Genomic DNA, 115343 nt, shown 5'->3' with positions numbered 1-115343 from the left:
TTTGATCATCCGCGCCCCGCCGTCGCCCATCAGCTGGCGCGCGCTTTCGATTGCCTGCGCCGGCGTGGCGTAGCTCAAGAAGGGTAGATCAGCAATCAGCAGCGGAGCCGAGATGGCACGCGCCACGCAGGCGCTGTGATAGACCATGTCATCGAGCGTGACGGCAAGGGTGCTGCCATGTCCCTGAATCACATTGCCCAGGGAATCGCCGACGAGCAAGACCTCAACACCGGCGCTTTCTAGCAGCCGGGCAAAGGTCGCGTCATAACAAGTCAGGCAGGCGATGCGCTGGTGCTCACGCTTCATCCGTGCGAGTCGTTTTAGGGTGATGCTGTCCATCGTCTTGCGAGCGGTTGGCGGGGGGCGAAATGGCTAACCTTGGTGCCTGATGTGCTTGGCTGGGTGCGAATGGGGCGGCACCCGAGAGCACAACCGATATTAGGCCGGAGGTGCTGTTTGACCGGAGGGATCGGTCGCCGGCTGATCGGTCTTCTCGGCTGGTGCCTTGCGTCGACGTCTGCGCCGGCTCTTGCGGCTGGGCTTGCGCTCCGTTGCCATGGCCGCGCGCTCTGATGGGTTGACCTCCTGGAACTGCGTCCACCAGGCAGCCAGCTCCGGGTCGACCTCGCCGGACTCAGCCCGCAGCAGCAGAAAATCATAGGCGGCGCGGAAGCGCGGATGCCCAATTAAGGCCAAGGGCCGCTTGCCCCGACGGCGTTCGAGCGCCGGCTGCAAAGCCCAGATCTCGCGCATCGGCAAGCCAAATCGCTTGGGGATGGCCACATACGCCTGCTGACGCCCGGCGATCATACTCGAGGCAGTGGTCATGGCCTCCGACCAGCCATGGCCAGCCTCAAGCAATTGTAAGTACTGACGGCGTACTGGCTCCCACAAGAGCACCGCAAACAGAAAAAAGGGCGCTATAGGCTTGCCTTCCTGAACGCGGCGGTCGGTGTTGTCCAGCCCCCGGTTCACGAACGTGATGGGGAAATCCTCCTCCTGCATTGCGAGGCAGTCTTCGGTCTCAGGGAAGAGCTCGGCAAACAGCCCATAATGGCGCAGCTTCTCGAACGCCGGCAGGGCGAAGCCGGCCTGGAACAATTTGAGAATCTCTTCAAACAGCCGCGCTGGCGGAACATCGCGCAACAAAGGTGCCAGCTCGACCAAGGGCGTCTCGCAGCGCGGTTCGATCACAAAACCCAGCTTGCAGGCAAAGCGCACCGCGCGCAGCATGCGCACCGGGTCTTCGCGATAGCGGGCGATCGGGTCATCGCCGATCAGCCGCAGCCTCCCGGCGGCAATGTCGGCAAGTCCCTCGACATAATCGACGAGCGAGAAATCCGCGATGTTGTAGTAGAGCGCATTGACGGTGAAATCTCGTCGCAAGGCATCCTCGGCGATAGAGCCAAATACATTGTCGCGTAGGATCATGCCGTTTTCGATTTGGCGCGCATCCTCGTCACCAAGATCGACATTTGCCGCCCGGAATGTTGCGACCTCGACGATCTCAGCACCAAAGAACACATGCGCCAAGCGAAACCGTCGCCCGATCAGCCGGCAGTTGCGAAACACCCGCCGCACATCCTCGGGCCGCGCGTCCGTGGCAACGTCAAAATCCTTCGGCTCGTGGCCAAGCAACAAGTCGCGCACACCGCCGCCGACCAGATAAGCCTGATAGCCGCTCTGCTTCAAGCGATTGAGCACCCTGACCGCATTCGCGCTGATATTGGCGCGCGAAATGCTGTGCTCCGGACGAGGCACAATGCTTGGTGTGGGTTCGGTCAAGGAAGACAAGGAAACTAAAAATACCCCAATATGTGAAAACGCCTGTCTACGAATAAAGTGGCTCTGTAAAGCGATGCCTGGATGAGCGCACATGAAGGGCTCGCGCCTTGCCCTGCGGGAAACGTCCGGCCAGAAACGTCTGGCGGGCAACATCCGGCGAGCGATGAATCTTTGTCATCAGCTTGAGCCTAAGGACGAATCCCGTATAATACGCGACTCTTCATCGCTCGTCCCGCTCCCTTCGTCTAGCGGTTAGGACGCTGGCCTCTCACGTCGGTAACAGGGGTTCGAATCCCCTAGGGAGCGCCATCTAAAAAAGCTGGTTTGCCAGGCACTTGCTGATTCCATCCTTACTCACCTCATCCTTCCGTTCACAGTCCCGACCATCCGGAAAATGAATCCATGTGATTCGCAGTAAAGCCAAACACGGCCGCTGCTAGACCGGGTTCGCGTTCCATCAGCACTTGACTTCTGTTATCAGGCTGTATGTCACGTCCGCTCCAAGCCTGCGTCGATCTCGCGGCGATTCAGCACAATTATCGTCTCGCCCGGGCCTGCGCCGGCGGTGCACGGGCGCTGGCGGTCATTAAGGCCAATGCCTACGGGCATGGCGCCGTGGCGGTTGCTCGCGCCTTAGTCGCTGAGGCTGCGGCCTTTGGCGTGGCCTGTGTTGAAGAGGCGCTGGAACTGCGCGAGTCTGGCATTCACACGCCAATTTTGTTGCTTGAAGGCCCCTTTGAGACTGCGGAGCTGGAACTGGTGGATCAGGTGGGGCTGATGACTGTGGTGCATGACGCGCGCCAGCTCGACTGGGTGCTGGGTGCGCGTCCGCAACAGCCGCTTAGCGTCTGGTTGAAGATCGACACCGGCATGCACCGCCTCGGACTGACACCCGAGGACGGTCGCGCGGCCTATGCCAGGCTAGCCGCCTGTCCCCATGTTGGCGAGCTGGTGCTGATGACGCATTTCGCCCGCGCCGATGAGGCCGATCCGGGGCCGACGGATCGTCAGTTGGCAGATTTTGCGACCCTTGCGGGTTCCATCCCGACTGTCAGACCGGCTACCAGAGAAGTCGCGCGCAGTCTGGCCAATTCCGCCGCCATCCTGACCCGGCCAGATACGCATGCCGAGTGGGTGCGCCCGGGCATTATGCTCTACGGGCTCGATCCGCTTGACCATCCTCACCCGCATGCCGCCTTGCTGCGCCCAGCCCTGTGCTTCGTTTCCGAGCTGACGGCGGTGCGGGAACTCGCTGCCGGCGAGGCCATTGGTTATGGCGGGCGCTTTGTCTGCGAGCGCCCGACCCGTGTCGGGGTGGTGGCCACCGGCTATGCTGACGGCTACCCGCGTCATGCGCCCGATGGCACGCCGGTGGCCGTGAATGGGCAGCTCACACGCTTGATTGGGCGCGTCTCCATGGACATGCTGATGGTTGACCTGAGCGAGCAGCCGCAGGCTCAACCCGGCGATCCAGTCGAGCTTTGGGGTACTCAGGTCAGTGCCAATGCCGTGGCTGCGGCCAGCGGCACCATCAGCTACGAACTCCTGACCGGCCTGTCGCGCCGGGTGCCGTTGCGCTATGTCGAGGCGGCGAGCGACTGAAATCTTCGTGCAAAGCTCGGCAAGCGCAAGAGACTGGCCGCCCCGCCAGCTTAGCTGGCTGGCGACGCCAGGTCCTCTTGCGGCGGCATGGTGGACAGGGACGGTTCGCCAGTCGCTGGCCAGCGGTCCAGCTCGAGGGTTTGGGTCGGGAAAGCAAAGCTCACGCCAAGATGTTCGGCCAGATTCAAAATCTCGGTCAGCACGCGCTCGCGCTCCAGTAGCTCCTGGGTCCAGTCCGGCATCAGCAGATGCTCAGGTCGAGCGTGCGTGTTGTCCGGCGCAACAAAATTCCGGTATTGGGTTGCGGCCAGAGCGAGTCTCCGGCCAGTTCGTAGGCACGATTGAGGTTGTCAATCAGGCTCTCGAGGGTTGCGCGCGCTGAGCGAGGCGACGGGAGAGGAAGTTTTCCGGAGGCATTAATTGATCCAGGTCAGTTTTATGCAAAATGGGATATTCACAATATCTAGTGTCTTCTATAATCTTTACCACAATATCTTGTGTCGTTATCCCCCGAAGCCCTCCCATGTCCCACGCTCACTCCAGCCTCGCCAGCCTACCGCGGCGCGTTCGCAAGCGCGACGGGGAGGAAGTGCCATTCGCCGCCGCACGCATTGAGGCAGCCATCCTGAGCGCCGGACGCGCGAGTGGCGAATTCGACGAACTCGAAGCCGGCCTGCTGACCGCGCAGGTGGTCAAGGTGCTGGCGCATCGCTTTGATAGTGGACGCATCCCGGATATCGAAGACATCCAGGATGTGGTCGAGCAGACGCTGATTAGCGCCAATCATTTTGAGACTGCGCGCTCCTATATCGTCTATCGGGAGCAGCACCGCAAGCTACGCCACGACCAGCGCACCCTGGTGGATGTCGCCGGCTCCATCAATGAGTATCTTGATCGCTCCGACTGGCGCGTCTCGGCCAATGCCAATCAGGGCTACTCCCTCGGCGGGCTCATCCTCAACACCTCAGGCAAGATGATCGCCAACTACTGGCTGAGTCACGTCTATACGCCTGAAATTGGCGAGGCGCATCGTGAGGGCGATTATCACATTCATGATCTTGACATGCTTTCGGGCTACTGCGCCGGTTGGTCGCTGCGCACTCTGTTGAACGAGGGCTTAAACGGCGTTCCCGGTCGGGTCGAGGCCGGCGCGCCCAAGCATCTGTCCTCGGCCATCGGGCAGATCGTCAATTTTCTCGGCACCTTGCAAAACGAATGGGCCGGTGCCCAGGCATTTTCGAGCTTCGACACCTATCTGGCGCCCTTCGTGCGCGTAGATCAGCTCGATTACACCCACGTGCGCCAGTATATCCAGGAACTCATCTATAACCTCAATGTCCCCTCGCGCTGGGGCACCCAGACGCCCTTCACTAACCTGACCTTCGACTGGGTTTGCCCCGAGGATTTGCGCGACCAAGTCCCCCTGGTCGGCGGCGTCGAGCAGTCTTTCACCTATGGTGAACTGCAAGACGAGATGGACATGATCAACCGCGCCTACATTGAGGTGATGACCGCAGGCGATGCCAAAGGGCGGATTTTCACCTTCCCCATTCCGACCTACAACATTACGCCGGATTTTCCCTGGGAGAGCGAGAATGCCGAACGGCTGTTTGAAATGACAGCCAAGTACGGCTTGCCCTACTTTCAAAACTTTATTAACTCAGAGTTGACGCCGAACATGGTCCGCTCTATGTGCTGCCGGCTGCAGCTCGACCTGCGCGAGTTGCTCAAGCGCGGCAACGGGCTCTTTGGCTCGGCCGAGCAGACGGGCTCCCTGGGTGTGGTGACTATCAACTGCGCGCGCCTTGGCTATCTGAACCGGGGACGCGAGAAAGAACTCTTTGCTGCGCTTGACCGCCTGCTGAATCTGGCGCGCAAGAGCCTGGAGTTGAAGCGCAAGGTGATTCAGCGCCACCTAGACGCCGGACTCTTTCCTTACACCAAACGCTACCTTGGCACCCTGCGCAATCATTTCTCGACCATTGGCGTCAATGGCTTAAATGAGATGATTCGCAACTTTACCGATGATGCCGAGGATGTCAGCACCGAATGGGGTCGTGCCTTCGCCAGTGAGTTTCTCGATCATGTGCGTGCGCGCATGGTGGCTTTCCAGGAAGAAACCGGCCACATGTACAACCTGGAGGCCACGCCGGCCGAGGGCACCACTTATCGCTTTGCGCGCGAGGACAAAAAGCGCTACCCGGACATCCTCCAGGCCGGCAGCGAGGAAACCCCCTACTACACCAACTCATCCCAGCTTCCAGCCGGTTTTACCGATGATCCCTTCGAGGCTTTGGCCCTGCAGGAAGCGCTCCAGTCGAAATACACCGGCGGCACCGTGCTGCATCTTTACATGAGCGAGAAGATCAGCTCGACCGAGGCCTGTAAGCGCCTGGTACGCCGAGCACTTGAGAACTTCCGCCTCCCTTACATCACGGTGACGCCGGTGTTCTCTATTTGTCCGCATCACGGCTACATCGCTGGCGAGCACAAGTTCTGCCCCAAGTGCGATCAGGAACTCATCGCCCGCAAGCGCGCCGAGGCTCAGTCCGCCGAACTGGCCGTTACTGGCGGCGACCCGGCAATGGCCGCGAATTCCTAAGGGCGAATTTATTCGCCCATTGAAAACAGGCTGCAAATTTATTCTCCCGTTCAAAAAGAGCTGGCGAATTTATGTGCTTGTTCAGATAGTTAAGCAGAAAAATATTTTTCAGAAATCCTGCGCTAAGTGACTAAATTATTAGGCGAATTAATTCGCCTTTACCGATCGGAGAAAACTCATGCTGACTGACGACACCATCGAACTCCGCGACGAAGAAAGAACCCCCTGCGAGGTTTGGACCCGGGTCATGGGCTACCATCGTCCGGTTTCGGCCTTCAACGCAGGGAAACAATCAGAGCATCGCGACAGGCTGATGTTCAGCGAGCAGCCCCAGGGTTGCGAGCAGCGTCGGAGCCAATGCACAACCCGGCGCGCCACTGAGCGTCCAGTCGAGCAAATCCGCCAGCTCGAAGCTGCCTGAAGACCTGCCTGTACCGAGCATTCTTTTCTGTGCGCAGCCGCAGTTCATTGCTGGGTGCAGAATTGGGCTCATTGCCGTATCCGGAGCCACCATGACCTTCGCCGTTCAAGCCGCTGAAACCACTCCGATGCATGTGCCGAATCCGGTGCAAAGGCCATCGTTTCAGCCTCGGGGCGCGGTTTCAAAGGCCGCCGCTGCCCAAGCCCTGCGCCTTGGTGGCCTGACTCCAATGACTACCGCCGACTATCCCGGCGAGTTGGCAGCGACCCTCTTTTGCCAGGGCTGCCCCTGGCGCTGTGCCTACTGTCACAATGCCCATCTGGTGGATGCTGCAGATGAGCCGGCGCTCGACTGGTCGGAGGCGCGGGAGTTTCTCGTCCGGCGCCGTGGCCTGCTCGATGCAGTCGTTTTCAGCGGTGGCGAGCCCACAGCCCAGTCGGCACTGCCTGCCGCCATTGCCGAGTTGCGCGAACTCGGCTATAAAATTGGCCTGCACACCGGTGGGCCTTATCCCCGGCGCCTCGCTGAGGTTCTGCCGCTGGTTGACTGGGTCGGGCTGGATATCAAGGCCCTGCCTAGTGACTATTCGCTGGTCACGGGCGTACCCGGCTCGGGTGAAAATGCCTGGGACAGTCTCGCACTGGCAGTGGAATCCGGCATCGCGCTCGAAGTCCGCACGACCCCCTTGCCAGGGCTCGACTCCCCCGCCTATCTTGAGCACCTGATGCAAGAACTCGCGGCAGTTGGCGTCTCACGCTACGCCCTGCAACAATGTCGCCCGCATTCCCTGCTTGAAGCCGAACTGCGCGAGCGTCTGCCCACCCAGCTTGCCATCCCGGACGCGATGCCTTTCGCGCATTTCGAGCTGCGCGCGATCTGAATCCCTTGCGGCATTGATTTCGCTGGTCATTGATTGCGCTCTTGCTCAGTTTGGTGGCCTAGACTCGGCATTACTCACCTTAGCGCTTGCCAGCGAGTTTTAAGGGGCTATGCTTGGGACAGCCTGCTCGATTTTCGAGCAGCCGCTCGCCCATCCACCTGCTGGAGATCCCCTCTATGGCTATTACCGCCTTTATTTTTGGAGTGCTCGTTTATATGGGCTTTCGTGTGTTTGCCCGCGCGCTCTATACCGTCAAGCCGAACGAGCGTGCGGTGCTGACGTCTTTTGGTCGCGCCCAACGGATCGGCGACGCTATGGTCACCGATGACAGTTTGAACGAAGAGGAAAAGAAACGCTATCAATTCCCGGTGCTGCATACCATCGGCCCCGGTGGGCCTTACTTCAAATGGCCCTGGCAGGAAGTGCACAAGGTCGACGTCGCGACTCAGGCACTGGATGTGACCTGGGATCCAACTAAGCGCCAATCCACCATTGAGGCAGTCACTAAAGATAATCTGACTACGGGCGTGAATGGCCAGATTCGCTTTCGTGCCTCCGAAACCAATCTTTACGCCTACCTGTTTGGCATCGACAGCCCGCTTGAGCATGTGATGGGCTACTTCGTCTCGGTACTGCGCGAGCGCATCGCCAATTTTGTTGACCCCAAAGGCCAGAGTCTGGTGGGCCAGAGCGAAATGCAAGGCGAGGAGGGTGGTGGTCCGGCAGTCGATTTGTCCGAAGGGGTATCGATTAACGATTTGCGCAAAAACCTGCCGCTGCTGAACGACTACATGGAGCAGCAATGCCGTTCTACCGGCACCCGCTATGGCATTGAACTGGACGCGGCCCTGATCACCCAGATTGACCCGCCGACCGAAGTCGACCGCGCGCTGTCGGCCATTAACTCCACCCGCAACCAGGTGGCTGCGGACATCAGTACCGCACGTGCTGATGCCGAGCAGCAGATCACAATGAGCAAACGCGCAGTAGAGATTGCCAGCAACAATGCTCAGGCTGAGGTGGCGCCACTGCGCGAGTTGGGCGAGACGCTGATCAAAATCAAGGCGACCGGCGGTCCCGAGTCTCTGCGTGCCTATCTGCGGAACATGCGCATTCCGCTGCTGAAACAGGCGCGGCGCATTGTCCAAGTCACCGCCCCGAGTCGCTGAAGGAGGACACTGTCATGTTCATCGATCAAGGTTACGGCGCGGCCATCGCGTTTTTCTTCGGCCTGTTCTTTATTCCGCTGGTACTCGGCCTGTCGCGCTCCCTGGGGCTTTATGCCGTCGTGCAGGAACGCGAGGCGCAAGTCTTCACCCTGTTTGGCAAGGTCATCGGCACTCTGGACGATGCCGGCCTGCGCTTTCCCGTCAGCCACTTTGGACTCAAAGCGTTGTTGCTGCCCTTTTTTGGCAAGCGTTATCTGGTTAGCACCGCGCTTAAGCAGTATTACCTGCGCGATCAGATGGTCAATTCCGAGGAAGGCACGCCCATGGGTGTGGGTATTTGGTACGAGATGCAGGTCAGCAATCCGGTCTCCTATCTATTCGTCAACGCCAACCCCGAGGGCTCGCTCCAGGCCAATGTCGCCAGTTCGACCATCTCGACCCTGTCCAATCTGGAAATGGACAAAATGCTTGAGGACCGCCATCAGCTTAGCCGAAAAGTGCGCGCGACCGTCTCCCCGCTATCGGAAAAATGGGGTTACAAGCTGGGTTCGGTCTATATCCGCAAGGTCGCCTTCACCGACCGTCAGATGGTGGACAATATCACGGAGAAAGTGGTCAAGCGCCTAGTCCAGGTGACCAGCGCCATGAAACAAGACGGCGAGAACCGCGTCGGCCTGATTAAGAGCCAGACGGCTTACAAGGTCTCGCAGAAAATGGCCGAAGCGGCCGCCACCCGCCCGGCGGTGGTGGGTGCCGCACTCAACGATCTGCGCCAGAAAGATCCGGACGTGCTGGCCGCCGTGCTGGATGTGATGGAAACCGACCAACTCATTGCATCGCGCGCCGAGGTTGATGTGCTGCCGGCCGATGCGCAGATGCTGGTCGAGCTTGGCGGGGCCAGTGGGCCGGCGCCGTTGGCGCTCGATAGTGACGCATTTTCCTGAGGTTGTTGGCGCCCCGGCTCGGGGCGCCTCGATGCAATACTTAATTGCAAGATTAAGAAGTTAGCGAAACAGGCTGACTAATAAGCAAAATATTTTTCATCGTCGACTTGCTTTTTGGTTTTTTTTGATTAAGCTTGACAGCATGAGTCCGTTGTTTTGCCGCCACGCCTGCGAGCGGAGCATGCCATGAACAAGCTTTTTCTCCCTTCGTCCATCCAGAACAATACCGTCGAGACCGCCCCGGATGCGCCTCCCGGAGGCGTCGATGCCAGCGCGCATCTGTCGCGGCGCGCTTTCCTCGGCAACCTGACTCTGGCCACGGGCGGTCTGCTGCTCGGCGGCCTGCCTGACGTACTCGCCGCCGCACCAGGTTCCCTGCAAGCGCAGGTATCGGCGCTAGTCAATCGCATGCGAGCCGAGGGGCGCATCTCGTCGAATGAGCGCACCTCTTGGTCGATCTACGACTTCTCCTCCCGGCAGAAACTCGTCGCCATCAACGAGGACATTCCGCGTCAGGCGGCGAGCATGATCAAGCCCTTTGTGGCGCAAGCCTTTTTCTACACCACCGAGCGGCGCGGTTCCGGGCTGAAATACACAAGTTCGGTGCGCGATATCATGGAGCAAAGCATCCGGCGCAGCAGTAACAGTGCCACCAATGAACTCATGCACATGGTGAGCCGCGGTAACGGGAACCACGGGCCGGGGGATGTCGAAACCGTGCTGAAAAGGCAGGCGCCAGGCGTCTTTCGCGAGACCAGTATTGTCGAATACATCCCGGCTGGCGGACGCACTTATCGCAACCAAGCATCGGCGCACGACTACAGTCGCTTCCTGTTCGCGCTCTGGCACAGCCGGCTACCGCAAGCACAAGAGTTGCGCGAAATCATGGGCCTTCCCAATCACGACCGCATTACCCGTCGTGTCAGCAGCATTCCCGCCAATGTGCGCGTCTACGACAAAACCGGCTCTACCGCGCGTCTGTGTGGAAACATGGGCATTATCGAGTGTCGGGACAGCCGTGGACGGCCAATGCCCTATACCTTCATTGGAATCATTGAGCGCGACAGCCGTACCGAGTCCTACACCAGTTGGATCTCGGCACGCAGCAACGCGATAAGGTCCGTCTCGAATCTGGTCTACCTCTACATGAAAGATCGCCATCAGTTGGTCTGAGGAGGCGCTCTGTCGGCGTCCCTCCAGATGCGCCCTCCAGAAGGGTCTGCAGCGTCGCCAGTGACCGCTGCCCGGTCCGAAACAAGCCGATAATCCATGTCAGCTGGATATCAACTTTACTTGTCGCAAGTTGGCATCTCGTTAAGCCCCGCGCGCGCCTTCAAATAGGCGATTGCTCCAGCCTGCTGGCCGGGGCGCGCGCTGCCCCGCCTTCGCGCAACGTCAAACATTCCCCCACCCTGCGGCTGCCTGAGTTTCTCGCAGGCAGTTCTGCCAGCGACCGCTTCATCCGCTCAGGGCGCTGTTCTATGACCTCGGCATGATCGTGCATCCAGTGGATGGCGCTGGTGGCGCTGCTCAAACACAGGTCTGTTAGTCGGTCCAAGACGCGCCTGGATGCAGCCGGTCCTTGGCAAGCGCGAACGAATCCATTAGCATCTGTCATTGATAATTCATAATCACGAAGCCGGACAAGGGGCTCAAGTAGGCGACCAACCACCATCGCCTCGGCGTTCGCCCTGTCGCTTGAGCGCGTCCTGATCGATTCGGCGCTCGAACTAAGCACTGCAAGATTTGGGGTTTGCTCCACTGACGCACTGTATGGGCGTCCCGCGCCAAGTCGGTCTGGCGCGCGAGATTCGGCATTGGTGTTCGCGCGCCAGGACAAGAACTGGTTTTGTTTGACTATTGGTAGCCCCTTCCACGGCGCCTGATGTAAGCGAGGTTTCGCATGGCTGACGCCAAGGGCAAGTCCCGCCGCCTAATCCTTTTTGTTGTCATTATCTTCGTCGCCGGCATCAGCTTTGCGGGTTTATTTAGTGCCGGCTTGAGTGCCACTAACGAGATGGAGTTCTGCGTCTCCTGCCACACGATGCAGACCAATTATCTGGAATATCAGGACAGCTTGCACTTCAAGAACCAGTCCGGCGTGCAGGCAACCTGTGCCGACTGTCATGTACCCAAGGCCTTTTTCCCTAAGATCGCGACCAAGGTGATCGCGGCCAAGGATGTGTATCACGAGATTATGGGCACCATCGACACCCCGGAGAAGTTCGAGGAGCATCGCTGGGCCATGGCGTCACGGGTGTGGAAGAAGATGGAGCGCAGTGACTCGCGCGAGTGCCGCACTTGCCATGATTTCAACAACATGGATTTGTCAGAGCAGGGCCGCTCTGCGCGCAGCCGCCATGCGCGCGCCGAGGACAAGGGCCAGACTTGTATCGAATGCCACCAGGCCGTGGTGCATCAGATGCCGAGCAAGCCGAGGGGGGAAGACGATGGCTAGCTCCCAGCTCAAGACTTCACTCCAAGCCCGGCTGACCCTGCGCTGCGGTTGGGCGCTGGCAGCGCTGCTGTTACTCGCGAGCACTGCTGGTGCAGGCAGTGCTACCGAGACAGACCTTGATCGCGAGTTACGCCTCTCGGCGATGATTGGCGATACCGACACCATCGCTGCGCTGCTCGACCAAGGCGCCGAAGCGAATGCTGCCAATCAGTTCGGCAAAACGGCGCTGATGATGGCGGTCGAAAGCGACAGCATGGATACGGTTGCCCTCTTGGTTAGCCGGGGCGCGGATATCAACGAGCGCACAGTTGCTGGCTGCACGGCGCTTACTTTTGCCGCCGAGAATGGCCACATCGGCATCTCCGCGCTCCTGATCGAGCGCGGCGCCCATGTTCATGACCGCACCCGTGCCGGCTGGGATGCGCTGATGATCGCCAGCCGCCACGGCATTGCCGAGATGGTGCGGCAACTGCTGTTTCGCGGTGCCGACCCGCGCGCCGCTGACAAAGACGGGCGCACCGCTTTTATGAACGCCGTTGCTGCCGGTCATCTGGAAACCGCGCAGCTGTTGCTGCAGGCTGGCGCGGAGATCAATAGCCGCGACAACGAAGGCGACACCCCGCTGATCATGGCCGCTGATAATGGCCACCAGGCCGTCCTGGACTTGCTGCTGATGGCCGGCGCCGATGTGAACGCGCGCGACCAGCTTGGCATGACGGCACTGTCCTGGGCGGTGACCGACGGCTTCGCGCCCATCGCGCGCCGGCTGCTGATTGCTGGGGCCAACCCCAATTTGGCCGATGTCGATGGTGTAACGCCGCTGATGGCGGCTGCCAAAGAGGGAGATGGCAGGCTAGTGCGCGTGCTGCTTAAGCATGGGGCCGACCCTGAAGCTCGGGACCAGGATGGTCGCTCGGCGCTTGAGCTGGCGCAGGCCGCCGGGCATGAAGGGGTGGCGCAAGCGCTGAGTGGAACGGCTCGCTAGCGATTTTGGAGGAAATCACCTTTGAGGTGCTCCATTAATGGATCAAGACGCGCCCCGGAAACCTCGGGCTCGTCCCAATTACCCCAGTGACTGAAAGGAATTAGCCATCTTTACTGAGACTCCGGGATCAGCTTTGTAGGAGGGGCAGCCAGCAAGACAGCTATGACGCCAAGTCCCCCACAGACCGCCTTGCAGTGACGCCCATTGCGCACCAGCAAGCTCGCAGACTATTAGCAACAGGGAGTCCGGTCTCCCGCACAACCAAAGGTCGGCGACATCGACCAATCTTGAAAACTAGGAGGAGGAACCATGACCAAGCAACCCCCAACCCACGCCCTGATCGGCGCCGCCCTGGCCCTTGGGCTCGGCTCCGGCATGGCCGCAGCCGAAACCGCCACCGGCACCATGCTCGCCAACACCTGTGCCGGATGTCATGGCACTTACGGCAACAGCCAGGGGCCTGCCACCCCGACCATCTCCGCGATGGACCCGGTTGTCTTTGTCGAAACCATGCAGTATTTCCGCGATGATGAAACCTACTCGACCATCATGGGCCGGATCGCGCGTGGCTACAGCGACGAAGAACTCGAGAAAATGGCCGAGTATTTCCATCAGCAGGAATTCGCACCCGCCAAGCAGGACTTCGATCAGGCTCTGGTCGACAAGGGCGCCGATTTACATGAGCAGTACTGCGAAAAATGCCATATCGAGGGCGGCAAGCCAGTGCCAGAGGAAGAGGACTACTACATCCTAGCCGGTCAGTGGACGCCCTACCTCAAGTACGCCATGAGCGACTTCCGCGATGGTCGCCGCGAACTGACCAAGAAAATGAAAAGCAAGCTCGAGTCCATGCTCGAGTCGAATGGCGAGGATGGGCTGGCCGCGCTCTGGGCCTACTATGCGAGCCAACAATAAGGATCTGGGAGGAGAATGGCTATGAGTATGAATCGACGTGATTTCGTCAAGACCACCGGGGCGCTGGCCGCCGTCAGCACCCTGAGCTTTCCGCACATTGCGCGTGCCGAGAGCAAAAAAGTCGTCGTGGTCGGCGGCGGCACTGGCGGTGCCACTGCGGCTAAGTATCTGAAGCTCGGTGATCCGAGCATTGATGTGACCCTGATCGAGCCGAACAAGAGCTACTTTACCTGCTATATGAGCAACGAAGTACTGAGCGGGGAACGCTCGCTCGACTCCATCGAGCACGGCTACGAAGGGCTGAAAGGTCACGGCGTCAAGGTGGTGCACGATACTGCCGCCGGCATCGATCCGGACAAAAAAGTCGTCAAGACGGCCGGCGGAGATGAATTTCCCTACGACCGCTGCATCGTTGCCCCTGGCATTTCGCTGCTCTACGACAAGATTGAGGGCTATAGCAAGGAGGCCGCCGAGAAGATTCCGCATGCCTGGAAAGCAGGCAGTCAGACCAAAATCCTGCGCGGCCAACTCGAAGCCATGGATGACGGCGGAACCGTGGTGATCGTCGCCCCGCCGAACCCCTTCCGCTGCCCTCCCGGCCCCTATGAGCGCGCCAGTCAGATCGCCATGTATCTCAAGGAGGCCAAGCCCAAGTCCAAGGTACTGATTCTCGATTCCAAGCAGAAGTTCTCCAAGCAGGGCCTGTTCACCCAGGGTTGGGAACGTCTTTACGGCTTTGGCACCGAAAACGCAATGATCGAATGGCAGCCCGGTCCGGAGGCAGCCGTGGTCAGCGTGAATCCGGACGAGATGTCGGTCGAGACTAGCTTCGGCGACTCGGTCAAGGGTAATGTGATTAACCTCATCCCACCCCAACAGGCTGGAAAGATCGCCCAAGAGGCCGGACTGGCGGACGACAGCGGCTGGTGCCCGGTGGATAAGAAGACCTTTGAATCAAGCCTCCATGCCGGTATTCATGTGATTGGCGATGCCTGCATTGCCACCAAAATGCCCAAGTCCGGCTACTCTGCCAACAGCCAGGCCAAGGTCACAGCCGCCGCCATCATCGCCATGCTCAATGGCGACGAGCCCGGCATCCCGGCCTATGTGAATACCTGCTATTCCATTGTCGGCAAGGACTATGGCATCTCGGTTGCCGCGGTCTATCGTCTGAGCGAGGACGGCTCAACCATCGCCGGTGTCGAGGGTGCCGGCGGCCTGACACCCATGGATGCCCCCGAATGGGCGTTGGCGCGTGAAGTCCAGTACGCGCATAGCTGGTATAACAACATCGTTCACGACATCTTCAGCTAAGCGGATCAGCCCTCCGCAGCCCGGCGCGGCACCCCGGCCGCGTCGGGCTCCCCCCCTTCTCAGGCAGCTGTCTGCCTGCAAGCCAGCACCTCAAAGCCCACCAGATTGCGCGCTTCCTTGCGGAACTCACCGCCGATAAGATGATTTTGTGGTGCGCCCTGTGTTCCTTTCGGGTTTGCTCTATCGGATGCGCGAGCACCCAAGCGCGCTTTGAATTGGTATAGTCTGAGCGCTGGATTCGTTCCTTCCATCAATCCACTGCTCATGCTGCCCGCGTCCGCCATTTTGCCTGCATCTAATGGTTCAGTCTGTCTCCACCCTTCCTGATTCGACGCTGGAGGATCGCCCGGCGGCCGAGGTGTGGCTGCGCGAGTTAGACAGCCATTACGAAGCTCTGGAGTGTGAGCGCATTGCCGCTGCCTGCACGCTCATGATCGACTGCCGTGGCGAGTCGCGGCTCGATACCGGTGAGAGCGAAGCACGCCATCGCCTCGCCACTGCCGACATTCTGTTTAATCTGCGCATGGATGCCGATACCCTGTGCGCAGCTCTCCTCAATGGCTGCCTCGGCCGCGAGCAAGTGACCGAGGATAGACTGGCCGAACGCTTTGGTCCCGGCATCGCGCGTATGGTTGCCGATCTTGGGCGCATCGGCGCCCTGACCAATGTCGCGCGCATCATCGCCGAGAAAGACCAGCACGAGCATGAAGAGAACCTGCGCCGTCTGCTGCTCGGTATCGCTGAGGATGTGCGCGTGGTGCTGGTGGTGCTGGCCGAGCGCTTGCAGCTAATGCGCGCCGCCAAGCTGCTCGAACCCGCCCGCCAGACGGCTCTGGCCGAGGACACCGAGCGCGTCTACGCGCCCCTGGCTAACCGGCTTGGCGTGTGGCAGATCAAATGGGAGCTTGAAGATCTGGCGCTGCGCTATCGGCATCCGAAGGATTACAAGCGGGTGGCCAGCGCGCTGCGCGAGCGCCGCGCCGAGCGCCAAGACTATATCGCCCGAGTGATCGAGCGGCTGCGCGAGGAGTTCGCGCGCGCCGGCATTGAGGCCCAGATCAGCGGGCGGCCGAAGCATATCTACAGCATCTGGCGCAAGATGCAGCGCAAGCGGGTGGATATTGAACAGATTTTCGATCTGCGCGCGCTGCGCGTCATCGTCGCCGACATTCCCGCCTGCTATGCGGCCCTTGGCGTGGTGCATGGGCTGTGGAAGCACATCCCGCGCGAGTTCGATGATTACATCGCCACGCCCAAAGGGAATCTCTATCGCTCTTTGCACACGGCGGTGATTGGCCCCGAAGACAAGCCGCTCGAGGTTCAGATTCGCACTCAAGAGATGCACGAGCATGCCGAACTCGGCGTTGCCGCGCACTGGGCTTACAAGGAAGCCGCAGGCCATGATGCGGATTTTCACCGCCGGGTGGTGTGGATGCGTAACTGGCTCGAGCTGCAGAATGACTGCGATCAAAGTGGCGAGCTGCTGGCGCGCTTCAAGGCCGAGTGTGAGCCCGCGCATGTCTATGTGCTCACGCCCCAGGCCAAGGTGATCGAATTGCCCAAGGGCGCCACACCGCTTGATTTTGCCTACGCCATTCATTCGGAGATCGGCCACCGCTGCCGGGGCGCGCGGGTCAATGGGCGCATCGTGCCCCTGACCCATCAGCTCGCGAGCGGCGAGTCGGTGGAGATTCTCACCCAAAAGAATGCCAGCCCGAGCCGCGACTGGCTCAGCCCCCATCACCATTATATGGTGACCTCGCGCGCGCGCCACCGGGTGCGCCAGTGGTTTAAGTCGCAGGACTTCGACCGCCATCTCGCCGAGGGGCGCACGGCGCTCGACAGGGAACTTGCGCGCCTGACAATCGATGCCAAGCCCATGCTCGATCAGGTCGCGTCGCGCTACAATCTGCAACGCGGCGAGGATGTGCTTGCCGCCATCGGTCGGGGCGATCTGAGCGTCGGCCAAATCGCGCGCCAGGTCGGTGAGCCGCGCGCGCCAGCGGGGGAGAACGCACAAGCCAGCCAGGCCGAGCAGGCACAACAGTTCACCTTCAAGTCGCGGCAGGCCAGAACGGGCGCGACAAATAGCAGCAACCGCGAGCCGGACATTATCGTGCAAGGAGTCGGCGATTTGATGACCCAGATCGCCAGTTGTTGCAAGCCGGTTCCGCGCGATCCCATCGTCGGCTTCGTCACCCGCGGGCGCGGCATCCGCATTCACCGCCAGAACTGCCGTAACATCGCCCATCTGCCGCCCAGCGATTGCGAGCGTCTGGTCGAAGCCCACTGGGCCGAGCAGTCGGCCGATAGCCGCTTCGCGGTTGATGTCCGGCTGCTGGCTAGTGACCGTCGCGGACTGCTACGCGACGTCTCCGCCGTCCTCGCCGATGCCAATGCCGATGTTGCTGGCGTGACCACGCACAGCGACCGGCGTGCCGATGTCGCCAGCATGCGCTTTACGCTGCGCATTGCCGGTATCGACGAGCTTGAACGCCTGCTCGCCAAGCTGCGGCAAGTGCCCGACATCTTTGAGGTGAAGCGTGTTTAGCCGGCCTGCGCGGCTGCTGGGCGTCTTACTTGCGCTGCTGTTTGCCCTGGCGGGGCTTTTCGGGCTTGGTCTGCAAGCCGCCGGTGCGGAGATCGTCCCACTCGAGCAGAACTGGAGCTACCGCTGGGGCGATTCGCCCTTCGGGCCAAACGAAACACCACTGTGGACGCAGACAACCGAAGACGATGCATGGATTGCCATCGATTTCCCATCCAACCCACCCGGTCGCGGTGGGCGTGAGAACATCTGGTACCGAGTCACGTTGCCGCCGCTCGACTGGCGTGATCCGGCGCTTTTCATCTTTAGCGTCGATACCATCGTCGAGGTCTATCTCGACGGTCAGCCGCTCTACCGCTTCGGGACATTCAGCGCCGAGGGCAAGGGTGAATTTGCCGGCTGGCCCTGGCACATGATCCCGCTACCGCAGGATGCTGGCGGCAAGCTGCTCTATTTTCGTGTGTTTTCCGACTATATAGACATCGGTCTGTGGGGTGAACTCCTACTTGGAGAGCGCATCGCCCTGTTGCAACGGGTTCTGACGCAATCCGTCGAGCGACTGATTACCAGCAGCTTTTCGTTGCTGATTGCCATTCTGGCGCTGATATTCGCGCCGCTTGAGCGTGACCGCCGGGGTTTTGGCGCCATTGCGCTCTTCGCCTTCGCCTCCGGCGGCATGTTGCTCAGCGGCGCCCAGGCCGCACTGCTGATTTTCAATCATCCGTTGCTGTGGGAATTCATTGGCGCCGGCGGCTATTATCTGATTCCCGTCGCCATCGCGTTGCTGCTTGAGCAGTGGCTGCGCCCGGATCGCAGTTGGCTGCTGGTTGTCATTCGCCGGCTGCATCTGGCGTATCTATTTGGTGCGCTCGCGCTTGCCGGACTCGGGTGGGTCTCAGTAGCCAACACCTATCCGGTGTTCGACGCACTCTTTGCCATTACCCTGCCCATCATGATGCTGCCGGCGCTACCGCTGGTGCGCGCTGGCACTCTGGAGCAAAAGCTCATCCTGGCCGCAGTGGCCCTGCTTGGGCTGCTGTTGATGCTGGATATGGCCGTGGCGCACAACCTGCTGCCCTGGACCCAAGTGCCACTAGCCTGGGGCGTGCTGTCGTTCTCGCTGGCCATTGTCGTGATCTCGGTGCGGCACTTTGCCAGCACCCAGCGCGAATTGGCGGTGTTGAATACCTCATTGGAGACGCAGGTCGCCACGCGTACCGCCGAGCTTGAGCGCTTGGTCGAGCGCGAGGCGGCTCGCGTCTGTTTGCTGGAGATGGAAAACCGCAAGGGCGCCCAACTCGAAGTTCTGATCGCGCGTTTACAGAACTGCGAACGCCTGTGTGCCACAGAACAGGTGCTCAACGATAGCTTGCCTGGATTGTGCGAGCCTCTGCCCGGCGCGTTCTATCGCGTCGGCGCGGCTGGCGAGGGTCGCGCGCCGCGCGTCACCTGGGGCGATCCGCCTCCCACGCTGGATGAGAGCCTGGCTGCTCCCGTGCCTAGGTCGGGCAGCGGCGAGGAGACAGACCGCAGCACCGACACGACCGCCAGTAGCCGCATCTGGCCGTTTCGGTTGCATTACGAGCACCCGCAATTCGGGCGTACCGACTTTGGCCTGTTGTTGCTGCGCGCACCCGCCGGCGAGGCAAGCGATCAAACAAGCAGCAAGGCTGGCGGGGAGCTGCCCGAAGAGACCTTGCTCTGGTGGCGATTCCTCGAGCGCGCGGTAGAAAAAATTAACCTGAGCCTGTCGTTGCTCGCGCTGCAAGACGAGTTGCGCGTGCTCTCCTATGAAGACGGCCTGACCGGACTGAAAAATCGCCGCTTTCTCGATGAGATACTGTCACGAGAGATCGCCGTGGCCGAGCGCCAACGCACACCGCTGTCGCTGGTGATCTGCGATGTCGATCACTTCAAGCGCTTCAACGACAGCCACGGCCATGCCGCCGGGGATGCCGCGCTCAAGCAGGTTGCCGGGCAGCTTCGCCGGGTGTTTCGCGAGACCGATCTAGTCTGTCGCTATGGCGGCGAGGAATTTGTCGCACTCATGCCTGCCGCCGGCATCGATTCGGCCCGCGAGCGCAGTGAGGCATTGCGTAGCTTGGTTGCCGCCGAGCCGATTCAGGTCGAGGGCCTCATGCTCGGGCCCGTCACCCTGTCGGCCGGCATCGCCAGCTACCCTGAGCCAGTCGCGGACCCGAACACCCTGATGATGCGCGCCGATGAGGCGCTGTATCGCGCCAAGCAGGCGGGCCGCGATCAGGTGGAGCTGGCGGTTTGAGCGCTTGGCTTGAATTTGCGCACCCCGTGTTGATCATGCCAAGTGTGCCCGCAGAAATCAGCTTAAACGGTGTCTTCATCCCGCCCTGGCTGCCGGCGGTGCTGGTCGGCTGGCTGCTGGCCTGGGCGCTGAGTCGCTTGGCCAATGACTTTGGGCTGAGCCGTTTTGTCTGGCATCCTCCGCTGTTTTTGCTGGCGCTGGTCATTGCCTGTTCGGTGCTGGTCGGCGCCACTGTTATCCCTTTCTTCGGCTAAATCTTCGGCTGACCAATGAAGCAAAACACCGTACCAGTATCAGAGGCCGAGACCCAGCCCGAGACCCAGACAGAGTCCCAGCCAGTCCGAAGCGAGCCAGCCCCACCTCGGCGCAAGAACGCCAGGTGGCAAGTGCCGCGCTCTGTACCGGATAGCCTGCGGGTGCTGGTCACTCTTGCTATGGTCGCCATCGCCTGCGCCGCGCTGTTTTGGGCCTGGCACTCCCAGCGCGGCCATCCCTGGACACGCGATGGGCAGGTGCTGGGGCGGGTGATCGGGGTGGCGCCCCAGGTCTCGGGGCCGGTGATTCGGGTCGCGGTCAGCGACAACCAGCCGGTGCGGGCCGGCGACCTGCTGTTCGAGCTTGACCCCAGGCTCTATCAACTGGCGTTTGCAGAGGCCGAGGCCGATCTGACGCAGGCCAGGGCGGAAGCCGACACTGCCCGCGCCGATCTGGTGCGCGCGGGCAAGCAGCATCAGAGCGGCGAGCTGGCTGACGAGGCTTATCAGCTGAAAATCGCCGTCAGCGAATTGGCCAGCGCCGCCCTGGCCGCCGCTCAGACTAGACTGGATACGGCTCAACTCCAGCTGAAGCTCACCCGCATCACCGCGCCCGTCAACGGTTATGTAACCAATCTGACCCTGAACCTGGGGCAATATGCCAAGGCCGGCGTGGTGCAACTGGCGTTGATCGAGCAGGAGTCTTTCTGGGTGACAGCCTATTTCAAGGAGACCGACCTGGCGGCCATTCCCATCGGCGCGCCTGCCGCCGTGACCTTAATGGGCTACCCCAAACGCCCACTGCGCGGTGAGGTGGAGAGCATCGCCCACGGCATTGCGCGGCGCAATCAGAGCGATCATCCGAGTGGTCTAGCCGAGGTCTCGCCGACCTTCGAGTGGATTCGCCTGGCCCAGCGCATTCCGGTGCGCATCCGCCTGCTGGAGCGCCCGGCGGATGTCCCGCTGCGCATCGGCACCACCGCGAGCCTGGCCATTCTGCCCGCGTCCGCGGCGGACAAGGCTGCCCCGGCGAGCGCGCCACCCAATTCGACGCCATGAGCATGGTCGCTAGGCGCCCGCGCACTCTGGCCGACTGGTTGCGCTGGAGCCCGACGGCAGCGGTCAATGCGTTTAAGACCGCGTTTGGGCTCATTCTGGCCTGGGCGCTGGTGCTTTGGCTTCAGTGGCCGGATCCTTTCCTCGCGCCCATCGCGGTGCTCTTTCTGCAAACCCCCTATCTTGGTTCCTCGCTGCGCAAGGGGCTGATGCGCGTGTTCGGCACTCTGGCCGGGGCGCTGGCAGTGCTCCTGCTGCTGGCCTGGATGATCGAGGACCGTTGGGCGCTGCTGGCGCTGGTCTCGCTGCTCATTGGGCTGGCCATGTACCAGATTCGGGCGAGCAGCTATGGCTATGCCTGGTATATGGTTGCTATCACAGCGACTGTGATCGTCGCCGATGCGGTGCCCCAGCCGGAGCTGGCCTTTCAGCTCGCGGTCTATCGCACCTCAGAGGCCGTGCTTGGCATTCTGATCGTGCTGGTGATCAATGGCCTGTTCTGGCCCCAGACCGCCGGGCGGATCTATCGGCGGGAAATTACGGCCGCGCTGGACAACCTGAGGAATTATTCGCGCGCGCTGGCCGAGGCGCTGCGCGAGCCTCAGTCGGGCGCGATTCCCGCGCCGCCGCAAGCCATCTTTGGCGCCTCGATCCGGCTGCGCGAGATTCTGACCGCCGCCATTCTCGACAGCAGCGGCTACCGGCGGTTGCGCGAGACCTATGAAGCGGAGATTCGCGGCATCAGCGCGGTGACCGGCTCCCTGCTGGCCCTGGCCGAAAGCTTGCGCCTTGCTCTGAATGGCGAATTACCACTGCTGGATGCCGCGCAGCGCGAGCCGTTGGCGCGCACGCTTGACGAACTGGCCGAGGTTCTGGCGACTTGCCGCCCGCATCAGCCACCGGGCGCCAATGGCGCTGACGTCCAGGCTCGGCAGGCACGGGTTGAGGCCAAGCTTGATGCCCTATTGCCCACGGCGGCTGAGCGCGCTGGTCGCGATGGGAGAGGTAACGCCCTGCGGCTAGCGACTCTGCATCAATGCCGCGCGCTGGCTGCGGAAGTTGCTCAGCTTGCGCGTGCGGCCGAGGCACTGGCCGCCGGGCGTTCCCTAGCAGACCCCGAGTTGCCGGCGGCGCTGCCCATGCCGCTGTCGTTCATGCTCAAGGCTGCTTTACCCCATGCCCTGGCGGCCGTGGTTGCTTTCTGGGTCATGTTGCTGGTCTGGTTTCAGTGGCAATGGCCGCCAAGCGGCTTTCTCGGCGCGTTGATGGCGGTCATTATCATTGGTATCGACACTCTGAACGATCTGCCCGCCGAGCAACCCGGGCATCGGGTGTTTCTCGGTGCCCTGGCCGGTTGTCTGCTGACCGCGCCTGTTTATCTGCTCGCCATGCCACGGCTCGATGGCTTTGTTGAACTGGCGTTGGTGCTTTTTCCTTTCTACTTTGCCGGGCTGTATTTCTTCCATGCCCATGCCAAGCCGCACAATCTGTACTTTCTTGGCCTGCTGGTCATGAGCATTGTGATGCCGGCCCTGGCGCCGGAGCAGCAGATCAGCCTGACCGGGTATCTCAATATCGCCTCCAGTGTGCTGAGCGGTTTTTTGGTTGGCCTGCTCGTGCTCGGGGTGATCGCGGGCTATCGACCACGTCAGTTGTTGCAGCGCAACCTGCGCGATCTGTTGCTCGGCATTGCCAGCAGTCAGCGAGCATTGGCTGATCGGGGGCGGGTGGATTTTGCCCGAGTGATGCAAGTCAGCGAACAGCGCCAGCGCGAGCAGTTGCAGCGCCTGGCACAGTGCGCCCCACTGGCCAGTGATCCAGCGATCCCGCACAACGACCAAGCGCGCATCGACGCCCTGATCGTCGCCGCGCAGAGCCTGAGCATCCGCGCCCGTGCTCTGCAACGCGCACGCCTGCGCGCCGGCCCGCCGCAGCCGCAGCATCTCGATTGCAACCGGTGGCTTTTGCCCTTGGGGCGCCGTTATCGGCGGGTTTTTGGTGTTCTGCTGCTCCAACTCGCCGCGCGGCTCGATCAGCCGGAGGTCCGGGTTCGGCTCGATGCACTGGGGCGCTTGCGCGCCTGGGCGCTGCCAGAACTGGCGCGAATGGATGCGCCCAATCCGGCGGCGACGGAGGATCCTGGCCAGCAAAGCGGGCGGCAATATCTGCTCGCCATCGCCGGTCACTACATCGGCGTGGCCGGCGCGCTGCGCGAATTTACTGCTGCGCTTGAGGCCATCGACTGGGCCGCCTGGCAAGAGCCGCGCTTCTGACCGCTGGCCTGGTAGAGGCGACCACAAGGCCGCCCCCTGCGGACCTAGAGGTCGAGACGCCCAAAATCACGGCTCGCCGGGTCGGCCGAAGCGAATCGGGTGCTGCTTTACATAAGGCTTGGTAAAATCCAGGTGGATCTCATAGCCGCCGTCCTGCTCGCGGATGCTTACTTGCTTCAAGTCCGGCATTCGGGTGGCGAGCCAGGTGCACATGGCAGCGGCGAGCGCCTCCTGGTTGGTGGTGATGGCCTCGGTCAGATTCGCGGCGATGAACTGGGCTTTCTGGCCCAGATCGGGCGCGTGCAGGTGCTGACCGTCGATGACAACGCCTTCTGCATCCATGCGCTCGTCCATTTTCGCCAGATAGGCACCCTGGTAATCGGGCAGCGACTTGGCGCGGTCGTACTCCAGTTGGGCGATGCCGTTCAGGGTCACGGCCATCATGGAGGCTTCGGATGCGGGTTGTTCGCTCATGTGCTGGTCTCCGTGCGAATACTCTCAAGCGGCAGGGCAGTGCGCTCGACCACCTGCCGCAGCACGGTAAGCGCTCAGTTAAGTACATCTAGCCCAGCCCATGGCGATCAGCCACGATGCCCACCACATGAACAGCGACAGAGGGCATCAGCATGGCACAGAGGCGGCGCACTCGCCAGCAGTGGCAAGCGTTGGTTGATGGGTGGGCGAGCAGCGGGCTGACCCAGGGCGAGTACTGCCGGCGCCAGGGCATCTCGGTGGCGAGTTTTGCGCGCTGGCGCGCCATCTTCCGCCGCGCGCGGCAACGCCAGCCGGCGGAGCCAACGCCCAGCGCCGGCCCCACTCATAGCCTGGTCCCGGTGCACTGGCTCAGCGACGACGCACCCACCGCCACCACCGCCACCACCGCGCTGAGTCTGCATTGTCCCGGTGGTCTGCGCCTGGATATCGGTGTCGGCGTTGATGTCTCGACATTGCAACAGGTCATCCGACTCCTACGCGCAGCCGCCTCATGATCGGCATCGGTACCCACACCCAAGTCTATCTGGTCGCCGGCGCCACCGACATGCGCAAGCAGATCGATGGTCTGGCCGGGATCGTCAGCGACACCCTTGCCGCCGACCCCTTCTCCAGTCATCTGTTTGTCTTCTGCAATCGCGCGCGCGACAAACTCAAGATTCTCTATTGGTACAACAACGGCTTCTGGCTGTGGTATCGGCGCTTGGAGCAACAGCGCTTCTGGTGGCCAGAAGCGAGCGTCAGGCAACCGGTCACATTATCGCTGCGCGAATTGCATTGGTTACTCGAAGGGCTCAATCCGCAACGGATTGAAGGCCATCAGCAAGCACGTTTCAATCTCATTTGATTAGCAAAAACCGCTTGTATTGAAACAGGGGTTTTCGCTATCATTCGTGGCATGGTATCCAAGGTTCAATCATTACCCAATGATCCCGAGCAATTGCACGGGATCATCCACCAATTGCATGATCAATTGGCGGGTTTGAACCGTGCCCTGACAGAAAAGCAAGAACGCATCGAGAGCGATACCAAACGCATTGACCAATTGCTTGAATACATCGAGTTATTGCGGCGCAAACGCTTTGGCCCGAGTGCCGATCGGGTGCCTGACAGCCAGCTCAAGCTGTTTGACGAGACCGAGCTCGAGGCGCTGATCGGAGAGCTTGAAGCCGAGGCCGCCGCGCAGACCAAGCCCCCGAAGGACGAGGCCAACACGGGCAACAAGCCCAAGGGCCAGCCCAAACGTTCTCCGCTGCCAGCGCATCTGCCGCGCCTGGAGCGCATTCTTGATGTTGGCGAAGACGAAAAAGCCGCCATGGGCGATGACTGGCGCTTCATTGGCTATGACGTCTCCGAGCAGCTCGCTGACCTGCCGCGTCAGACCTATGTCATCACCTACAAGCGGGCCAAATATGCCCCGGTCAACGACAGCGTCGAGGACGGCGAGGCGGGTATCAAAATCGCCCCGCGCGCCCCACAGATCATCCCCAAGGCCATCGCGCATGCCTCGCTGCTTGCCTCCATTGTGACGGGGAAGTTCGTCGATGCCTTGCCGCTGTATCGCCAGGAGAAGATCTTCGCCCGCGAGGGGATCGACATCCCGCGCCAGACCATGGCCGGGTGGTTGATGCAGTTGCAAAAGCCCCTTGCTCCAATTGCCGCTGCGATCAAGGCGCAACTGCTGCGCGGACCGACGACGAAGATTGACGAGACCCGGCTGCAAGTGCTCAACGAACCGGGCCGAGACAATACCCAGGACTCCTTCATGTGGGTGTTCTGCGGCGGTCCGCGCGAGCAGCCGGTGCGCTGGTTTGAATACGCTCCCTCGCGCGCGGCATCGGTCCCGCAGGAGGTGTTGTTCGGCGCGCTTGCCTCTGGCAGCGGCAGTGATCCACCGGTAGCGCTGATTTTGCAGTCCGATGGCTACAGTGCCTATCATGTCTTGGCCAACGCACCCGAGATCATCGCCCATGCCGGTTGCTGGGCGCACGTGCGGCGCAAGTTCGTCGAGGCCGCCGGCGGGCGCCATGCCTCGGTCGCGGCGGAGATGGTCGCGCTGATTGGCGAGCTCTATGGAATTGAGAAGCGCTTGCGTCTGGAGCAGGCGAATGCCAACACCCGGGTGCGTGAGCGCCAGGCCTTCAGCCGCCCTGTCGTTGAGCGCATCAAGACCTGGCTGGATCGCCATGTCCAGCGTGTGGCGCCGAAGAGCTTGCTCGGCAAGGCCATTGGCTACGCCTTGAATCAGTGGCCGACCTTGCTGGTCTTCCTCGATCATGGCGCGGTGGAGATCGACAACAATGAGGCGGAGAATGCGATCCGTCCCTTTGTGGTAGGCCGCAAGAATTGGCTGTTCTCCGGCTGTCCGGAAGGCGCGCAGACCAGCGCGCTGCTTTACAGCCTCATTGAAACGGCCAAGGCCAATGGACTGGAACCGTGGGCGTACCTCAATCACCTCTTTGAGCAGTTGCCGCTGGCACGCACACCTGAAGCCATTGAGGCGCTGCTGCCGTTCAATGTCCGCCCCGACGCGCTTTGCACTCCACCTGTTCTGACCTCGATCAGGGATACCGACGCCGCCTGACTGCAACGGGGCGGCACGCGCAAACGCGCCCCCATGGCGCGGGCGCAGTCGCTGGGCTGACACTCGGTTCCGCTTCATCCCGCCATTGTCTGGCGCCCGTCGCCGACGGGCTAGACGTATTTCACTGAGCGCTTACGCAGCACGAAGCTCGAATGCACCCCTGTGACTCCTTCGATGCGGGTGATCTTGCGTAACAGCAAGTCCTGATAGGCATCCATGTCGCGCACCAGCACTTTTAGCTGATAGTCGGCATCGCGCCCGGTGATCAGTGAGCACTCCAGCACTTCTGGCCAAGTCGCCACGGCGCCATCGAAATTGGCGAAGCGCTCCGGCGTGTGGCGGTCCATCGCGATGCTGATGAAGGCGATCAGATCCAGACCCAGCGCGCGTGCGTTCAGAAGCGCGCGGTAGCCTGAGATGATGCCGCTGTCCTCCAGCGCTCGCACACGCCGCAGGCAGGGAGAAGGCGACAGGCCAATGCGATCAGCCAGTTCCTGATTGCTGATGCGCCCGTTGGCCTGTAGCTCGGCGAGGATGCGCTTGTCGTAGTGGTCAATGGCCATGGATGGGAGCATGAAAGCACAAAATTGCTTGATTTGGATAAATCATAGCAGATCCGTGCGTTGCCATGTAAAACCCCGACGAATTCGCAATCCTCTGCCACGCGACTTGCGCGACACTATTTCGCGTCGGCCACCAGCTGGCAACCAAGGCGGGGGACTCACAAGGTCAACCGCGAAAGAAGACCGGACGATTCCGAACGAGTCGCCGGCTCAGGTCTGAGAAATCAGGCTTCCTAAATGAAGCCTCAGGATGTTCAGGCGACCCCTGACATTTGAAGCTTGAAGAGTGCTCTGCTCGGATCAGGCACTTCAGCCCTAGACCAACGCAGATTTCTGATCACTAACAGCCACCGCGGCGCCGGGGCGATTCAGATAACCCTGGATCAGGCAGCCCCGGGTGTCCGCGTTCAATGTGCTGATTTCAAAACGGTTGCGCGGCGGCTGAACCTCGCCGGCTGACAGGAGGATTGCAACATGGCATTCGACCACCGCAAATACCGCCCCGGGCCCCGCATTGATTTGCCAGACCGGCGCTGGCCGGACCAGACTATCACCCAGGGACCGCGCTGGGCGAGCGTGGATCTGCGCGACGGCAATCAGGCGCTGCGCCGGCCAATGGATGTCACCCACAAGCGACGCCTGTGGGAGTTGCTGGTGCGCATTGGCTTCAAGGAGATCGAGGTCGGCTTTCCCGCCGCCAGCCAACCGGATTACGACTTTGTGCGCCTGCTGATCGAGTCCGGCGCCATTCCCGAGGATGTGCGCGTGCAGGTCCTAGTGCAGGCGCGCGAGGACTTGATTCGTCGCACCTTCCAGGCGCTGGAAGGCATACCGCGCGCTATTGTGCACGTCTACAACTCCACCTCGCCGGTGCAACGCGAGTGGGTGTTCGGCAGCGACCGCGCGGGCGTTAAGACCATCGCCTGCCATGGCGCCGACTGGGTCGCACGCGCCGCCTTGGACTATCCCGACACCGATTGGACCTTCCAATACTCGCCCGAGAGCTTCACCGCCACCGAGCTTGACTATGCCATCGAGGTCTGTAACGCCGTGGTCGACATCTGGCAGCCCACCCCCGCGCATCGCTGCATCCTTAATCTGCCGGCGACGGTCGAAGTGGCCAGTCCCAACATCTTTGCCGACCAGATTGAGGCCTTCGGTCGCAGCATCGACAGACGCGAGGCGATTATCCTCTCGGTGCATCCGCACAATGATCGTGGCGGCGCGGTCGCGGCTGGTGAGCTCGCCCTGCTGGCCGGCGCCGAGCGTGTTGAGGGTACCTTGCTCGGCAATGGCGAGCGCACCGGCAACCTGGATCTGGTCACCCTGGCGATGAATCTTTACAGCCAAGGCGTCGACCCCGGGCTTGATTTGTCCAATCCCGAGGAGATCATCGCCGTGGTCGAGGACTGCACCGACATCGCTACCCATCCGCGCCACCCCTGGGTCGGGGAGCTGGTCTACACCGCCTTTTCCGGCAGCCATCAAGACGCCATCGGCAAATGCCTGAAGCGCCAGCGCCCGGATGCGCCCTGGCAGGTCGCCTATCTGCCTATCGACCCAAGCGACATCGGCCGCGACTACCAGGCAGTCATTCAGGTTAACAGTCAGTCCGGCAAGGGCGGCATGGCGTTCCTGCTCGAGCGCGAATTCGGCTTGAATCTGCCCACCTGGCTGCGTCGCGAGCTCGCTCCCCTGGTGCAGCGCGCGAGTGAAGCGGCTGGCGGCCTGATCGACGCCCAAAGCATCCGCGATCTGTTCGTCGCTGAGTTCATCCGCGACCAGCACCCGGTCGCGCTACAAGGTTTGACGCTCAGGGCTCAGGGGCCGGACCAGCTCGAGCTGCGCTTTGGCACCGCCGGAGGCGAGCAGCGTGCGAGCGGCACCGGCGCCGGCGTGATTGAAGCCTTCAGCCAAGCCTGGACCAGCGCTTTCGGCCGCGACTTTGCCGTGATCGATTATCAGGAGCATGCCATCGGCGCCGGCACCGAGGCCGAAGCCGCCGCCTACGTGCTGATTGAGCAAGACGGCACCCGCCACGCCGGCGCAGCCATCGACCGTGACAGCTTGAACGCCGCCATCCGCGCGCTGGTCTCGGCGTTGAACCGGGCCGCGTTGGCCGAGGATGAAAGGACGCGCACAGCTCGGACAAGCGGGGAAGGGCATGCACGCAGCCAGCGGCAACCCGATCAGCGTTTGGCGGTCTGACGGCCCAGGGCTACCCTGGATGGAGTCGCAGTAGCACCCTGAAGCCAGAAAACGCATACTGGATCGGCGAAAAGCCGCTGCGACACCCGGGGTCGGTGAATGGACATATTGTTTCAGGATGACAGGCTGATAGCGGTGCACAAGCCGGCTCGCCTGCTGGTGCATCGCAGCCTGATCGACAAGGGCGCCAGTGAGTTCGCATTGCAGCTTGTGCGGGATATGATCGGCCAGTGGGTCTATCCCGTGCATCGCCTTGATCGGCCGACCTCTGGTGTCTTGCTGTTCGCGCGCGATCCGGCAACGGCACGCGCACTGGTTGCTCAGTTCAGCGCCGGTCGTGTCAGCAAAACTTACCGAGCGATTGTGCGCGGCCATACTGAAACTGCGGGAACAATCGACTACGCATTGCGCGAAGAAACCGACCGCATTGCCGATGCGCGCGCTGATCCGGACAAGCCCCCGCAACCAGCAGTGACACTGTATCGGCGCCTCGCCACTTTAGAGCTGCCCTATGCGGTGGGTCGCTATCGCACGGCGCGCTATTCGCTGCTCGAGCTGGAACCAAAAACCGGGCGCAGACACCAGCTGCGCCGACACCTGAAACACATATTTCACCCCATCATCGGCGATACCACCCACGGCGACGGACGGCACAACCAGTTCTTTCGCGAGCATTTCGGCAATCGGCGTTTGCTACTGGTCGCAACCAGACTGTGCCTGGACCATCCCGCTAGCGGTCAGCGTCTGACTATTGAGGCACCACCCGCCGATGACTTTCAGCGCGTTGTGCAAGCATTGGGGTTGACTGTATCTAATAACAGCTAAAGAGTCGGCGTCAATTTTGTCAGCCATGACCAAAAACAGGGGGCTCTGACAAGCATCTGGTTAGCGGCTGGCCCTTGGAATCAGCGCCCGGTCGCAGTCCAACGCCTAGGCCAGCACCCAAAGCTCATTAACCAAGAAGAATCTTGAGAGGGCCTCTGAATCCCATCCATGCCCGCGCTCTATACTGTATATAATGACAGTTTAAGAGTCGGTATCAACCTTGTCCGCCACGACTGCGAAAACCTGCTCCGATCATCCTGGTCTCGATTATGCGGAGCTGTGTTGCCAGAGCCATTTTTCGTTTCTCTCAGCCGCCTCCTCGCCAGAAGAACTGGTGGTTACGGCCAGCGCGCTGGGCTATCGGGCTCTGGCGCTGACAGATGCCTGCTCTCTGGCCGGCTGCGTGCGTGCTCATGTTGCGGCCCGGTCGCGGGGAATGGCGCTCATTATTGGCAGTCTGCTGGAGCTGGTCGATGGCCCGCAGCTGGTGGTGCTGGCGACAAATCTGGCCGGGTATCGTGAGCTTTCTACGCTGATCGCGCGCGGTCGTCGCCAAGCGCCGAAGGGCCGGTATCGGCTTGCGCGCGCTGATCTTGAACCCAGCCTCACGCACTGCCTGGCGATCTGGCTGCCGGATGCTGCGTCCTCGTCCGCCACATTGGCGGCAGGCCATGGGGCTTGGCTGCGCCAGCAGTTCCCCGGACGCGCCTGGCTTGGTATTGCGCTGCATCGCCAGGGGGATGACCGGGCCAGACTCGCCGAGCTGCTCGCGCTGGCCGAAGGCAGTCAGCTGCCGGCGGTTGCGGTCGGCGAGGTGCTGATGCACGCACCGGAGCGCGCACCTTTGCTTGATGCCTTGACCGCCATCCGCCACAACAGCCCGATTGCGCGCCTTGGCACCCGTCTGGCCGCGAATCGCGAGCGCCATCTGCGCCCGCGCGAACGCTTGGCGCGCCTCTACCCGCCAGAGTTGCTGCGCGAGACTCTGGTCATTGCCGAGCGTTGCCAATTCTCGCTCGCTGAGTTGCGCTATGAGTACCCGCAAGAAGTTGTGCCGGCGGGCCTGACGCCCATCGCCCATCTGCGCACCCTGACCGCAGCCGGTGCCGGGCGGCGCTGGCCGGATGGCGCGCCCGAGAAGGTCCAGCGCATACTCGCGCACGAGCTTGAGCTGATCGACGCACTCGACTACGCGCCCTTTTTCCTGACCGTCTTCGATATTGTCGAGTTCGCCCGCGCGCGCGGCATCCTGTGCCAGGGACGCGGTTCGGCGGCCAACTCGGCGGTCTGTTATTGCTTGAGTATCACGGAGGTTGATCCCTCGCGCATGGAATTATTGTTCGAGCGCTTCATCTCGCGCGAGCGCAACGAGCCGCCGGATATCGATGTCGACTTCGAACACCAGCGCCGCGAGGAGGTCATCCAGTACATCTATGCCAAGTATGGCCGCGACCGTGCGGCCCTGGCTGCCGAGGTGATTTGTTATCGGCCCAAAAGCGCGCTGCGCGATCTCGGCAAGGCACTCGGTCTGCCAGCGGACAGCATCGACAGGCTCGCCGGGCAGCGCCACTGGTGGGACGGACAGGCGCTGGACGAGGCGGAGCTGCGCGCCCATGGTCTCGACCCCGACAGTCGGCCGGTGCGCTGGCTCAAGCGGCTGCTGCCGGAGCTGATCGGCACGCCACGGCATCTGTCGCAGCATGTCGGCGGCTTTGTCATTAGCCGCGGGCCGCTAGCCGAGCTGGTGCCGATCGAGAACGCCGCCATGCCCGGGCGCACTGTGATCCAGTGGGATAAAGACGATATCGACGCACTCGGGCTGCTCAAGGTCGATTGCCTGGCGCTTGGCATGCTGAGCGCGATTCGCCGCGCGCTGGATCTAATCAGCGACTTTCGCGGTCGGCGGCTGACGATGGCCGATGTCCCGCCGGAAGACCCGGCGGTGTATCAGATGATTGGGCGCGCCGAGACCACCGGGGTATTTCAAATCGAATCGCGCGCGCAGATGGCGATGCTGCCGCGCATCAAGCCGGCCTGCTTCTACGACCTGGTGATCCAGATCGCCATCGTCCGGCCCGGGCCTATCCAGGGCGACATGGTGCACCCCTATCTGCGCCGGCGCGCGGGGCTGGAGCCCGTCAGCTACCCGTCCGAGGAGGTCCGCTCAGTGCTTGGGCGGACCTTGGGGGTGCCGATATTTCAGGAGCAGGTGATCAAGATCGCCATGGTCGCGGCTGGCTTCGACGCCGGCGAGGCCGACCGGCTGCGCCGTTCCATGGCTGCCTGGAAGAAGCGCGGGGGCTTGGGACATATCCGCCAGCGCCTGCTCGATGGCATGCGCGCACGCGGCTACGCACCGGCCTTTGCCGAGCAACTTTACCGGCAGATTTTGGGCTTTGGCGAATACGGATTCCCCGAGTCCCATGCCGCCAGCTTTGCGCTCCTGGTCTATGTCTCGGCCTGGCTGAAGTGCCAAGAGCCGGCCGCCTTCTTTGCCGCGCTCTTGAACAGCCAGCCGATGGGTTTTTATGCCCCGGCGCAACTGGTGCGGGCAGCCAAGGGACAGGGGGTCGAGGTGCGCCCGGCGGATGTGCGCCACAGCGACTGGGATTGCACGTTGGAGGCGGATGCGCGGGGTGCGCCGGCGCTGCGACTGGGCCTGCGTCTGGTCAAGGGGCTAGGCCGTGGCGGTGGCGAACGTCTGATCGCGGCGCGCGAGCTGGGGGGTTATTCCTCAGTGGCGGAGCTGGCCAGTCGCGCCCGGCTTGACCGGCGCGATCTGAACGCCCTGGCTGCCGCCGACTGCTTGCGCGGGCTGGCCGCAGATCGCCACCAGGCGGCCTGGCAGGTTAGCGGATATCAGGTGCCGCTACCACTGTTTCAGCAGGTCGAGGAGGCGGGGTCGGCGGATCCCTGCCCGACATTGGCGGCGCCGAGCGAAGGGGAAAACATCGTCGCTGACTATGCCAGCCTGGGCTTGAGCCTGCGTCGCCATCCGCTCGCCTTGCTGCGTCCGCGTCTGAACCAAAAACGGCTGCTGAGCGCGGCCGAGGCGGATCAAGCCATCAATGGCCTGTGCATCGAGACCGCCGGTCTCGTCATCAACCGCCAGCGCCCGGCCTCGGCGAATGAGGTGACCTTTGTGACCCTGGAGGACGAGACCGGCTTCGTGAATCTCATTGTCTGGCGCCAGATCGCCGAGTGCTATCGCCAACCGTTACTCAACGCCAGTCTGCTGCGGGTGCACGCGCAGGTGCAGCGCCAGAGCGGGGTAACGCACTTGATCGCCAGAACCCTGCACGATGAGACGACACTGCTGAATACCCTAGTGGGGCGTCTCCAATACCAGTCGCGGGATTTTCACTAAGTGAATTGGGGCGGGGCTGGGCTGGGATGTTGGAGGCGGCGCATGCGCGGACGATGTAATGGCTTGGGATCAGGCTATCCGCCGGATCCCGAGCCTTCTGGTCCATAAGGAGAATCAGCCATTGGCGGCGACGCGAAACCAGATGCCGGGCCGTGCTGCCAGACAAGCAGTCGCAAGGAGAACCTCAGGATTTGGTTTGATCGGCCACCGCACCATTTGGCCGTACTTCTGGTGCCTGCTTAGCTGCCTGAACCAGAGGTGCCTGAACCAGAGGTACCAGTGGATCCTTTTTTGTCGCCTTTGCCGTCGCCACTGCCTTTCTTGTTGCCGGGTTTTCCGCGACAATGGCCGGACACTGAAACCCCATCTTTGCGCTTGTATGGGTCCACCCAATAACACCCAGCTGTCGATTCACAGGCTGGCTTTTCCATGCCTTTGCAAGTCGCCGCCAGTGCATTTCCTGTCGCGGCGAAACCGAGTGCCGCAGTTAGAAAGACCGTCGTAACAATAAGTTTGTTGCGAAACATGGATATTTCCTCCTAGCAATGAGTGATGGATTCGGCAATATAATCACGTCTGAACACTTTGGGAGGCCAGAGCCTAACACGAGAAACTCATCCGGGGCAAAACTCAAAAGGAAAATTATTTTTCCTATTCGTGGTTGCTTGCGGTCAGTATCAGCGTCTTGGACGCATCGATACCAGACCCCGACACAGGGGCCTGTTTTGCGTCCGGCAAAATCTTCGGTTGCTTGGACATTCCCGACACGAACGCGCAAAATTCAGGGTCTTTCCCTCAGGCGTGCCAAGTGCGCGCCTGGCGACTTACGAACTCCCAAACCAGACAAGAACACCATGGCGCAATACATCTACACCATGAATCGGGTCGGCAAGGTGGTGCCGCCCAAGCGCGTGATTCTGCGCGACATCTCCCTGTCCTTTTTCCCCGGTGCCAAAATCGGCGTGCTGGGGCTGAACGGCTCCGGCAAGTCTTCGCTGCTGCGCATCATGGCGGGCATCGATACCGAGATCGAAGGCGAGGCGCGCCCCCAGCCCGGTATCAAGGTCGGTTTTCTGTCGCAGGAACCACAGCTCGACACGGCCAAGGACGTGCGCGGCAATGTCGAGGAGGCGGTCGCCCCTATCAAGCAGGCGCTGGAGCGACTCGACGCCGTATATGCCGCCTATGCCGAGGAAGACGCCGATTTTGATGCCCTGGCTAAAGAGCAGGCGGAGCTGGAAGATTTGATTCAGGCGACCGACGGGCACAATCTGGACCGCACGCTGGAGGTGGCCGCCGATGCGCTGCGCCTGCCGCCCTGGGAGGCGGATGTGGCCAAGCTCTCTGGAGGCGAGCGGCGGCGCGTAGCGCTTTGCCAATTGCTGTTGTCCAAACCCGACATGCTGCTGCTCGATGAGCCCACCAACCATCTCGATGCCGAGTCCGTCGCCTGGCTGGAACGCTTCCTGCATGACTACCCCGGCACCGTGGTCGCCGTGACCCATGATCGCTACTTCCTGGATAACGTCGCCGGCTGGATTCTGGAACTCGACCGTGGCCACGGCATCCCCTGGGAGGGCAACTATTCCTCCTGGCTCGAACAGAAGGAGAATCGCCTGGAGCTCGAACAGAAGCAGGAGGCTTCGCGCATTAAGGCGATGAAACAGGAACTGGAATGGGTGCGCACCAATCCCAAGGGCCGTCAGGCCAAGAGCAAAGCGCGTCTCGCGCGCTTCGATGAGCTGCAATCGCAGGAATTCCAGACCCGCAACGAGACCAATGAGATTTACATCCCGCCAGGCCCGCGCTTAGGTGATCTGGTCATTGAGGCGAATGGGCTGGGCAAAGCCTATGGCGAGCGGCTGCTGTATGAGAATCTGTCATTCAATCTGCCCAAGGGCGGCATTGTTGGCGTGATTGGCCCGAACGGTGCTGGCAAGACCACGCTGTTTCGCATCCTCACCGGCAAGGAGCAGGCCGACTCAGGTGAACTCCGCGTCGGCGAGACGGTGGAGATCGCTTACGTCGATCAGAGCCGCGACGCGCTCGATGACAGCAAGACGGTGTGGGAGGATATTTCCGACGGATTAGACAATATCGTCGTCGGACGCTTTGAGATGCCCTCGCGTGCCTATGTAAGCCGTTTCAATTTCAAAGGTTCGGATCAGCAAAAGCGCATCGGCGATCTCTCGGGCGGCGAACGCAACCGGGTGCATCTGGCCAAGCTACTGAAAAGCGGCGGCAACCTGCTGCTGCTCGATGAGCCGACCAACGATCTGGATGTCGAGACCCTGCGCGCGCTCGAGGAAGCCCTGCTGACCTTCCCCGGCTGCGCGGTGGTTATCAGCCATGATCGCTGGTTCCTGGACCGCATCGCCACCCACATCCTGGCGTTCGAGGGCGACTCGCAAGTGACCTGGTTCGAGGGCAACTACGCCGACTACGAGGCCGACCGCCATCGCCGCCTGGGCGACGAGGCCGATCAGCCGCACCGGATCAAATATCGGCCGCTGCATGCCTGACACCTAGACCCTTTCCAATGAGCGAGAAGAAGAAATTCCTCAAGCGCGCGACCCGATTGATGAAGCGGGTGGAGGCCCTGTTACCGGCGCCACCGGAAACGCCGGACTTTGATGCCCAGAGCTTCCGCTGGCGCGGCGGCGGGCGGGACGGTCGGCTCGAGGCCGTGCGCCGCCCGCACCGCTTGGCGCTGGATGACCTGCTTTGCATCGAGCATCAACGCGCAGTCATTGAGCGCAATACCCGGCAGTTTCTGGGCGGCCGCACGGCAAACAATGTGCTGTTGTGGGGCTCGCGCGGCACCGGCAAGTCCTCGCTGATCAAAGCCATTTTTACCACCTATGCCGACCAGGGCCTGCGGCTGATCGAAGTCGACAAGGCGGACCTGATCGACCTGCCCTATCTGCTCGAGGCCATCGACGGGCGCGAGGAGCGCTTTATCGTCTACTGCGACGACTTGTCCTTCGAGGCATCCGAGTCCAGCTACAAAACGCTCAAGGCCGTACTCGATGGCTCCATCAGCGCGCCGCCGGACAACCTGCTGATCTATGCCACCTCCAACCGCCGTCATTTGCTGCCCGAGTTTCAGCAGGAGAACCAGCAGGCGCACCTGATCGACGGCGAGATCCATCTCGGCGAAAGCACCGAGGAGAAAATCTCCCTGTCGGATCGCTTTGGTCTCTGGCTGTCCTTTTATCCTTTCAGTCAGGAGCAGTATCTGCGCGTGGTGCATCACTGGCTCGAACGCCTCAATGATGCCCAATCGGTTGCCGCGCCGGCCAACCTTGAGGTCATCAACCGCAAAGCCCTGCAGTGGGCACTAACCCGTGGCTCGCGCAGCGGCCGAACCGCCTGGCAGTTCGCGCGCGATTTCGCCGGGCGGCTGCCGTCCGACCACTGAAGCGGGTGCAAATCAGCGCGACGGGCATTGAAATTCCTGCCGCCTCCGCTGATCTGTTACGAAGAGAGCTGGCCGCGACGACCGCCGGGGCACTCGCTTTGCGTCCATTGCCTGAGCGCCCCGCTGCCTGAGCGCCAAGGAGCACAGAATCCATGTCCCGCGATGCCAATGAAAATTTGACGACCCCAAGGCTCGCCATGCCACCGCAGACTCACACGACCGACGGCCAGCCGCGCTTGGTTGGGGTCGAGATTGAGCTCGGCGGCCTGACGCTTGAGCAGACTGCAATTTTGCTCATCGATCATCTCGGCGGCGAGCTTTCTGCTAGCGGTGACTATGAGGCAACCATTCGCGGCGATTCTGCTGGCGACTGGCGCGTGGAGCTCGACTTCGAGTTGCTGAAGGAGCTTGGCCGCCGGGAGCGCGGCCGCGAAGCGGCGGAGGCCCCATTGGAGAGCCTGGTCAAGGACGGCGTCGAGCAGATGCTCAAGCTGGTGGCCGAGCCTGTGGTGCCGGTAGAAATTGTCAGCCCACCGCTGCCGTTTGAGCGTCTGAAAGACTTCCAGGCGTTGATCGTCCGGCTGCGTGAGGCCGGTGCTCAGGGCACTGGCGAGAATCCCATCTATGCCTTCGGCCTGCATCTGAATCCGCAGCCGCCGGCGCTCGACACCCGCACCTTGCTTGCCACATTTAAGGCTTTTCTGTGCTTGGCCGACTGGCTGCGCAAGCGCGCCAAGATCGATATCACACGACGCCTGACGCTCTTCGCCGAGCCCTTCGCGAAAGACTATGTGCGCCAGGTCATCGCGCCTGATTATTGGCCAGATCAGGCCGCCTTCATCGAGGATTATCTGAGCGCGAACCCGACGCGCAACCGCGAGCTTGATATGCTACCGCTGTTCGCGCATCTCGATGACGACCGCGTCAGAGAGCGGGTCTCCGATACCCGGGTGCAGGCGCGCCCGACCTTTCATTATCGTCTGCCCAACTGCGAAATCGACCAGCCCGACTGGAGCCTGCACCATGCCTGGAACGACTGGGTCGAGGTCGAGCGCCTGGCCGCTGAGCCCAAGCGGCTCGACGCCATTTGCCGGGCCTATCACGACCGTCTGGAACAACCGCTCGGTGGCCTGCTCAACCCGGGGCAGGATGACTGGGCGCAGGTAGCGGAGCAATGGCTGAGCACGAACCGCGCCCTCTAATCGGCATTACCGGCCCGCGCCACGGCGCCTTGATGCCGCGCGGACTGGTGGCACTCGGGATCTGGCTGGCGGGCGGACATCCGCGTCAGCTCTATCCGGGCGATGCGCCTGAGAAGCTCGAGCGCTTGGCCGGGCTGGTGGTCACCGGCGGTCATGATGTCGACCCGGTGCTTTATGCCGCCGCGCCCGAAGTCACGCCAAAAATCGACACCGAGCGCGACCGCTTCGAAGCCGCAGCCATCGACCGTATGCTCGAACGCCGGCGCCCGCTGCTCGGCATCTGTCGCGGTGCCCAACTGCTGAACGTCCGTCGCGGCGGCAGCCTGTTTCAAGAGCTGCGCTCCAGACGCAAGCACACCTCCAACCGCTGGACCATTTTTCCGCTCAAGACGCTGCTGCTCGAGCGAGATAGCGCACTGCATGCGCGTATTGGCTGCGATCGCTGCCGCATTAATAGTTTGCACAATCAAGGCATCGACCGGCTCGGTGAGGGCCTGCGCATCGCCGGGCGCGATCTTGACGGCATCGTGCAGGCAGTGGAAGACCCGACCGCCCGCTATGTGCTTGGCGTGCAGTGGCACCCGGAGTTTCTGCTGTATCTTTCCCGTCAACGCCGGCTGTTCCAGGGTCTCATCGCTGCGGCCCACGACCCAAGCTGATACGCGAGCCCGATCAGCCTCCGATCTGCGCCAGAGCAGTACCTGATCAGCCGGCCCGCAGCTGGACCAGAACCACCCATGGATGTCTATCTCGGTCTTTTCGCCGTTTCCTTTGTGGCCGCCACCCTGCTGCCGGCCTACTCAGAGGTCGTCTTCGCCGGCCTCCAGGCCGCCGGCCATGACCCCTGGGCACTCTGGGCCTGGGCGACCGCCGGCAACACCCTGGGTGCTGCGCTCAACTGGGTGATCGGGCGCTGGCTGCTGCGGTTTCAGGACCGGCAGTGGTTTCCCTTCAAAGGGGCGGGACTCAAAACCGCCCAGCGTTGGTTTCAGCGCTGGGGGGTTTGGTCGCTGCTGCTTGCTTGGGCGCCGGTGGGCGGCGATGCCCTGACCTTTGTCGCCGGGCTGATGCGGGTGCGCTTTCCGGTCTTTTTGCTGCTGACCGCGACCGGCAAAGGGCTACGCTACGCGGTGCTGCTGGGCCTGGTTGGAATTGGGCGACAACTTTGGTCATCGTCATAGCTATCCCGCGTCCTTGCGATAGCTGTCGCGTCTCGCAGGCAGATACTTTCGCCCCCATCTGATCAGGCAAGAGACGCAATTTCACCTGACTGATCTGGATTTGCCCATGAAACATAGTCCATTTGTGCCCGATTTCGAACAGCTCCCAAAAATCGTCCCCATCTTTCCGCTGCCCGGCGCCGTGGTGCTGCCCGGCGTGCAACTGCCGCTCAACATCTTCGAGCCGCGCTACCTGAACATGGTGCGCCAGGCGCTGGCCGACCAGCACATCATCGGCATGGTGCAGCCTGCGGCGAGTGACGCCGAGACCAGCGACGCCATTCATCGCATCGGCTGCGCCGGGCGTATCACCTCTTACAGCGAGACCCATGATGGGCGCATCGTGCTGGTGCTGACCGGCTTCTGCCGCTTTCGCGTGCTCGAGGAAGTGGAATCCCTGGCCGGCTGCCGCCGCGTGCTGGTGAGTTGGGAGGAATTTGCCGGCGATTACAACAGTGATCAGCCTAAACTCTTTGATCGCGAGTTGTTTATTGGCTCCCTGCGTAGCTTCTGCACCCGCCGCCAGGTGGAGATTCCCTGGGACGACATTGCCAGCATGGCCGATGACGACATGGTCAACCTGCTCTGCGCCCACCTGCCACTGGACGTCGGCGACAAGCAGGCGCTGATCGAAACCGTGGCCCTTCAGGAGCGCGCCACGCTGATGCGCGGGCTGATGGATATGTCGGCTCTGTCAAGCAGCGACGGCACCGTGCAACGGCACTAGATGCGCACAAGGGTTGCGCACAGGCCGCTTGAAATTTATCAACCTCACCACTATTCGCTGATTAATGATAGGGTTAAATTGAGGATACGAACATGGCAGTTACCCTGACAGATGCCGCAGCACGGCATATCTCCGGAATGATCGACAAACGCGGACATGGTCTTGGTATTCGCATTGGCACCAAGAAAAGCGGCTGCACCGGCTTTGCCTACGAAGTGGATTACGCCGACCAGGTCGACGACAGCGATCAGATATTCGAAAGCCACGGTGTTAAAGTCATCGTGGACGCGGACAGCCTGCCGCGCATCGACGGTACCGAGGTGGATTTCGTCAAGTCCAGCTTGCTGAACGAGGGTTTCGAGTTCCGCAACCCCAATGTGAAGGACGCCTGCGGCTGCGGCGAGTCCTTCAACGTCTGAACCGCCACCCGCAATCTGCTATATCCAAACCACATGGGACTTCGGCAAGTGTTGGGCCGGGCACCGGCCCAATACCGAAAACCTGTTTGCGATGGCTATATGTCGTGATCGACCGACTTCCAGCTCACCAGAACCTGACGACGACCCGCCCATGACCAGTTCAGCATCAGCACAGCCATCGGCCAGCGAGCAAATCGCCGAGATCATCGACACCTTCGAGCTGCTCGGGGACTGGGACCAGCGCTACGAGTATCTGGTCGAAATCGGCGAAAAGCTCACCCCCATGGATCCGGCGGCCAAAACGGATTCCAATCTGGTGAAAGAGTGCATGAGCACCGTGCATGTCGCCCCCAGTCCGGATGGCAACGGCCAGCTGAGCTATCAAGGCGATTGCGACACCGCCATCATCAAGGGGGTGGTGGCGCTGCTGGTGGGCTTGTTCAGCGACAAGACCCCGGCGGAAATCGAGGCCCTGGATGTCGATGAGCTCTTCACCGGGCTGCAACTCGAAGAGCACTTAAGCCCGAACCGCCACGTTGGCGTCTATGCCATCGTGAACAAGATGAAAGGTCAGGCACAAGCATTCGCCTGAAACGCCAGTGCTGCAGATTTGGTCCTGGGAATCCGCGCCCCTTCGGCAACCTGGTTCAGCAACTCCGGTCGCAAGCGCAACCGCTGAACAAGTACCGACGCAGAAAAGCCAACATCACCTCACGCACCCGCGCGCTATCCGCTGGGGCGATTCGCGTTCGCAACATTCGTTGACGCCTGCCTGATATCAAACTCAAACATTCCGTCAAGCCCCAAGCCGATGTCCTAGGGCTTTTTTCGTCTGTGTCTGCGGATGAAGCGGTTGCTGCAATCAACCCTTGGGCGGCCTCGCCGTCATTTCAGCCCGAAATGCCGGTGCATTTTCGCGTTAAAGTCTTAACGCCACCGCCGTCGGTGCCAGATAATGGGCGTACATTTTTGGCGGCAGCAGCCTGCGGACGCGGCTTTGCTTTTCGTTGCTGACCGCTGACGCTTTTTCGCCCGCAACCCAACAAGGGACATTATGACTCAGGTTCGCGACATTCTCGTCACCAGCGCTTTGCCCTATGCCAATGGGCCCATTCATATCGGCCATCTGGTCGAGTACATCCAGACCGACATCTGGGCGCGTTTCCAGAAGATGCGCGGTCACAACTGCTGGTACGTCTGCGCCGACGATGCCCATGGCACGCCCATTATGCTCAAGGCGCGCGCCGAGGGCATCTCCCCGGAGGCGCTGATCGAACGGGTTGCAGCCGAACACCAGGCGGATTTTGTCGCCTTTCGCGTCGGCTTCGACAATTATCACTCGACCCACTCGCCCGAGAACCGCCATTTTGCCGAACTGATCTACAGCCGCAACCGCGACCAGGGCCATATCGCCCAGCGCGAAATCGAGCAGGCCTATGATCCGGTGGAGAAGATGTTCCTGCCGGATCGCTTCATCAAGGGCGAGTGCCCCAAGTGCGGCGCGCCGGACCAGTATGGCGACAACTGCGAGGCCTGTGGTGCCAGCTACTCCCCGGCGGAGCTAAAAAACCCGCGCTCAGCGGTCTCTGGTGCGGCGCCGGAGATGCGCCGCTCGGAGCATTATTTCTTCAAGCTCGCGGACTTTGAGCCCATGCTGCGCGACTGGACGCGCGGCGGCGGCCTGCAAAAGCAAGTCGCCAACAAGCTTGATGAGTGGTTCGACGCCGGTTTGCAGGAATGGGATATCTCGCGCGACGCGCCTTACTTTGGCTTTGAGATCCCGGACGCGCCGGGCAAGTTTTTCTACGTCTGGCTCGATGCGCCTATCGGCTACATGGCGAGCTTTCAGCACCTGTGCGAGCGCACGCCCGGGCTGGAGTTCGACCACTTCTGGGCGCCCGACTCCCCTGCCGAGGTCTATCACTTTATCGGCAAGGATATTATCTACTTCCACGCCCTGTTTTGGCCGGCGATGTTGACAGGCGCTGACTTCCGCGCACCCACGGCTGTCTTTGCCCATGGCTTTTTGACCGTCGATGGGCAGAAGATGTCGAAATCACGCGGGACCTTCATCAAGGCGCGCACCTATCTCGACCATCTCAACCCTGAGTATTTGCGCTATTACTTCGCCGCCAAGCTCGGTCCTGGCGTGGATGATATCGACCTGAGCCTGGAGGATTTTCAGGCACGGGTGAATGCCGATTTGGTCGGCAAAATCGTCAATATCGCCAGCCGCACCGCGTCTTTCATCCATAAGCGGTTCGTCGGCCGCCTCGCCGCGACCCTGCCCGAGCCGGCGCTCTTCGCCGAGTTCGCCGCCGCCGGTGAGAGCATTGCCGCCGCCTACGACAAGCGCGAACTGGGCCGAGCCATGCGCGAGATCATGGCACTGGCTGACCGCGCCAATCAGTACATCGACGAACAGGCGCCCTGGGTGATCGCGAAAGACCCAAGTCGCGAGGCCGAACTGCACGGTGTCTGCACCCAGGGGCTCAATCTGTTTCGGCTGCTGATCGGCTGGCTGCGCCCGGTGCTGCCCGGCACTGCCGAGGCGGCCGAAGCCTTCCTGCGCATCGCGCCACTGACCTGGGATGCACTGCCCAAGCCGCTGTTGGATCATCAGGTGGAGAAGTTCAAGCCGCTGATGACGCGCATCGAGCGCAGCCAGATCGATGCCATGCTGGCGGCCTCGCGCGCGGATCTGGCTGGAACGCCGGCAACGGGCGCGGCCAACCAGCCTGCCGTCGCCAGCCTGGACCCGCCGCTCGCGGACACCATCGATTACGACAGCTTTGCCCAGGTTGATTTGCGCATTGCCCGGATTCTCGAGGCGAGCCTGGTTGAGGGCGCGGATAAATTGCTACGCTTGCGCCTGGATCTCGGCGGTGAGGAGCGTCAGGTGTTCGCTGGCATTCGCGCGGCTTATGTGCCTGAGTCCCTGACCGGGCGCCTGACGGTGATGGTGGCCAATCTCGCCCCGCGCAAAATGCGCTTTGGGGTGTCCGAGGGCATGGTGCTGGCAGCCGGGCCGGGCGGAAAAGACATTTTTCTGCTGTCTCCGGACAGTGGCGCCATGCCGGGGATGAAGGTCAAGTAGGCGGTCAATTGCCCCGATGTGAGCCTGAAGCCGCCGCCTCTTGAGCTATAGCTACCTCAGGCTCAGCCCCCTTCGACCGGGCCGGCGCTGCGCGGTTTTTTGCGCGGGCGTCTGGCCGGTTTGCGCCGTGGTGGGCTGCTCGGGGCCGGTGCGCCGGCACTGACCGCTGCATGCGCATCTCCACCATTGCCGTGCACGTTTGGGCCTTTCTTGGCGTTGGTCTTGGCGTTGGCCTGACCAGCGGGATGACCATTCGGGCGCGCACCATTGGGACGGCCAGCGTTGCCACGGCCGCCATTGGCTCGAGCAGTACCGTTGGAGCGTGCCGGTCGCGGGCGCGACTGTTCAGCCGCAGCGCGTTCGCCCCCAGGCAGGGGAGCTAGGCGATTGGCGGGCGCGAGCATGATCTCAAGTTCATTGAGTTCATCCCACTGCTCATCGGTTCTGTCTTGATCCGGAATGGCCCTGAGCGCACGCAGACGGCGGCGCGGGGAAGTCATTTGGCTTTCAATCATGGAGCGATAGACTCAGCGCACGGCTGATCTCTCAACGATTCCGATTGGTCGGTTATTACAAGCCTGTCGGGACTGCCAGGTAGCGCTGAGGCGCCCGGGAAGAACCCTGCGACAGTTCATTAATCCTGATTGGACATAAGGTTCAATCAGGCGCGGGTGACGAGACCCGCTTTTATCAGCTCAGGTATCAGCTCAGGACGCGCGCATGGCCCAACACTGGATGGATCCATGGCGTTTTTCCTGGCAAGGCCGGCCTGACACAGGGCGCCGGGGTCGGGTTGTAAGCCCGGGCGGGTGCGGCGCGCAGTGGTTGGCGGCATAGCGGCAGAGCAATTTTTGCTGTGCCTCCTCTTACCATAGCAAAGCTTGAGCAAGTGCGCAGGCTCAGTTCGCATTCCGGAGCGGAAAAAATTTCGCTTGCTAGGGTGATGCCTGCGGCCAAAAGCCGGTCAGAATCTCGAAAGGCTGCTAAGATTGTTGCTGAATGATATGAAAAATAACCTATAATTATCGGGAGCACCATCTCCATGGTTGGCCAACAATGCTGTATTCCCGGCGCCGGAGAAAAAAAGACATGCTGAAGAATTTGACCATCGGCTCGCGCATCCTGCTCGGCTCCGTGCTGATTTTGTTGGTTACCCTGGGTGTGCTGCTGCCGGTTCAGCTTGGCAAGCTGAGCGACATTACCACTGAAAACCAGACCTGCTTCGCCCGCAGCATGTTCCAGGCCTTCGAGGCCGCCCTGAAAGACCAGGGCAATCTCGCGCTCGCGCTCAGTGCGGCCCAGGCCAATCGGCCGGAAATACAGCGCGCCTTCGCCGCAGGGGATCGCGAACGCCTGCTCGAATTGACCGAGGCCGAATTCGCACACCTGAAGGACGCGCAGAACGTGCGCCAGTTCCAATTTCTGACGCCACCGGCAACATCCTTTCTGCGTGTGCATATGCCGGAAAAGTACGGCGATGATCTCAGTGACATGCGCGGTACCGTGGTGACTGCCAACCAGACGCGCAAGCCTGTGGTTGGGCTGGAACGCGGGGTCGCCGGGTTGGGCGTGCGCGGCGTTTCTCCCATGTTCTACCAGGGGCAGCATCTTGGTGTGGTGGAATTTGGTATCTCTTTCGGGCAGCCATTTTTTGACGCCTTCCTCACAGATTTTCAGGTGCCGAGTGCCCTGCATCTGGCCAAGGATCGCGGCTTCGAGACCTTTGCCAGCACCATCACCGGCGGCACCCTGCTGAAGCCCGAAGAGTTGCGCGCAGTCCTCAATGGCGAGATTATCACCCGCCCGGCCCATGTGGGTGAGCAGCCAGTGCTCATCTATGCACGCGCAATTGAGGACTACTCGGGCAAGTCGATCGGCGTGGCAGAATTGCTGGTTGACCGTACCACCGCAGCCAAGGCTTACCGCGATGCCCTGACCACCGAACTTGGCATCAGCGCGTTCATGCTCTTAGTCGGTATCGGTATTGCCTTAAGCGTCAGCAAAAGCATTACCGGTCCCTTGCGCACCACTGTCGGGCGCCTGCATGACATCGCCGCCGGTGACGGTGACCTGACCCAACGCCTCGACGCCGACGGCCGCAACGAACTTGCGGACCTAGGGCGGGCTTTTAACGGCTTTACCGACAAAATCCAGACCCTGGTGCGCGATATCGCCGGCGCGTCCTCCCAACTTGCCTCGGCCGCCGAGGAGCTGTCCCTGACCAGCGGCGAGACCTCCGAGCACGTCGGTCGCCAGCAGCACGAGATCGACCAGGTCGCGACCGCCATCAACCAGATGACCGCCACCGTGGAGGAAGTCGCCCGCCATGCTGCGGAGGCTGCTCGAGCCACTCAGGAAACCGACCGCGAAACCCGTGCCGGCACCGACGTGGTCGGCAAGACCATTGAGGCCATTGAGGCGGTCGCGCGCGAGGTCGAGAGCGCTAGTGCGATTATTTCGCGGCTGTCCGCCGACAGCGTCGAAATCGGCGCCGTGCTCGATGTGATTCGAGGTATCGCCGAGCAGACCAACCTGCTTGCGCTCAATGCCGCCATTGAGGCCGCGCGCGCCGGCGAACAGGGCCGTGGCTTCGCCGTGGTGGCCGATGAGGTGCGCACCCTGGCCAGTCGTACCCAGGTCTCAACCCAGGATATTCAAGAGAAAATCGAACGGGTGCAGACCGGCTCCAACAACGCCGTGGCGGCGATGGAGCAGGGCCAGTCGAAAGCGGGCGAGGCGGTCGAGCAGGCCAAGCACGGTGGCGAGTCGCTGCAAACCATCAACCAGGCAGTTTCAAGCATCACCGACATGAACCACCAGATCGCCAGTGCGGCCGAGGAGCAGAGCGCCGTGGCCGAAGAGATCAATCGCAATATCCACACCATCTCCGAGGCCGTGGATCAGTCCTCCACGGGTGCCGCGCAGATCAGCAGTGCCAGCGAGGAACTCGCCCAACTCGCCGCCCGTCTACAGGAGCTGGTTGGTCAGTTCCGGGTCTGAAGGTCAGGCAGGCTGGCCACTGTGGTTTCGATCCAGTCCTCTGCCAGACGATTGATCTCGGCCGCGCTGCGATTCTGACTGGAAATCGGCGCGCCGACCACCAGGTGAATGCAGCCGGGCCTTTTTGTGAAGGCGCGGCGCCCCCAGAAGACGCCTGAGTTGTGCGCGATGGGCAGGACATCGGTGCCGGTGCGCTCGGCGAGCTTGGCACCGCTGATGTTGTAGCGTCCGCGCTCTCCGGGAGCGACGCGCGTCCCCTCAGGAAAAAGCACCACCCAGCGATTCGCTTTCAGGCTGATTTCGCCTTGCGTCAACACCTGCTTAAGTGCCTGCCTTGGCGAGTTGCGGTCAATGGCGATGGGGTGAAAACGACCCAGCGCCCAGCCGAAGAAGGGAATGGATAGCAGTTCGCGCTTTAGCACCCATGCCTGGCGGCAGGGAAACAGGGGGCGAAGCGCGACGGTTTCCCAAGCTGATGAATGTTTGGACAGAATCACCACCGCATGATCTGGCAGATGCTCGCGCCCGCTCACCTTGATGTCCAGTCCACAGATAACTCGCAGCAATACGAGAGAGGTGCGCGACCATGCGTTGCCGAGGTGGCCCAGCGCGCACTCGGACACGATGGGCGAGGCCAGCACGATGGCGATGCTGTAGCCGATGCTGACAGCACTAAAAAAGAGGTTAAAAATGGCGGAGCGAAGATAGAGCATGGGCTTTCAGAACTGGCTAGTGTTCTTGCAGCAGCGCGTCGACTGCTGCGAAGAGATCGGGAAATTGCTCGACATGATTGAGCTCGACGCCATGGGTTGCCAGGGTGCGCTTGCCTTTGCCGGTGTGGACCAGCAGCGGGCGTGCGCCGACCGCCATGGCCGCTTGCACATCGCGCAAGGCATCGCCAATCACCGGCACGCCGGTGAGCGATACCCCAAAGCGGCGCGCCAGGGATTCTAGCAGCCCGGTGCGGGGTTTGCGGCAGGTGCAGCCATTGTCCGGGCGATGCGGACAGTAGGCGATGGCCTCAATGCGCGCGCCTACCGTGGCGAGTTCCCGGGTCATTTTCTGGTGGATGAGCGCGAGTTGGTCGTGATCGAACAGGCCGCGTCCAATGCCAGACTGATTAGTGGCGACTGTGACTGTCCAGCCGGCGTTGTTCAGCCGCGCAATCGCCTGGGGGCTGTTGGGAATGGACTGCCACTCATCAGGTGATTTGATGTAGGCGTCCGAGTCCTGGTTGATGACGCCGTCGCGGTCGAGGATGACAAGCTTCACACTCATGCGCGCCCAGAATCTTGCTGCCCGGGATCTTGTTGCTCGGGGTTGTCCTTGAAGGCAGACACGCGGATGCGACCGCTAATCATGCGCGCTTCGCGCAGGTCAAGCTTGGCCATTTTCTGCCAGAAGGCGGTTTTCAGATCGACATCGGCGGAGATGGCGGTGCCGAGCAGCAGGATGCAGAGATCGGCGATTTCCTCGGCCAGGTGTTCATAGGCTTTGCCCTTAGTTACACTGGCGGAAATTTCGCCGAGTTCCTCGGTCATTAGCGCGATGCGATAGACCATATCCTCGCCGCCAGTCTCGCGAAAGCGGTGTTTGTCATGAAATGCCTGCACCGCCGCCAGCATGGCGTCGTAGGAGTCGGGGTTTGCTGTTTTGTCAGCCATAGTCAGGGTGAGATGAGGTGATTTATTGCAATTTTGCGATATCCGCAATCCGCAGGAACAGCTGTTGGAGCTGCTCGAGCAAGGCGAGCCGATTGTCGCGAAGTTGCGGGTCTTCGGCCATCACCATGATGGCGTCGAAAAAGGCATCGACAGGTTCGCGCAATCCCGCCAGCGCGATCAGGGCGCCCGCGTAGTCGCCGCTTGCGAGCCGGGGTTGCAGTTCGGCCTCGACGGCCGCCACGGCCCCGGCGAGCTTGCGCTCCTCGGGCTCGCGCAGGACATCGGCATCAAGCTGGCGGGCGGCTGCCGGGGCCTTTTTGAGAATATTGGCGATGCGCTTGTTCGCGGCGGCCAGCGCGGCGGATTCGGGCAGGCGGCTGAAGGCTTCTACCGCGCGCACCCGCCGGTCGATGTCCGCCGGTGCGCTGATCCCAAGGCTGAGCACGGCGGCAACGCGATCACCGGCGATGCCCTGATCCTGATAGTAGGCGCTGAGCCGTTCCAAACAGTAGCTGAGCACTTCATCGACCACAGCGGGTGCGCCGACGGCGGCGGGGAAGGCCTCCGCGCTCTGGCGGAGCAGGTCTTTAAGGTCCAACTCCAGAGGGATTTCGATCAGCAGCCGCAGTACCCCGATGGCGGCGCGGCGCAGACCGTAGGGGTCTTTCACGCCAGTGGGACGCTCGCCGATGGCAAAAACGCCGACCAGGGTGTCTAGCCGATCAGCTAGTGCGAGCGCCTGGCCAAGCGGAGTCGCGGGCAGTTGGTCTCCGGCCTGGCGCGGCAGATATTGTTCCGCCATGGCGTTCGCGATGGCGGCCGACTCGCCGCCGTGCTGGGCGTAGTAGCGCCCGATGATGCCCTGCAGGCTGCCGAATTCGCCCACCATCAGGGTGACCAGATCGCACTTGGCGAGCTGGGCCGCGCGTTCTGCTTCGGCGGGGTCCAGGCCCATCGGCGTGGCTATGGCGCCGAGCACTCTTGCGACTCGCCCAGCGCGTTCGGCCAGGGAACCGAGCTTGTCTTGAAACACCACATCGGCCAGCTTGGGGATGCGGCTTGCGAGCGGCTCCTTGAGGTCTTGTTCCCAGAAAAAACGCGCATCGGCAAAGCGCGGGGTGATCACCCGCTCGTTGCCGGCGCGCACCAGGTCCGGCTCGCGGCTGTCGATATTGCAGATGGTAATGAAACAGGGCAGCAGGGCGCCGTCAGTGCCGAAGACCGGAAAGTACTTCTGGTTTTTCTGCATGGTTTCGATCAAGACCTCGGGCGGCACTTCCAGAAAAGCTGCATCGAAGCGCCCGAGCAGCGCTACCGGCCATTCGCACAGCGCGGTGACTTCATTGAGCAGCGCATCAGTTGGACGCGTCTGTCCGCCAGCACTGGCAGCGAGCGCGCTGACCTGCTCGGCAATGCGGGCGCGGCGGGCGGCGAAATCCGGCTCCACCCAGCCCTGCTCGCGCAGCAGACGGTCGTAGTCGCACGGATGGGGAATGGTGATGGGCGCGGGCGCGTGAAAGCGATGCCCGCGGGTCTCCCGGCCGATGGGCAGGCCCATGACCTCACCCGCGATGAGCTGATCGCCCAACAGGGCGCAAATCCAATGCACCGGCCGCACGAACGCCGCCTCGCCCGCGCCCCAGCGCATCCGTTTGGGGATGGGCAGGGCGGCCAGGGCCTGCTCGGTCAGTTCTGGCAGTAATTCGGCCGCAGCGCGACCGGGGATGCTCTGTTCATGCACCAGCCAGGCGCCCTTGTCGGTCTCGAGGCGACCGAGTGCATCAATCTCGACTCCGCAGGAGCGCGCGAAGCCGAGCGCGGCCTGGGTGGGCTGCCCCTCGGCATTGAAGGCCGCTGCCAGCGCCGGGCCGCGGCGAGTCTGGTGTTGATCGGGCGCGGCCAGGGCGAGATCGGCGATGCGCACTGCCAGCCGGCGCGGGGTGGCGAAGCCTTCCACCGTGCCATGGGTCAGCTGATGCTCGGCCAGACGTTTGACGAGTTCTTCGCGCATGGCGGTGGCTAGGCGTGGCAGGGCGACCGGGGGCAGTTCCTCGGTGCCGATTTCAATCAGCAGATCGGCGGTGTTGCTCATGCGGACCTCCGCTCGGGTTGGTCAGCGAGCATGGGAAAGCCGAGCGTCTCGCGTGATTGATAGTAGCCAGCGGCCACTGCGCGCGCCAGGGTGCGCACGCGCAAGATAAAGCGCTGCCGCTCGGTGACGGAAATGGCGCCGCGCGCATCAAGCAGGTTAAACAGGTGCGAGGCTTTCAGCACCTGCTCATAGGCCGGCAGCGGCAGGCCAATTTCAGCAAGATGGCGGCTTTGGCGCTCGGCGACATCGAATTGCTCGAACAATGCCGGCACTTCGGCGTGCTCGAAGTTGTAGGTCGATTGCTCAACCTCGTTTTGATGGTAGACGTCGCCGTAGGTCACGCGTGCCTCGGGGGTCTGCTTCCATAATAGATCAAAGACATTTTCGACCCCCTGCAGGTACATGGCGATGCGCTCCAGCCCATAGGTAATCTCGCCGCTGACCGGGCGGCATTCCAGGCCGCCAACCTGCTGGAAGTAAGTGAACTGGGTGACTTCCATGCCGTTGAGCCAGACTTCCCAGCCCAGACCCCAGGCGCCCAGGGTGGGGGACTCCCAGTTGTCCTCGACAAAGCGGATATCGTGCACCAGTGGATCGATACCCAGGGTCTTCAGTGACTCGAGATAGAGTTCCTGGATATTCGGCGGCGAGGGCTTGAGCAGGACTTGATACTGATAATAATGCTGCAAGCGGTTGGGGTTCTCGCCATAGCGACCATCCGTCGGGCGGCGACTCGGCTGCACATAGGCCGCGCGCCAGGGCTCGGGGCCGATGGCGCGCAAGAAGGTGGCCGGGTGAAAGGTGCCAGCGCCCACTTCCATATCGTAAGGTTGCAGAATTACACAGCCGCGCTCGGCCCAGAATTGCTGCAATCTGAGTATCAAGTCCTGAAAATCCAGTACCCGAGAATCCAAAACAGAGGGGCTTGGCACGACAACCTCCAAACGAAACAGGGCCAACCGAAACCGATAAAGCGCGTCAGTATAAAGGCTCGTTGCCTATCGCGCGCTAGCTTGTAAATGGGGAAGTATTCACGGCGTCCCCCGTGGCCGTGACCCGGCCCAGAACGAGCCGAAATCTCAAAGGGTTTCGGTATATCATAGCTCCCTGGATGTTCTGGGTTAGATTCAGTCATGGTTAGTCCTTCGCATCATCAGCACGCGCGCGCCGCGTCCGAACCGCTTAATCCGCCTGGTAACGAAAGGGCCAATGAACGGATGAAGGCCATCGTCCGCACCACCCTGGTCGCGGCGATCTGCAATACCTTCCTCGCGATCGGCAAAATCCTCTGCGGCTGGCTTGGCAATTCCCATGCACTCATCGCCGACGGGGTGCATTCGGTGTCTGATCTGCTCTCTGACCTGCTGGTGTATTTCGCCGGACGTCATGCCGGGGAGGCGCCGGATGAAGAACATCCATACGGGCATCAGCGCTTCGAGACAGTCGCGACCCTGATCCTGGGTATCTTTCTGGCCGCAGTGGCGCTGGGCATTGCTTGGGACGCAGTCCAGCGATTGTTCGAGCCGGAACAACTCTTGCGGCCGGGCTGGCTGGCGCTTGCTGCGGCGGCTGTGTCGATTCTGGTCAATGAGGCCTTGTTCTGGTACACCCTGTTTTATGCCAAACGGGTGCGCTCGGATATGTTGCGCGCCAATGCCTGGCATCACCGCACTGATGCGATTTCTTCCGTCGTGGTGCTGATCGGCATTGCTGGCACCCTGGCAGGGTTGAATTACCTGGATGCCGTGGCCTCGGTGCTGGTGGCGGTGATGATCGCCAAGATCGCCTGGGATCTCGGCAATGAAGCGGTGGGCGAATTGGTCGATGCCGGGTTGGAGCCCGCCCGGGTGGGCGAAATCCGCGAGGCCATCACCGGCATTGCCGATGTGCGCGATCTGCACATGCTGCGCACCCGCACGCACGGTGGGCAGGCAAGCGCCGATGTGCATGTGCTGGTCGACCCATATATTAGTGTGTCGGAAGGGCACATGATCAGCGTGCTGGTCGAAAAGCGGCTCAAGGCCGGCTTTGACGAGATCAGCGAGGTGATCGTCCATATCGATCCTGAAGACGATGAAATTCGCCCGGTGCGTGCCGATCTGCCGCTGCGCGCCCAAGCCCTGCAAAAGCTCGAACAACTCTGCGCCGGGATTCCCGAATTCGCCGAGCGCCGGCGCGTGCTGTTGCATTACCTGCATGGTGCCCTGGAGGTGGAGATTCTGCTGCCGCTGACGTTGACAGCTGGCGCGGGCCATGACCCGGAAAAGCTTGCAAGTCGCATCCGTCATGCCATTGGCAAGGACCCGGTGTTTCGTCAGGCTCGGGTTTACTTTGGATGATCAGGATGATTGGTCAATTGTTGCACCAGGATCGTGCAATCTGTTGTGTTGGACGCACTAAAATGGTGCGAAGGTGGCGCCCGGCTGGCGCTCAGTCGGCGCCTGTCTGGCGGGCATGACGGCATTGTGTCTGGCCATGTTTGGCGGTGTTGGCTGCTGCGCGCGGGTGGCATGATCCCTGCTTTCCCTCGGGGCCAGCCGTTAGCGTTAGCTCATTTTATCGCCCGCCCTTCGGATCATTGCCGTGAAACAGTCGCTTTCACCCTCCGGGGTGGCCGGGACCATCAGCGTTGAAACGAATTTTCCGAGCCTGGCAGCGACCTTGCCGCTATCATGCTGACGCATTCTTTTGGGCTTCATGAAACCGCACCTGTCAGGGCGCGCGTTGGCATGGAGCCTCGCCTCGAAACCTACGCTCGCAGAACCACGGGAGAATTGCTAGATGTCTGCAAAGGTGCTGAAACTCATTAAAGACGAGGACGTAAAGTTCGTCGACCTGCGCTTCACCGACAGCCGGGGCAAGGAGCAGCACGTCTCGCTGCCCGCCGCCAAGGCCGATGAGGCGCTGTTCCAGGATGGCAAGATGTTCGACGGCTCCTCCATCGCCGGGTGGAAGGGCATTGAGGCCTCCGACATGGTGCTGATGCCAGAAGCCGACACGGCGGTGATGGACCCCTTCACCGACGAAAAAACCCTGATTATCCGTTGCGACATCCTCGAGCCCGCGACCATGCAGGGCTATGAGCGCGATCCGCGTTCGGTCGCTAAGCGCGCCGAGGCTTACTTGAAGTCTACCGGCATCGCCGATACTGCCTTCTTCGGCCCCGAGCCCGAGTTCTTTGTCCTCGACGACGTGCGCTGGGGCGCGAGCATCAGCGGCGCCTTCTACAAGGTCGACTCCGAAGAGGCCGTGTGGAACTCCGAGCGGGTGTTCGAGGACGGCAACATGGGTCACCGTCCGAGTGTGAAAGGTGGCTACTTTCCGGTGCCGCCTGTTGACTCCCTCCACGATCTGCGCTCCGCCATGTGTCTGGCAATGGAAGAAATGGGCCTGACGGTCGAAGTGCATCACCACGAGGTGGCCACCGCTGGTCAGTGCGAAATCGGCACTCAGTTCGCTACCCTGGTGCAGCGCGCCGACATGAACCAGATCCTGAAATACTGCGTGCAGAACGTGGCGCACTCCTACGGGAAGACGGCCACCTTCATGCCCAAGCCGCTGGTGGGCGATAACGGCAACGGCATGCACGTGCATCAATCTTTGGGCAAAGGCGGCAAGAATATCTTCAGTGGCGATAAGTACGCCGGCCTGTCGGAAGAGGCGCTTTACTACATCGGCGGCATCATCAAGCATGCCCGTGCGCTCAATGCCTTTACCAATGCCTCAACCAACTCCTACAAGCGTCTAGTGCCAGGCTTCGAGGCGCCGGTCATGCTGGCCTACTCGGCCAAGAACCGCTCGGCCTCGGTGCGTATCCCGCACGATGCTAACCCCAAGGCCGCGCGTATCGAGGTGCGCTTCCCGGACAGCACCGGCAACCCCTATCTGTCCTTTGCTGCCATGATGATGGCCGGCCTCGACGGCATCCAGAACAAGATCCACCCGGGCGAGGCCATGGACAAGGACCTCTACGACCTGCCGCCGGAAGAGGAAAAGACCATTCCGCAAGTGTGCTATTCGCTTGACCAGGCACTCGACGAACTCGACAAGGATCGCGAGTTCCTCACCGCTGGCGGCGTCTTCACCGACGACGTCATCGACGGCTATATCGCGCTCAAGATGCAGGAAGTCACACGCCTGCGCATGACCACTCATCCGGTGGAGTTCGATCTTTACTACAGCCTTTAATGGCAAGCGTTCGCGGGAAGTCGCCTCAGGCGGCCCCGCGATCCGTCATTGCAAGATCAGCCCGCGTGCCCCAACCGGCCGCGGGTTTTTTGTTGTCTACCCAGCGGACATGGACTTCCGGCTTGTTTTGGGCTGGGTAGCGGTCACGGGGGACGCCGTGAACCCTTCCATGGGGGCTTCCCGGCGGCATCCATGCCGCCGAGACCCCCGTGACCGCTACCCGGCCCAAAACAGCAAACGCATTTGCCAGCGCTATAGCCCACGGGTTTGGGCGTGGTGGTTCGCCGACGTTGTCGCGCCCCGGTATCTGCACTAAGATTCCGACTACCCAAACATTGCCGATGGGGCATCGCCATGTCGCCCATTTCCGAGATTGCCAAGCCCGAGATTGCCAAGCCCGAGATTTCCAAGCATTGTCGCGCTGATCGTATTGCTGTAGCGCAGGCGTTCTTTCAGAGCGCTAAGGTAACAACTCGCCTAGCCGCCGTGTTGCTCCTGAGCCTGCCGACATGGGCTGGTGCTGGAGCCTACAAGGGCATCGATGCCGATGGGCGCGTGATCTACTCCGATCAGCCGCTACCGAATGCCGAGCAGATCGCTTTGCCAGCCCGACCGTCGGGCGAAGATAAACCAGAAAACAATACCCAGGACGGTGCCATTCTGGGTCCCTATCAGCAGTTCGAGGTGCTGGCCCCGGCTTCGGGTGCGACCCAGGATTCGGTCGATGGCAAGGTGCAGGTGAGCCTGATGCTGGACCCGCAGCTTGAACCTGACCACAAACTCTCGGTGCAGGTCGACGGAACACCCGTGGCTGGTCTGGATGGGCGCACCCAGTTTGTCCTGCAGGGCTTGCCTCCGGGCAGTCATCAACTCCAGGCAGAAATTCTCGATGCAAGCGGTGCCGCCGTGGCCCGCACGGCTCTGGTTTTCTTCAATCTGCGCGCATCGGCGGGTCCGGAAACCAGCGACTGATCTCGCGCCCTGCCTCCCGTTGCACCTTTGTCATGGCGCTCATCGCACTGTTTTGGTGCGGTTGCTCGGCTTGAAGATTGCTGCCGCGCCCGGCGTGTGCCGGCATTGGTGCCTATCCTGCCCTTCGAACACGAATCCTCGCAGGCTGGCGCGGTTATTGCTTTGTTCTTTGCCGTGAAACAGCACATTCATTCTCCCGGCTTGCCGGGGCTATGAGCGTTACTGTGAAACAGCAGATTCATTCTTCGGGGTTACCGGGACTATCAATATTTGAGTGTCTGCTTGGTCCGCAATGAGTTCAACTAGGGGCTCCGGTCAGACTGGCAAGGCAACAACCCCAGTAATTCACCCATCCGATTGACGCGACGGATCAACCCATCCTGTCAAGGGATGCCGCTCATCCGCAAGAGAATTTTTCCTCCTTCCATGAAGAAGCGAGCTTCAGTGGCCACCAGAGTGGACCCGCGCATTGCCGAGCGTGTGCTCGACAATATGAGCGCGGCTATGCTGTTGTTCGACCGCGATTTGCGTCTGCGCTACATCAATCCTGCCGGCGAGACGCTGTTGTCCGTTAGCGCCAAAGCGGTGCTCGGGGTGCCTGTCGGCGATTTGGTGCCCTGTCCTCCGCAACCTGTCGAGGAGCGCCTGCGTTCCACTCTCGATACCCGGCATCCCTATACTGAGCGCGAAGTGGAGCTGAAGCGCGCGGATGGTCAGGCTATTCGGGTCAACTGCACTGTGCTGCCCCTGCATCAGGGAGAGACACCAAATGAACTTCTGATGGAACTCTATCAGGTCGACCGTCAGATCCGCATCACCCGCGAGGAGCATCTGCTTGCCCAGCATCAGGCCAGTCAGGCGCTGCTGCGTGGCCTGGCGCATGAAATCAAAAACCCCCTTGGGGGCCTGCGTGGCGCCGCGCAATTGCTCGAGCGTGAGCTTCCCAACTCCGATTTACGCGAATACACCCGTATCATCATCGACGAGGCTGATCGTCTGCAGAAGCTGCTCAACCGCATGCTCGGCCCCAATCAGCTGCCGCAGCTTAGTGATGTCAACATTCATCATGTGCTTGAGCATGTGTGCGGCCTCATTGCTGCGGAGTTTCCGCATGGCCCCACACTGGTGCGCGATTACGACCCCAGCATTCCGGGCTTTGAGGCCGATAACGAACGGCTGATTCAAGCGCTGCTGAATATCGTGCGCAATGGTGCCGAGGCCGCCGGCGAGAAGGGCGAGCTGACGTTGCGCACGCGCGTGCTGCGGCAGTTCACTATCGGCAACCTTCGCTATCGTTTAGTGCTCAGCATTGAGGTGGAAGACAACGGTTCTGGCATTCCCGAGGATATGCAGGACCGGATCTTCTTCCCCATGGTTTCTGGCCGAGCCGGCGGCACTGGGCTTGGCCTGCCGATTGCCCAAGAGCTGATCAATCAGCACGGAGGGCTGATCGAATGCGAGAGCCGCCCCCGGAAAACCCAATTCTTCGTTTACCTACCGCTGAAGCATGCTGATGAACAGGCCACCTCGGATCTGGGTGATTGATGATGACCGCTCCATCCGCTGGGTGCTCGAACGCGCCCTGCGCCAGGAGCATATGGATGTAACCAGCTTCTCGAATGGTGTCGGGGTGATGGACAACCTCGAGCGCGAGCAGCCCGATGTGATTCTGTCCGATATCCGCATGCCTGGAATCGACGGGCTCGAACTCCTGCGCCAGATCACCGCCAAGCACCCGGGGGTGCCGGTCATCATCATGACGGCCCATTCGGACCTCGATAGCGCCGTGTCATCCTTTGACAGCGGCGCTTTTGAGTACCTGCCCAAGCCCTTCGATATCGACGATGCCATCGACCAGGTGCGCCGAGCCTGTCGCCGTCAGTCAGACGTCGAGAGCGCGCAGGCTGCTCTCGACCAGACCCCGGAAATCATCGGCGAGGCGGCCTCGATGCAGGAGGTGTTTCGCGCCATTGGCCGCCTGGCCAAGTCCAACATCACGGTGCTCATCAATGGCGAGTCTGGCACCGGCAAGGAGTTGGTTGCACGCGCCCTGCACCGCCACAGCCCGCGCGCGAACGCGCCTTTCATCGCGCTCAACATGGCCGCCATTCCGCGCGACCTGATGGAATCCGAGCTCTTCGGCCATGAACGCGGCGCTTTCACCGGCGCCCAGACGCGCCGCGAGGGGCGCTTCGAGCAAGCCGATGGAGGCACCCTGTTTCTTGATGAAATCGGCGACATGCCCGCCGAGCTGCAAACCCGCCTGCTGCGAGTGTTGGCTGATGGGGAGTTTTATCGAGTCGGCGGGCTTGCGCCCATCAAGGTGGATGTTCGCATCATTGCCGCCACTCATCAGGACCTGCATGATTTGGTCAGGCGCGGCAGTTTTCGCGAAGACCTCTTCCACCGCCTGAATGTCATCCGTATTCACTTGCCGGCACTGCGCGAGAGGCGCGAAGATATTGCGCTCTTGATGCGCACCTTTCTCGCCCAGGCCGCCAGGGAACTCAACTGCGAGCCCAAGTTGCTGGCTAGCGACGCAACCGAACGGCTGGAAAACCTCGATTGGCCCGGCAATGTGCGCCAGCTTGAGAATACCGCGCGGTGGCTCACTGTGATGGCCTCGACCAAGGAAATCCATGTTGAGGACCTGCCACCGGACCTGGGCGCGGGCGAGAGCGAGAGCCGCGCCTCCTCCCCGGATGGCCCCTGGGAAGGCGCGCTGCGCAATTGGGCCAAGCACATGCTGCGCAATGGTCAGCAGAGTTTGCTCGCCTCCGCCCTGCCAAGCTTTGAGCGAGTCATGATCGAGGTGGCGCTGGAGTTCACCGGCGGTCGTCGTCAGGAAGCGGCGCGTCTGCTCGGATGGGGGCGCAACACCCTGACGCGCAAGATCAAGGAGCTTGGCATGGAAGGAGGGGAGGGCAGTCGCGTGGCCTGATTTAACCTGATCTGAATTGGGTCTGAACCTGATCCGAGTCTGGCTCGAACGCAGCCGGGGCGCGATTCTGCTTGAAAATGCAGCCTCTGACCAGAATCTGTGCGATGTCGACCGAGCCAGCGGGCGCCGCCCATCCAGTTGCTGCGTGCCGCCTGAAGCGGCCCGCGCCATTATCGATCAGAGGAGCATCCAATTGGACGCCAGCAGTATCCAGATTTCCGGTAGCGAAATTGCCGGGGCATCTCCCGAAGCACTCCAGGGAGACGGCAGCTTTCGCCTTCAATTCACGCGAGCGCTGATTCTCAAGACCATGACTGGCTCGGCAGAGCAGACCCGATGGTGGCAGGCTGGGGAATTGCTGATCGGCGGGGTGGAGCGGGTCGAAGGCGAACTGCCGGGCGTTCCAGCAGTCTGCGAGCGGGGCGACATCGATGACAATCAATATACCTACCGGAACATGATTCCGATTCCACTCAAAAGTCGCGGCCAAATTCGCCTCGAACTCCATCTGCGTGATCGCGAGGAGCCGTTGATCGTCACAGGCGGGACCATCGAACTGGCTCTGCGTGATACACCAAAATACATTGAGCATATCCGCCCGGCGACCGTCCGCCCGGAAGCCATCCGTTAGCGATGGAGTGATTCGCCGAGCCTGTCGCTTGATTGCAGCGGGATCAAAGATCCCGCCCAAAGGCCCTTAGCGTGAGGAGCCGACGATCTGATGCGCTAGATCGACTACCTTATTGGCCATGTCGTTGTATTCATGCCGAAAGTTCGCCAGAAGTCCATCCGTGGAGGCCCAGTAATCCTTGCCCGAGACGCCATGCTCGTGCTCGTGGTCGATGAATTGCTTTTGCATGACCAGCATTTTTTCGATCAGATCCTGCTTTTCTTTTTTCAAGGCGGCAACGTCGGTCATTGGTTCCACTCCAGAGGGTGCGACATGCGGTCAGTAGCGCCGGATGCCGAATCAGAAAAAAGCCTGCGGGATTTTGGTCCAACCCCTCAAAGGCTGGCCGGGAGGCAGGCCGTTTAGAGCCACTCGCAAGACATTATCACGGGATGGGGTTGAGACAGGAGCCACTGAAGCATGGCGCACTCTCCATCCCGGGGAATGTTAGAGCGCAATAATATAGCACAGCCGTCAGATATTCGGTCAAGCAGGCCGGGAAGCCCCATGGAAGGGTTTACGACCTCCCCTGTGACCGGCTACCTGGTTCGAAACAAGCCGACAGTTCATGTCCGCTCGGTATATCGCCCCTGCAAATAGAGTCGCATTCTTGGATATCCTGCTCTACGAACCCGAAATTCCGCCCAATACCGGCAACATCATGCGGCTGTGCGCCAATATCGGGGCGCGTTTGCATCTGATCGAGCCGCTGGGCTTTACCCTCGAAGACCGACTGATGCGCCGCGCTGGGCTCGACTACGCTGACTGGTCGCGGGTCAAGACTTATGCCTCCCTGGCGGCATGTCTGGACGCATTGCAGCCGCCACGGTTGTTTGCTCTGAGCACCCGCAGCCGGCGTTGTTACGCCGAGGTCGACTTTCGCGTCGGGGATGCGCTGTTGTTTGGCCCCGAGACACGGGGTCTGCCGGAGGAGGTCCTGGCTGCCTTGCCGGCTGACAGACGCCTGCGCATCCCCATGCGCCCGGGTAACCGCAGCCTGAATCTGTCCAACGCCGTGGCCCTGGTGGCCTATGAGGTCTGGCGGCAGAGCGGTTTTGCCGGTGCTGGTGCGGGAAGCTAGCTCAGTCCCAGTCCAGTTCAGGCTTGCCTGAGCGTTCCAGCAGTCGGGTGGTGGCTTCTTGCGGGGTGCGGTCCAGGTAGAGCACGGCGTGAACCTGCTCGCAGATAGGCATATCCACTTGATGAGCGGCGGCGAGTTTGTGCACGGCGGTGGCTGTGATCACCCCTTCCACCTCCTGGCCAATGCCGGCAAGGGCCTGGTCGAGTGGCTGTCCGGCAGCCAGTGCTAGTCCGAGGCGACGGTTGCGGGATTGATTATCGGTGCAGGTCAGCACCAGATCGCCCAGGCCCGCAAGCCCCATGAAGGTCTCGCGTCGCGCGCCCAGGGCGCAGCCTAAGCGGATGATTTCGGTCAGGCCACGGGTGATCAGCGCCGAGCGGGTGTTGGCACCAAAGCCCAGGCCGTCAGCGATGCCAGTGGCGATGGCAAGCACATTCTTGGCCGCGCCGCCGACCTGCACGCCAATCAGATCGTCATGGCGATAAGCGCGGAAGCGCTCACCATGGAATAAACCGGCGAGTTCCCGCGCATAGGCATCGCAGGTTGCCGCCACAGTCACGGCTGTGGGCAGCCCGCGCGCCACCTCGCCGGCAAAGCTGGGGCCGGAGAGCACGCCAAGCTCGCGCCCGGGGGATTGTTCGCGGATGACCTCATGCAATAGGCGCCCCTGCTCGGGGTCGAACCCCTTGGTCGCCCAGCCGACACCCATCTCGGCAGGCAGCAGGGGCAACAAGGTGTTTGTCACCCGGGCGAAAAACTGACTCGGCACGGCGATAAAGACCGCACTGGCATCTGCCACTGCGGCGCTGAGATCGCTGACCGGCTCGAGCCTGTCTGGCAGCGGAAAGCCGGGTAGAAAGTCGCGGTTCTCGCGCGCCTCGGCCATGCGCTCCATTAGTGCGGGTTCATGCCCCCAGAGGCGCACCCGATGGCCGTTGCGGCAAAGCTGCAAGGCGAGCGCGGTGCCCCAGGAGCCGGCGCCGATCATTGCCACTGTTGCCATGGTCATTCTCGTCGGGTTGAGTCAGCCGCGCGGGCTCGCCAAGGGTCAGTGGAGCTTGGACGCTTTCGCGTCTGGGGTGGGGGTGCCAGAGGCTTTGCCGGCGGAAGTGTCGCCGCCGGATGCCTCACTGGCCTGCTGTTGCTCGGCGACCTTTTGCGCATAGACCTGATCGAAGTGAATATGCTGCAGCACCAGCTGCGGGAAACCGCCCTTGACGACCAGATCAGTCACCGTCTGGCGTGCGTAAGGAAAGAGAACGCTGGGCGCATACACATAAAACAAGGGTGCGAGTTCCTGCTCCTGAAAGCCCTTGACACTGAGGATGCCGGCCTGTTGCAGTTCGACGAGATAGGCGGTTTTCTCGCCGGTCTTGACGGTGATGGTCAGAGTGAGAACCACCTCGAAGGTGTTTTCGACCAGCGGATTGACCTTGATGTCGAATTGCAGCGCGACCTCGGGCTTCCATTCCTCGCGAAAGATCTCCGGGGCATTGGGTGCCTCGTAGGAGAGGTCTTTGGTGTAGATGGTGCGAAGCAGGACCTGATGGTCTTCTGCCTGGGGTTGGTTTTCAGCCATGGGGAACCTTTGCCTTGAAGCTCATGGATTTATCATCCGGGGGTCCCGGACCATGAGCGTGAGTGGAAACTTGTTTGGGCGAGCCTGTTTGGGGTGAGGGGGCGGATGCAATGGCAGCCGTGCAGCGGGCCAGGACTGCCTGGCAGATGACGCGCGCGGATCAGTGCTTTTTGCGTGTGAGCGGCAGGTTGGCGTTCTGCCAGGCCATTACGCCGCCGCGCAGGTTGTAGACTTCCTCAAAACCCTGTTTGCGCAGGATGCCGCAAGCCATCTGCGACTGAGAACCCGAGCGGCAGGAGATGATCAGCGGTTTGTTCTTGTGCTTTGCAAGGGTCGCGGTCTGGTTGCGGAAACCGTTCATCGGGATGCTGATCGCGTTGATGATATGCCCCTTGGTATAATCGGCACTCGGGCGCACGTCGATCACGGTTGCATCCTTGTGGTTAATCAAATCGGTCGCGCCGAGCGGGTCGATGGAGCCTCGGTCACCGACAATCAGGTTATGAATCAGCAGCGCCGAGATGACAACCAGTGCGATGAATAAAATCCAGTGGTTGCCTACAAATTCAATAAGTTGGGCAAGCATAGCGAGAAAAATGGACCTGATGAACGAATGGATGCTGATGTCTGAAGGCAGTCTTCAGTCGCGACAGCGCGCAGTATAAGGATGCGCGGCCCGGGCGTCACCTGTTCCGATTAGCCCGGACTCAGATTAGCCCGGACTCGGCTTGGCCTGGACTCCGATTGGTTCTTGCTCAAACTGGTTGGGCGCGGGGCTGCCCATTTTGATCAACCAGCTTTGATCGACCAACCTTGATCAGCCGGGTTTAGGCGGCTGGCTTTGGACTGTCAGTGACCGTGGTGACAGAAAACCTCGCGCATCAGGCGGATGAGTTGCAGGGTGCGCGAGTCACTGACGCGATAGAATACCCGATTGGCATCCTTACGCGAGGCGAGGATACCCTTGTCGCGCAAAATGGCCAGATGTTGGGAGATATTGCTTTGCGATGTGCCGACATGCTCGACGATATCCTGGACGCTGACCTCTTCGTCGCCAAGGATGCATAGAATCTTGAGCCGCAGCGGATGTGACATCGCCTTGAGCGAGCGCGAGGCGCGCTCAATATCGCCGTCGTCACCGAGCAACTCTTCCCTGAATTCTTCTCCGAAAGGGTCGGTCTTGCTAGAGCCGTTGGACGTTGCGAATGGCTGTTGTGGATCGGATGCCATAATTCATGATCGTCTCTAATGATCGAACACTGAGACCTGTGGATGATAAGCTTTTTCTCGCGTCTGGCAAGTGCTGTGCCACATCGAGTGGCTGTAAGCGCCATTTTGGTGGGGACAGTGCTTGCCTCCCAGCTTGCCTGGTTTGCGGCGCAGGCAGCGCAGGGCACGCCAGCGACGGGCGAGGATGACGCGCAAAGTCTGTCCGCAATTGAGGAGCAGGTCGAGGTGCTTGAGCGCGATCTGCGCGCGCGCGAGCAACGCCGCGACCAGATGTACGCTGATCTCGAGCAGACCGAGCGCGACATTGCCGCGCTCGCGCGCGGCGGGCGCCAGCTCGACGCCATGGTGGCTGAGCAGCGCGCCGCGCTGGCCGCGCTGCGCGTGCAACTCGAGGAGGTGCGCGGTGAGCTGAGCGCCGCGCGCGTGGTGCTGGCTGAGCTGCTGCGCTCGGCCCACGCAATGGGTCGAGGTAATCGGCTGCGCATGGTGCTCAATCAAGAAGACGTGACCCGCAGCGGGCGCCTGTTCGGCTACTACCGCACGCTGGGGCAGAAACGCGCGCGCCAGATTGCGCTGGTCGACCAGCAGGCCAAGCGGCTCAAAGGGCTCAGCCAGCAGGCCGCAACCGAGGCCGAGCGTCTGGCCGAGCTGGCACGGCGCCAGGAAGATACGCGCGAGCGTCTCGCCGCAGCACAGCAGGAGCGCAACCAGATACTGGCCAATCTGGAGCGTTCCATCGTCGCTGGTCGTGACCGGGTCGAAAGCCTGCGCGAAGATGCTGCGCGTCTGCGCAAGTTGGCCAAAGAGCTGAGTCTACATAGCGAAATTCGTGATGTCTTTCACCTCGACCAAGAAAGCCTGGCGACCCGGCGCGGCGCTCTGAGCTGGCCGGTGCGCCATGCCCGGGTGCTGACCAGCTTCCGTCCACGGGCAACCGGCGACCTGCATGGCGATGGTGTGCTGCTGTCCGCGACCCCAGGCGAAGAAGTGCGAGCGGTGCATGGCGGGCAGGTGGTTTACTCCGACTGGCTGCGCGGTTTTGGTCTGCTGCTTGTGATCGACCATCACGATGGCTACATGACCATTTACGGGCACAATCAAAGCCTGCTGAAGGAGCCCGGAGAATGGGTCGGGGCCGGCGAGACCATTGCATTGGCTGGCGCAAGTGGCGGCAGTGACCGCGATGGGCTGTATTTCGCGCTGCGCCACCAGGGCCAACCGCTCGACCCGCGCCTGTGGTGCGCCGATCCCGTCAATTGAGAGCAGCGCTGGCCAGCGAATTCCCGGCAGCGCTTGCCAAGTGCTTACAAATCGTCACAATGCACCCCAAGGCTGCCCACGTCATTCCGGCAAGGCGGCGCCAACTTGCGTTCGGGCCGCATCAGGAACACTGAACAGAGAACCCATCATCATGCACATGTTTTCTTTTTCCGCGCTTCAACAGCCGCGCCCAGGCTCAGTGTCAGAGGCTGGCGAGCATCCCGGCGCTTTTGCTGCTCCCATGGCCGCCATGCTGGCTGCGACCGCTTTGCTGCTGTTTCTGGCTGCCTCTGCGGTCAGCGCCGAGCCGCCCAAGCCCTTCACGCCTCCGCCTGCGGTCGAGCCGCTGGTTGAGCCTGCATTGCCGGTCACACCTCCGGCTGCAACCGAACCTGCGTCGCAGCCGCCTGGTGCAATGCCGCCGTCAGAGGATGCTGAGCCGGATGCCCAATCGGATACCGAATCTGACACCGCTGCCGATCAGGAAGCCCAGGCAGAGGATGATGCCTCGCAATCGGCGCTGCCGCTGGAGCAATTGCGCTCCTTTGCCGAGGTGTTCGGGCGCATTAAAAGCGACTATGTCGAACCGGTGGATGACAAGGACCTGCTCGCCGCTGCCATTCGCGGCATGTTGGCGGGGCTGGACCCGCACTCCAGCTTCCTGGATGCCGATGCATACGAAGAACTCCAGGAGGGCACCAAGGGTGAGTTTGGCGGCCTGGGCATTGAGGTCGGCATGGAAGATGGCTTCGTCAAGGTCATCTCTCCCATCGACGACACGCCCGCCGAACGCGCCGGCGTGCAAGCCGGGGATTTGATTGTGCGCATCGACGACAAACCCGTGAAGGGCATGGCTCTGAGCGACGCAGTGAAGCTGATGCGTGGGGAGCCCGGCACTGGCATTGAGCTGACCATCATGCGCGATGGCGAGGACAAGCCACTGAAAATCGCCATTGAGCGCGACATCATTCAAGTTGCCAGCGTCAAGAGCCGGATGCTCGAACCTGGCTACGCCTACATTCGCATCGCCAGTTTTCAGTCCCGTACCACTGAGGACATGCGCCGGCAGATCGAGGAACTCAAACTCAAAGCAAAGGCGAATGCCGATCAGTCTGCGGACAGTACCGAGCCAGCGTCCACTGGGTCGCAAGAGGTGAGCGAGTCACCGAGCCAGCCGCCGTCAAGCGACCTGAGCGGGGACAGCTCCATCAAAGGTCTGGTGCTGGATTTGCGCAACAACCCGGGCGGTGTGCTCAACAGTGCGGTGGGCGTCAGCGATGCCTTTCTGCGTGGGGGGCTGATCGTTTATACCAAGGGTCGCATGGAGGATGCGCGCATGGAGTTTAAGGCCGGGCCGGACGACGTCATCGGTGGGGCGCCCATGGTGGTGCTGGTCAATGGCGGCAGTGCCTCGGCCTCCGAGATTGTCGCCGGTGCGTTGCAGGATCAGGGCCGGGCGATCGTCATGGGCAGCGACACCTTTGGTAAAGGCTCGGTGCAGACTATCGTGCCGGTCGATGAGAGCACCGCGCTCAAGCTCACCACGGCGCGCTACTACACGCCTTCTGGCCGCTCGATTCAGGCCCATGGTATCGAGCCCGATATCCGCCTGGACCAGGGCAGTCTGACCCTGGCCGACCAGCCGGATGTGGAGCCACTGAAAGAAGCCAACCTGATGCGTCATCTCGCAGAAGAAGTGACGGGAGACGAGACGCCAGAAGAGGATGCGACCAAACAGCCGCTTGCTGCCAAGGACTATCCGCTCAGCGAGGCGCTGAATGTGCTCAAGGCGCTCAGCCTCGCCCATGCCCGCAGTGTCGAGCAGATCGAGATCATGGAGCCCCCGGCGGCTCAGTGAGCAGCAGGTCTTTCCAAAGGAGACAATATCATGCCTAACGTATTGGTTCCCCTAGCCCAGGGGTGCGAAGAACTCGAAGCCGTGACCATTATCGATCTGCTGCGCCGCGCTGAGATTGAGGTGATCACCGTCGGCCTTGAAGACGGCCCGGTGCGTGCGAGTCGTGGCGTGGTCCTGTTGCCGGATCAGCCGCTGGACGCGGTGCTCGAGCAGGAATTCGACATGATCGTCCTGCCCGGCGGCCTGCCTGGCGCGGATCATCTCGAGCGCGATCAACGCATTCGCGATCTTCTGCGACGCCAGGTTGAGGCGGGGCGTCGTGTCGCTGCCATTTGTGCCGCGCCCAAGGTGTTGGCCAGTGCCGGTCTGCTCGACGGCCATCAGGCCACCAGCTATCCGGGCGCGGTCAATCTAGCCGACTATCCGCGGGTGCAGTTTACCGACGCGCCCGTGGTGGTGGATGGGCGCGTGGTCACTTCCCGAGGCCCTGGTACTGCGATGGACTTCGCGCTGGAGCTCATCGCGCAGTTGATGGGCGAAGCGCGGCGCGACGAGGTCGCGGCTGCGCTGGTGCGGTCTTAATCTCAGCTGATACTTTCAGGCCCGCTGGCCATTCCCGCCGGGGAGCCATCCTCGGGAGGGAGGGGGCTCAGGTGATGACATCCGGCTCCGCGCGTCCGGTGCGCGTCTCAATCTGCGCTAGCTCCTGCGCGATCAGGATCAGCGGTTGCAGGGCGATCTGCACGTCCTGGTCATGTCGCTCCGGGTCGGGCTCGAAGCGCTCGATATAAAGCCGCAGGGTCGCGCCCGAGGTGCCGGTGCCGGATAGACGCATGACGATGCGCGAGCCGTCCTCGAAGCCGATGCGAATTCCCTGATGGTCTGACACACTGCCATCGACTGGGTCGGTGTAGCTGAAGTCATCGGCATAGGCGACCTTGTAATCGCCGAGCTGGCGACCGGGCAGATCGGCCAGTAGCAGGCGCAGGTGATGCATCAGGCCCTCGGCGGCGGCGCTGTCGATGGCCTCAAAGTCGTGGCGGGTGTAGTAGTTGCGACCGAAGCGACCCCAATGGTCGCGCACAATGGTGGCGACTGACTGGCGCCCCGTTCGACCCCGGGCGGCGAGCAGATTGAGCCAGAAAAGCACCGCCCAGAGGCCATCTTTCTCGCGCACGTGGGCTGATCCAGTGCCGAAGCTTTCCTCGCCGCACAGGGTGATGCGCCCGGCATCAAGCAGGTTGCCGAAGAACTTCCACCCGGTGGGTGTCTCGTAGCAGCCGATGCCGAGCGCCTCAGCGACCCGATCCGCCGCCTGGCTGGTGGGCATGGAACGCGCCACCCCGGCAATGCCAGCTTTGTAGCCTGGCGCGACCTCGGCATTGGCGGCCAGTACTGCGAGGCTGTCGCTGGGGGTGACAAAGAAATCTCGCCCCAGGATCATATTGCGGTCGCCGTCGCCGTCTGATGCGGCGGCAAAGTCCAGCCCCTCGGCGCCTTGGGTAAGCTCGACAATCTCGTGTGCATGCACCAGGTTGGGGTCGGGATGGCCGCCGCCGAAGTCCTCCAGCGGCACGCCGTTGATCACGGTGCCGGGTGCGGCGCCGAGCTGGTTTTCCAGTATTTCTTTTGCATAAGGGCCGGTGACGGCGTGCATGGCGTCAAAGCACATGCGAAAGCTGCCGGACTTGAATAAATCGCGGATGGCATCGAAGTCAAATAGCGACTCCATCAGCCCGGCATAGTCGGCCACCGGGTCGATCACACTCACGCGCATCTCACCAAGCTGGCTGTCGCCGATCTGGTCGAGATCAATCGGGTCGGATGCCAGCGTCAGGTATTGGTCGATCTCAGTCGTGCGCTGGTAGATGGCGTCGGTCACCGACTCGGACGCCGGGCCGCCAGAGGCGACATTGAATTTGATGCCGAAGTCTTCATCTGGTCCGCCGGGATTATGGCTGGCTGAGAGCACAATGCCGCCCTGGGTAGCGTACTTACGGATGATGCAGGACACTGCCGGGGTCGACAGAATCCCGCCCTGTCCGACCAGTACTCGCGCGACGCCATTGGCCGCAGCCAGGCGCAAAATCGTCTGTATTGCCTCGCGGTTATAGAAGCGGCCATCGCCGCCCACCACCAGAGTGCCGCCGCGCAGGGTGGCCTGGGTGTCGAAAATGGCCTGGACAAAGTTTTCGAGATAATGCGGTTGCTGAAAGGTCTTGACCTTCTTGCGCAGACCGGAGGTGCCTGGTTTCTGACCTGCAAATGCTTGAGTGCTGACGGCTGTTGCTTCCATCTGATAACCCTTGAAAACGCGGTGATTTGCCTCTATGGACTGGCGCGACACAGAAGCAGTCGGAACGCCGATTGTAACCGCATGATCCTGTGCGACAATGGGCGATTGATTTTTTGCCGTGATCGGCGCGGGAACCGCGCGCGTCACGGCGGCTTCACCCGCCACCATGATTTCCACTTCCAACATTTAGGTGAACCAGACAGATGACAGTCTCAGCCCAGAAAGAAACCCTGGAATTTCAAGCCGAAGTCAGCCAGGTGCTCGACCTGGTCATTCGCTCCCTGTACTCAAACAAAGAGATCTTCCTGCGTGAGCTGATCTCCAACGCCTCGGACGCAGCCGAGAAGCTGCGTTTCGAGGCCCTGACCGACTCCAGCCTGTTTGAGGACGACCCCGAGCTGCGCGTGCGCGTGCTGGTGGACAAGGACGCCGGCACTGTGACGGTGTCCGACAACGGCATTGGCTTAAGCCGCCAGGAGATGATCGAAACCATCGGCAGCATTGCCAGCTCCGGTACCCGGCGTTTTGTCGAGGCGCTCAAAGACCGCCAAGGCGGCAACCAAAGCAATGATCAGAGCGGTGAGCAAAGCGGCAACAAGGATGCCGCTACCGACGGCACCCTGATCGGCCAGTTTGGTGTCGGTTTTTACTCGGCCTTCATCGTCGCGGACAAGGTCACACTCATCTCCCGTCGCGCCGGCCTGGGCGCCGAGCATGGTGTGTGCTGGGAGTCCGATGGTCGCGGCAGCTATACCCTTGAGACGGTCGACAAACCCGGTCGTGGCACCGACGTAATCCTGCATCTGAAAGACGACGAGAAAGAATTCGCCGACGACTGGCGCCTGCGGTCTGTCATTAGCAAGTTCTCCGACCACATTGCCGTGCCGGTGGAGATGCTCAAGCAGGACTTCCGCAGTGACGAGGAGAAGGAAAAAGACGAGGACAAGGACAAAGCACCCGAATACGAGCGCGTCAACACCGGTCAGGCGCTGTGGATGCGCAACAAGTCCGACATCTCCGATGACGAATACAAGAGCTTCTACAAGCACATCTCGCACGACTTTGAGGAGCCGCTGGCCTGGGCACACAATCGTGTTGAGGGCACCAATGAATACAGCACCCTGCTGTTCGTGCCCAAGCGCGCGCCCTGGGACATGTGGGACCGCGAGCAGAAGCATGGCGTGAAGCTCTACGTGCGCCGGGTCTTCATCATGGACGAGGCCGACAAGCTGCTGCCGCACTATCTGCGCTTTGTCAAAGGCGTGGTGGACTCCAACGACCTGCCGCTCAATGTTTCGCGTGAGATTTTGCAGCACAACCGCAAAATCGACACCATTCGCGGCGCTAACGTTAAGCGCGTGCTCGGTCTGCTGGAAAGCATGGCTAAGGACGAGCCGGACAACTACAAGACCTTCTGGAAGGAATTCGGTCGGGTGATCAAAGAAGGCCCGGCCGAGGACTTCAGCAACCGCGAGCGCATCGCCGGCCTGCTGCGTTTCTCCACCACGGTTGGCGAAGGCGACGAACAGGACACCTCACTCGATGCCTACATTGAGCGCATGAAAGAGGGCCAGGACAAGATCTACTACATCACCGCCGACAGCCCGGCCGCCGCGCGCCACAGCCCGCACCTGGAGATGTTCCGCAAGAAAGAGGTCGAAGTCATACTGCTGTCTGATCGCGTCGATGAATGGCTGGTCTCCAACTTGCACGAGTACAAGGGCAAGCACCTGCAATCCGTCACCAAGGGCGAACTCGATCTTGGCGAAATCGGCGCCAAAGAGGAGAAGGAAAAAACCGAACAGGCCGCCAAGGAGCACGAAGACCTGTTCAAGCGCCTCAAAGACGCTCTCGGCGACCGGGTCGAGTCAGTGCGCGCCTCCAGCCGCTTGGTCGATTCACCTGCCTGTATCGTCGTCGGCGAGCATGACATGAGCGCCAACCTGGCCCGCGTGCTCAAATCCGTTGGCCAGGAGGCGCCTTCCACCAAGCCAAGTCTGGAAGTCAATCTGGACCACCCGCTGGTGCGCCGCCTCGAGTCCGAATCCGACCAGACCCGCTTTGCCGATCTTGGCCTCATCCTGCTTGATCAGGCCGAACTAGCCGAAGGCGGTCAGCTCGATGATCCAGCTGCCTTCGTCGGGCGGCTCAACAAACTGATGCTGGGGCTCTTTATGACCGGAGGGTGAAGTCCAAGCCCAGTGTCACAGGGGCCTGGCGCGCTCAGCGATTGAGACCGTTTTGCTGCCAATACGCCCGCGCCGTGCCCTTGTTTCCCAACGCCAGGATTGCTGCGGACGTCGAAACCCGCTTTTCTCGGTTCAGCGGAACTGACAAAGCAATCGACGTCCGCTGCTCAGCACACAGGTGTCCGCCTCCTCTGATTCCAAATCAGAAGATCCCCTATCGCCAGATCATCAAATGCGTGCCTAAACTTCCGTTGCCCAGAGTCCGCAAGCAGACAGCGAGATGCCAATGATGAAGCGGCACCATTTTCTTTCCCTTTGTCTATTGATTGCGTGCAATGCAAGTGCTGCGGTGTTTCAGTGCGAGCAATCCGACGGGATAACGCGTTTTCAGAGTGTTCCATGTGAGAAGGCCCCTGCGAGCGAGGCTGAGCCCAAGGGTTGCCCGCCGCCCGAATGGCTGCCAATGACCAAGGATGGCGATTGCGGTGAGCTGAAACTTATGCGCTATGAATCGACCTACAAGATGCCCGTCGTCGAAAAGGCAGGCGATAGATGGCAGTCAGAAAAGCTTGCCTTCAAGACATGCGCGAGTGTGGTGTTTTTTTTGTGCGAGACCCTGGCAGCAGATGCGGACCAATCGCTGCTTGCCAAGCGCTTTGAAATCAACCTTAAAAATGGCAGTTCGCTCGAGGGAAATGATATACGCATCACCTCAGCAGATTCCGGAACCAATGTCTATAAATCGGAAGTCTGTTTCGGCTGTCCGGATTGCGAGCTGAGAGAGATTGTTGAGGTGAAATGCCTTAAAGAATAGCGCCAATCGGCAGTGTCCAACAGCGGACCACGCCCAATTCATAACACTGAAGCGGACAATTCTCGACCAACGCCTGCACTTCCCGCCGCATCTGATCTGCTACGCACAAAGCCTCAGATCAGACAACCTGAGAAGCGGCCAGATATTCCGCCTTCCGCTGCTCGTAACGCTCTACCAATCCCTGCAAGGCGGCGGTGTTATGCGCACGCAGGCCACTCAGCAGCAGCGTTTTTGCTCCCCGGCCCACCGGCTCGGCATTGGCGCTGAGTTGAAACTCCAACCGCGCCTCGCCACGGCGGCCCGTGACATTCAATTGGCTGTCGACCAGCGTTACATCCAACTGCTCGCGATCCAGTCGGTCAAGCTCGAATGACATCCGCTCATAGATCACCAGCGGCCGATCCGGGTTGATCATCACTGCGTGCGTTTCCATCAGCGGCACCAGAATGTGCGGGAAATTCTGGCCCGAAAAGGCCACATAACTGCGCACCAGCGATTCGACCAGGCTGCGATCTCGGCTGACCGGGCCGCTGGATGCGACTTCCAAACAGGATTTCCCCACAGCGTCAATGACCGTCACGCCATCATCCCTCGCGATGAAAGCGACCGGGACGTCCGCACCGACCATCCCGGTAAAACGAAGCTCCATGCGGCTGGCGACCCCATTCTGCGCCATTACCAGCGCGAACAGGAGATCACCCGGCACGCAGAAGCGCGGATTGTCCGCATCGTGGATTGGATTGAAATCACCCGCGACATCTTTGGCGAAGGCGCTGCCCTGCGCAGCAGAGATGCGGATGGCGCCAGCTTCGTCGGCATGGAAAGAATCAAGAAACATGTGACGTCGTCCAGATATGAGAGGAATCGCGGGATTGTACTCGCACCCAAGCGGCAACAAGACTGCTGATGGCGCCATCGACCAACCCAAGACCAATAGGCTTCCAATTTTCGCCAGATTTGGGTTCTTTCCGGATACGAGCAATGTGTTATATAGTGTCATCGGGTTCACAGTCGCCCACGCTCGGAGCGTCCATGCTTTATCAGCTTTTTACCTTTAACGAGGTTGGCGGTTTCTTTTTGGCATGAATCATCAAAAGAATTCGAACCTGAACAGAATTCAAACCTGGAACCATTAATTTTGAACCTTTAATTTTCATGGCCGCGATGCTGACCAACCCGCGCCTGTATCGCTCGACACGCCATCAAACCGACTCCAACAGCGCGCGCGTTGGATACGCCGGCAAATGCGTCAACTCGGCGGCGAGCGCTATCTGCGGCGGCTGGATGGTTAGTCATGATTCCGTCTATTGCCTGCTGGAGGGTGGGGACCCGCACCGACGGCGCAAAGCCTCTCCCCATTTGGAGGAGATGGCGAGTCCGCGAGCCATAGAGCGAACTCGATGCCCGCCGCCGCGCCGCCCGTGCCGGTGATGCGGCTGAGCAAAAAGGTGCTCACCACGACCGGGCTGTGCAGTCGGTCAGGAGACTCTTCGAGAGCGATCTCAAACACATCGACACGGGCAAAACGATACAATCAATCTCGGCTTTTGACGACCTGCCCGTGGACGTCGCTGAGAACAAGGACGCCGACGACATAGACTAATCCGCCGCCGTGCCCTGCGGCCTAGCGAACGCCTAAACTCAGTGGGGTGTACTATGATTGAAGATCTCGATAAAATTCTGACAATCGCCGGCCGAATGCAAACCGAGATGCCGGCCTTGAAAGAGAAACTTGCCGCCACCGACTTCACAGCCGAGGCTGGCGGCGGGGCCGTCTCCGCCACCGTTAATGGCAAACTCGGCATTGTCGATCTCAAAATCGCCGAGCAGATTCGCAACGATCCCACCACGGATTATGACCTGCTCGAAACCCTCATCAAAGCCGCCATCTCTGCCGCCCAGGCCCAGGCAGCCGACGCTGCCGCCAAGGCCATGAAGGAGCTCACCGGCGGCATGGACATCGCGGAAGGATAAATGGAAAAGGGCTAGCTCGCGCCATACTCCTCGGCTTCTTTCCGAGTCATAAAGAAATGAATGCCGCTCGTGCATTCAATACGCGGATCATCATTCCAAGCATCCGCCCAAGTTTCTTTTCCGACGATGTATCGCGTACCTTTTCGCGTCCTGTAGGCCGGCTTTTTTGGCCCACTAATGACCGCGCGCGTGACAACGTGCGTTGCCCTGCATTTCCGCCCTACTAACGAGCATGCGCGAACAGCATCTTCAGGGATGTATAACTCAAGGATCGCGCCATCCGCGTATTTCCAACCAATAAACCCTCCTTCTTCCGGGCAAATTGTAAAGTCTGGTAAGTGAGCGCCGTGAAGGTTGGCGCCATGAAGGTCGGCGCCGTAAAGCTCGGCGCCGTGAAGATCGGCGCCGTGAAGGTTGGCTCCCCGAAGGTCGGCGCCGTAGAGGTCGGCGCCGTAAAGGTTGGCCCCGCGAAGGTCGGCGCCGTAAAGATCGGCGCCGTAAAGATCGGCGCCGTCAAGTTCGGCTCCGTCAAGGTCGGCTCCGCGAAGGTCGGCGCTGCGAAGGTTGGCTCCGCCAAGGTTGGCTTCGCAAAGGTCGGCGCTGCGAAGGTCGGCGCTGCGAAGATCCGCGCTGCGAAGATCCGCGCCGTGAAGGTCGGCACCGTGAAGGTTGGCACCGTAAAGGTCGGCGCCGTGAAGGTTTGCTCCACCAAGGTTGGCGCTGCGAAGGTCGCCGCCATAAAGGTCGGCGCAGTGAAGGTTTGCTCCGTGAATGTTGGCGCCGTCAAGGTTGGCTCCACGAAGGTCAGCGTTGCGAAGGTCAGCGTTGCGAATGTTGGCGTTGCGAAGGTCGGCGCCGTCTAGGCTAGCCCTACTGCCGCCCTTTCTGCAGAGCCAATGCGCGTGTTCCTCTAGGATTACACCCAATTCTATTTTTGTGACGGCCATTTTCTCTGTATTCCGGCTTCAAGACCCTATACCGCAGGAAACGCAATGATCCGCGCGCATTTGGTTAAACGGGTGGTCTGAGCCAATATGGTCGCGCGAGCGACCAGACGGCTGTATGACCCAGAGATATCGTGCCGAGAAGCGAGGGTTCGCCGCTGGCTTGGCCGTGGTGGCCGCGAGGGTATCGTCCGGCTCGTCCCTCGGAACCCGCCCATGTCCGTTCGCCGCGGCGCCCCAAGGCGAGTTGGGAACCTAAGCACCCCATAGTAGCGATGACGCGGCGCCGTGCGGGCGCTGACGATGTCGGATCAGTTTAGCCCGAGAGCTGGTCGATGAACTGAAGTGGCGTCACCCCATTCAGGCACTGCCGGCATCGTCATCCGTGCCTAGTAGAAAGCTGATCGTGCTTCCGCATGATACGCATGATCCCACTCATGGCACGGCTCAGGATTTCCCCCGATGGTGCAGCCCCTTTGGTAATAACGGCTAGAGTTACCAATTCATCAAAAAGTTCAAGATATCGGCAATGAAAAGTTGTACCATCTTGTCCCGTGAAAGTGATATCCGTTGCTGCGGTATTAAGCAGATTCTTCTCAATCAATGATTTTGCTTTGTTTAAATACCCCGCAAGCGCCGAAATCGCCTCGGACTGATCATCGTTAACTGGAGCAACAAGAGTTAAACCGTCGCTGCTGGCCAGTACAGCTGCCTTCAGATTCCCATCTTTCACTATTCGTTCCAGCTGTTTTCTAACGGCGATCAGGGGAATTGCAGACCGATCTATACGCCGATCTTTATTATTCTCATTTTCGCTCATATCTATCCCCTTCTTAATCGATGGATTCTAAAAACCTCCATGAACGACAAGTATCCGGATCGCTCTAGTATCCGCAAACCGGAATGTATCGGCAGCGAGCCGCACCTTGGGCGTGCCAAGGCATTTCTCCGTTACGGGATGAAGATTCAAGAACTACCCAAAAGCGAAGCATCAGGGTAGTTGAAGACACATTTTTCAAAAACCCGTGGCTTCGATGCAACAACAACAATCTGATGTGGATTGCAAGGGAAAGTGGACGTGGGGTCTCCCCACGGGCTCTTCCTGACGCATGGCGTCGAACAGATAACCAGTCTTGCTTTCCAGTGCCTCCGTTACCACCTGCCGACCAAACGCCTTTCGCAGGAACACATATCTCGAGGAAAAAAAATAGGCCTGCAACGAACGGCTATAATGAAATGAAACGGGGTTGTTATATTTCATTACCAACACCTGATGGGGCTTTTCCAGTTGCACGGAAAGAGTGGTGAAATATCCGGTAAGCTCTCTGGAAACGCGTTGAATGGCGCTGATCGTTTCCAAGTCCATGCGAGAGATATCCTCAATGGTGTTTAGCATGGAGAAGATGATTTCACTATCCACCTCAGCCTTGCGCTCAAGGTTCTGGGTATCAAATAAGAAGTTGTCATTCTGTATGGTGCCGTTATGGATTCCCACCGTCTGCCCAACCCGAATCGGTTGATTGTTGTCGGGATTCCAGACGGAGCCCTTGGTGGGTTTCCGTGTGTGTCCCAGTAACGTGCAGGTTGAGAGGTCCCATGAATTCATGAAATCCGCGAATTCCTGGGAAGCGACGAACTCACTCGCACATACCGGCAGTTTCAAAATGTTGTGGCTTCCGTCCGGCCAGAATGCAGCCACGCCCGTGGCCTCACGCCCCCGTTCCTCGTTGGCCAGCAACACCCCTGTGAAGAGTTCCTTGACCCGTTGGTGCTCGGCGCATGTCAATCGTCGACCCAACTGGATCCCCATCAATCCACACACGATTTCGCCCCACCCCTATACACTTCAATCAATCTCGCTCGAGCCTGAGCCAGCGCTACTTCTTCAGGCCAAAGTGGTAACCAAGCCACCACAAGCCCATCAAATCTGACATCCTACCTTCCAAACACATAGGACCCCTCCTCGCCATCCCACGACGGGTACCTTTCCAGATACTGATTGATGCGTTGCTTCACCTCCGTTTTGGTCACTCCCGATTTGGCCGAAACGCAACCAAGCCAGTCATCTGCCGAGGACTGTCCCCGTACCAGTCCCAACTCGATATGCTTAATGATCACCTTATCCACATCATCCACGAACACCGGATAGTTAACATGCCCTTGGAGGTCTCGCTCAATATCCCTCCAGTCGCGGCCCTCAATGCGATAGGCGGAAATCGGCCGCTCGGCCAGATGTTTTAGTACCGAGTAGGCCGGGTTGGTGAATTTGTTGAAAATGGACTTGAGGAACAGCAACAAGTCCGTGGCGTCTTGTCTTAGTTCACGGATCTCCTCGTCTCCTATGCCGGAGGTATCACTTCGTGCCAATTCCCCGTCATTATTGCTCAGCAGGTCCAGGAGTTGCTTTTTCCGTTCCCAGGAACCCTTCCTCCCCGTGTGGATCAGTCCGTATTTGGATAGCTCCACCGCCTTTAAAACCAATGCCAGAAAAAGAAACGTCTTGGCTACAATGGAGGTGGGCACGAGATCCCCGTCGGGGAACCGCATCTCCAAGTGAAAGGTCTTAATGCGACCATCTTCATCGAATTCCACATGTTCCAGATTGAAGAAGTTTTGATGTTCAGGTACCTTCTGGCTTTGTTTCAGGAGCGCTTGAATCTCCGGCATATCCTTTTGAACGGGAGCGTGCTCCATGAACTCCTGATGCGCATTGTGCTGTCGGCGGCGGCACATGCCACTGGACACATCTCCACCGCTAAACAGGTACTTTAATCCGGGCGCATGTTTACGCACGAGGTTCCAAAGGTTGGCCAGAATGATCTGCGGGATTCGCTCGGATAGCCCAACGGCAATGAGATGAAAATGGAGGCCGCAGGTCTGGCGCATGCGCATCTTCTCTTCCAAGAGGATATCGATGATCTGCCTGTACTGCTCCATGAGGGAGTTCCATTGAGGATGCCGGCCGATGACCTGCATTTCCACCCCGCAGTGTTCCTTAACCACATCAAAAATGCCCAGTTCTCCCAGATTCTCAAGGTCCCGTGAAGGTCGGAGTCGCTTTTCGAGATGAGCCCGGAATACATTGGGCTGCATCCCGCCAGGCAGTCCGCATTCCAGTTCTGGACCGATCTTCAATACGCGATAGAAAAGATCCTGATAGTATCGGTCCTGCTCGTGCGAGAGCGTATCCTCTCTTCTGAAGAAAAAGATTTCCTCTGACATTCCTCACCGTTATATTTTCGAGTATCCGCGGAATGCTCAAACGTGTCGTATCGGCAACTCATCTCCTCATGATCCGCCGCGCACGCGGCCACTCACGTGACCGGCCCGATTGCCACGGCGCTCTCCTCAAGTCCACCAGGTAAGAGAACCGCGGCAAAGCGGGCTAGATACGGGTGAGCGTAAACCGTGTCCCTCGGGTTTCGGGAATCGGTTCGATGTTCATGTGCGTCTGCACCTCCATCTTGGCAAGAGCAGCGTTCATGGTGTTCATCACCGGGCAGGTGAACGGCTGCTTGACCCCTGTGGCCAAAATCTTCTGTGTAAGATTCCAGCCCTTGCACCGATTTCCCTCGATCATCCATCCGTTCTCAATCTCTTTTACGGTGGCATCATCAAAGAATCCGATCTCATCGACCCAGATACGGAGTAATTCGTTCAGCACATCCGTTGGGTTTTCACCTTCGATCTCGAGCCCCATCTCCTTCTGCATGATCTCCAGCAGGTCGGTGCCCACTATCCTCATCAGGGCAAAGGCGGAATCGTCGAACAGATCATAGATTCCTTTCGCCAGACCCTCGATCATCAACGAAAGCACGCGCACCAATTGTCTTTTCTTTTCCTCTTCACTTGCCATTGGTCACCTCCAACTCAAATAGTCTTAGATTATGTCGTCTCAAACGGCCGCGGCTATGTCCGCCACCAGTCTCTTGGCTACCATTCTGAGATTCCCCAATGTGGCATCGGGCGTGACACTGATAATGAGATTCAAATCCGCCTTGCCAACGGCCCGCAAGAGAATCCAGCCCTTGTCCTGCTCCACCAGGATCTCGTCCGTGCGACCACCATTGAGTGACGTCACGGTCTTGCTAACCAGTTTCGATACCATGGCAAACTTGGCCGAAAACGACTCCACATCGGCATTGGCCGGGTTGTTGATCAATAGTGGGAGACCGTCCGAACTAAAGAGCGCGGCCGTCTGTAACCCCTCAACATCGCCGTTGAGGGAGTTTAAAATATCTTTTGGAATTCCCATTTTGCCTCCGTTTTGTAATCATCTCGAGTTGAACGGGCTGCCTCTCCCGTATTTAAGTTGCCCCATCAAGTATGTTTGTTCCAAGACTATGTTCAATACCTTGACGCAACACTTTTAACCTTTGGAGAAGCGGTTCTTTTTCAGCATTCCAATGGGAGGGCCCATGCCTCTCCATCCATGCGTGATGCACAGATTCAGGATCGATCAGCGTTTGAAAAAAATCTTGAAGTGTCTGGACGTGTCTCTCGGTTACTATTTTACCGATATCTTGCCCCAGAAGATAAGCTGGAACCAAATCGAAATTCCCGATATGTTCCACGCCCACATCCCAAAAGCGATTGGATGTATCATCGATATAAACATCAAGCAGTTGGGCAATATCTTGTAAATCGCGAAGTCTTTCATAGGGACGAATCAAAAAAGACACCATCTTTAAAATTGCAATACAGCAAGGAGGCGAAACCTTGACTTCAAGAGAATCCGCCACCTTATGGGGCTCGGAGTGAGTTAATGCCAAATCAATCCCAACCAAGTTCATGGCCTGACCATTTGCCAGCTGAACTATTCCTTTTTCTAAATGCTCCTTTCCGGCAGGAATAATATTCAAGAAAGGGCCTTGCGGCGATTGAAAACGACACTCACGCGTTGGATGCCTCGTCCAATCAGAATACTGCGAAAGTGTCGTCAAAATTTCATTTCGGCCTAATGCAACAACAAGGTCTATATCGGCGGTTTTGCGCCAAGATACCTCCAAATAAAACCCTAATGCGACAGCACCAATAAGCGTGCTTTTGGATTCAGGGTAGATGTGGCATAAATCGCGAAGCGTTTCAATTTGAATTTTGTTTAAGGCGGACGTCATTAGGTTCTGTCCGATCTGGCTAATGATTGGGTTCATGTCTAATGTGCACAGCTTCTTTAGCTGGCAATTTCATGATGCTCTTGAAGCATTTTGCTCTTGAAGCATTTCAGTATATATATCGACAGGGGATGAATTAGTGTGAATTTTAGCAGAGCCGAGCATCGCGTTTTGTGAAACCGTTCACATACTACCGTCCTGCAGGTGGGAAATGCGACCCACGGGCGGGCTACCAGCCACTTCAGGCCGTGGTCGATTCTGGGTGCCAGAGGGCATCGGCTCGACGATGTTTCCGAGGTAGTCCTGTCTTGCGGCCACTCCAGGTTCGGCGCGAAGCCCGACTCCTGGTTGCAGCACCCAATTACGGCATGCTGCCTTGCGACATCATGAAACAACTCCAGATCGACCTGCGCTTACTCTCCGGGCAGAGTCTTGAGGCGCAGATAGGCTTCGGGCGCACATGAGTGATGAGATGACGGGAATAGTCCGGCCCGCCGGTAGACCCGCGCTTATGCACCATGGCATAAAGGCGGCTGGCGGTGAGGCGCGGATGGAATCAAAGGGTCTGGAATCAAAGGGTCCATTAGGCTCGAATTCTTTTTCGCGCCCCCGGTGCGAGGACGGCCGATTTCCGAATTGATTCAGCCTGATCTCAAGATGCCTTCTAGTCCCCGGGTTTTGCGCCTCGGGGGGGGCGTGACAGCGATGCCCGCAGCCGCGCAATCCGCTACATTTTCCCAATGGTGAACGAAGCCCCGGACAACCCTGACAAAGACCCGCGCCAGGGGCTCGAGCACTACCGTGCCCGGCCCCGCGAGCGAAATGAACGCGGTTACTGGAAGCTGCTTGAATGCCTACATGTCCCGAAGCCCGCCTAAAAATGCACGCGAAAAGATCATGAAAAAAGGCGTTTTATCAACGCTTTGCAATAGTGTTACAGAAAACAAAATACTTCTTTGACCCTAAAAGCCTGATGAGCAAGTGCTATCCGCCAAAGTTTGCCCCCTTCCCGCCGCTGTGGCAGCCTAGTCGGGCTTCACTTGACCATCATGAGGGCTTAAGAACATGCGCGTTATTCTTCTCGGCGGACCGGGAGCGGGCAAGGGTACCCAGGCCGGTTTCATTACTGAGCACTTCAAGATTCCGCAAATCTCCACTGGTGACATGCTGCGTGCCCAGGTTAAGTCTGGCAGCGAGCTTGGCCAGGCGGCCAAGGCCATTATGGATGCAGGCGGGCTGGTGTCGGATGACATCATCATGGCCATGGTCAAGGAGCGTATTGCTGAGGATGACTGCCAGAATGGCTTTTTGTTCGATGGCTTCCCACGCACCATCGCCCAGGCCGAGGGGCTGAAGGCCGGCAAGGTTTTTGTCGATGCGGTGGTGGAGATCGCGGTGCCGGATGAGGAAATCATCAAACGCATGTCGGGGCGGCGCGTGCATCTGGCCTCGGGGCGCACCTATCACGTTGTTTTTAATCAGCCCAAAGTGGAGGGCCAGGACGATGTGACCGGCGAGCCATTGGTGCAGCGCGATGATGACAAGGAAGAGACGGTGTGCAAGCGTCTGGAGGTTTACCATGATCAGACCAGCCCGCTGATTGAGTATTACTCAAGCTGGGCGGAGCAGGGTGGCGAAGGTGCCCCGCGTTATTGCAGGGTTGAGGGCGTGGCGGGTGTTGATGAAGTGCGCGAGCGCATTCAGCAAGCGCTGGCCGAAGCGGGCTGAAGACCACGGCGCCGGCATCCAGCCGGCGCTGTTTTTACTTTAAGTGTTCGATTGCCGCGCTTTCGAGCACCAGAGCGGCGCTGTCGGGATTGTGCTGATCTGTTACACTGGCAGCCATACTGCAACCAGATTCAAGCTAACAGGAGGCCAAGATGGCTATCGTTGAACTGACCAGCGACAATTTCGAGTCCACGATTACGCAAAACCCTTTCGTTGTTGTTGATTATTGGGCGCCGTGGTGCGGTCCCTGCCGCTCCTTTGCACCTGTTTATGAGAAAGTCTCGAACGATCACGACGACATCGTTTTCGCCAAGGTCAACACTGAGGAAGAGCAGCAGCTCGCGGCGCATTTCCAGATCCGCTCGATCCCCACGCTGATGATCTTCCGCGACCAGGTGATTATTTTCTCCCAGGCTGGCGCGCTGCCGGAGGCATCTTTCCGCGATCTGCTCACCCAGGCCAGCGAGCTCGACATGGACAAGGTGCGCGCCGACATGGAGCAGCAGCAGGCGGCGGCCAACAACGGCTGACAGCTGTTGCCTGTGTTCTTCCGGAGCCCTCTCTGTTATGGCCATTTCCTGGCTGCGCGGCCCAACGGTCGGCGACCTGCTCGAACTGATGGAAGAAAATCACCGTCTGCTCCTGTGCCTGGCGCCCGATTTGCGCCTGTTGTCAGGGGCGCATCGGGCACCGGGTCGGGGCACAGATCTTTACCTGGACGTGATTGATCAGGCGCGCTATACCACCATGGTGCGCTTGACCTACCGCTTTTCACCCCAGGGTGGGCCTCAGTGTGTTGAGATGGGGCAGGAAATGTTCCCAGTCGGACATCTCCAGTCAGACTCTTTGCCAGCAGAATCGTTTCAGGCAGACCCTGATGCCAGATTGCGCGTCTGCCATGACGCGCGCCAGGTCGAGGTGATCGCGCTGCGTCAGACGGCCCTGCCGCTGCTTGGCGATGATCGTCTGGCAAACCTGCAATCGAAATGGAACGCCAACTGGTTTCTTGCCAAGTGGTTGTCTTATTGCGTGAGCGAGGACTATCGCTTCTTCCCGGCGCGTCAGCACACGACCAAGGCCAGAGTGGCGGACCCTGCAACTCTGTGCTGACTGCCCGGCGCGCCCCGAAAAATATTCCTGCTCCGATGCTTGACAATTGCCACCTTAAAACCAAGCTAATGAGTAGGGTATTAGGGTCGCCTGGCGCGACGCATGGATTTGGGGTACGCGATTATGAGGCTTTCCACTAAGGGTAGATATGCAGTCACGGCGATGCTGGACCTGGCGCTCCACGACGGTCAGGGCCCAGTCACGCTGGCTGATATTTCTGAAAACCAGGGCATTTCGCTCTCTTACTTAGAGCAACTCTTCTCTGCCTTGCGCGCCAAAAGTTTGGTGCGCGGCGTGCGCGGGCCGGGTGGGGGTTACTATCTGGGCAAGGGATCGGGCGAGATTTCCATTGCCGACATTATTTGCGCGGTCGACGAGTGGGTCGAGTTCACCCGCTGCGGTGGTCGCGAGAACTGTCGCAACGGGCAGAAGTGCCTGACGCACAGCTTGTGGGATCAGCTGAGCGAAGAGATTTTCGGCTTTCTCAGCGACATCTCGCTGCGGGACTTGGTCGAGCGCGGTGGCCATCGCGATCCGCGTCTCCAGCCCAACGCGCGCCTGGTGGCCGAGCCTCTGAACAAACGTGCGGCCTGAAACCTGCGACCTGGGTGGGAGGGCGGCAAGCGCCGGAGTTGCGGACCGATCTTTCCGCGAGATTGCAGGCGGACCCTTGCCGGGTCGCGCACCGGTGGGCGGCCAATGCTATTCTGAAGGCCTCTTTGTTAGTTGCCTCATCATGGCCGCCGCGCCCCTCGCTCATGGAACAACCCTCGCCCGATTTGCTTACTGATACCCAGGACCTGATCACCATTGGGGATTTTATCCGCTGGGCCAGTAGCCGCTTTAACCAGTCCGGCCTGTTCTTTGGTCATGGTACCGGCAATGCGGTGGATGATGCCTGCTGGCTGATCGCCGATGCTCTGCATCTTGCGCTGCCGCTCACCGCCGATCTGCATCCCTGCCGTCTAACGCCTAGCGAGCGCTCATTGCTGACTGCACTGCTCGAGCGGCGTGTACGAGAGCGAATTCCCGCCGCATATCTGACAGGACGCGCTTGGTTTGCCGGGCTCGAGTTCGCCGTGGATGAAGCGGTCATGATTCCGCGCTCGCCGATTGCGGAGTTGATCCAAAACCAGTTTGAGCCCTGGCTCGACCCGGACCAGATCGCGGCGGTGCTCGATCTTTGCGCCGGCAGCGGCTGTATCGGCATTGCTACCGCCGCTTACCTGCCGCAAGCCCAAGTCGATCTGGCGGAGCGCTCGGCTGCCGCGCTGCGGGTCGCAACCAGGAATATGCACAGCCTGATGAATGACGCGGGGTTGCAAGAGCGGGTGCGGGTGGTCGAATCGGACTTGTTCAGCGCGCTTGGCGGCTGCCGCTACGATCTGATGCTGTCCAATCCGCCTTATGTCGGGCAAGCCGAACTAGCCAGCTTGCCACCCGAGTATGCGCACGAGCCCGAAGCCGCCTTCGCGGCCGGCGAAGAGGGCCTTGATCTGGTGCTGCGCATTCTGCATGAAGCGCCGGACTACCTGAGCGAACAGGGGGTGCTCATCGTTGAAGTCGGCAACACGGCGGAGCTGCTACAGGAACGGCTGCCGAGCGTTCCTTTTGTGTGGCTTGAATTTGAACATGGCGGTGAGGGCGTTTTTCTGCTCCATCGCGAGCAGCTGATCGACTATCATGCTCAGTTCGCACAGGCGATGGCATCACCCTGACTTCCGGGGTCTGCCGCAGCCCGCGCTTCAACTTCCAACAGCTAGCGAAAGAACCATGCTTGACCAACCGCAGACTACCCAGGCGCAGATGGCGGATCAGCGCACCGTCTTTGACCTTGACCTCATCAAGCGCTACGACCAGAGCGGCCCGCGCTATACCTCGTACCCCACCGCAGTGGAGTTCAACGAGGGCTTTGACGAGGCAGCCTACCGCGCCACCTGTGAGCGCAGCAACGCAAGCAAGCGCCCGTTGTCTTTGTATTTTCATATCCCCTTCTGCGACACCCTGTGCTTCTACTGCGCCTGCAACAAGGTCGCCACCAAAGATCGCAGCCTCGCCCAGCCATATCTTGAGCGCATGTACCGCGAGATGGAAATGCAGAGTGCGCTCTTTGATGATGATCGGGTGGTCGAGCAGCTCCACTGGGGCGGCGGCACCCCGACCTTCATCAGCCAGCAGCAGATGCGTGAGCTGATGGATCAGACGCGCAAGAATTTCCGCCTGCTTGATGATGACAGCGGTGAGTATTCCATTGAGATCGACCCGCGCGAGGCCGGAGGCGACACCGTCAAGCTGCTGCGCGAGCTGGGCTTTAACCGCATGAGCCTGGGCGTGCAGGATTTTGACACCAAGGTGCAGAAAGCCGTCAACCGCATTCAGACCGAAGCTGAAACCATGGCGGTGCTTGAGGCCGCGCGCAAGGTCGGCTTTGGCTCTATTAGCATCGATCTCATCTACGGCCTGCCCTTCCAGGACCCGGATGAATTCAGCAAGACACTCGATAAGGTCATTGATGCCGCGCCCGAGCGGGTGTCGGTATTCAACTACGCCCACCTGCCATCACGCTTCAGCCCGCAGCGGCGCATCAAGGACGATGATCTGCCGCCGCCTCAGGTCAAACTCGACATCTTGCAAATGACCATCGAGCGCCTGACCGACGCCGGTTGGCTCTACATCGGCATGGACCATTTCGCCCGTCCGGACGATGAACTGGCGCTGGCGCAGCGCAATGGCACCCTGTATCGCAACTTCCAGGGCTACTCCACCCATGCCGATGCCGACCTGATTGGCCTGGGTGTCACCTCCATCGGCAAGGTGGCCAACACCTATGGCCAGAACCAGCGCGAAATGGAGGCCTACAACGCCGACATCGACGCTGGCCGGCTGGCCGTCTTCCGCGGCATTGAGCTCAATCGCGACGACGAACTGCGCCGCGATGTCATCACCCGCCTCATCTGCAACTTCAAGCTCGACTTTGCCGAGGTCGAGCGTGTGTGGGATATTAACTTTGTCGACTATTTCGCCACCGGGCTTGCCAGGCTCAAGGGGATGGAAGCCGACGGCCTGCTCGAAACCGACGCAAGCGGCATCCGCGTGCTGCCCAAAGGACGGCTGCTGATTCGCAACATCTGCATGGGGTTCGATGCCTATCGCGAAGCGACACAAGGGGCTGGAGGCTTCTCGAAAGTCATCTAAAGCGACTGCCTTCTGGCCCGATGCCGGGCGCCGCTGGGGGTTTCTTCATCGCTGCTTCCTTACTGAATGTTTGCGCAGGCGCGCGGTCAAAGCAACATTCTCGCTGGAGTGGAGTGCGCATGGCGGTTAGAATGCAGGGTTTTGCGTTTGCCAGGGCAAATTTTGCTCCAGGCGCGATGGTGAAAATCAGGAGATAGAGCTTCATGCAAGTATCTGTGCAGGCGGGTGAGGGGCTGAAGCGCGAAATGCGCGTGGACCTTCTGGCGGATGACATCGAGGCCGAGATCGACAAGCGCTTGCAGCGCTTTGCACGCTCGGCGCGAGTGCCGGGTTTTCGTCCAGGAAAAGTGCCGGTGCGGGTGTTGCGCCAGCAATATGGCGATCAGGTACGCAGCGAAGTTTTTGGCGAAATGGTGCAATCCACCTTTCCGACCGCAGTGGAACAGGAAGATCTCAAGCCCGCTGGCATGCCGAGTATTGAGCCGGATATCGACCAGAAAGCCCGTCGGTATGCCTATACCGCAAGCTTTGAGGTGTTTCCGGCAGTCGAGCTAAAGCCCCTGGCCGACGCCAAGATCAAGCGCCCGGTGGCCGAGATTGCCGACACCGATGTCGATCAGATGATCGAGCGACTGCGCCAGCAGCGATGCGAGTGGATCGAGGTCGAGCGCGGGGCGCGCAAAGGCGACCAGGTTGGCATGGCGTTCAAAGGGACCATCGATGGCGAGGCTTTCGATGGCGGGACGGCCGAGGATTACACCGTAGAGATCGGCGCCGATCGCATGATCGCGGGTTTCGAGGATGAACTCATTGGCGCCGCACCCGCACAAGCGCGCGAGTTCGACTTGCAGTTTCCAGAGGACTACCACGCTAAGCACCTGGCCGGGAAGCAAGTGCACTTCGAGGTGAAGGTGCACAAGGTTGCGGAGCCCAAACTGCCCGAGGTGGATGCTGACTTCATCAAATCGATGGGTGTGGCCAGTGGCGAAATGGCCGATTTCCGCACCGATGTGCGCGAGACCATGGAGCGGGAGTTGCGCGAGCGCGTCGATGAAACCGTCAAATCACGGGTGTTTGATGCCCTGATTGAGGCCAATCCAACCGAGTTGCCGCAGTCGCTGATCGATCAGGAGGCGCGGGCCATGCAGGAGTCGTTCAGCAAGTCGACCAACAACCAGCCTCTGCCTTTTCCTGCGTCTTTCTTTCTCGAGACCGCGCGCCGTCGGGTGGCAACTGGCCTGCTGATCAATGAAGTGGTCAAACACCACGCGCTCAGTGTCAGTGACGATGCCGTGCGCACCAAGCTCGAGGCTCTGGCGGCTGGCTACGAGCAGCCGCAGGAAGTGATCAACTACTACCTTGCCGATAAAGAGCGTTTATCCCAGATTCGCGCCTCCCTGCTTGAGGGGACGGTAGTTGCGCACCTGCTGGAAGAAGCCCAGGTCGAGGATGAACCCAAGACGTTTTTTGAGTTGACCGAAACCGGGCAGTAAGGCAGCGCCTGCGCAGTCTGGGGCTGTAATGCCTGGCGCGCATATTGCTTGCAAATGTGGTTGGCGTCACGAGCGTCAAATCGGTTTTTTCCTATTGCCATTTACCTTCGCGAGAGAGAACACAACATGGAGCGCAGCCTGATCAACGGTGGGATCAACAGCGGGAACGCAAGCGGGAACGGAGGCGGTACCTGGGATCCTCAGGGCCTTGGCCTGGTGCCCATTGTTGTCGAGCAGACGGCACGTGGCGAACGCTCCTTCGATATCTTCTCGCGCCTGCTCAAGGAACGGGTCATCTTTCTGGTTGGGCCGGTGGATGATCACACGGCTAATCTGGTGGTTGCGCAAATGCTGTTCCTTGAGTCCGAGAATCCTGACAAGGACATCCACTTCTATATCAACTCTCCCGGCGGGTCGGTGACGGCGGGTTTGGCCATTTACGACACCATGTGCTTCATTCGCCCGGATGTCAGCACCATGTGTGTGGGCCAGGCCGCCAGCATGGGCGCCTTGCTCCTTGCCGGCGGAACTGCGGGAAAGCGCTTCTGTCTGCCGCATTCGCGCATGATGATTCATCAGCCGTTGGGCGGCTTTCAGGGTCAGGCCAGCGACATCGACATCCATGCGCGCGAGATTCTCAAAATTCGCGAGCAACTGAATCGCATTTTCTCGCACCATACCGGACAGCCGATTGAGAAAATTGCCGATGATACCGAGCGTGATCGGTTTCTCGGCGGCGAGGAGGCGGTGGACTATGGTCTGATCGACAAAGTAATCGACAAACGCGATATGCCAGACAAAAAGACTGATACCGAAAAATCCTGATTCGCCGGCGGGGATGCATGGTATCGACAGTCTTGTCCCACCGGTCTTGGGGATGCTCGCCCAAGCGAGTCAGGTCGGTCCCGGTCTTGTCGCCTTGGTTATCGGGCGGAAGGTCGCTATGATGCGTATATGATGCGTATCAGTCACTGAGCGGCAGGTATCCGCCGGATCGCGCAGTGCGAGTTCGGCGCTGGCTTCAAGGTCGCGGGAGAGTCCAGAGAGTAAGGCCCGCAGCCCCATTGGTTAGAGACGGTCTTTAGAAATTATGAGCGGAAACAGCCAAGGCAAACACGACGACGGAAAACTTCTCTACTGCTCGTTCTGCGGCAAGAGTCAACACGAGGTTCGCAAGCTCATTGCGGGTCCCTCGGTGTTTATCTGCGATGAGTGCGTTGACCTGTGCAACGACATCATCCGCGAGGAGATGCAGGAAACGGCGGATGAGGCGGCAAGCAAGCTGCCAAAGCCGCGCGAGATCAACGACAGCCTTGATCAATACGTCATCGGCCAGGAGCACGCCAAAAAGGTGCTTTCAGTGGCTGTTTACAATCACTACAAACGCATGGAGCTTTCCGGCGGCAAGGACGAGGTCGAGATCGCCAAGAGCAATATTCTGCTCATCGGCCCCACCGGCTCCGGCAAGACTCTGCTGGCAGAGACCCTGGCGCGACTGCTTAATGTTCCCTTCACGATCGCCGACGCCACTACCCTGACTGAGGCCGGTTATGTCGGTGAGGATGTCGAGAACATCATCCAGAAGCTGCTGCAAAAGTGCGACTACGATGTCGAAAAGGCGCAGACTGGCATCGTCTATATCGATGAAATCGACAAGATTTCGCGTAAGGCGGACAACCCTTCCATTACCCGCGATGTCTCTGGCGAAGGCGTGCAGCAGGCGTTGCTCAAGCTGATTGAGGGGACTGTTGCCTCGGTGCCTCCCCAGGGCGGGCGCAAGCATCCGCAGCAGGAGTTCCTGCAGGTGGATACCTCGAGCATCCTGTTTATCGTTGGTGGTGCCTTTGCCGGTCTGGACCGCATCATTCGCACCCGTTCCAAGAAAGGCGGTATTGGCTTCTCGGCCGAGGTTCACAGCCAGGACGACGACAAGCAGATGACCGAGCTCCTGAGTGCTGTGGAGCCTGAGGATCTGATTCGCTATGGTCTGATTCCGGAATTTGTCGGGCGCCTGCCGGTGATGGCCACGCTTGAGGAGCTTGATGAAGAGGCCCTGGTTCGCATTCTGACCGAGCCCAAGCATTCGCTTTACCGGCAATACAAACGCCTGTTCGAGATGGAAGGTGTCGATCTCGAGCTGCGCGAGGACGCCCTGCGCACGATTGCCATTAAGGCGATGGAGCGCAAAACCGGGGCGCGCGGGTTGCGTACCATTATGGAGCAGACCTTGCTCGATACCATGTACGACCTGCCGTCGATGGATAATGTGAGCAAAATCACCGTGGATCGCTCGGTGATTCTTGGCGAAAACCCGCCGTTCATTCTCTACGAGGGCGGCGAGCCGAAGGTGGCAGCGGACGAGTCTGCGTGAGCGCTCCTGAATAATCGGGACAGGGCGGCTTGTCGTGTGTTTGCACGACAAGCGCCTGGCAAGTCGTGTGCGGCAACGCCCACCCGCGCATCTGTGTTGAAGCTGGGCATGCCTGCCCTGATGTCTCCTGATATCACTCACTTGCCCGGTTGCGCGCCTGAGCGGCCGTCGCGGGGCAAATAACCGCGAGAATCCCCCGATGGCGAAGACCCCCTCCCCGGAAAGATATGTCACCCAGGTACCGCAGGACGTTGCCGTGCTGCCGCTGCGGGATGTGGTCGTCTACCCGCACATGGTGATTCCGCTGTTTGTTGGGCGCGAAAAATCCATTATCGCGCTTGATGCGGCCATGACCAGCGACAAGCAGATTCTGCTGCTGGCGCAAAAGCACGCGGATGTTGATGATCCGGGCGTTAAGGATCTCTACCGCATCGGCACCCTGGCCAATATTTTGCAGTTGCTGAAATTGCCCGATGGCACCGTCAAGGTGCTGGTCGAGGGCAATCATCGTGCCGAGGCGACCAAATTTATCAGTACGACTGATTACTTCGGTGCAATGGCCTTGCCGTTGCGCGAGCAACTCAAGGCCGATGAGCGCGAGCAGGAGGTGCTGATGCGCTCAGCGGTCTCGCTGTTTGATCAGTACGTCAAGCTCAACAAAAAAGTCCCACCCGAGGTGCTGACTTCGCTTGCGAGCATCGACGAGCCTGGTCGTCTCGCCGATACCATGGCTGCGCACATGGCGCTGAAACTCGATGAAAAGCAGCGCGTGCTTGAGATTGTCGATATTCAGGAACGTCTCGAGCACCTGATGGGGCTGATGGAATCTGAAAACGACAACCTGCAGATGGAAAAGCGGATTCGCGGGCGCGTCAAAAAGCAGATGGAGAAGAATCAGCGCGAGTACTATCTGAACGAACAAATGAAGGCCATCCAGAAGGAGTTGGGTGAGCTTGAAGATGCGCCCAATGAACTCGAGGATCTTGGCAGGCGCATCCACGAGGCTGGTATGCCCAAGGATGTGCACGAGAAAGCCGTCGGCGAGCTAAACAAACTCAAGCTCATGTCGCCCATGTCGGCCGAGGCGACTGTCGTGCGCAACTACATCGACACCCTGGTGTCGGTCCCCTGGAAGAAGCGCACCCGGATCAGAAATGACATCCGCGTCGCAGAATCAGTGCTAGATGCTGATCATTTCGGACTCGAGAAAGTCAAAGAACGGATTCTTGAATATCTCGCAGTGCAACAGCGCGTGCGCAAGCTCAAGGGGCCGATCCTGTGCCTGGTTGGGCCTCCTGGAGTGGGCAAGACCTCTCTCGGACAGTCCATCGCGCGCGCCACCAACCGCAAATTCGTGCGCATGTCCTTGGGCGGCGTGCGTGACGAGGCGGAAATTCGCGGTCACAGGCGCACTTACATCGGTGCCTTGCCGGGGAAAATTATCCAGAATCTGTCCAAGGCGGGCTCGCGGAATGCCTTCTTTTTGCTCGACGAGATCGACAAGATGGCCATGGATTTCCGCGGCGACCCGGCCTCTGCGCTGCTTGAGGTGCTGGACCCCGAGCAGAACGATACCTTCAACGATCATTACCTTGAGGTTGACTTCGACCTGTCAGAAGTGATGTTCGTCGCCACGGCCAACACGCTGAACATCCCGCCGGCGTTGCTTGATCGCATGGAGGTGATCCGGCTCTCCGGCTATACCGAGGATGAAAAGGTCAATATCGCGGAGCGTTATTTGCTCCCGAAACAGATGAAACACAACGGGCTCAAGCGGGGCGAACTCTCGATTCGCGAATCGTCCCTGCGCGATACCGTCCGTTATTACACCCGCGAAGCGGGGGTGCGTAATCTCGAGCGTGAGCTGTCCAAGGTCTGCCGCAAGGTTGTCAAGGAGGTCTTGTTGAAGAAGCGGGACTCCGCCATTGTCGTCACACCCAAGAGTCTGGAAAAGTATCTTGGTGTTCAACGCTTTCGCTTCGGGCGTGCCGATGAGCATGATCGCATTGGCCAGGTCACCGGCTTGGCCTGGACAGAGGTGGGTGGCGAACTCTTGCGCATCGAATCCGCGCTGGTGCCCGGCAAGGGTAAGTTTATTTACACCGGCCAGCTTGGCGATGTCATGCAGGAGTCCATTCAGGCGGCGCTCACGGTGGTGCGCAGTCGCGCCGAGTCGCTTGGCATCGACGGCGACTTCCATCAGAAGTTTGACCTGCACATCCATGTGCCAGAAGGTGCCACCCCCAAGGATGGCCCCAGTGCGGGAGTGGCCATGTGCACCGCCATGGTATCGGCCCTGACCAAGGTGCCGGTGCGCTCATCCGTGGCGATGACCGGGGAAATTACGCTGCGCGGCGAGGTGCTGCCAATTGGCGGACTGAAGGAAAAGCTGCTGGCCGCGCACCGCGGCGGCATCGAGTTGGTGCTGATTCCGCACGAGAACGAGCGCGATCTGGTCGAGATTCCAAAGAATATCAAGCAACATCTGGAGATTTGCCCGGTCCGCTGGATCGATGAGGTGTTCGCTCACGCTCTGACGGAGACTCCGCATCCGGTGATTCGCGACGGCGCTGAGGCCGAGCCGGACGACAGCGTTCCGCCGGACTCCGAGGCCAAACGATCACCCGAGGGCGCGCGCACCCATCACTGAGAGATATAAATCGGACAAGCGCCAGATTCTGCCAGCGCCAGCCGGGGCGGAATTATGGCGTACTTGGCCGATTGGTGGGCTATGGACCTTAGGGTTGCTTTCTGTGCGCTCCGGCACAGTTCAGTCTTTGTCCTGGCGCCTCGGTTGCGGCAACAAAACCCGACTCAGTTGTTCATGATTTGTGCGGAATAGTCGGGTTCTCGTCAGGCCGGTCCGCGCAGGAGCGCGAGTCTGTATCACGAATTGGGCTCCGTCGTACCCTCGTATTTTGTCCGGTATGTGACTTGACAGGCCACGGCGATCTCTACAACAATCGCCCACGTCAGCGGAGTGACCATGAGTCGCTTCTGTTTAACCGGCCGTCTTGCAGGCTGAGGTCGTGGTCATCTGATGCGGCTTCTGGACTCTTCAGGTTCATGGCGGGCAGATTGCGATGCTGCTCCTGCCTTGGCAAGCGGGTTATTTTCTAAGGCAATCGTGTATTTTCTCAGGCAATCGTTCGGAAAAGCACAGACAATCGGGGGAAGTATGAACAAATCTGAAATAGTCGATACCATGGCGGAAAAAGCAGATATCTCCAAAACAGCGGCTGCCAAGGCGCTTGACGGGTTTATCGATGCCATCACACATGCGCTGAAGGAAGGCGATACCGTTTCCATCATTGGCTTCGGAAATTTCGTCGTGAAGGAGCGTGCCGCAAGAACCGGGCGCAACCCTCAGACCGGTGCATCCATTCAGATAGCCGCGTCGAAATCCCCATCATTTAAGGCTGGCAAAGCGCTCAAGGATGCGATAAAATAGCCGGCTTTAAGACGTTACTGATCTGGATTTCCCGACTGGGCTCTGCCTTGCAGGGGCATCCTAATCAGGCGCGCTCTAGCGGATGTTCCTAGGGGTGCGATGTTTCTAGGGTGCTTAGCTCAGCTGGGAGAGCATCGCCCTTACAAGGCGAGGGTCGCAGGTTCGATCCCTGCAGCACCCACCATAAGGCTAGCTACCCGCTTAGAGGCTATAGGTTGACCCAGTTTTTTTGCTCCGGTTTGATGCGCTAGGTTTTATGTACTAGCTTTAAAGGCTGCGGTTTCGCGAAAGACGCGATTTTGACAAAATAAACCCCAGACGATTTACATATATTCGAGTAAGGTCTTGGAACCAGCGTTTTTGATTCAACCCTTATGATTCAAGAACGCTCAGGCCAAGGCAAGAGTCAGTTTTAGGAGTGGTAGTTCAGTCGGTTAGAATACCGGCCTGTCACGCCGGGGGTCGCGGGTTCGAGTCCCGTCCACTCCGCCAATAAAGGCGCACAAGCAGGCATGATCGGTGCCAAGTTTTGTCGCAAAAATCGCGGGGTATCCGGTTGGGTACCCCGTTTTTGTTTGGTGCGCCTATTTCGAGTCCGGTCGTTCTTTACTTCTTGATCTCGGCCTGGAAATCATTGATCGACGTTCCGGGCCACTTCGTCTTCCGCGCTGGTGTATCAGCGCATTGCACGAGCCAATCATTACACCATGCTTCTCGAGATTCGTGAACGCGCCCAGGGCTGGGTCGCTTGGGCCATCGTAATCCTGATCAGCATTCCCTTCGCTCTCTGGGGTATCCAGTCCTATCTTGGTGGCGGTGGCGAACCGGCGGTGGCAACCGTCAATGGCGCTGAAATCACCGAGCAGCAGCTGAATCAGAATCTTCAGCGCACTCGCGTGGACTTGCGCGAGCGCTTGGGCGACGCTTACGACCCGGCCTTATTTGAGGATGGCGGCCTGCGCGAACGGGTGCTGGACCGGATGATTGAGTCTCAGGTGCTGCTTGACGCCTCGGGGCAATTGGGTCTGCGGGTCGCCGATGCGGTACTGCGTTCAGCCATCGCGCAAGAGCCTGCCTTCCAGAAAGACGGCCACTTCGACAAGGCGACCTATGCGCAGGTGCTGCAATATCAGGGGCTCTCGCCAGCCGCCTTTGAACAGAACCTGCGCCTGCAATTGCTCCAAACTCAGCTTGAGCGTGCGGTGGAGAGTACAGCTTTCGCCCCCCAAAGCGAGGTTGATCAAAGTATCCGTCTGATCCGCCAAGAGCGCGAGATCAGCTACATTAAGCTGCCGCAGGCGGATTTCGCACCTGGGCAATCGCCGGATGAAGAGAAGGTGCGCGCCTTCTATGATGAAAACCCGGATCGCTTCAAGTCTCCGGAGCAAGTCAAGCTGAGCTATATCCTGCTGTCCCCCGAGCTTCTTGGCGCCGATCAGACCGTCAGCGAGGAGGATCTTCAGGCGTTGTACGAGGAACGCGCCGAGACTCTCAAGACGCCAGAGATGCGCTCGCTCCGTCATATCCTGATCGCGCTGCCAGCGGATGCTGATGAAGCCAGCATTGATGCTGCGCGCGAAAAAGCCGCCGCTGCGCGCGAGCGAATTCTCGCTGGTGAGGCATTTGCCAGTGTCGCTAGCGATGTTTCAGATGATCCCGTCTCGGCTGCGGCGGGCGGCGATCTCGGCCAGATCGAACGCGGCATGCTCGACCCGGTTCTTGAGCAGACTGCCTTCAGCCTGAATCTCGGTGACTTGAGCGAACCCGTGCGTAGCCGCTTCGGCTACCACCTGCTTGAGGTCACAGCTGTCGAACCCAGTGTGATGCCGTCTTTCGATGATGTCGCCGGTGAATTGCGCAAGGAGTTGCAGAGCCGCTCCGCCGAGGGCGCTTTTTATGACCATGCCGAGCGGCTCGCGACTCGGGTCTATGAGGTTCCCGACAGTCTGGTGCCTGCCGCCGAGGAACTGGGGCTGGACATACAGACCAGTGACTGGATCGACCGCAGTGGCGGAGCTGGCATTTTTGCAAGCCAGAAAGTGGTGGCCGCCGCCTTCAGTGAGGAAGTGCTCGGCAGGGGCAATAACAGCGAGTTGATCGAACCCGATCCCCAGCGCCTGGAGGCACTGGTACTGCGGGTTGACGAGCATCGCCCGGAGGCAGTGCGCCCCCTCAAGGAGGTGCGCGAAGAGATTGTCCAACTGCTCAATGCGCGTGAGGCGGCGGCGGCGGCCTTGCAGGCGGCCGAGGCGCTGTCCGCGCGGATTGAACAGGGAGAAAGTCTGCCGGCGGTTGCTGGCGAGACCTATCCGGTCGAGGCGCCTGGCATGATTGAGCGTCAGTCGGGCGAGTTGCCTGCTGCTGTGGTGCGCGAAGCCTTCCTGCTGCCGCGTCCGGGCGTCGAGCGTCCCAGCGTCGGGACGGCCACCGATGGCGAGGGCGACGCCTTTGTTATTGCCGTGTCAGCAGTGCGCGATGGCTCCGTCGATGATTTGACTGTCGAGGCCCGTGCCGCCGAGGCCCGCGTGCTGGCACAGAGCCTGGGCCGTTCGGACTTCACCCATGTGGTGTCGGGACTCGAAGCCAGCGCTAAGATCGAGCGCAAGGCGCTGGCGTCCGATCAGGAGTAAGGCTTGGTCTTGCCTCCCCGCGCTCATGAGCGCGGGAAGAGGTTGTGATGATAGGCGTTATCCAAGCCCCAGGATGTGGTACCCGGTATCGACGTAAAGCACATCCCCGGTGATGCCTGAGGCCAGGTCGGAGCACAGAAACGCCGCAGCATTGCCAACTTCATCGATGGTGACATTGCGCCGCAGCGGGGTGCGCTCTTCCACCTGCTTGAGCATCGAGCGGAAATCCGAGATGCCGGCGGCGGCTAGGGTGCGAATCGGCCCGGCGGAGACGGCATTGACCCGGGTGCCCTCGGGGCCGAGGGAATCTGCCAGATAGCGCACATTGGCCTCCAGGCTCGCCTTGGCCACGCCCATCACGTTGTAATTCGGCACCGCGCGCACCGCCCCCAGGTAGCTCATGGTCACCAGCGCGCCATTGCGCCCGGCCATCATGGCGCGGCCCGCCTTAGCCAGGGCGGCGAAGCTGTAGGCGCTGATCTCGTGCGCGGTATTGAAGCCTTTGCGCGTCACGGCATCGATGTAGCTTCCCTCAAGCTCCTCCTTGGGCGCGAAGGCAATGGAATGCACAATGCCATCGAGCCCATCCCAATGCCCGGCGAGTTGCTCGAAGCAGGCATCGATCTCGGCATCACTTGCCACATCCAGCGGCAGCACGATGGATGAATCACACTTGGCGGCCAGGTCCTCGACCCGCCCGCGCAGCTTCTCGCCCTGATAGCTGAAGGCCAGTTGTGCGCCCTCGCGATGCATGGCCTGAGCCACACCCCAGGCGATGGAGCGGTTGCTGGCGACGCCAGTGATCAAAAAGCGCTTGTCTGCTAAAAATCCCATGGTTTCCTGGTCTCTATTGTGAGTGGTTTGGGTTGTGAGGTGTTTTACTTGTCAGTGTCCTGGCTCTGGCGCCGTTGCCATCGTATCCTCTTCGGCACTGGTAAGCCGGCGCCTAGGGTGCGATCATTGTGCGCGTGAAAGCAACTTGCCACATTAACCAAAGTGCGCCCCAGTTGAAAGGCCCGAGCGGCGTTGTTCTGGTTCCACTGGCTTTGGCCTGGTCGCTAGCCTTGGTTTTGCTGCTGGGCGGCTGCGGCGACACCGCTTGGAACAACCCCTATCCAGCCAGCGAAGCGCGCGCGAACATCGTCTACAGCGCCTTTTCCGAGCAGCCCAAACATCTCGACCCGGTGCGTTCATACAACAGCAACGAGTATGTCTTTATCGGGCAGATCTACGAACCCCCGCTGCAATACCATTTTCTTAAGCGGCCCTACACCCTGGTGCCGCTGACGGCGGCATCCATGCCCGAGGTGCGTTATTTCGATGCCGAGGGTAACCGGCTGCCGGGCTCGGCACCGGCCGAGCAGGTCGCCGTCAGTGAGTATCTGATTCGCATCCGCCCCGGTATTCAGTATCAGCCGCACCCGGCGCTGGCCCGGGCCGAGGGCGCACCGGCGGGGGAGGGCTATCTTTATCATCATCTCAAACCCGCCGATCTGCGCGGCATTGAGGATCTCGGCGACTTCCCTGCCACCGGCACCCGGGAGGTGACAGCCGAGGACTATGTGTATCAGATCAAGCGTCTGGCTGCGCCCTGGCTGCATTCGCCCATTGCCGGGCTGATGAACAAGCACATCCTGGATCTTGCTGAGCTGAGTGAGCGCCTGGCCGAGGCGGCGCCGGCACCTGAGACAGGGGAGCGGCCCTTTTTCGACCTGCGCAAGATGCCCTTTGCCGGTGCCGAGGTCGTCGACCGCTATAGCTATCGCATCCGCATCGAGGGGCGCTATCCGCAGTTTCAGTATTGGCTGGCGATGCTGTTTTTCAGCCCCATGCCCTGGGAGGCTGAAGCTTTTTACGCCCAACCTGGGCTGGCCGAGCGCAATATCACCCTGGACTGGTATCCGCTTGGCAGTGGTGCTTTCATGCTGAGTGAGAATAATCCCAATTTGCGCATGGTGCTCAGTCGCAACCCGCATTTTCATGGTGAGACCTACCCGAGTGAGGGTATGCCCGAGGATGTCGCGGCAGGGTTGCTTGAGGATGCTGGCCAACCGCTGCCGCTGGTCGATCAGGTGATCTTCGCGCTCGAGAAAGAAAGCATCCCCTATTGGAATAAGTTTCTACAGGGTTACTACGACAGCTCCGGCATCGCCTCCGATGCCTTCGACCAGGCGATTCAGTTTAGCGCCGGTGGCGATGCCGAGCTGACCGAGGATATGGGCGCCAAGGGTATCGCGCTCGCGACTGCCGTGGATACCAGCATCTGGTACATGGGCTTCAACATGCTCGACCCTGTTCTGGGTGGTAACTCCGAGCGCGCGCGCCTGCTGCGCCGGGCCATCGCCATGGCGGTTGACTTTGGCGAGTACATTTCCATTTTCGCCAATGGCCGCGGCATCGAGGCCCAGGGCATGCTGCCGCCGGGCATTTACGGGCATCGCGAGGGGCGCGCCGGACTCAACCCTTATCTTTTTGATTGGCAGGAAAACCGTGCGGTGCGCAAGCCGATCAGCGAAGCCCGTGCCCTGCTCGCCGAGGCCGGCTACCCGGATGGGCGAGATTCGCAAACCGGTCGCCCGCTCACGCTCTACTACGAGGCCATGGACGCCGGCCCCGATGGCAAGGCGCGGCTCAATTGGATGCGCAAACAGTTCGCCAAACTCGGCATTGAGCTGGTCGTGCGCGCCACCGACTACAATCGCTTTCAGGACAAAATGCGCGAGGGCACCGGGCAAATCTTCATGTGGGGCTGGAATGCCGACTATCCGGACCCGGAGAATTTGTTCTTCCTGCTCTATGGCCCCAACGCCAAGGTCAAGGGCGGGGAGAACGCCTTCAATTACCAAAATCCGGAGTTCGACCGCTTGTTTGAGCAGATGCGGGTGATGGACGACACCCCCGAGCGTCAGGCGTTGATCGATGAGATGACCGATATCCTGCGCCGCGACGGGCCGGTGGCCTTTGGTTTCTTTCCCAAGTCCTATAGCCTCTACCATCAGTGGCTTGGCAATGTGAAGCCGAATCTCATGGCGAACAATACCCTGAAGTACCGTCGCCTGAATCCGGATCGGCGCGCCGAGCAACGCCTGGCGTGGAATCCGCCCGTGCTCTGGCCGCTTGGGCTGCTGGCGCTGGTGTTGGTGCTCGGTGCCCTGCCGGCCTGGCTGATGGCGCGCCGGCGCGAAAGGAGCCGCGCTCTATGATGGCCTATATTTTGCGCCGGGTAGCCTATGCGCTGCCGATCCTCATCGGGGTGAATATTCTCACTTTCGCGCTCTTTTTCGTGGTCAACTCGCCCGATGACATGGCGCGCATGCAGCTTGGGGATAAGCGCGTGACCCAAGAAGCCATCGACACCTGGAAGGCCGAGCATGGCTATGACCAGCCGCTGTTTGTCAATCCGGCCGCCGAGGGGCTGGGTGCGCTGACCCAGACGATTTTTTTCCAAAAGTCACTCAAGCTCTTTGCCTTTGATTTTGGTTCATCCGACAGCGGGCGTAACATTGGCAACGACATCTCCCAGCGCATGTGGCCGAGTCTGGCCATCGCGGTGCCTGTGTTGCTCACGGGTCTTGCCATCAACATCAGCTATGCGCTGATGATTGTGTTCTTCCGCGCCACCTATATCGACTTCGGCAGCGTGGTGCTGCTGGTGGCCATGATGTCTATTTCCAGTCTGTTCTACATCATTGGCGGGCAGTTTTTGATTGGCAAGCTGCTGCATTTGGTGCCCATCTCTGGCTATGACACTGGATTTGAGGCGCTCAAATTCCTGATCCTTCCAGTGATTGTCAGCGTTATCGCCAGCATTGGCAGCGGTACTCGCCTGTATCGCACCTTTTTCCTTGAGGAGATCAACCGCGATTATGTGCGTACCGCGCGCGCCAAGGGCTTGGCCGAGCGAGTGGTGCTCTTCCGCCATGTGCTGCGCAATGCGCTCATTCCTATCCTGACCGGCGTGGTGGCGGTGCTGCCGCTGTTGTTCATGGGCGCGCTCATTACCGAGTCTTTCTTTGGTATCCCGGGGCTCGGCAGCTACACCATCGATGCCATCAGCCGCCAGGACTTTGCCATTGTGCGCGCCATGGTGTTTCTCGGCTCGGTGCTCTACATTCTGGGGCTGATTTTGACGGACATCTCCTACACGCTGGTCGATCCGAGGGTGCGGCTGTCATGAGCCGGGTGGTCAGTGGTCAGTGGTTAGCGGGCCGCAGTTGTCGCGCGCTGGACCTTTGGATTTTGGTTGCTTCACCATGCTGGTAATCCTCTGGACCGATGCGCTCATTTTTCTGCTGATTGCGGTGGCGCTCAGCTTTGCCTTCTATGCCTCGCACCATCCGCACCTGGCCGAGCCTTGGCGCCAGGTGGGGCGCTCGCGGGTGGCTGCGGCGGCCTTGGTGGTGCTGGGCTTTTATGTCGTCATCGGCTTGCTCGACTCGGTGCACTTTCATCCGCGGCTGGAGGCGGCTGCGGAACAATCTGCAACAGACGCGCCAGCGCCGGCGCACTCGACCCAAATCCTTTCATTGCTGGATCTTTGGCTCACGCCGTTGCGCGAGCGCGGGGAAAAAACCTTCTCGGCGCCCTTCGCCACCCATTTGTTTGTCAAAGAGCCCATTGAGCAGCCGGATGGAAGCCTGGTGCGCACCTATCCCCGGCTCAAATATGGCGGCGTGCATCTTGATGACCCGGAGCAGGGGCGTGGCTGGGATATTGTGGTCTCCAGCCTGCTTGGGCTGATCAAGGCGCTGATCGCCTGGACCGCCATCCTTCTGGTGGGGCTGGGCGGCTGGGCCTGGCATCGGCGAAAGGCGTTTGACGCACTCTGGCGATCCTTATGGCAAGCGCCGGAGCAGGCGCCTTGGCGGGTAGCTTTGTGGACGCTGCTGGTGATGCTGGCCATCAGCTTCATCGCCGGTGAGTTGGCGTTGAACTATCACATCCTCGGCACCGACAAAGTGGGCGAGGATGTTTTCTATCAGAGCCTCAAGAGTGTTCGCACCGGCTTGGTGATTGGCACCCTGACCACCCTGGTGATGCTGCCGGCGGCGGTGATTCTGGGCATCATGGCCGGGTATTTCCGTGGTCTGACCGATGACATCATCCAATACCTTTACACCACGCTCAATTCCATCCCCGGCGTGCTCTTGATTGCCGCCGCCATTTTGATGCTGCAAGTCTATATGACCAACCACGGCGATGAGTTCAACAGCCTGGTTGAGCGCGCCGATTTGCGTCTGCTGTTTTTGTGCATCATCCTTGGCGTGACCAGCTGGACCGGACTGTGCCGGTTGCTGCGCGGCGAGGCGCTCAAACTGCGCGAGGCCGACTATGTGCAAGCGGCCACTGCGCTCGGGGTGCGGCATTCGCGCATCATCGCCCGCCATATCCTGCCGAATGTGCTGCATATCGTGATGATCGCCATCGTGCTTGACTTCAGCGGCCTGGTGCTGGCCGAGGCGGTGCTGTCCTATGTCAACATTGGTGTCGATCCAACCATGAACAGCTGGGGCAATATGATCAACAGCGCGCGTCTGGAACTGGCGCGCGACCCCATCGTCTGGTGGTCCCTGGCGGCGGCATTTGTCTTTATGTTTACCCTGGTGCTGGCCGCCAATCTGCTCGCCGACGTGGTGCGCGACGCCTTTGATCCGCGCTTGAGGAATTCACCATGAGTGGGCTTGCAACTGATGTCTGATCGGATAATGTCCGGGAAGAATCTAATGGCCGGAAAGCATTCGGTGCTGGAAGTCAGCAACCTGCGCACCCAACTAGGCGGCGCAACGCGATCAGTGACCGTGGTCGATGGGATTGATCTGCGCATCGCTCCTGGTGAGACCCTGGCGCTGCTCGGCGAGTCTGGCTGCGGCAAGTCCATGACGGCCCTTTCCTTGATGCGGCTGTTGCCACTCGGCGGACGGATTGTTTCTGGCTCGGTCAAGCTCGGCGAGCAAGAACTGCTGCGTCTGGCGGAGCGTGACATGCGCGCGCTGCGCGGCGGGCGTCTGGCCATGATTTTCCAGGAACCCCAAACCTCGCTGAACCCCGTGTTGCGTGTTGGCACCCAGGTGGCCGAAGCGGTGCGGCTGCATGAGGGGCCGACTGCTGAAAAGACCGCGCCTTGCTCTGAAGCTGCCCAGTCTGAAGCGCTGGTGTCTGCGGCTGCGGGGTCTGGTCAGGTAGCCGCGCGGGTCGTTGAACTGCTGCGTGCGGTTGGCATTCCCGACCCCGAGCGCCGTGCCGAGGAATACCCCCATCAGCTCTCCGGTGGCATGAAACAGCGGGTGATGATTGCCATGGCGCTGGCCGGTAATCCGCAGCTGCTGATTGCCGATGAGCCGACCACGGCGTTGGATGTCACCATCCAGGCGCAGGTTTTGCAGCTGCTGAAAGGTCTACAGCGCGACACCGGCATGAGTGTGCTGCTGATCACCCATGATCTAGGCGTGGTGGCCGAGACCGCCGACCGCCTGGCGGTGATGTACGCCGGGCAGCTGGTCGAGCAGGCGAGCTGTGCCGAGTTTTTTGCCGCGCCGGCCCATCCCTACAGCCGCAAATTGCTCGAAAGTCTGCCAACGGCGGCCAAGCGCGGCGGTGCGCTGGCGATGATTCCGGGCCGTGTGCCGCCGCTCGATCAGCCCTTCAGCGGCTGTCGCTTCGCGCCGCGCTGCGAGCTGGCGCGATCCGAATGCCACAGTAGCGCACCGGATTGGTACCAAGCGGGCAGGGACCATCAGGTGCGCTGCCTGCTGTGGCGCGATGGGAGAGTGGAGTTCGCGCCGGCGGTCGCTGCGACATCCGATGCGGATCAAGACCAGGCATCATCGTCGCCAGCCGCCGAGCCGCTGCTGACCACTGAGGCACTCAAAGTCTGGTTCCCGATTCGTAGGGGGCTTTTCAAGCGCGTGGTCGGCCAGGTGCGGGCGGTCGATGGGGTGGATTTGACTCTCAAGGCTGGCGAAACCCTGGCGCTGGTGGGTGAGTCCGGCTGCGGCAAGACCACGGCTGGCAAGGGGCTGTTACGGCTCGAGCTGCCCACCGGCGGACGTGTGCATTATCTGGGTGAGGATCTCGCGGCTCTGTCAGCCGGGCGCATGCGCAGGCTGCGCAAGGATTTGCAGATCATTTTCCAGGACCCCTTCGCCGCCATGAACCCGCGCATGCTGGTTGGCGACATTGTCGGCGAAGGCTTGCAGGCGCTGGGCCTCGAATCCAAGGCGGCGCGCCGGCGCGAGCGCGTGGCTGCGCTGCTCGAGCGCGTCGGCATTGGTGCTGAGGCCATGACGCGCTATCCGCATGAATTCTCCGGTGGTCAGCGCCAGCGCATTTGTATTGCCCGGGCGCTGGCGGTGGAGCCGAAAGTGATTGTGTGTGACGAGCCGACGAGCGCGCTCGATGTTTCGGTTCAGGCGCAGATTTTGAACCTGCTCAAATCCTTGCAGCAGGATTTTGGCATCGCCTATCTGTTCATTACCCACAACATCGCGGTGGTGTCTTACCTCGCCCAACAAATGGCCGTGATGTATCTCGGTCGCATTGTCGAGCAGGGGCCGGCCGGGGCTGTGCTGGATGATCCGCGCCACCCCTACACCCGGGCACTGCTCTCCGCTGTGCCTAGTATTGATCAGGACAGTGGCCGTGAGGTGATTCGCCTCAGTGGGGATATGCCATCTCCGGCCAATCCCCCGTCAGGTTGTCATTTTCATCCGCGTTGCCCGCAGGCGAGGCCAGAGTGCGCGCGCGCCTACCCCGATGCTGTGGCGTTCGGCGCCGAGCGTCAGGTTTGCTGTCTGCCGGAGATTGTCACCGGCGAGGCTTAAGAGGGTTTCGGCGAGCAAATCCGTCAGGCAATAAAGGCCGCTGAGGCGTCAGTCGTCGCCAGTATTAAACGCGTGGGAATCGTCGAACTGAGGGAACTCCTCGTCATGCTCGACCAACAGTGCGAAGAGGGTCGAGCTATGCTCCAGGGAAAACCCCTGGCGTGCCCCATCGCGGCTGTCGCTCATCAGGGACTTGATGAAATCGCGTGCGTCACGGGTGCCCCAGAGTTTGTCGATTTCCTTCAAATGGGGGAATTTCTGGTACAAGGCCGTGGTATCTGTCTGTGGCATGCAAGATGCTCCCATGGGTCGTTGCTTGAACTTTGTGGCTGGCTGATCCGATGCCATCGTCCGATGGCAACAGAGCATCATAGCCCTATCGCCCCAAGTCGAGGTGGCTCCTGGCTCGATTTGAAGCGGTGGCAAGCCGCCTCTTTGGCACTCGAGCGACTGCAATTCGGAATTGCTGGCGCCTGGGGCAAAATCTCGGGCTCGATGAATGTCTGCTCCACCGCGCAGTTTTTTCGCTGGAGTTTGTTAGACTGATGGCGTTCGTTGTCGGTTCCGGGCGGCACTTTGCCTCAACTCCCGACAGCCTTGCAACCCTTGCATGATTGCCTGTGATATGAATGCTGAAGCGCCATCTCGCCATATTGTCCTGCTGAGCGTCCACGGTCTGTTTCGTGGTCACAACCTAGAGTTGGGCCGCGATGCCGACACCGGCGGCCAGATTCTCTACGTCATCGAGCTGGCCCGCGCGCTGGCCAAGCGCCCCGATGTCGGTCAGGTGGACCTTTTCACCCGCTTGGTCGATGACCCCAATATCAGTCCGGACTACGCCGTGCCCATTGAGCCCATCGGCGATGGCGCGCGCATTGTGCGCATCGAGGCCGGGCCGCCGGAATATCTGCCCAAGGAACAGCTGTGGGATCATCTCGACACCTTTGCCGATAACGCACTGAGCTTTCTGCGCGAGTCCGACCGGCTGCCTTGCCTGATCCACTCTCATTACGCCGATGCAGGCTATGTCGGTGTGCGTCTGTCCGCCCAGCTCGGCGTGCCGCTGGTGCATACCGGCCACTCACTCGGGCGCGTTAAGCGGCGACGGTTGCTGGCCTCTGGAGTCAAGCAGGATGTCATCGACACCCGCTACAACATGACCCGGCGCATCAATGCCGAGGAAGAAACCCTCGGTGCGGCCAGTCTGGTGATTACCAGCACCACCCAGGAGATCGAAGAGCAATACGGGCTCTACGATCACTACCAGCCCGAGCGCATGCAGGTGATCCCGCCAGGGACAGATCTGGAACGCTTCCGTCCGCCCGATGGCCGCGAGCAGAAGGCGCCTATCCGCAACGAGCTGCTGCGCTTTCTGCGCGAGCCGAAAAAGCCGCTGATTCTCGCCTTGTCGCGGCCCGATGAGCGCAAGAACATCGCCACCCTGGTTGAGGCCTATGGTGAGTCGCCGGAGCTGCAAAGAACGGCGAATCTGGTCATCGTCGCCGGTAATCGCGATGATCTGCGCGACATGGACAGCGGCGCCCAGACGGTGCTGACCGACATTTTGCTGTTGATCGACCTTTACGATCTCTACGGCCGGGTGGCCTATCCGAAGCATCACAGCGCCGATGAGGTTGCGCTGCTCTACCAGATTGCCGCTGCCTCGCGCGGGGTCTTCATCAATCCCGCACTGACCGAGCCCTTCGGCCTGACGCTGATTGAGGCCGCTGCCAGCGGTCTGCCCATTGTCGCCACCGAGGATGGCGGGCCCATCGACATCATTGACCACTGTAGAAACGGCATCCTGATCGACCCTCTCGACAAGCAGGACATTACCAAGGCGCTGCTCAAGGTGCTGTGCGATGCCAGCGGCTGGCGCAAACTCGCGCAGAATGGCCTGGCCGGGGTGCGTAAGCACTATGCCTGGAGCGCCCATGCCGACAGCTACATGGAAGCGCTTGGCCCGCTGCTTGAGAAAGTCCAGCCGCCCCCGCAGGCGCCGTTATCACGCCGGCGGATTCTCTACCACGACCGCGCCATCTTTACCGATCTCGACCAGAACCTGCTCGGTGATCCGGATTCGCTTGCCGATTTCATCCGCATCCTGCGCGACAACCGCAAGTGCTCCACCTTCGGCATCGCCACCGGCCGGCGGCTGGACTCGGCGCTGGCCATCATGCGTCGCTATGGCATTCCGCGCCCGGATGTGCTCATCACCGCCCTGGGCACCGAGATTTACTACGCGCCCCAGCTTACGGCCGACGGCTCCTGGACGCGGCATATTGACAATCTGTGGTATCCGCGCCGGGTGCGCGACCTGCTTGTTGAGTTGCCGGGCGTCAAGCCCCAGCAAAAGTCTGAGCAGAGTCGCTTCAAGGTCAGCTTCTTCTACGACCCCGAGCATGCTCCGTCGCTCGATGACATCGGCAGTCTGCTGCATCAGGCCGACCTGAACGTCCATCTCAATCTGTCCTTCGGCCAGTTCCTCGACGTGGTCCCCGCGCGCGCATCCAAAGGGCTGGCGTTGCGCTATGTGGCGGATCAATGGGGTATCCCGCTTGAGCACTGCCTGTGCGCCGGTGGCTCCGGCGCGGACGAGGACATGATGCGCGGCAACACCCTGGCTGTGGTGGTCGCCAACCGCCACAACGAGGAACTCTCCAAGCTGATCGACACCGAGAGTATCTACTTTGCACAGGAGCCATTTGCGGCCGGTATTCTGGAAGCCATCGACCACTACGACTTCTTTGCCGCCTGTCAGGTGCCGCCGGCGCCCGATGCAGAGCCAGCATCGCTGACAGAGCTGTCGCAGTCAGATGAGTCGGGAGCGGCGTCGCAGACCCCGGCTGATGGCGATGACCAGTCGAGTGGTCATGAGGACGAGGAAGAATCCGCGCGCCCGAGCTAATCAAGCAAGCTAATCGAGCGAGGTCGTTGTGGCATGTTCGGCAACTCCCGATCTGACAGTTCAGCGTGTTTGGCGTCAGATGCAGCCCGGCCACGGGTGGTCGTAACGCCGGCTGAAGCCGCCGCGCATTTGCGCTGTTTAGCGCAAGAATCCGACCGCCAAGGCCGCGCGCGTGCGCTTGAGCTGCGCCGGCACCTGCCGCAGGCTGTTGCCTTGTTGCGAGATCAGTATGGTGCAACGCGGGTGGTGCTTTTCGGCTCCCTCGCGACAGGTCGTTGCCATGCCGACAGCGACGTGGATCTGGCCGTTGCCGGACTGATGTCCAAGCGCTACTTCGCCGCGCTTGGAGACTTGATGAACATCTTCCAGGCTCCCGTCGATCTGGTCGAGATTGAGCAAGCGCCGCCGAGCCTTCTCGAGCGCATCGACAGTGAGGGGGAGTCATTGTGAACGGCACCATCCAGCGGTTGCGCGCGGAAATTCGCTTCGATCGCGAAGCCTTGGCCAGGCGTGTCGAGGAATTGCGCAATCTCAAGCTGTCATCCCGCGACCCGGCAGGCAGCGCGCAGGCGGCGGTCGCTTTGCACCATGCCTATGGCTCGGTTGAGGCCCTGATGGAGCGCATTGCGCGTGAAATCGATGGCTTTCTCGCGCAAACGGCCGAACAGGCAAGGGATGACGGCTGAACGGTTGCCGAGGTTCGCGTGAAAGAGATCAACCTCAGTCAGATTTCGCTCACCGCCGTCGATTTGGCCGTTATCGGCGGTTACTTCGTGCTGATTGCCGTCATCGGTGTGCTGGTGGCGCGACGTACCCATGACGATCAGGATCTGTTCCTGGCCGGGCGGCGGCTGCACTGGGCGCCGGTCGGGCTGTCGCTCTTTGCCTCGAACATCTCGTCCACCACCCTGATCGGCCTGGCCGGCGCGGCTTACACCTGGGGGCTGGCGGTCGCCAATTACGAATGGATGGCCGCACCCATTCTGGTGGTCATGGCGTTGGTGTTCATTCCGCTCTATCTCAATGCCCGCATCGGCACTGTGCCCGAGTGGCTGGAGTGCCGCTTCGACCGCCGCGCGCGGCGTTACTTCTCGGCGCTGACGCTGCTCGCCAATATCCTGGTCGACACCGCCGGCACCCTCTTTGCCGGCGCCCTGGTGCTGGCCAGTCTGGTGCCGGGGCTGGATCTCTTCACCGCCGCGCTGCTGCTGGCCGCAGTCGCCGCCAGCTACACCGCCGCCGGCGGACTGGCCGCAGTGGTCTACACCGATGTGCTCCAGGCCATTTTGCTCATCATCGGCGCCTGCCTGGTCACCTGGCTCAGCTTTGCCGAGCTGGGCTTCGACTGGGGCGCGCTGGTCGCCGCCACCCCGCCGGAACGGCTGCACCTGTTCCTACCGCTGGATGATCCGAATCTGCCCTGGCTCGGCACCCTGATCGGCGTGCCGGTGCTGGGATTTTACTTCTGGTGCACTAATCAGTTCATCGTGCAGCGGGTGCTAGGCGCACGCAGCATCAGCCACGCGCGCGCCGGCGCTCTGCTGGCCGGGCTGCTCAAGCTGCCGGTGCTTTTCATCATGGTGCTGCCCGGGGTGATGGCGATTCAGATCCTGCCTGGGCTTGAGCATGGCGATCAAGTGTTCCCGGCACTGATCGCCGAGCTGCTGCCAGTGGGCCTGACCGGCCTGATTCTGGCCGCACTTGTTGCGGCCCTGATGTCGAGCATCGACTCTACCCTGAATTCCGCCGCCACCCTGCTGACGCTCGATTTCATCAAGCCGGCCTGGCCAACCTTGAGACCAAGGCGCACCGCATGGATTGGCCGTGCCGCCATCCTGCTCTTTATGCTGCTCGCGGCGATCATCGCACCCCTGATCGGCCATTTCGAGGGGCTGTTCCATTATCTGCAAACCGCGCTGTCCTATCTGGTGCCGCCGGTGGCCGCAGTCTTTCTGCTCGGCGCCTTTGTCGCTCGCGCCGGACCGCGCAGCGCGCTCGCGACGCTGCTCGGCGGGCATCTGATCTCGGCAGTGCTGTTCGGGCTCTGGCTGCTCGGTGTGATCACCCTGCATTTCACCCTGATTGCTGGGCTGCTGTTTTTTGTCAGCGCCGGTATTTTTCTCACCACCAGCTGGCTCTGGCCGGTCAGCGCCGCTGAGCGCTCGCCGGCACTCTGGTCACCGGCGCTGTCCAAACCCGAGCCCGGAACCCGCTGGTGGTGGGATTATCGCCTGCATGGCATTCTTCTGCTGCTGTTGACCCTGGCCTTGGTGTGGAACTTTCGCTGATTCTCGGGTTCATCTTGTTGGGCGGTTTCCGGAAAACCGGATACCGCAGCCTTGATTCAAGTCCAGGGTGCATTGCTGGGAGTGTTGGCCTGGAGTGTCAGTCCACAGTCTTTGGTTTCTTAGGTCGGCCAATACACCTGAGGTAAGGGTATGAAAGAAGCCGTGTCGCTCCGGTTGGAGTCAGAGACCCTGAATCGTCTGAACCTGCTGGCTCAGGCGACTGGGTGCCAGCCTGGGTCGCTGATGGTCGACGCCATTGAGCGCTATGTCGCGCATGGGGACTGGCAGGTGGCGGCCATTCAGGATGCCGTAAGTGAACTCGAGAGTGGCCATGCGCGCATCGTGGAACATGAGGAGGTCGAACGCTGGCTTCGCAGTTGGGGGGCGAGCGTTGAACTGGAGCCGCCAAGTTGCGGCTAAAATGGCACGAACGGGCAATTGGCGATTTGCAGGCGGTTAGGGCTTATATCGCCGAAGACAATCCCCAAACGGCCGCGCAGGTGGCTGAGCGGATTTTGCAGCCGTTTCTCAGTTGACGCAAAATCCGTCCATTGGTCGCTTGGGCAGAGTCAGGGATACCCGCGAGTTGGTGATCAGCGGAACCTCCTAAATTGTGGCTTATCGTGTCGTTGGTGATCTTGTTCTCGTTCTGCGTGTTTTGCATGGTGCCCGGCGCTGGCCCGAGCGGTTTTAGTTTTCTACCTGTCGGTTTTTACTGATGAATCAATCTACCTTTAATCAAGCTCGGCACCAATGCGTTCATGCCAGCCGGCGTCGCTCGGCCCTGGTGACGGCGTCCTTGCTCACGCTCCTACTCGGCGCCTGCGCCACGCCGGTGCATCTGTCGCAGCCGGTCAGCGAGGCTGCTGTGGCGCAGGCGGATCAGGAAATTCGCGGCACGCCGCCGCCTCACGAGCGGCGCTTGAATGATCGGGCGGCCGAGGCGAAAGTGCGCGCCATTTTCAATCGGCTCGAGCCCGGTGCACGCGATCTCTGCTATCAGATGGGCGAGGACAATTGCCAGTGGGATCTGCGCTACTCCAACGACCCGGCGCTGAATGCCTTTGCCGCCGGTGCCGACACCATCGTGATCCAGAAAGGCGTGCTGAGCTATGCCGACAGCGAGGAGGAAATCGCCATGGTGATTGCCCATGAAATGGCCCACCATGCCGCCAACCATATCTCCGAGACCAAAATGAACGCCATGAGCGGCGCCCTAGTTGGTGGTTTGTTGATGGGTGCTCTGGGTGCAGCAGCCACCTCCGGCGGCGGCTATGACAGCGGTCAGCGCTCAGCGCGCATCACCGATTCTGCCCTGCTTGGCGCCGGTGTGGGCGCAGTGATCGGGCAACTCAGATACTCTAAGGATCAGGAGAATGAAGCGGACTATCTCGCTGCCTATATCCTCGAGCGCGGCGGCTATGATCCACGCAAGGCGCGCACCATGTGGGCCAAGCTCGCCCGCGCCGGGCGCACCGAGCATGGCGAGCGCCATTCCTTCGATACCCACCCCGACCCGGCTGAGCGCCTGGCGCGCTGGGATGAGACAGTGCGCGAAATGCAAGCCTATGGGGGACGCTTCCGCTGAGCCGGCTGCCTGATCTGGTCAGCCGTGAGACGCGGCCAGTACCTGCGGAACCCTCAAACGAGCGATTGAAGTTCTTAAACCCAAACACTTGGGCGACTGCTGATGACTCAGACTGATTACGGCTCGACCGTTGAAATCAACCGCGCGGCTGGCACCCGCCTGGAGCTGTTGCTATTCCGGCTCGACCATACGCAGCTTTACGGCATTAATGTGTTTAAGGTGCAGGAGGTGGTGCCCTGGCAGCCGCTGACCAAAATGGCGGGCTCGCATCCGTTGGTGCTGGGTGTGGCAACCCTGCGCGGGCGCACCATGCCGGTGCTGGACTTGTCGCTGGCGATGCAACTCCCGCCGCTGCAAGAGCCGCAAAAAGGCCACATCATCATTACGGAGTACAACCGCTCGGTGCATGGTTTTCTGATCCGCCGGGTGGAGCGCATCATTCACACCAAGTGGGATCAGGTTCAGCAGATGCCGCGCAGGCTCGGCCGTGATACCTATGCCACGGCCGTCACTCTGGTCGAGAAGGAGCTGATTCAGATTCTCGACGTCGAGAAGGTTCTGGATCAGGTGGTGCATGCAAGCACCCATGTCTCCGCAGGCTTGACCGAAGGGAAAGTCGCCCAGGGCCGGCGGGTGCTGGTGATCGACGACTCATCTGTGGCGCGCCATCAGATTCAGCGCGCGCTCGAGCAGCTTGGCATCGAGTGCACCCTGATGAACGATGGTCGTCAGGCGTTGGAGTTGATCGAGCAGATGGTGGCGGACGGCATTGATATCGCAAGCCATTTTCTCATGGTGATTTCCGATATTGAAATGCCGGAGATGGACGGCTACGAACTCACCACTCAAATTCGCGCCAATCCGGGTACTAACAATATTTATATTCTGTTGCACTCATCCATTAGCGGCGTGTTCAACATCGATATGGTCGAGCGCACCGGGGCGAACAAGTTCATCCAGAAATACCATCCCGACGATCTCGCCCGCGTGGTGCTCGATCATCTGGAGGCAAAGGAAGAAGGCCACTAGCGCGAAACCCAGCGTGTCAGGTCGCGGCCATTGAGACAGCCGGCTGCACTCTGGGCGGTGGGGCCGGCACAGGGGGCGCAATGGGTGAGTCGCGGCGCAGAGTTTCGAGCAGATCCGTATAGGCCGCGACTGCGCGTGAGCGCGGATCATAAAAGGATGGCGGCACTCCCGCGCGGCTCGCGTCGCGCAAACGGGTATCGACTGGCACATAGCCGTGCCACAGGTGGTCGGGGTGATCCCGTCGCAGTTGCGCCAGGCTCTCGATCGACGCCCGGGTGCGTGGGTCGAAGTAGGTCGGCACGATGGTGTAACTCAGCGGTTTCTGGCGCACCCGCAGGACCATGTTCATGGTGCGCAGCATGCGTTCAAGTCCCTTCATCGCCAGGAACTCTGTTTGCACCGGAATGATCAGCTTGTCGCACACCGCAAGTGCGTTGATCAGCAGGATACCCAGGACTGGCGGGCAGTCGATCAGAATGTGGTCATATTTGGCTGCCAGCGGCGGCAGCGCCCGCTTGAGCACCAGGCCAAGCCCGTCGAGCCGTCCGGATTGCCGGTCCAGCCCGGCCAGTGCCGTGGTGGCCGGAATGAGGTCCAGACGCGGGTTATCGGTTGAGAAGATCAGTTGGCGGATGTCAATGTTTCGACGTTCGGCTGTCGCCAGGAATAAATCGTAGCTGCTGAACTCGAGCTCATCGGGATCATAGCCAAAGTAGGCCGACAGCGAGGCATGCGCGTCGACATCAATTAGCAGGGTGCGAAACCCCCATGCCGCTAGTAGCCCGCCGAGGGCTACCGTTGTTGTCGTCTTGCCAACGCCCCCTTTGAGGTTGGCAATAGTCCAGATCTCCATGGAACCTCCAGAGATGTTGGCGTCTTGAGCAAAATGGCAGCCAAGATGTGAGAGCGCGCCAAGCGTGCGCGACGCTCGGTTGCCCAGCTAATCCATACCCGCCCATCAAGTTTAGTCGAAAGCTGTGCGAGTGCTTGCAACGAAGCGCTTTGTTTTGATTGGTGCGGAAGTCGCACTGTCAAAATATCGGCACCTTCGGCAGCTTTAAGATAGCTTAAGCAAATTGCATGCCATCTGTCTGAGCGCGGTGTTTCGCAAGTTCATTGCCGCCAGTGATTCGACAACGACAGCCATGCACTCGCTCCCCTGTTTGGGGCAGCGAGGCATGAGTGCAAGCGAAAACCAGATGACTTGTGATTCTTGGCAGAGGGCGTTGGAGGTGCGTCAGCGAGTGGTCTGGAAGATATCGCGGTAGGCGGCGTACATGGACGCGATCAGGATGGGGGATAAGATCAGCAGGCCAAGTCCGAAGGGGATGAGGGCAAGGACCATTAGCACGGCGCTGACAAGGCCGTAGATTAGAAAGGGCAGGACGTTTTTCAGGCAACCGAGGAAGCTCAATTTCATCGCGGCAACAGCGCCCAGGCCCTTTAGCATGACAAGTGCGGGGGCAAACCAGTAAGCCATCATTAGCGGGACCAACAGGGCCATGATGAGCAAAAACAGCAGCACGAGGTTCGCGTCCAGGGCTTGCAGCAGCAGTTCGGGATTGGCGTCGAGCGCCTGGACACCCATCCCGCCGGGCATGGCGGAATTGACCAGGATGACTACCATCAGAATGGTCAGAATGGTCAGGATGATGGAGCCGAGCATGTAGAGTCCGCCTACCCCGATCAGGGAGGCGGTATTTTTGCTGAAGCCCTCGAACAGATGATTGACGCGAAACTGGCCGCCGCTGGCCTGTTCATGGGCGCCCGCCATCAGTCCGCCAATGAGGACGGGGCCAATGAGCACCGATGCGATGCTGCCGATGAGCGGCACAAAGGCAAGCGCGAGGTTAATCAGCAGGAGCAGGACTAGGGCGCCAATCCAGGCGAGGGGGGCTTGTTTGAACAAAGCCCACCCGGCGCCGATCCAGCCCAGACCATGGCCCATTGGCACAGACTCGGGCTCGGGTGGCTGACCCGAAGTCATTCCGGCCCGGTAACCCGGCAGTGGCGGGGCTGTGCCCGGGCTGCTGCCCGGATGCGGTGGTGGTGCGGACGGACCGGTGCTCGGGGAGCCCAGAGGCGCGCTCTGCGCCTTGCGCTCGGCGGTCTGATTGGCCAGGTAGGCGTCGACCAAGACGCCGCAACTTTTGCATACGCCATTTTCGACGCGGCTAGAGCCGCATTTGGGGCAGCCTTTTCCCAGCGATGGGGTACCGCTACCCGCGCCGGTGTCGATCCGGGTGATTAGGCCGATCTCGTCTAGAATCTCGCGGTAGTGAGCAGCCGCTGCCGGGTCGACGTCTTTCTTGAGCGCTTTCTCCTGGCCGTCACGGATGAGTCTGCGAGCCTTGTCCTCTGGTACCTTGAAGACGGACGCGAATTTTTTGGCTGCCTGTTCCGGGTCGCTGCCAGGCTGTAATTGGCCGGTGAAAACAACGGTACAGAGTTTGCTCATGGTGGTTACCTGCGGCAGGGCTTGCTCAAGTGAGATTGCTCATGCGGTTTGTTTGTTCATCCAGGCGAGCAGCCCGGGCTCGGAAACCCAGACGTCGCGCATGGCTTCGCGGTACAGCCAGGCTTGGTCGTCGCTGCCGGGGGTACTGTGGCTCTGGTCAAGCGGTGGGCGCTTAATGCGCTTGCGCATCAGGTAGCGCGGTACGCGCGGCAGGCGCCCGAAAGCGTCGTGCAAGATGGCCGCAGCGCGTTCGGTGTGTCCCAGGCGGTAGAGTGCGAGTACTTCGCCATAGGCAAGCTCGGCGGTCACATCAGTCGGGAATCGGCGGGCTAAGGCCACGGCCTTCTCGTCCTCTTTCTGGCGCAGATAGTGGTTCATGAGTTCGGTGCGGATACCGAAGTCATCCTCGGGGTTGAGGTTGAGCAGTTGCTCGAGCAGGGCCCCGGCGGCGGCGGGCGGGCCTTCTTCAGCGCGCTGCTGGGAAAATCTTAGAAGCAGGCGCAGCAGCGGGCGATTGTCCGAGATTGACCAGGGTAGCCGATGTCGGCCATGGGCTGCCACGCTGTGCTCTAAAATGGCTTGGGCACGTTGAAAGATCGGTCGCAGCAGCCGGACGCGAAGCCAGGGCAGCCGGCTTTCGGGGTGTTCCTCAATCGCGCTGGCCAGGTCATCGAGGATGTCAAGGCTGTCGATGGCCTGCGGATGGTGGTCGAGAAACTTCAGCCAGCCGTCGCTCTCCCAGATGTTGCCATCGTCAAGCGAACTGAGTTGGGTGGCCAGGGGCTTGGAAGCGGTGAAGCTGCGATGCCAGGCGCGCTCGATGCGTTTTAGGGTGGCCGGTGGCGTCAGGCTGGCGCTTGGCGCGTTGGGGGCGGTGCCCGGCGGCAGGGGCAGGTCCTGTTCGGCAAACAGCGACAGTTGTTCGTCCAGAACCAGGCTAGCGCTGCCGCGCGGGCATTCGAAACCATAGGTTGGCAGCGGGCGCCTGTGGTGTGCTTCGATCCAGTCGCGCAATTTGAGTAGCATGGGGTCCATGGCGTCAGCATGGGTGGCCGCCAGCGCATCTTGAGGATCGGTGATGGCGTGGGTGAGAAAATCGAGCGTGCGCTCGCTGCCCAGACCATTGCGCCGCAGTTTGCCGCGCCAGAAGCGGGCACGCTCGCGCGCGAGTTGGTCGCGATGCTGCGCCGCCAGCAGGGTGATTTCGAGCAGGGCATTGGCTGGACTGTCTGGTGCGCTGCGCAGGGCCTGCTCGAAGGCGACGTGCGCCTGCGCAAACTGGCCGTCGTCGATGTGGCTGGTGCTGATGCGCTGCCAGGCAGCGGCTTGCAGTTCCCGCCCGGCAGTTTCTGTCACCCGGCGCAGAAAGCTCTGGCGTTTGTTGCGAAAGTCCAGTGTCTCGTAGGCGTCGCAAAGCGCATCGAGCGCGCCCTCATAGCGGCCGTCGAGTTCTTGGAGATCCCGGTCAAATAGGGGTTCGAGCAGGTGCGCGGCGCGGCCGGGACGATCATTGTCAAGCCAGCGATCAGCAACCTGTGATAGCAGATGCTCAGGGATGGCTTGGTGATTGATCGCATCCTGGACGGCGCTATCGTCGAGTTTGTCGAGCAGCAGTTCCCAGACCAGGTCGGTTGGCATTTCCGGCAGGTCGCCGGCCTGCGCGCAGCAATCGGCAAAGGGGCGGGAGGAGCCGCACAGGCAGGGTTGCTCGGCAGAGGGAGTGGGGACCGGCCGCAACTGGTAGCCCTGCGCGGGCAAGGGTGTTGCGTTCCAGATGGCGATCCCGAGTAGGGCGC

General features: G+C 60.5%; 100 protein-coding genes and 3 tRNA genes (2 of these 103 cut by a window edge). 71 read left to right on the top strand and 32 right to left on the bottom strand.

Features of this window, described 5'->3' with window-relative positions:
• Both panB and pcnB read right to left on the bottom strand, forming a co-directional pair.
• Positions 1-339, bottom strand: partial view of a 3-methyl-2-oxobutanoate hydroxymethyltransferase gene (gene panB / locus Thiofri_RS22665; RefSeq protein WP_009148725.1) — the 5' end (the start) only. 462 nt of this gene lie to the left of the window's left edge; only the first 339 of its 801 coding nucleotides appear in the window; the start codon lies at positions 337-339; its stop codon lies off the left edge, out of view.
• 99 nt (positions 340-438) lie between these two features.
• On the bottom strand, positions 439-1878 hold the full coding sequence (gene pcnB, locus Thiofri_RS22660; RefSeq protein ID WP_009148724.1) for a polynucleotide adenylyltransferase PcnB: 1440 nt from the start codon (positions 1876-1878) through the stop codon (positions 439-441).
• Positions 1879-2019: 141 nt separating this feature from the next.
• Between pcnB and Thiofri_RS22655 the strand changes: the two genes are divergently transcribed.
• Together Thiofri_RS22655 and alr are read left to right on the top strand one after the other, a co-directional pair.
• Positions 2020-2094 (top strand) — tRNA-Glu (locus Thiofri_RS22655).
• 177 nt (positions 2095-2271) lie between these two features.
• Positions 2272-3387, top strand: coding sequence for an alanine racemase (gene alr, locus Thiofri_RS22650; RefSeq protein WP_009148723.1), 1116 nt, complete (start codon positions 2272-2274; stop codon positions 3385-3387).
• Between the two features lie 50 nt (positions 3388-3437).
• On the opposite strand, the gene Thiofri_RS22645 is transcribed toward alr, so the two are convergent.
• Positions 3438-3629: a hypothetical protein gene (locus tag Thiofri_RS22645; RefSeq protein WP_040855799.1), complete on the bottom strand. Its 192-nt coding sequence runs from the start codon at positions 3627-3629 to the stop codon at positions 3438-3440.
• Positions 3630-3910: 281 nt separating this feature from the next.
• Between Thiofri_RS22645 and Thiofri_RS22640 the strand changes: the two genes are divergently transcribed.
• The 10 genes from Thiofri_RS22640 to Thiofri_RS22595 all read left to right on the top strand — a co-directional run bounded on the left by Thiofri_RS22640 (position 3911) and on the right by Thiofri_RS22595 (position 15075).
• Positions 3911-5989 (top strand): ribonucleoside triphosphate reductase, encoded by a 2079-nt coding sequence (locus Thiofri_RS22640; protein WP_009148722.1) that lies wholly within the window; start codon positions 3911-3913, stop codon positions 5987-5989.
• A gap of 178 nt (positions 5990-6167) precedes the next feature.
• Positions 6168-6410 carry an anaerobic ribonucleoside-triphosphate reductase gene (nrdD, locus tag Thiofri_RS22635; protein WP_009148721.1) on the top strand — a complete coding sequence of 81 codons (243 nt, stop codon included), beginning with the start codon at positions 6168-6170 and terminating at the stop codon, positions 6408-6410.
• 91 nt (positions 6411-6501) lie between these two features.
• A complete protein-coding gene (locus Thiofri_RS22630; protein ID WP_009148720.1) occupies positions 6502-7290 on the top strand; it encodes an anaerobic ribonucleoside-triphosphate reductase activating protein in 789 nt (262 codons plus the stop codon).
• 176 nt (positions 7291-7466) lie between these two features.
• Entirely contained in the window at positions 7467-8459 is a 993-nt protein-coding gene (locus tag Thiofri_RS22625; RefSeq protein WP_009148719.1) for an SPFH domain-containing protein, read from the top strand.
• Positions 8460-8473: 14 nt separating this feature from the next.
• The gene (locus Thiofri_RS22620) at positions 8474-9403 is read left to right on the top strand and encodes an SPFH domain-containing protein (protein ID WP_009148717.1); all 930 of its coding nucleotides are present in this window, start codon (positions 8474-8476) and stop codon (positions 9401-9403) included.
• Positions 9404-9589: 186 nt separating this feature from the next.
• Entirely contained in the window at positions 9590-10576 is a 987-nt protein-coding gene (locus Thiofri_RS22615; RefSeq protein WP_009148716.1) for a serine hydrolase, read from the top strand.
• A 730-nt stretch (positions 10577-11306) separates the two neighbouring features.
• Complete coding sequence (locus tag Thiofri_RS22610) at positions 11307-11861, top strand: NapC/NirT family cytochrome c (protein ID WP_009148714.1); 555 nt, start codon at positions 11307-11309, stop codon at positions 11859-11861.
• The gene (locus Thiofri_RS22605; RefSeq protein WP_009148713.1) at positions 11854-12846 is read left to right on the top strand and encodes an ankyrin repeat domain-containing protein; all 993 of its coding nucleotides are present in this window, start codon (positions 11854-11856) and stop codon (positions 12844-12846) included. Before Thiofri_RS22610 ends, Thiofri_RS22605 begins: the two co-directional genes overlap by 8 nt.
• Positions 12847-13155: 309 nt before the next feature.
• Positions 13156-13761 (top strand): c-type cytochrome, encoded by a 606-nt coding sequence (locus tag Thiofri_RS22600; protein ID WP_009148712.1) that lies wholly within the window; start codon positions 13156-13158, stop codon positions 13759-13761.
• A 21-nt stretch (positions 13762-13782) separates the two neighbouring features.
• On the top strand, positions 13783-15075 hold the full coding sequence (locus Thiofri_RS22595) for an FCSD flavin-binding domain-containing protein (RefSeq protein WP_009148711.1): 1293 nt from the start codon (positions 13783-13785) through the stop codon (positions 15073-15075).
• Positions 15076-15134: 59 nt separating this feature from the next.
• Here Thiofri_RS22595 and Thiofri_RS22590 read toward each other — a convergent pair whose 3' ends face one another.
• Positions 15135-15341, bottom strand: coding sequence for a hypothetical protein (locus Thiofri_RS22590; RefSeq protein ID WP_143741881.1), 207 nt, complete (start codon positions 15339-15341; stop codon positions 15135-15137).
• Positions 15342-15373: 32 nt separating this feature from the next.
• Between Thiofri_RS22590 and Thiofri_RS22585 the strand changes: the two genes are divergently transcribed.
• Genes Thiofri_RS22585 through Thiofri_RS22565 form a run of 5 tightly spaced genes read left to right on the top strand, consistent with a single transcriptional unit; the run spans position 15374 to position 23487 of the window.
• Positions 15374-17626 carry a RelA/SpoT family protein gene (locus tag Thiofri_RS22585; protein ID WP_009148710.1) on the top strand — a complete coding sequence of 751 codons (2253 nt, stop codon included), beginning with the start codon at positions 15374-15376 and terminating at the stop codon, positions 17624-17626.
• A complete protein-coding gene (locus Thiofri_RS22580) occupies positions 17619-19904 on the top strand; it encodes a sensor domain-containing diguanylate cyclase (protein WP_009148709.1) in 2286 nt (761 codons plus the stop codon). Before Thiofri_RS22585 ends, Thiofri_RS22580 begins: the two co-directional genes overlap by 8 nt.
• Positions 19905-19939: 35 nt before the next feature.
• Positions 19940-20158, top strand: coding sequence for a DUF1656 domain-containing protein (locus Thiofri_RS22575; protein WP_040856719.1), 219 nt, complete (start codon positions 19940-19942; stop codon positions 20156-20158).
• A 15-nt stretch (positions 20159-20173) separates the two neighbouring features.
• Positions 20174-21217 (top strand): efflux RND transporter periplasmic adaptor subunit, encoded by a 1044-nt coding sequence (locus tag Thiofri_RS22570; protein WP_009148707.1) that lies wholly within the window; start codon positions 20174-20176, stop codon positions 21215-21217.
• Complete coding sequence (locus Thiofri_RS22565; protein ID WP_009148706.1) at positions 21214-23487, top strand: FUSC family protein; 2274 nt, start codon at positions 21214-21216, stop codon at positions 23485-23487. Before Thiofri_RS22570 ends, Thiofri_RS22565 begins: the two co-directional genes overlap by 4 nt.
• A 66-nt stretch (positions 23488-23553) precedes the next feature.
• On the opposite strand, the gene Thiofri_RS22560 is transcribed toward Thiofri_RS22565, so the two are convergent.
• Positions 23554-23961, bottom strand: coding sequence for a hypothetical protein (locus Thiofri_RS22560; protein ID WP_009148705.1), 408 nt, complete (start codon positions 23959-23961; stop codon positions 23554-23556).
• A 152-nt stretch (positions 23962-24113) separates the two neighbouring features.
• On the opposite strand from Thiofri_RS22560, the gene tnpA reads away from it, so the two are divergent.
• Genes tnpA through tnpC form a run of 3 tightly spaced genes read left to right on the top strand, consistent with a single transcriptional unit; the run spans position 24114 to position 26563 of the window.
• Entirely contained in the window at positions 24114-24476 is a 363-nt protein-coding gene (gene tnpA, locus Thiofri_RS22555) for an IS66 family insertion sequence element accessory protein TnpA (protein ID WP_009148704.1), read from the top strand.
• Positions 24473-24826 (top strand): IS66 family insertion sequence element accessory protein TnpB, encoded by a 354-nt coding sequence (gene tnpB, locus Thiofri_RS22550; protein WP_323705723.1) that lies wholly within the window; start codon positions 24473-24475, stop codon positions 24824-24826. Before tnpA ends, tnpB begins: the two co-directional genes overlap by 4 nt.
• Before the next feature lie 51 nt (positions 24827-24877).
• A complete protein-coding gene (gene tnpC / locus Thiofri_RS22545; RefSeq protein WP_323705722.1) occupies positions 24878-26563 on the top strand; it encodes an IS66 family transposase in 1686 nt (561 codons plus the stop codon).
• Positions 26564-26673: 110 nt separating this feature from the next.
• Here the strand turns inward: tnpC and Thiofri_RS22540 are convergent, their stop codons facing one another.
• The gene (locus Thiofri_RS22540) at positions 26674-27126 is read right to left on the bottom strand and encodes an Lrp/AsnC family transcriptional regulator (RefSeq protein WP_040856715.1); all 453 of its coding nucleotides are present in this window, start codon (positions 27124-27126) and stop codon (positions 26674-26676) included.
• A 474-nt stretch (positions 27127-27600) separates the two neighbouring features.
• Between Thiofri_RS22540 and Thiofri_RS22535 the strand changes: the two genes are divergently transcribed.
• From Thiofri_RS22535 to Thiofri_RS22525, 3 genes are all read left to right on the top strand, one after another.
• Positions 27601-29334 (top strand): 2-isopropylmalate synthase, encoded by a 1734-nt coding sequence (locus tag Thiofri_RS22535; protein ID WP_009148700.1) that lies wholly within the window; start codon positions 27601-27603, stop codon positions 29332-29334.
• A 99-nt stretch (positions 29335-29433) separates the two neighbouring features.
• On the top strand, positions 29434-30159 hold the full coding sequence (locus Thiofri_RS22530; protein ID WP_009148699.1) for a pseudouridine synthase: 726 nt from the start codon (positions 29434-29436) through the stop codon (positions 30157-30159).
• Between the two features lie 220 nt (positions 30160-30379).
• The gene (locus Thiofri_RS22525; RefSeq protein WP_009148698.1) at positions 30380-33526 is read left to right on the top strand and encodes an error-prone DNA polymerase; all 3147 of its coding nucleotides are present in this window, start codon (positions 30380-30382) and stop codon (positions 33524-33526) included.
• 239 nt (positions 33527-33765) lie between these two features.
• Here the strand turns inward: Thiofri_RS22525 and Thiofri_RS22520 are convergent, their stop codons facing one another.
• Positions 33766-34053: a hypothetical protein gene (locus Thiofri_RS22520; RefSeq protein WP_009148697.1), complete on the bottom strand. Its 288-nt coding sequence runs from the start codon at positions 34051-34053 to the stop codon at positions 33766-33768.
• 327 nt (positions 34054-34380) lie between these two features.
• Here Thiofri_RS22520 and ettA point away from each other — a divergent pair, with 327 nt between their 5' ends.
• The 9 genes from ettA (at position 34381) to metG (ending at position 43612) form a co-directional block, all read left to right on the top strand.
• Positions 34381-36048: an energy-dependent translational throttle protein EttA gene (gene ettA, locus Thiofri_RS22515; protein ID WP_009148696.1), complete on the top strand. Its 1668-nt coding sequence runs from the start codon at positions 34381-34383 to the stop codon at positions 36046-36048.
• Between the two features lie 17 nt (positions 36049-36065).
• Positions 36066-36947 carry an ATP-binding protein gene (locus Thiofri_RS22510; RefSeq protein ID WP_009148695.1) on the top strand — a complete coding sequence of 294 codons (882 nt, stop codon included), beginning with the start codon at positions 36066-36068 and terminating at the stop codon, positions 36945-36947.
• Positions 36948-37099: 152 nt separating this feature from the next.
• Positions 37100-38149, top strand: a complete 1050-nt coding sequence (locus Thiofri_RS22505) for an amidoligase family protein (RefSeq protein ID WP_009148694.1) — start codon at positions 37100-37102, stop codon at positions 38147-38149.
• On the top strand, positions 38122-38808 hold the full coding sequence (locus Thiofri_RS22500) for a gamma-glutamyl-gamma-aminobutyrate hydrolase family protein (RefSeq protein ID WP_009148693.1): 687 nt from the start codon (positions 38122-38124) through the stop codon (positions 38806-38808). Before Thiofri_RS22505 ends, Thiofri_RS22500 begins: the two co-directional genes overlap by 28 nt.
• Positions 38809-38886: 78 nt before the next feature.
• A complete protein-coding gene (locus tag Thiofri_RS22495; RefSeq protein ID WP_009148692.1) occupies positions 38887-39330 on the top strand; it encodes a YqaA family protein in 444 nt (147 codons plus the stop codon).
• Between the two features lie 106 nt (positions 39331-39436).
• Complete coding sequence (locus Thiofri_RS22490) at positions 39437-40096, top strand: LON peptidase substrate-binding domain-containing protein (RefSeq protein ID WP_009148691.1); 660 nt, start codon at positions 39437-39439, stop codon at positions 40094-40096.
• A gap of 92 nt (positions 40097-40188) precedes the next feature.
• Positions 40189-40515: a HesB/IscA family protein gene (locus tag Thiofri_RS22485; protein ID WP_009148690.1), complete on the top strand. Its 327-nt coding sequence runs from the start codon at positions 40189-40191 to the stop codon at positions 40513-40515.
• Positions 40516-40666: 151 nt separating this feature from the next.
• Entirely contained in the window at positions 40667-41107 is a 441-nt protein-coding gene (locus Thiofri_RS22480; RefSeq protein ID WP_009148689.1) for a SufE family protein, read from the top strand.
• A gap of 462 nt (positions 41108-41569) precedes the next feature.
• Positions 41570-43612: a methionine--tRNA ligase gene (metG, locus tag Thiofri_RS22475; protein ID WP_009148688.1), complete on the top strand. Its 2043-nt coding sequence runs from the start codon at positions 41570-41572 to the stop codon at positions 43610-43612.
• A 62-nt stretch (positions 43613-43674) separates the two neighbouring features.
• Here the strand turns inward: metG and Thiofri_RS22470 are convergent, their stop codons facing one another.
• A complete protein-coding gene (locus Thiofri_RS22470) occupies positions 43675-44127 on the bottom strand; it encodes a hypothetical protein (protein ID WP_009148687.1) in 453 nt (150 codons plus the stop codon).
• 574 nt (positions 44128-44701) lie between these two features.
• On the opposite strand from Thiofri_RS22470, the gene Thiofri_RS22465 reads away from it, so the two are divergent.
• A complete protein-coding gene (locus tag Thiofri_RS22465; protein ID WP_009148686.1) occupies positions 44702-46612 on the top strand; it encodes a methyl-accepting chemotaxis protein in 1911 nt (636 codons plus the stop codon).
• Here the strand turns inward: Thiofri_RS22465 and Thiofri_RS22460 are convergent.
• Genes Thiofri_RS22460 through glyQ form a run of 5 tightly spaced genes read right to left on the bottom strand, consistent with a single transcriptional unit; the run spans position 46597 to position 51300 of the window.
• Complete coding sequence (locus Thiofri_RS22460; RefSeq protein ID WP_009148685.1) at positions 46597-47325, bottom strand: lysophospholipid acyltransferase family protein; 729 nt, start codon at positions 47323-47325, stop codon at positions 46597-46599. The two genes, Thiofri_RS22465 and Thiofri_RS22460, sit on opposite strands and share 16 nt — an antisense overlap.
• Before the next feature lie 16 nt (positions 47326-47341).
• Positions 47342-47890 (bottom strand): D-glycero-beta-D-manno-heptose 1,7-bisphosphate 7-phosphatase, encoded by a 549-nt coding sequence (gene gmhB / locus Thiofri_RS22455; RefSeq protein ID WP_009148684.1) that lies wholly within the window; start codon positions 47888-47890, stop codon positions 47342-47344.
• On the bottom strand, positions 47887-48276 hold the full coding sequence (locus tag Thiofri_RS22450) for a pyrophosphohydrolase domain-containing protein (RefSeq protein WP_009148683.1): 390 nt from the start codon (positions 48274-48276) through the stop codon (positions 47887-47889). Before Thiofri_RS22450 ends, gmhB begins: the two co-directional genes overlap by 4 nt.
• 22 nt (positions 48277-48298) lie before the next feature.
• Positions 48299-50368 carry a glycine--tRNA ligase subunit beta gene (gene glyS, locus Thiofri_RS22445; protein ID WP_009148682.1) on the bottom strand — a complete coding sequence of 690 codons (2070 nt, stop codon included), beginning with the start codon at positions 50366-50368 and terminating at the stop codon, positions 48299-48301.
• Positions 50365-51300, bottom strand: coding sequence for a glycine--tRNA ligase subunit alpha (gene glyQ, locus Thiofri_RS22440; protein ID WP_009148681.1), 936 nt, complete (start codon positions 51298-51300; stop codon positions 50365-50367). Before glyQ ends, glyS begins: the two co-directional genes overlap by 4 nt.
• A 285-nt stretch (positions 51301-51585) precedes the next feature.
• On the opposite strand from glyQ, the gene Thiofri_RS22435 reads away from it, so the two are divergent.
• The 6 genes from Thiofri_RS22435 (at position 51586) to Thiofri_RS22410 (ending at position 59100) form a co-directional block, all read left to right on the top strand.
• Positions 51586-52707, top strand: coding sequence for a cation diffusion facilitator family transporter (locus Thiofri_RS22435; RefSeq protein ID WP_009148679.1), 1122 nt, complete (start codon positions 51586-51588; stop codon positions 52705-52707).
• Between the two features lie 442 nt (positions 52708-53149).
• Positions 53150-54556, top strand: a complete 1407-nt coding sequence (glnA, locus tag Thiofri_RS22430) for a glutamate--ammonia ligase (RefSeq protein ID WP_009148678.1) — start codon at positions 53150-53152, stop codon at positions 54554-54556.
• 354 nt (positions 54557-54910) lie between these two features.
• Positions 54911-55528, top strand: a complete 618-nt coding sequence (locus tag Thiofri_RS22425) for a DUF4124 domain-containing protein (protein ID WP_009148677.1) — start codon at positions 54911-54913, stop codon at positions 55526-55528.
• Positions 55529-55954: 426 nt separating this feature from the next.
• Entirely contained in the window at positions 55955-57073 is a 1119-nt protein-coding gene (gene glnL, locus Thiofri_RS22420) for a nitrogen regulation protein NR(II) (RefSeq protein WP_009148675.1), read from the top strand.
• Positions 57042-58469 (top strand): nitrogen regulation protein NR(I), encoded by a 1428-nt coding sequence (ntrC, locus tag Thiofri_RS22415; protein WP_040856691.1) that lies wholly within the window; start codon positions 57042-57044, stop codon positions 58467-58469. The genes glnL and ntrC overlap by 32 nt, the downstream gene beginning before the upstream one ends.
• Before the next feature lie 16 nt (positions 58470-58485).
• Positions 58486-59100 carry a hypothetical protein gene (locus Thiofri_RS22410; protein ID WP_223296731.1) on the top strand — a complete coding sequence of 205 codons (615 nt, stop codon included), beginning with the start codon at positions 58486-58488 and terminating at the stop codon, positions 59098-59100.
• Positions 59101-59166: 66 nt separating this feature from the next.
• Here the strand turns inward: Thiofri_RS22410 and Thiofri_RS22405 are convergent, their stop codons facing one another.
• Entirely contained in the window at positions 59167-59388 is a 222-nt protein-coding gene (locus tag Thiofri_RS22405; RefSeq protein ID WP_009148672.1) for a hypothetical protein, read from the bottom strand.
• A gap of 361 nt (positions 59389-59749) precedes the next feature.
• Here Thiofri_RS22405 and Thiofri_RS22400 point away from each other — a divergent pair, with 361 nt between their 5' ends.
• A complete protein-coding gene (locus Thiofri_RS22400; RefSeq protein ID WP_009148671.1) occupies positions 59750-60220 on the top strand; it encodes a tRNA (cytidine(34)-2'-O)-methyltransferase in 471 nt (156 codons plus the stop codon).
• Between the two features lies 1 nt (position 60221).
• Here Thiofri_RS22400 and Thiofri_RS22395 read toward each other — a convergent pair whose 3' ends face one another.
• From Thiofri_RS22395 to Thiofri_RS22380, 4 genes are all read right to left on the bottom strand, one after another.
• Positions 60222-61223, bottom strand: coding sequence for an NAD(P)H-dependent glycerol-3-phosphate dehydrogenase (locus Thiofri_RS22395; RefSeq protein ID WP_009148670.1), 1002 nt, complete (start codon positions 61221-61223; stop codon positions 60222-60224).
• Between the two features lie 45 nt (positions 61224-61268).
• On the bottom strand, positions 61269-61799 hold the full coding sequence (gene secB, locus Thiofri_RS22390; RefSeq protein ID WP_009148669.1) for a protein-export chaperone SecB: 531 nt from the start codon (positions 61797-61799) through the stop codon (positions 61269-61271).
• Positions 61800-61959: 160 nt separating this feature from the next.
• Entirely contained in the window at positions 61960-62385 is a 426-nt protein-coding gene (locus Thiofri_RS22385) for a rhodanese-like domain-containing protein (RefSeq protein WP_009148668.1), read from the bottom strand.
• A 263-nt stretch (positions 62386-62648) separates the two neighbouring features.
• On the bottom strand, positions 62649-63029 hold the full coding sequence (locus Thiofri_RS22380) for an ArsR/SmtB family transcription factor (protein ID WP_009148667.1): 381 nt from the start codon (positions 63027-63029) through the stop codon (positions 62649-62651).
• Positions 63030-63071: 42 nt separating this feature from the next.
• Here Thiofri_RS22380 and Thiofri_RS22375 point away from each other — a divergent pair, with 42 nt between their 5' ends.
• The 3 genes from Thiofri_RS22375 (at position 63072) to Thiofri_RS22365 (ending at position 66729) form a co-directional block, all read left to right on the top strand.
• Positions 63072-64289 carry a murein hydrolase activator EnvC family protein gene (locus tag Thiofri_RS22375; protein WP_009148666.1) on the top strand — a complete coding sequence of 406 codons (1218 nt, stop codon included), beginning with the start codon at positions 63072-63074 and terminating at the stop codon, positions 64287-64289.
• 151 nt (positions 64290-64440) lie between these two features.
• On the top strand, positions 64441-66147 hold the full coding sequence (locus Thiofri_RS22370; RefSeq protein ID WP_009148665.1) for a S41 family peptidase: 1707 nt from the start codon (positions 64441-64443) through the stop codon (positions 66145-66147).
• Positions 66148-66177: 30 nt separating this feature from the next.
• Positions 66178-66729: a DJ-1 family glyoxalase III gene (locus Thiofri_RS22365; RefSeq protein ID WP_009148664.1), complete on the top strand. Its 552-nt coding sequence runs from the start codon at positions 66178-66180 to the stop codon at positions 66727-66729.
• A 67-nt stretch (positions 66730-66796) separates the two neighbouring features.
• On the opposite strand, the gene Thiofri_RS22360 is transcribed toward Thiofri_RS22365, so the two are convergent.
• Positions 66797-68443, bottom strand: coding sequence for an alpha-D-glucose phosphate-specific phosphoglucomutase (locus Thiofri_RS22360; protein WP_040856670.1), 1647 nt, complete (start codon positions 68441-68443; stop codon positions 66797-66799).
• Positions 68444-68646: 203 nt separating this feature from the next.
• Between Thiofri_RS22360 and htpG the strand changes: the two genes are divergently transcribed.
• Together htpG and Thiofri_RS22350 are read left to right on the top strand one after the other, a co-directional pair.
• Positions 68647-70632, top strand: a complete 1986-nt coding sequence (htpG, locus tag Thiofri_RS22355; RefSeq protein ID WP_009148662.1) for a molecular chaperone HtpG — start codon at positions 68647-68649, stop codon at positions 70630-70632.
• A gap of 280 nt (positions 70633-70912) precedes the next feature.
• Positions 70913-71446 (top strand): DUF4124 domain-containing protein, encoded by a 534-nt coding sequence (locus Thiofri_RS22350; protein WP_143741879.1) that lies wholly within the window; start codon positions 70913-70915, stop codon positions 71444-71446.
• Between the two features lie 118 nt (positions 71447-71564).
• Here the strand turns inward: Thiofri_RS22350 and Thiofri_RS22345 are convergent, their stop codons facing one another.
• Complete coding sequence (locus Thiofri_RS22345; protein ID WP_009148660.1) at positions 71565-72284, bottom strand: DUF3581 family protein; 720 nt, start codon at positions 72282-72284, stop codon at positions 71565-71567.
• Between the two features lie 881 nt (positions 72285-73165).
• Here Thiofri_RS22345 and Thiofri_RS22340 point away from each other — a divergent pair.
• Positions 73166-73420: a YbaB/EbfC family nucleoid-associated protein gene (locus tag Thiofri_RS22340; RefSeq protein WP_190275810.1), complete on the top strand. Its 255-nt coding sequence runs from the start codon at positions 73166-73168 to the stop codon at positions 73418-73420.
• Positions 73421-73431: 11 nt separating this feature from the next.
• On the opposite strand, the gene Thiofri_RS22335 is transcribed toward Thiofri_RS22340, so the two are convergent.
• The 7 genes from Thiofri_RS22335 to Thiofri_RS22305 all read right to left on the bottom strand — a co-directional run bounded on the left by Thiofri_RS22335 (position 73432) and on the right by Thiofri_RS22305 (position 79517).
• Positions 73432-74367 carry a pentapeptide repeat-containing protein gene (locus Thiofri_RS22335; RefSeq protein ID WP_083848464.1) on the bottom strand — a complete coding sequence of 312 codons (936 nt, stop codon included), beginning with the start codon at positions 74365-74367 and terminating at the stop codon, positions 73432-73434.
• Between the two features lie 376 nt (positions 74368-74743).
• Positions 74744-75184 carry a hypothetical protein gene (locus tag Thiofri_RS22330; RefSeq protein WP_009148658.1) on the bottom strand — a complete coding sequence of 147 codons (441 nt, stop codon included), beginning with the start codon at positions 75182-75184 and terminating at the stop codon, positions 74744-74746.
• Between the two features lie 195 nt (positions 75185-75379).
• The gene (locus tag Thiofri_RS22325) at positions 75380-76150 is read right to left on the bottom strand and encodes a class II glutamine amidotransferase domain-containing protein (protein WP_190275809.1); all 771 of its coding nucleotides are present in this window, start codon (positions 76148-76150) and stop codon (positions 75380-75382) included.
• Between the two features lie 149 nt (positions 76151-76299).
• On the bottom strand, positions 76300-77586 hold the full coding sequence (locus Thiofri_RS22320; RefSeq protein WP_009148655.1) for a hypothetical protein: 1287 nt from the start codon (positions 77584-77586) through the stop codon (positions 76300-76302).
• A gap of 163 nt (positions 77587-77749) precedes the next feature.
• Positions 77750-78220, bottom strand: a complete 471-nt coding sequence (locus tag Thiofri_RS22315) for a hypothetical protein (protein ID WP_009148654.1) — start codon at positions 78218-78220, stop codon at positions 77750-77752.
• Between the two features lie 39 nt (positions 78221-78259).
• Positions 78260-78619, bottom strand: a complete 360-nt coding sequence (locus Thiofri_RS22310; RefSeq protein ID WP_009148653.1) for a roadblock/LC7 domain-containing protein — start codon at positions 78617-78619, stop codon at positions 78260-78262.
• Between the two features lie 52 nt (positions 78620-78671).
• Entirely contained in the window at positions 78672-79517 is an 846-nt protein-coding gene (locus Thiofri_RS22305) for a nucleotidyl transferase AbiEii/AbiGii toxin family protein (RefSeq protein ID WP_143741878.1), read from the bottom strand.
• A 1026-nt stretch (positions 79518-80543) separates the two neighbouring features.
• Here Thiofri_RS22305 and adk point away from each other — a divergent pair.
• From adk to Thiofri_RS22235, 14 genes are all read left to right on the top strand, one after another.
• On the top strand, positions 80544-81206 hold the full coding sequence (gene adk / locus Thiofri_RS22300; RefSeq protein ID WP_009148651.1) for an adenylate kinase: 663 nt from the start codon (positions 80544-80546) through the stop codon (positions 81204-81206).
• Positions 81207-81358: 152 nt separating this feature from the next.
• Positions 81359-81736, top strand: coding sequence for a thioredoxin (trxA, locus tag Thiofri_RS22295; protein WP_009148650.1), 378 nt, complete (start codon positions 81359-81361; stop codon positions 81734-81736).
• Between the two features lie 37 nt (positions 81737-81773).
• Complete coding sequence (locus Thiofri_RS22290) at positions 81774-82316, top strand: DUF1249 domain-containing protein (protein WP_009148649.1); 543 nt, start codon at positions 81774-81776, stop codon at positions 82314-82316.
• A 123-nt stretch (positions 82317-82439) separates the two neighbouring features.
• Positions 82440-82910 (top strand): Rrf2 family transcriptional regulator, encoded by a 471-nt coding sequence (locus Thiofri_RS22285; RefSeq protein ID WP_040855782.1) that lies wholly within the window; start codon positions 82440-82442, stop codon positions 82908-82910.
• Between the two features lie 164 nt (positions 82911-83074).
• On the top strand, positions 83075-84034 hold the full coding sequence (gene prmB, locus Thiofri_RS22280; protein ID WP_009148647.1) for a 50S ribosomal protein L3 N(5)-glutamine methyltransferase: 960 nt from the start codon (positions 83075-83077) through the stop codon (positions 84032-84034).
• A 55-nt stretch (positions 84035-84089) separates the two neighbouring features.
• Entirely contained in the window at positions 84090-85511 is a 1422-nt protein-coding gene (gene hemN / locus Thiofri_RS22275) for an oxygen-independent coproporphyrinogen III oxidase (protein ID WP_009148646.1), read from the top strand.
• Positions 85512-85714: 203 nt separating this feature from the next.
• The gene (gene tig / locus Thiofri_RS22270; RefSeq protein ID WP_009148645.1) at positions 85715-87004 is read left to right on the top strand and encodes a trigger factor; all 1290 of its coding nucleotides are present in this window, start codon (positions 85715-85717) and stop codon (positions 87002-87004) included.
• A 126-nt stretch (positions 87005-87130) separates the two neighbouring features.
• Positions 87131-87829: an ATP-dependent Clp endopeptidase proteolytic subunit ClpP gene (clpP, locus tag Thiofri_RS22265; protein WP_009148644.1), complete on the top strand. Its 699-nt coding sequence runs from the start codon at positions 87131-87133 to the stop codon at positions 87827-87829.
• Between the two features lie 265 nt (positions 87830-88094).
• Entirely contained in the window at positions 88095-89375 is a 1281-nt protein-coding gene (clpX, locus tag Thiofri_RS22260; RefSeq protein WP_009148643.1) for an ATP-dependent Clp protease ATP-binding subunit ClpX, read from the top strand.
• 199 nt (positions 89376-89574) lie between these two features.
• Positions 89575-92025, top strand: a complete 2451-nt coding sequence (lon, locus tag Thiofri_RS22255; protein WP_009148642.1) for an endopeptidase La — start codon at positions 89575-89577, stop codon at positions 92023-92025.
• A 528-nt stretch (positions 92026-92553) separates the two neighbouring features.
• On the top strand, positions 92554-92826 hold the full coding sequence (locus Thiofri_RS22250) for an HU family DNA-binding protein (protein WP_009148641.1): 273 nt from the start codon (positions 92554-92556) through the stop codon (positions 92824-92826).
• Positions 92827-92934: 108 nt separating this feature from the next.
• Positions 92935-93010: transfer RNA gene (locus tag Thiofri_RS22245), tRNA-Val, on the top strand.
• Between the two features lie 231 nt (positions 93011-93241).
• Positions 93242-93318 (top strand) — tRNA-Asp (locus Thiofri_RS22240).
• 215 nt (positions 93319-93533) lie between these two features.
• On the top strand, positions 93534-95456 hold the full coding sequence (locus Thiofri_RS22235; protein WP_009148640.1) for a SurA N-terminal domain-containing protein: 1923 nt from the start codon (positions 93534-93536) through the stop codon (positions 95454-95456).
• Positions 95457-95513: 57 nt separating this feature from the next.
• Here the strand turns inward: Thiofri_RS22235 and Thiofri_RS22230 are convergent, their stop codons facing one another.
• Positions 95514-96290 (bottom strand): enoyl-ACP reductase FabI, encoded by a 777-nt coding sequence (locus Thiofri_RS22230; RefSeq protein WP_009148639.1) that lies wholly within the window; start codon positions 96288-96290, stop codon positions 95514-95516.
• Positions 96291-96418: 128 nt separating this feature from the next.
• Here Thiofri_RS22230 and Thiofri_RS22225 point away from each other — a divergent pair, with 128 nt between their 5' ends.
• The 4 genes from Thiofri_RS22225 (at position 96419) to Thiofri_RS22210 (ending at position 103276) form a co-directional block, all read left to right on the top strand.
• Positions 96419-98659, top strand: a complete 2241-nt coding sequence (locus Thiofri_RS22225) for an ABC transporter substrate-binding protein (RefSeq protein WP_009148638.1) — start codon at positions 96419-96421, stop codon at positions 98657-98659.
• On the top strand, positions 98656-99633 hold the full coding sequence (locus Thiofri_RS22220; RefSeq protein WP_009148637.1) for an ABC transporter permease: 978 nt from the start codon (positions 98656-98658) through the stop codon (positions 99631-99633). Before Thiofri_RS22225 ends, Thiofri_RS22220 begins: the two co-directional genes overlap by 4 nt.
• Positions 99634-99709: 76 nt before the next feature.
• Positions 99710-101131, top strand: a complete 1422-nt coding sequence (locus Thiofri_RS22215) for an ABC transporter permease (RefSeq protein WP_009148636.1) — start codon at positions 99710-99712, stop codon at positions 101129-101131.
• A 48-nt stretch (positions 101132-101179) separates the two neighbouring features.
• Positions 101180-103276: an ABC transporter ATP-binding protein gene (locus Thiofri_RS22210; protein ID WP_009148635.1), complete on the top strand. Its 2097-nt coding sequence runs from the start codon at positions 101180-101182 to the stop codon at positions 103274-103276.
• Between the two features lie 48 nt (positions 103277-103324).
• Here Thiofri_RS22210 and Thiofri_RS22205 read toward each other — a convergent pair whose 3' ends face one another.
• Positions 103325-103567, bottom strand: a complete 243-nt coding sequence (locus Thiofri_RS22205; protein WP_009148634.1) for a hypothetical protein — start codon at positions 103565-103567, stop codon at positions 103325-103327.
• A 334-nt stretch (positions 103568-103901) separates the two neighbouring features.
• Between Thiofri_RS22205 and Thiofri_RS22200 the strand changes: the two genes are divergently transcribed.
• From Thiofri_RS22200 to Thiofri_RS22170, 7 genes are all read left to right on the top strand, one after another.
• Positions 103902-106184, top strand: coding sequence for an HAD-IIB family hydrolase (locus Thiofri_RS22200; protein ID WP_083848507.1), 2283 nt, complete (start codon positions 103902-103904; stop codon positions 106182-106184).
• A 69-nt stretch (positions 106185-106253) separates the two neighbouring features.
• Positions 106254-106634 (top strand): nucleotidyltransferase family protein, encoded by a 381-nt coding sequence (locus Thiofri_RS22195; RefSeq protein ID WP_190275808.1) that lies wholly within the window; start codon positions 106254-106256, stop codon positions 106632-106634.
• Positions 106631-106870 (top strand): hypothetical protein, encoded by a 240-nt coding sequence (locus tag Thiofri_RS22190; protein ID WP_009148631.1) that lies wholly within the window; start codon positions 106631-106633, stop codon positions 106868-106870. Before Thiofri_RS22195 ends, Thiofri_RS22190 begins: the two co-directional genes overlap by 4 nt.
• 18 nt (positions 106871-106888) lie before the next feature.
• Entirely contained in the window at positions 106889-108472 is a 1584-nt protein-coding gene (locus tag Thiofri_RS22185) for a sodium:solute symporter family transporter (protein ID WP_009148630.1), read from the top strand.
• A 150-nt stretch (positions 108473-108622) separates the two neighbouring features.
• Positions 108623-108892: a CopG family ribbon-helix-helix protein gene (locus tag Thiofri_RS22180; RefSeq protein WP_009148629.1), complete on the top strand. Its 270-nt coding sequence runs from the start codon at positions 108623-108625 to the stop codon at positions 108890-108892.
• A gap of 298 nt (positions 108893-109190) precedes the next feature.
• Complete coding sequence (locus tag Thiofri_RS22175; protein ID WP_009148628.1) at positions 109191-110060, top strand: M48 family metallopeptidase; 870 nt, start codon at positions 109191-109193, stop codon at positions 110058-110060.
• 102 nt (positions 110061-110162) lie between these two features.
• Positions 110163-111089, top strand: a complete 927-nt coding sequence (locus Thiofri_RS22170; protein WP_009148627.1) for a chemotaxis protein — start codon at positions 110163-110165, stop codon at positions 111087-111089.
• Between the two features lie 16 nt (positions 111090-111105).
• Here Thiofri_RS22170 and Thiofri_RS22165 read toward each other — a convergent pair whose 3' ends face one another.
• From Thiofri_RS22165 to Thiofri_RS22155, 3 genes are all read right to left on the bottom strand, one after another.
• Positions 111106-111942, bottom strand: a complete 837-nt coding sequence (locus Thiofri_RS22165) for a ParA family protein (RefSeq protein WP_009148626.1) — start codon at positions 111940-111942, stop codon at positions 111106-111108.
• Positions 111943-112326: 384 nt separating this feature from the next.
• Entirely contained in the window at positions 112327-113547 is a 1221-nt protein-coding gene (locus tag Thiofri_RS22160) for a BPSS1780 family membrane protein (protein WP_009148625.1), read from the bottom strand.
• Positions 113548-113586: 39 nt separating this feature from the next.
• A protein-coding gene (locus tag Thiofri_RS22155; protein ID WP_009148624.1) for a hypothetical protein crosses the window boundary here: on the bottom strand, positions 113587-115343 show its 3' portion. Its footprint extends 178 nt past the window's final position; only the last 1757 of its 1935 coding nucleotides appear in the window; its start codon lies beyond the right edge, outside the window — the gene reads right to left on this strand; the stop codon is at positions 113587-113589.

Source organism: Thiorhodovibrio frisius (assembly GCF_033954835.1).
Classification (GTDB): domain Bacteria; phylum Pseudomonadota; class Gammaproteobacteria; order Chromatiales; family Chromatiaceae; genus Thiorhodovibrio; species Thiorhodovibrio frisius.
This window is presented reverse-complemented; position numbering and strand designations above follow the sequence as displayed.

Excerpts from the sequence above, each read along its gene's own strand:
- prmB (WP_009148647.1), top strand. The coding sequence starts at position 83,075 with ATGGAACAACCCTCGCCCGATTTGCTTACTGATACCCAGGACCTGATC.
- Thiofri_RS22205 (WP_009148634.1), bottom strand. The coding sequence starts at position 103,567 with ATGCCACAGACAGATACCACGGCCTTGTACCAGAAATTCCCCCATTTG.
- Thiofri_RS22170 (WP_009148627.1), top strand. The coding sequence starts at position 110,163 with ATGACTCAGACTGATTACGGCTCGACCGTTGAAATCAACCGCGCGGCT.
- Thiofri_RS22500 (WP_009148693.1), top strand. The coding sequence starts at position 38,122 with ATGGCTGAGCACGAACCGCGCCCTCTAATCGGCATTACCGGCCCGCGC.
- Thiofri_RS22540 (WP_040856715.1), bottom strand. The coding sequence starts at position 27,126 with ATGGCCATTGACCACTACGACAAGCGCATCCTCGCCGAGCTACAGGCC.
- tnpA (WP_009148704.1), top strand. The coding sequence starts at position 24,114 with ATGGCACAGAGGCGGCGCACTCGCCAGCAGTGGCAAGCGTTGGTTGAT.
- tnpB (WP_323705723.1), top strand. The coding sequence starts at position 24,473 with ATGATCGGCATCGGTACCCACACCCAAGTCTATCTGGTCGCCGGCGCC.
- Thiofri_RS22365 (WP_009148664.1), top strand. The coding sequence starts at position 66,178 with ATGCCTAACGTATTGGTTCCCCTAGCCCAGGGGTGCGAAGAACTCGAA.
- Thiofri_RS22490 (WP_009148691.1), top strand. The coding sequence starts at position 39,437 with ATGAAACATAGTCCATTTGTGCCCGATTTCGAACAGCTCCCAAAAATC.
- Thiofri_RS22335 (WP_083848464.1), bottom strand. The coding sequence starts at position 74,367 with ATGGCCGTCACAAAAATAGAATTGGGTGTAATCCTAGAGGAACACGCG.
- Thiofri_RS22565 (WP_009148706.1), top strand. The coding sequence starts at position 21,214 with ATGAGCATGGTCGCTAGGCGCCCGCGCACTCTGGCCGACTGGTTGCGC.
- glnL (WP_009148675.1), top strand. The coding sequence starts at position 55,955 with ATGAAGAAGCGAGCTTCAGTGGCCACCAGAGTGGACCCGCGCATTGCC.
- Thiofri_RS22370 (WP_009148665.1), top strand. The coding sequence starts at position 64,441 with ATGCACATGTTTTCTTTTTCCGCGCTTCAACAGCCGCGCCCAGGCTCA.
- Thiofri_RS22385 (WP_009148668.1), bottom strand. The coding sequence starts at position 62,385 with ATGCTTGCCCAACTTATTGAATTTGTAGGCAACCACTGGATTTTATTC.
- Thiofri_RS22495 (WP_009148692.1), top strand. The coding sequence starts at position 38,887 with ATGGATGTCTATCTCGGTCTTTTCGCCGTTTCCTTTGTGGCCGCCACC.
- Thiofri_RS22230 (WP_009148639.1), bottom strand. The coding sequence starts at position 96,290 with ATGGGATTTTTAGCAGACAAGCGCTTTTTGATCACTGGCGTCGCCAGC.
- Thiofri_RS22600 (WP_009148712.1), top strand. The coding sequence starts at position 13,156 with ATGACCAAGCAACCCCCAACCCACGCCCTGATCGGCGCCGCCCTGGCC.
- Thiofri_RS22585 (WP_009148710.1), top strand. The coding sequence starts at position 15,374 with ATGGTTCAGTCTGTCTCCACCCTTCCTGATTCGACGCTGGAGGATCGC.
- Thiofri_RS22250 (WP_009148641.1), top strand. The coding sequence starts at position 92,554 with ATGAACAAATCTGAAATAGTCGATACCATGGCGGAAAAAGCAGATATC.
- tnpC (WP_323705722.1), top strand. The coding sequence starts at position 24,878 with ATGGTATCCAAGGTTCAATCATTACCCAATGATCCCGAGCAATTGCAC.
- clpP (WP_009148644.1), top strand. The coding sequence starts at position 87,131 with ATGGAGCGCAGCCTGATCAACGGTGGGATCAACAGCGGGAACGCAAGC.
- Thiofri_RS22615 (WP_009148716.1), top strand. The coding sequence starts at position 9,590 with ATGAACAAGCTTTTTCTCCCTTCGTCCATCCAGAACAATACCGTCGAG.
- Thiofri_RS22570 (WP_009148707.1), top strand. The coding sequence starts at position 20,174 with ATGAAGCAAAACACCGTACCAGTATCAGAGGCCGAGACCCAGCCCGAG.
- Thiofri_RS22645 (WP_040855799.1), bottom strand. The coding sequence starts at position 3,629 with ATGCCGGACTGGACCCAGGAGCTACTGGAGCGCGAGCGCGTGCTGACC.
- Thiofri_RS22590 (WP_143741881.1), bottom strand. The coding sequence starts at position 15,341 with ATGAGCAGTGGATTGATGGAAGGAACGAATCCAGCGCTCAGACTATAC.
- Thiofri_RS22460 (WP_009148685.1), bottom strand. The coding sequence starts at position 47,325 with ATGCTCTATCTTCGCTCCGCCATTTTTAACCTCTTTTTTAGTGCTGTC.
- Thiofri_RS22530 (WP_009148699.1), top strand. The coding sequence starts at position 29,434 with ATGGACATATTGTTTCAGGATGACAGGCTGATAGCGGTGCACAAGCCG.
- ntrC (WP_040856691.1), top strand. The coding sequence starts at position 57,042 with ATGAACAGGCCACCTCGGATCTGGGTGATTGATGATGACCGCTCCATC.
- Thiofri_RS22405 (WP_009148672.1), bottom strand. The coding sequence starts at position 59,388 with ATGACCGACGTTGCCGCCTTGAAAAAAGAAAAGCAGGATCTGATCGAA.
- Thiofri_RS22535 (WP_009148700.1), top strand. The coding sequence starts at position 27,601 with ATGGCATTCGACCACCGCAAATACCGCCCCGGGCCCCGCATTGATTTG.
- Thiofri_RS22620 (WP_009148717.1), top strand. The coding sequence starts at position 8,474 with ATGTTCATCGATCAAGGTTACGGCGCGGCCATCGCGTTTTTCTTCGGC.
- Thiofri_RS22235 (WP_009148640.1), top strand. The coding sequence starts at position 93,534 with ATGCTTCTCGAGATTCGTGAACGCGCCCAGGGCTGGGTCGCTTGGGCC.
- Thiofri_RS22425 (WP_009148677.1), top strand. The coding sequence starts at position 54,911 with ATGTCGCCCATTTCCGAGATTGCCAAGCCCGAGATTGCCAAGCCCGAG.
- Thiofri_RS22330 (WP_009148658.1), bottom strand. The coding sequence starts at position 75,184 with ATGAGCGAAAATGAGAATAATAAAGATCGGCGTATAGATCGGTCTGCA.
- Thiofri_RS22305 (WP_143741878.1), bottom strand. The coding sequence starts at position 79,517 with ATGAACCCAATCATTAGCCAGATCGGACAGAACCTAATGACGTCCGCC.
- alr (WP_009148723.1), top strand. The coding sequence starts at position 2,272 with ATGTCACGTCCGCTCCAAGCCTGCGTCGATCTCGCGGCGATTCAGCAC.
- trxA (WP_009148650.1), top strand. The coding sequence starts at position 81,359 with ATGGCTATCGTTGAACTGACCAGCGACAATTTCGAGTCCACGATTACG.
- Thiofri_RS22610 (WP_009148714.1), top strand. The coding sequence starts at position 11,307 with ATGGCTGACGCCAAGGGCAAGTCCCGCCGCCTAATCCTTTTTGTTGTC.
- Thiofri_RS22290 (WP_009148649.1), top strand. The coding sequence starts at position 81,774 with ATGGCCATTTCCTGGCTGCGCGGCCCAACGGTCGGCGACCTGCTCGAA.
- Thiofri_RS22320 (WP_009148655.1), bottom strand. The coding sequence starts at position 77,586 with ATGTCAGAGGAAATCTTTTTCTTCAGAAGAGAGGATACGCTCTCGCAC.
- Thiofri_RS22520 (WP_009148697.1), bottom strand. The coding sequence starts at position 34,053 with ATGTTTCGCAACAAACTTATTGTTACGACGGTCTTTCTAACTGCGGCA.
- Thiofri_RS22345 (WP_009148660.1), bottom strand. The coding sequence starts at position 72,284 with ATGTTTCTTGATTCTTTCCATGCCGACGAAGCTGGCGCCATCCGCATC.
- Thiofri_RS22395 (WP_009148670.1), bottom strand. The coding sequence starts at position 61,223 with ATGGCAACAGTGGCAATGATCGGCGCCGGCTCCTGGGGCACCGCGCTC.
- Thiofri_RS22630 (WP_009148720.1), top strand. The coding sequence starts at position 6,502 with ATGACCTTCGCCGTTCAAGCCGCTGAAACCACTCCGATGCATGTGCCG.
- tig (WP_009148645.1), top strand. The coding sequence starts at position 85,715 with ATGCAAGTATCTGTGCAGGCGGGTGAGGGGCTGAAGCGCGAAATGCGC.
- Thiofri_RS22470 (WP_009148687.1), bottom strand. The coding sequence starts at position 44,127 with ATGATTGAAAGCCAAATGACTTCCCCGCGCCGCCGTCTGCGTGCGCTC.
- Thiofri_RS22375 (WP_009148666.1), top strand. The coding sequence starts at position 63,072 with ATGATAAGCTTTTTCTCGCGTCTGGCAAGTGCTGTGCCACATCGAGTG.
- Thiofri_RS22215 (WP_009148636.1), top strand. The coding sequence starts at position 99,710 with ATGCTGGTAATCCTCTGGACCGATGCGCTCATTTTTCTGCTGATTGCG.
- nrdD (WP_009148721.1), top strand. The coding sequence starts at position 6,168 with ATGCTGACTGACGACACCATCGAACTCCGCGACGAAGAAAGAACCCCC.
- Thiofri_RS22435 (WP_009148679.1), top strand. The coding sequence starts at position 51,586 with ATGAAGGCCATCGTCCGCACCACCCTGGTCGCGGCGATCTGCAATACC.
- adk (WP_009148651.1), top strand. The coding sequence starts at position 80,544 with ATGCGCGTTATTCTTCTCGGCGGACCGGGAGCGGGCAAGGGTACCCAG.
- Thiofri_RS22165 (WP_009148626.1), bottom strand. The coding sequence starts at position 111,942 with ATGGAGATCTGGACTATTGCCAACCTCAAAGGGGGCGTTGGCAAGACG.
- clpX (WP_009148643.1), top strand. The coding sequence starts at position 88,095 with ATGAGCGGAAACAGCCAAGGCAAACACGACGACGGAAAACTTCTCTAC.
- Thiofri_RS22180 (WP_009148629.1), top strand. The coding sequence starts at position 108,623 with ATGAAAGAAGCCGTGTCGCTCCGGTTGGAGTCAGAGACCCTGAATCGT.
- Thiofri_RS22510 (WP_009148695.1), top strand. The coding sequence starts at position 36,066 with ATGAGCGAGAAGAAGAAATTCCTCAAGCGCGCGACCCGATTGATGAAG.
- pcnB (WP_009148724.1), bottom strand. The coding sequence starts at position 1,878 with ATGTGCGCTCATCCAGGCATCGCTTTACAGAGCCACTTTATTCGTAGA.
- Thiofri_RS22625 (WP_009148719.1), top strand. The coding sequence starts at position 7,467 with ATGGCTATTACCGCCTTTATTTTTGGAGTGCTCGTTTATATGGGCTTT.
- Thiofri_RS22200 (WP_083848507.1), top strand. The coding sequence starts at position 103,902 with ATGAATGCTGAAGCGCCATCTCGCCATATTGTCCTGCTGAGCGTCCAC.
- Thiofri_RS22380 (WP_009148667.1), bottom strand. The coding sequence starts at position 63,029 with ATGGCATCCGATCCACAACAGCCATTCGCAACGTCCAACGGCTCTAGC.
- Thiofri_RS22595 (WP_009148711.1), top strand. The coding sequence starts at position 13,783 with ATGAGTATGAATCGACGTGATTTCGTCAAGACCACCGGGGCGCTGGCC.
- gmhB (WP_009148684.1), bottom strand. The coding sequence starts at position 47,890 with ATGAGTGTGAAGCTTGTCATCCTCGACCGCGACGGCGTCATCAACCAG.
- Thiofri_RS22575 (WP_040856719.1), top strand. The coding sequence starts at position 19,940 with ATGCCAAGTGTGCCCGCAGAAATCAGCTTAAACGGTGTCTTCATCCCG.
- Thiofri_RS22175 (WP_009148628.1), top strand. The coding sequence starts at position 109,191 with ATGAATCAATCTACCTTTAATCAAGCTCGGCACCAATGCGTTCATGCC.
- glnA (WP_009148678.1), top strand. The coding sequence starts at position 53,150 with ATGTCTGCAAAGGTGCTGAAACTCATTAAAGACGAGGACGTAAAGTTC.
- Thiofri_RS22310 (WP_009148653.1), bottom strand. The coding sequence starts at position 78,619 with ATGGGAATTCCAAAAGATATTTTAAACTCCCTCAACGGCGATGTTGAG.
- Thiofri_RS22560 (WP_009148705.1), bottom strand. The coding sequence starts at position 23,961 with ATGAGCGAACAACCCGCATCCGAAGCCTCCATGATGGCCGTGACCCTG.
- Thiofri_RS22485 (WP_009148690.1), top strand. The coding sequence starts at position 40,189 with ATGGCAGTTACCCTGACAGATGCCGCAGCACGGCATATCTCCGGAATG.
- ettA (WP_009148696.1), top strand. The coding sequence starts at position 34,381 with ATGGCGCAATACATCTACACCATGAATCGGGTCGGCAAGGTGGTGCCG.
- Thiofri_RS22350 (WP_143741879.1), top strand. The coding sequence starts at position 70,913 with ATGCCAATGATGAAGCGGCACCATTTTCTTTCCCTTTGTCTATTGATT.
- Thiofri_RS22210 (WP_009148635.1), top strand. The coding sequence starts at position 101,180 with ATGGCCGGAAAGCATTCGGTGCTGGAAGTCAGCAACCTGCGCACCCAA.
- htpG (WP_009148662.1), top strand. The coding sequence starts at position 68,647 with ATGACAGTCTCAGCCCAGAAAGAAACCCTGGAATTTCAAGCCGAAGTC.
- Thiofri_RS22505 (WP_009148694.1), top strand. The coding sequence starts at position 37,100 with ATGTCCCGCGATGCCAATGAAAATTTGACGACCCCAAGGCTCGCCATG.
- lon (WP_009148642.1), top strand. The coding sequence starts at position 89,575 with ATGGCGAAGACCCCCTCCCCGGAAAGATATGTCACCCAGGTACCGCAG.
- Thiofri_RS22605 (WP_009148713.1), top strand. The coding sequence starts at position 11,854 with ATGGCTAGCTCCCAGCTCAAGACTTCACTCCAAGCCCGGCTGACCCTG.
- secB (WP_009148669.1), bottom strand. The coding sequence starts at position 61,799 with ATGGCTGAAAACCAACCCCAGGCAGAAGACCATCAGGTCCTGCTTCGC.
- Thiofri_RS22220 (WP_009148637.1), top strand. The coding sequence starts at position 98,656 with ATGATGGCCTATATTTTGCGCCGGGTAGCCTATGCGCTGCCGATCCTC.
- glyS (WP_009148682.1), bottom strand. The coding sequence starts at position 50,368 with ATGAGCAACACCGCCGATCTGCTGATTGAAATCGGCACCGAGGAACTG.
- Thiofri_RS22160 (WP_009148625.1), bottom strand. The coding sequence starts at position 113,547 with ATGAGCAAACTCTGTACCGTTGTTTTCACCGGCCAATTACAGCCTGGC.
- Thiofri_RS22315 (WP_009148654.1), bottom strand. The coding sequence starts at position 78,220 with ATGGCAAGTGAAGAGGAAAAGAAAAGACAATTGGTGCGCGTGCTTTCG.
- hemN (WP_009148646.1), top strand. The coding sequence starts at position 84,090 with ATGCTTGACCAACCGCAGACTACCCAGGCGCAGATGGCGGATCAGCGC.
- Thiofri_RS22480 (WP_009148689.1), top strand. The coding sequence starts at position 40,667 with ATGACCAGTTCAGCATCAGCACAGCCATCGGCCAGCGAGCAAATCGCC.
- Thiofri_RS22465 (WP_009148686.1), top strand. The coding sequence starts at position 44,702 with ATGCTGAAGAATTTGACCATCGGCTCGCGCATCCTGCTCGGCTCCGTG.
- Thiofri_RS22640 (WP_009148722.1), top strand. The coding sequence starts at position 3,911 with ATGTCCCACGCTCACTCCAGCCTCGCCAGCCTACCGCGGCGCGTTCGC.
- Thiofri_RS22450 (WP_009148683.1), bottom strand. The coding sequence starts at position 48,276 with ATGGCTGACAAAACAGCAAACCCCGACTCCTACGACGCCATGCTGGCG.
- metG (WP_009148688.1), top strand. The coding sequence starts at position 41,570 with ATGACTCAGGTTCGCGACATTCTCGTCACCAGCGCTTTGCCCTATGCC.
- Thiofri_RS22360 (WP_040856670.1), bottom strand. The coding sequence starts at position 68,443 with ATGGAAGCAACAGCCGTCAGCACTCAAGCATTTGCAGGTCAGAAACCA.
- Thiofri_RS22285 (WP_040855782.1), top strand. The coding sequence starts at position 82,440 with ATGAGGCTTTCCACTAAGGGTAGATATGCAGTCACGGCGATGCTGGAC.